The organism is Orrella sp. 11846, assembly GCF_048820935.1.
Lineage (GTDB): Bacteria > Pseudomonadota > Gammaproteobacteria > Burkholderiales > Burkholderiaceae_B > Algicoccus.
On the sequence record NZ_JBMERD010000001.1, the window covers coordinates 171,572 to 286,914 of the forward strand.

The window sequence follows — 115,343 nt, forward strand, 5'->3', positions numbered from 1 at the left end:
CAGTCCGGCGAATCAATGGGCGTGGGAACCAGCGCCAACCGAGAATAAAGGTCATCAAACCGATCGGCACATTCACCAGAAAGGTTAAGCGCCAGCCTAAGTCCATGCCACCCAGTTTAATGAGTAAGCCACCCATGACTGGGCCGATAGCCACGGACAAACCCACTGTCGTCCCAAAATAGCCAAAAGCTTTACCGCGCTCAGCACCTCGGAAATATTGTTGAATCATGCCCATCCCTTGCGGACTGAGCAATCCAGAACCCACGCCTTGTAAAAAGCGCGCTGCAATCAACCAGTCCCCGCTAGGGGCAAGCCCGGCAGCAACTGAAGAAAGCGTAAAAATGGCCACACCAATCAGAAATAAACCCCCACGACCCAGAATGTCCCCTGCTCGACCTGCGGCGACCAGTACCACCCCAAAAGTCAGTGCATAACCAGATAAGACCCATTGAATTTCTGAGTGGCTGGTGTCTAACGATAAGCGGATAGACGGCAGCGCCACATTCACAATACTGACACCGACCAGCGACATAAACATGGCCACCAGTAAAACAAACAACACGCGCCAGCGTACAGCGCTGTCTAAGCCACTGTCGAATTCAGTTTCTGAATTCATGGGTGTCGTGGCAATTTCTTGGGCAGACATGCAACTCCTTTAATCGATCTCGACAAGCTGGGTTGTGTTGTCCTTCAGAATGTACGCTTGAGTCAGGCTCTCTCAACACAGAAGGATTAGACGTAGACAATTGTCCAGTATAAAGCGTGGCACCCTAAACCGAGTAGTTGTCCTAGGTAATGCAACGTATTCAAGCGTTCAATGAATGCGTCTTGTGTGCTCTCTCTTTTAGACCGTCATTTATTCTAAAAAATATCTCTGATTGTGCTGTCTGAAACTGTCTGCCCTGTGATTCGAAGCTTTTTACTCACGTGAGTAAGGTTGTCCAGTATAGTGAGCAAAAGTCCGTAGAGACTGATTAAAAGTCCGTAGAGACTGATTATAAAACTGACAGAGTTGTCATGTGTTTAATAACGAGGAGACTGGTATGTTGAAGAAAAAGCATGTACTTGCATTGAGTGTCTTAACGACAAGCTTGGCATTTTGTATGCCTGGTTATGCAAAGGACTCCGTTAAGATTGGTGCTGTTTTGCCGATGACAGGCAATGCAGCGGTGTTTGGTGAGAAGTTTCAAGCAGCGTATGGCATGGCTGTCGATGAAATTAATGCAGCGGGTGGCATTAACGGTAAAAAACTTGAGTTGATTATTGAGGATTCTCAAGAAAAACCGGCTATGGGCAAAACCGCCACTGAGAAACTCGTTTCAAATTCAGACATTATGGTCTTGACGGGTGGTCGCTCGTCGGGTGTGACGCTGGTTGAAGCACAGGTTGCAGAAGAAAACCAGACACCCTATCTGATTGACCATGGCTCAAGTGACTTGGCGACACGCTCGGGCTATGAGTATGTGTTTCGGATGAACCCAACCGCTGGCATGTACCCCAACACCCTTAAAGAGTATTTCAAAGACAACAAACCCAAAACAGTTGTTCACGTCAACGTCGATAACGCGTATGGCGAGGCAATCTACGATTACGCCCTCAAGGACTATATGAAAGATGAGGGTATCAACTACGAAGTCATCAAGTACGCGGGTGGCCAGCTCGACTTGAAACCCATCATGGTGAAAGCCAAAAGCTTTAATCCCGATATCGTCATTATGACTGCCGGGGATGACAACGATGCCACACAGTTGATGAAGGCCGCACAAGAAGCTGATTTGTCACCAGAACTCTTTGTGGGCACGGGTGCAGGCCACTCCATCATGGGTTTTGCAACCCAGGCGGGTGATTTGTCTGAAACAGTGTTGACCGCAGGACCTTGGCATGGTGATCGCAGTCAAGAGAAATTCCAAGCTTTTCATAAGAATTTCACGGATAAATATAAACATGAACCCGGTGAACATGAAGTTGAAGGTTATGCCGCCATCTATGTCTTGGCTGATGCGCTGAGTCGAGCCAATCCCATGACACGCGATGGGGTACGTGACGCATTGTCTAAAACGGATTTGTTGACCGTCTTTGGTCCAGTGAAGTTTGAAGCATTTGATGGGTATACCAATCAAAACCGGGCGCTCACAGACTTGTCGCAATGGATCGACGGCAAGATGGTGACGGTCTATCCGAAAGATCAGGCACAAGCCGAGATCGTTAAATTCCCGGGCTGGAAGCGTTAATCACAAACCACTGCGCAAGTACCCCACGGTATTTGCGCAGATTCGCTTCATCACGTTTCTTCGATCATTGCCTGACTGATCTATGGACGGACTATCATGATTCAGACTTTTTTTGATGGACTCATGATTGGCGGAGTCTACGCCATCATTGCGTTGGGGCTGACACTCATTTTTGGTGTGATGCGCGTGATTAACATGGCGCACGGTGAGTTCGTCATGATCGGCATGTTTATCAGTTACTTTCTATTTCAAACAGCGGGTTTTGATCCGTTTGTCAGCATCTTTATCACTGCACCAGTCTGTTATCTGATCGGGTATTACCTCTACAAGTTTTTTGTTGAAAAAGTTCGCGAAGGTGGCGAAGAAAATACATTACTGCTCACAGCCGGGGCCAGTATCTTGCTGGTGAACGTTGCTGCCCTGCCCTTGTTTGTGGGTCCTAACTTTTTGCGTCTGACTGGATCTGGGCTTTATTGGCAAAACCGAATCTGGCATATCTTTGGAATCACTTTTAATGCGTCGTTACTGGTAGGCTTTTTTGTCACGATCATCTTGATCTTCTTACTGAATCTGCTGCTAAGACGTACTGACTTGGGACTGGCCATGCGTGCGGCTGCTCAAAACCCACAGGCTGCACAAATCGTTGGCATTAACGTTTCTGTTATTTCAGGCATTACGTTTGGTTTAGGGGCTGTGTTTGCAGGTGTTGCCGGTGGTGTGCTCTCAACCACCTACCCGATTTATGCCGCCATTGGACCTCTCTTCTTAGTTAAAGCTTTCATCATTGTGGTGCTTGGCGGGATGGGCAGTATCCCAGGGGCTGCGATTGGTGGCTTGGTGCTTGGTTTAGTCGAAAGCTTTGGGGCGACCTACATTGATGGCGGCACCGCTTACCGCGATGTGTTCGGTCTGGTGCTGTTCTTAATTGTGTTGCTCTACAGACCCCAAGGTTTGTTTGGTAAAGGAGCGTAAACCATGAAAACTTGGATACCCTCCTTAATCGTTGCCGCGCTTTTAGCTTGGATTATTCCGGCGGTTGCGAACATTCATATTTATTCAATCGTCATCACCATTCTGATCTGGATCATGCTGGGTCAGGCTTGGAACCTATTGGGTGGTTTTACCGGACAGGTTTCTTTTGGGCATGCCATGTTTTTAGGCGTAGGGGCCTATACGTCCATGTTGCTGGTGAATAGTTTGCAGCTGGATATGGCATTGACCTTGCTGCTCAGCGGTTTGCTGGCTGGGCTTTTCTCCTTGGTGGTTGGCTTTTTTCTGTTTCGCCTTAAAGGTCCCTACTTTGCCTTAGGGACACTGGCATTTGCTGAAATTGTGCACATTGTTGCTCGCAACTTAAAAGGAGTCACTAACGGGGGCGAAGGCATTTTGCTCGTTAAAAGACCGACATTTTTTGGGATTCAGATCTTCACAAAAATGGAGTATTTCTTTGTCGCATTACTGCTGACCACGCTGGTTTGCTTGTTTTGTTATTTCCTAATGCGCTCTAAAACGGGATACACCTTTATTGCGATTCGGGAAGATCAGGAGTCTGCCGAAGCCATGGGGATGAACTCCAGCCTTGTCAAAAGCAAAGCACTTTTTATCAGTGCGTTTCTGGCTGGACTCGCAGGTGGTTTTTACGGTTTATATAACAAGTTCATTGATCCTGACATGACGTTTACCGTGCCATTATCTGCAGAAATGATCTTTGTGACCGTGATTGGTGGGATTGGGACTATTTTGGGGCCCATTTTAGGTTCAACCTTGCTGATTGCTTTACAAGAATATCTGAAGACAGTGCATTTCTTGCAGGCATTTCCTTCACTTTATCTAATCGTCTACGGCCTACTGATTATGCTGGTGATTGTGTACTTACCGGGCGGCATGGTTCAGGGATTGCGTCAATTGCGTGATCGCATCACGAGAAGGAGTTAAACGATGGCGATTCTTCAAGTCAATGGTTTAACGAAACGTTTTGGTGGTGTGACCGCAGTCAGCGATGTGTCATTCAGTGTAGAAGAAGGTCGCATTCTGGCACTGATTGGCCCCAACGGAGCTGGTAAAACGACTTGCTTTAATATGATTGCCGGAGCTTTTGCGCCCACTGAAGGTCAAGTACATTTCAAAGGCAAGGATGTCACCAATTTCAAATCGTATCAGCTCAATGCGCTTGGGATGGCACGCACCTTTCAGGTCGTCAAGCCCATGGCAAAATTATCGGTTTTTGAAAACTTGATGGTCGCTTGTTTGGCAAAAAGCCGAAATATTCGCCAAGCACGCCAAAAAGCGCAAGTCGTCCTTGAGCGCACTCACCTTGAGAATCTGGCTGAGCATCTTGCTGGTCAATTGTCGATCGGCAACTTAAAGCGGCTTGAAGTGGCTCGTGCGCTAGCGACTGAGCCAGACCTTTTGCTTATGGACGAGCCCATGGGCGGATTGACACCGCCCGAAGTGACGCAAGCGATTGAACTGATTAAAAGCATCAGAGATCAAGGCGTGACGATTGTCCTGATTGAACACATTATGAAAGCTGTAACGGCCGTCGCAGACGACATTGTCGTTTTATGTAATGGTGAAATCATTGCCAATGGCAAGCCTGATGTGGTGCTGAAAAATCACGCTGTGATTAAAGCCTATCTGGGAGAAGGTTATGTTGCGAGTCACTGACCTCAACTGTTTTTATGGACAGGCTCAGGCTGTCTGGGATGTGTCTTTTAACGTGAAGGCAGGTGAAATCGTCACCATCATTGGCGCCAATGGTGCAGGTAAAACGACGATTCTGAAATCTATCGTCAGTCTAGTGAAAAAAACAGGTCAAATTCACTTCGATGGTCAGGATATTTCTCAGAATGCGGCACACCAAATGGCTGCTAAAGGCGTTGCCTACGTGCCCGAAGGTCGTCAAATTTTCCCGGCCATGACGGTACGAGAAAATCTGATTGTAGGGAGCTATAACAAACGAGCCAAAAGTCGGCGTTTCATCACACTGGACGAGGTGCTGGAAATATTCCCGAGTCTGCAAAAGCGTCTCTACACCATGGCCGGTAGCTTGTCTGGCGGTGAACAGCAGATGCTGGCGATTGGTCGGGCGATGATGGCGCAGCCCAGTGTTATGCTTTTAGATGAACCATCGCTAGGGATTTCGCCGATTCTGACTGAAGAAATCTTTGCGCAAATCGAACGCATGCGTGGACACATGAGCATTGTTCTGGTGGAGCAGCATGTTCAACATGCGTTGGCCATTTGCGATCGTGGCTATGTGGTGGAAAACGGTCGGATTATTCTGGAAGGCGATGGTGCCCAGTTGCGCGCCAATCCACAAGTTCAGGAAGCGTATTTGGGTATCTGATCGTTTGCGATTCCAATCATCTCATTATTTTTATGATGGTTTCGTCGTATAGTGCATTGCGTGCGCTCGGGTCAAACGAGTTTGCTTTTGATGAGAATTGAGCTCATCTAACTTCTCTACGAATCGTTCACTTCAATTTTATGACGCTTGAAATTGCACTTGTGTTGGCGATTGCGGCCGTTGCGATGGTGCTCTTTATCACCGAGCGACTGCGCATGGATATCGTCGCAATGCTCGTTCTTGTGAGCTTGTCTGCGCTCGACCTTATCAGTCCGACTGAAGCACTCAGTGGTTTTAGTAATCAGGCAACGATTACTGTGGCGGCGATGTTTATTCTTGCAGCAGGTCTGCAAAACACGGGTGCATTAAATGGTGTGGGCAAGCTTCTGAGTAAAAGCCGATCCCCCACGACTTTCTTGTTGCTGTTATTTGGTTTGTTGGCGTTGATTGCACCGTTTGTGAATAACACAGCGGTTGTGGCTGTCTTTATGCCAGTGGTGATTGCTGCAAGTTTACAGATCGGTTTGTCTCCGACTAAAACATTGATCCCTTTGTCGTATGTGTCACAGATGATTGGGGTCTGTACACTGATTGGTACCTCAACCAACCTCATTGTGAACGCTATGGCGCAGGATCTGGGCCACAAGGGTTTTACGATGTTTGAGTTTCTACCGTTAGGGGCGATCTGTGCATTGGCGGGCTGTTTTTATTTGCTGACCTTGGGTCGTTGGATTTTACCGGAACAAGGGCTAGTCGATGACAGCATGTTCCACGAATCTGGTCACTTTGTGACTGAAATGCGTATCCCTCAAAACAGTGCACTGATCGGCACATCCGTTGAGAAATCAAAACTGGCGCAAACCTACAAAGTCTATGTGTTGGAGCTATGGCGTAAAGACGAAAAACGTTGGGCTCCTAGAGCTGAAAAACTCAAAGAATCCGATACGTTATTGATTCGCGGTAAATGGGAAAACCTATATCGCTTGAAAGAGGAAATGGGGCTGTGCTTTAAATCAGAGCAAGAAGTCGATACCGAACAACCCGCCTCACCCGATGTCGTCTGGCCACAAAAGCCAACACAAGCGGTGCGTCAGGCACTTGAAGCGACCTCAGATCCAAGCACCCAGGAAGTCGACACAAAACCATCGTCGACCAGTGGAATTCCGGCAGCACCCAAAAACAAACGGGTTTTAGCCGAAGTCATGATTTCACCCAACTCACGTAATATCGGACAACGTTTAAGTGTCCTAGACCAACGCTTGAGCCGAGATGTATCTATTTTAGGGGTGCAGCGTCGTGGTCAAGTTTTACGCGAGTCCCTACAAAACACCGTTTTACATCTGGGTGATATTTTATTGGTGCTCTTGCCGCAATCGCATGTGGCGCAATTGCGTAAAAACCGGGATCTCATTCTTTTATCTGAACGCGATGAACCCTTAGGCCGCGGATGGCGCACGCCCTTCTCTTGGGTTGTGATGACGTTGGTGGTGGTTTTAGCGGCGCTGGATTGGCTTCCCATTGCTGTGTCTGCGCTGGCGGGTGCGATGGTCATGGTGATGACGCGTTGCGTGGAAACTGACGACATGTATGACGCGGTGGATTGGCGCATTCTATTTTTAATGGCTGGACTGTTACCGCTAGGGATTGCCATGAGTAACAGCGGTGCGGCTGGTTTCATCGTGGACAATACCGTGGGGTTAGTGAGCGACTTTGGACCTCATGTGGTTCTAGCCGTGTTGTATCTGATGGCTTTGCTGTTGGGGGAACTGATGAGTAACTCTGCAGCTGCAGTTTTGCTGACCCCCATTGGAATTTCAACAGCTCAGTATATGGGTGCAGATGCGACACCGTTTTTAGTGGCCATCACATTTTCTGCATCGACAAGCTTTTTAACGCCAGTTGGCTATCAAACCAACACCATGGTGTATGGAGCCGGTGGTTATCGGTTCTCAGATTTCATCAAAGTGGGTTTACCCTTGAATCTGATTTTCTGGGTATTGGGGGTGATTTTTATTCCAATGTTCTGGGCGTTTTAAACTTCTAAGCAATTGGCACTGAAACCCCAAGCCGTAGTCGCAGGGTATTAAGAATTGGGCTTCAGTGCCCCGATTATCTTTTTATCAATAACCAGTCTGAAGGTTGACGCGTCCGCTGACCGTTTCACCACGTGACCATGCACGGATCTTGTCTGAAATCTGAGCCACCGTCTGATCTCGTAAGCTCGCTGCCGCAATGTGCGGCGTGATGGTGACTTTGGGGTGCGTCCAGAATGGGTGCGCTGCTGGCAGCGGCTCTTCTGTAAAGACATCGAGCGTTGCGCCATCGATGTGGCCTGCGTCCATGAGCGCCAGCAAATCATCATCGACCAAGTGCTCTCCCCGTGCAACGTTAATCACGTAGGCATTGGGCAGCAGTTGCGACAGGGTCTCTTTGTTCAAGATGCCATGTGTTTCGGGTGTCAGTGGCAAAATATTGATCAGCACTCGGGTTTGCTTTAAAAACGCTTCAAACGTGTCAGAGCCCGCAAAACATTGAATGCCTGGGATGGATTTTTGTGAGCGAGACCAACCGGAGACGGGATATTCCAATGCGCTCAGAGTCTGAGCAACCCGCTCTCCCATAAGCCCAAGACCTAAAACGCCGATCGGCCAGCGGTGGCGTTGAATGGGTGCCATGGTTTTCCATTGCCCTTGGGCTTGAAGTGCCCGATAATCCGCAAAACGACGTGATGCGTCTAAAACGGCATGCGCGCAGTACTCAGCCATTTGAACGGACATTCCAGCGTCTTCTAAACGGTAGATTTCGATTCCATCGTGCAAACCGGGTAGTTTTAGGATGCCATCGACACCAGCACCGAGATTAAAGATCGCCTTTAAATTAGGTTCTCGCGACAACAAAGTGGCGTCCGGGCGCCAAACTATGGCCAGCTCTGCACCTGTGGTTTCGTTGGTCTCATTCCAGGACAAAATTTCAGTGTCTGGCAAAGCAGTCTGTAACAAACTAATCCACGAGTCATCACTTGAACCAGCATTCGATGCAAAAAGAATTTTCATCAATCAAACTCTCACATTAAAGAATTGACAAGGACAAAACAAATCGTCATCTAGATGCACTTCACCACACCTACACGCTTCTGGCAAGCATATCAAGAGTTCAAGCCTGAATTATGGCTAGTTTCAAGGAACTTCAAGTACAGTTGGAAGTCAGACAGAACGATTGTCGTTTAACTACAGTTCTATTACTCGGTCGCTATACATGTCAACACCACCCGAATCAGATAACCCTTCCAGCTCTAAAAAACCATTGGCCGATCACGCATTGATGGCTAAGGGCACGGGTGCGTGGCTGCACATCATTCGGTTTTTGCAAACCATTCTACTCGTTCTGCTGGTAGGCCATCTCTATACGCTCTGGCGTCTTTGGTCAGTCGCGGGTAGTACGCTTGGTCATATCAGTCTGGCGGTGTTTTTATTAATCGTCTATGTACTGATCATCGGTGGCTTTATAGCTAGACTCACCAAGGAAACAGCTTGGACTCGTGCGATTTCATGGGCTGGGTATTTGTTATTGGGGTTTTTCTCATGGCTGTTCGTCTTAACAGTCATTCGAGATGGCACTTTGATGGCGCTTTGGGCGACTGCCATGTTGAGAGGCGAAATCCTCTTTTATTACACGCCCTTTCTTTGGTTGGATGATTATCGCTTCTGGAGTGCGGTCGCTGTTTTGACGATCAGTGTGCTGGCTACAGGTTTGGGGCTTATCAACGTCAGTCGCCGACCGGCGGTTGTGCGTGTACAAGTTCCCATTGACAACTTGCCACAGGCGTTTGCAGGCTATACGTTTGCCCAAATTACGGATTTACATGTGGGACCCACAATTCGTGAAGGCTTTGTGACAAAAGTGGTTGAGCTCACCAACTCCCTTAAAGCTGACAGCATTGTCCTGACAGGTGATTTAGTTGATGGTACGGTCGCTGCTCTTCAGTCGCACACCGCTCTGTTGGGCGACTTAAAAGCCCAGGATGGTGTGTATGTCATCACGGGCAATCACGAATATTACTCAGGTGCAGGTTCTTGGATTCAAGAGTATGAACGTCTGGGTTTGCACGTTCTACAAAATACGCATGTCACGATTACCCGCCAGGAAGACATCATGATTCTGGCAGGTGTGAATGATCCAGTGTCTGAACGCTTTGATCCGCAGCACGCATGTGATCCTGAAGCTGCATTACAAAACACACCTGACGATGCTGCGGTACGTGTTCTTTTGGCTCATCAGCCTCGTACTATGACCCAAGCACAGCCGTTGGGGTTTGATCTGCAACTTTCAGGCCATACGCATGGTGGACAATTCTGGCCGTGGATGTACTTTGTGCCAATCGAGCAGCCTTTGGTATCCGGCCTGCATCGCTATAAAAATATGTGGGTTTACGTCAGTTGCGGCACAGGCTACTGGGGTCCACCTATGCGTTTGGGTGCACCGGCAGAAATCACCTTGATCACGCTAGTCCCTGCTTAGTCAGACTCGTTCGCAGGGACTTTATGTTTTTTAATTGTTTTCTGGTTTTTGAACGATCGTCAGTCGCTCTAGCGATACACAAGATCGCGTAAATATAGTGACAAATCAGGCCAGTAAGTAATAGCCATTAAACACAGTAGCGTGACAGTGATAAAGGGAATTAATGGTTTCACCATGTTTTCAAGTGGAACTTTGGCCACTTGGCTGGCTGCAAAGAGATTGACGCCAAATGGTGGTGTGACCATACCCAGTGCCAGATTCACAACCATAATTAAACCAAAATGAACTGGATCCACACCAAACTGAATGGCCACAGGTAAAAGTAACGGGGCCAGTACGACGATCGAGGCGGACGTTTCAATAAACATGCCAATCAACAGCAACGCTGCATTCACGCCTAACAGGAACGTCACTTGATCTGAGAATACGCTGGTTAACCATTGACCCAGTGCCATCGGCACACCGGCGCGATTCAGTAAGAAACCAAAGACTCCCGCATTGGCCATGATGAACATAATGACGGCAGTCGATACAACAGAGCGGTGAAAGGTTTTTGAAAGCTGCTTAAAGGTCAGCTTTTTGTAGACAAACCGTCCCACAATCAAAGCGTAGACAACGGCCACGGCGGAGGCTTCTGTGGGCGTAAAAACACCACCATAAATACCACCTAGAATAATGACAGGCATCAAGAGCGCCAACCACGCTTGGCGCAAAGCGGCCCAGATGCTTAGTCGATTTAAACCGTCTTGATGACCCAGATCATGGCGTCTGGCATAAAGCCAGACGTAAGCCATTAAAGCCACTGCAATGAGAATTCCGGGACCAATTCCTGCGATAAAAATCTCACCCACCGAGGTGTCTGTCGAGACGGCGTACAGAATCATTGGCACCGAAGGTGGCACAATAACCCCTAATTCAGCAGAAGTCGCTTGTAATGAGGCAGCAAATGGTGCGGGGTAACCATGCTTGACCATGGAGGGAATTAAGATGGCACCTACCGCAAACGTAGTTGCCACACTAGAACCTGCCACTGCCGCAAAAATCATACAAGTCAGCACGCAAGAGATGGCTAAACCACCACGAATACCGCCCACAAGGCTTTTGGCGAACTCCACAAGACGGTCTGAGATACCGCCCGCCTCCATCAAGTTACCCGCCAAAATGAAAAATGGCACAGCCATCAATGGATATTTATCCAGTGATGCATAAAGTTGCTGGGCAATCACGAGCCAAGGCAGGCGTGTCTCCATGCCAATGCCCAGCATACTGGCCAGACCGATAGAAACAGCCACCGGAACCGTGAGTCCAAAGAACAACAACATGGTCAAAACCATTAACTGCGACATGATGTGTCCTCGTTACTCAGACTCTGAGCTTTGTGCGCGTCTGCCACCGCGTGCCCAGTGAAATAGAACTGCGATGAGCGACAGACAGGCGCCAACCGGAATCGAGAGATAGACCCAGGAGATCGAAACACCTAAGGTCGGCATGGTTTGAAATCGAACCCGCCAGGTCATCGAGATGCTTAACCAAAGTAAAAATGCCAGAAATGCGACCACAATGAGCGTCACTAAATGTTCAAGCAAACGACCATAACCATACTTGTCTAGTTTGCTGTGTAAGTAATCAACCCCTAGCATTGCACCTTGGCGAAATGCCAGTGACAATCCCAGCATCACGACCCAAATAATGGATGCACGTGTCCAAGCTTCTGACCAGGCTGTCGGCGATTGAAGGATGAATCGTGAGACAACCTGATAGAAACCCGCCCCGACCGCTGACCAGAGTAGTATCTGGGCCAGCCATGAAACAGTTCTGAATAAATAGCGATCAAGGCTTGCAAGCATATTGATTACTTCGCTTTGCGGATGGATTCGATGAGTTCTTGACCGAACTGATCGTAATACTGTGGATACACAGGCTGTACAGCGGCTTCAAACGCAGCATAATCCACATCGTTGACTTTCATGCCATTGGCTTTGAGGGTCTCCAGACCTTCTTTTTCCACTTGATCCACGTAGGCACGCATGGCTTTAGAAGCGGCTTTGCCTGCTTCAGCAAAACCTGCTTTGTCTTCAGCAGACAGGCTATCGTAAACGGCGGGTGACATTAACACCAGTGCAGGTGCATAGACGTGGCCGGTCATGGACAGGTAGGGTTGAAGTTGCCACATTTTGGTGGACACAATCACAGATAAGGGGTTTTCTTGCCCATCAATTGTGCCTTGCTGTAATGCGGTTGAGACTTCAGGCCAAGCCATAGGCGTGGCCAACACATCCAATTCACGGAATGCTTTCAAATGGATAGGGTTTTCTGTGATGCGGATTTTCAAACCCTTGATATCGTCTGGGTTTTCAACAGGACGCTTGCTGTTGGTCAGGTGACGAAAACCTTGCTCACCCCAAGCCAATGCAACCAAACCATGCTCAGGGAATTTCTCCAACATGCCTTGTCCGATCTCACCATCGAGCACACCGCGGGCATGATCCAAATCTGCAAACAGGAATGGAATGTCCAGTGCACCGGTTTGAGGCACAAAGTTTAGTGTGGCGCCAGTTGACACAATGGCAACGTCCACGGTACCGAGTTGCAAGCCTTCGATAACTTCACGCTCACCACCCAGGGCACTATTAGGAAACTCTTCAATCACAAAATCTTTGTTGTTTGCACCCAGGCTTTCAACAAATGCTTTTGCACCCGCACCGTAGTGCGAATCTTTCGATAAGGCATACGCCATTTTTAATGGGGTTTGTGCCATTGCAGGCGCAAATGCCATTGCACCTGCCACCATGGCAGCCGAGAACCAACCCAGCACATGATTCTTTTTCACAAAACAACTCCTGTTCTCTGTATTTAAAGTCTTTACGTTTTCTGAACTCATCGGGTCGTCGCATCGGCGAGTGCATCCGCAATGAACCAGTGAGTTTAACCACATTATGGTAGCGCATCTCGATGGATTGCTCTGAAAGAACTGAAAGTCAAGTCCCAAATTTGCTGTGATTTCGTTTCCTTTCAGTTGGCTGACACGTTGTAGGCCATCAGGCTGCTGAAACAATGTTGTTTGTTGATCTAAAAAGTGGGTCAACATCACTATTGCTCACAGACGTCAGAACAGTGCTATCTTGAAGGGATGAATTTCGCACCTCTGAGAAACGTCTTCAATTTGCCTTGCAGGAGAGTACCCGCCCATGTATAGAGATCTGATTGATGATCTGGATGGTTTCCAGATCGAGCCCGCGGTGATGCTCGATGTCCCCTTTGTGCCCACAGACGATGCGGTGATTAAAGCCATTCTGAAGCTTGGCGAGATACATCGCGACGACGTGATCTATGACTTGGGTGCGGGCGATGGGCGTATTTTGATTGAGGCGGCCCGGCGTTTTCTGGCTCAAGGGGTGGGGATTGAACTGGATCCCTTGCGGATTGCCGATGGCATGGAAGATGCGGCGCATGCTCGTGTCGAACACATGGTCGATTTCATTGAAGAAAGCTTTTTTGATGCAGATATTTCACCAGCCACAGTTGTTATCTTGTATTTGTTGGAGTCGGTGAATCTGGAATTGCGTCCTCACCTACTTAAAACACTGAAACCGGGGACGCGTGTGCTTTCGCACGCGTTTGACATGGGAGACTGGGAGCCCGATGAACATCTGGAGATGGGCTGTGTCAACTTGTATAAATGGGTGATTCCGGCTCAGATTGCGGGTCAATGGGCTTGGGAATGTGTGGATGATCGTTTATTCGAAATTGAATTGACGCAAACCTTTCAAAAAGTACAAGGTCAAGCTTGGTGTGAAGGCAAACCTGTAGAGCTGAATGGACTAGCGCTTGTTGGCAACACGCTTGAATTACAAGTGCGCCCGAGCGTAGATAGTGACAGCGCCATCACACAAAACCACCAGTTCACCTTATATTTTGAGTCCGGTGAACTGGTGAGTGTTGAGCAGTCTGAATAAGCGTTCCGAATTGCTCCTTGACTAATTTTCGCTTGTAGAGTCTTTGATGAATGACTCTACGCGTGTTCATTCACTGGCCTAGGCTTATTCCTCATCGGCCCCACGATAGCGTTTGTAAGGCAATGGATTCCATGCGCGTTCTTGCATTCGTTCGCGCGTGAGTTCTTTCGGAATATCCTGCAGCAATGATTTAGCGGCTTCAAGCTCTCTTTGTGCTTCTGCTTTATCCTGATAAAGGAATTCATCGGAGGCGGTATCGAGCGCTTGATCCACTTTCTCTTCAAGGTCGCTGATGATGCGTTCTTGCTGATTGCGTAGTGCGCGGCGGGCTTCCTGAATCCAAGACGGTTGAATGCTGCGATTGTGATCCAGCACTCGGTTGTACTCTTCGTAAATCTCCGTATAGATTTCATTGGCGTGACTACGTGCATCGAGTGTGGCCACTTCGAGGTCGCGCACACAGAGCTGATCATCTGTGAGTGGCACACTGCGTTCTATACCGCCCAGACGGGTGTACTTCTTGTAATACGGATACATGCCGTTGATGATTTTGGCAACGGGTTGGATGGACTCACCAGAAGCATCTACCCCTTTGGGCTGAATCCCCTGCATTCCGGCCAGAATCGATTCTGGACGAACCACTTCTTTGGGCGGTGTGATGCCATGGCGCAGCATTTCACGAATACCGGTGCCGGAGATGACCAAGCGATAGCGCTCATCATGTGGGCAGGTCTCAGTCGTTGCGTGGCAGTTACAACGTGTGCAATAGAACACTTCGTGAAATAGCCGGATATCAATGCCAAGTTCATCGGGTGTGAACTCATCAAAAATCGAATGGCTGGCGTACTTGTCATAGAAGCTGCCAATGCCGGCGTGGTCTCGACCAATTAACGCGTGTGTGCAGCCGTAGTTTTTCATGATCAAAGCATGTAAAACAGCTTCACGGGGTCCCGCAAAAATATACGTGACTCGCAGTGGCGAGAGCATGGCGCGCTCTTTGGGATAGTAAGTTTCCAGCACGTTGCGATAAGCAAGGACACGGTATTCGTGGCGCACGTATTCACGTTTGGCCATCTCCACCAAGGGCTGTAGGAATAAACCGTCGACTTGCTCTAAGGCATTGCGGTGAATGTATTCGTGTCCACGGTGCATGGGGTTGGCACCGGTGATAAACCCAGCCACAGAACGATATTTTCGCTCTTCATAAAACATGTGCCAAGTGTCTTTAGGCTCTTGACGTAGCTTCTCAAATGGACCCCAGTCCACTCGCTTGAGTAAATGCAAGGTGCCACCTAGTGACACATCACCCATACGACGGTAGACGGAATCCACACCGGGGTGATTGCGGTCTGTGGTTCCAAATAGCTTTTGCGAGCGCTCTCCTTTGTCATAGTCAAACAGATCTTCAATGTCCAGAATGGCGACGGGCTCATTGTCGTAGTCTGTCAAAGCAACCTGATCGCCGACTTTTAACTGTTTGATGATTTCTTGGTTGCGATTGCCAATCGGCGCAAAGCTCAACGGGACGGGCCAAACCGTGCCATCGGCCAGACGGCCATTGCTCAGAACAGACTTATAGTCGTTTTCTTTCATGAACCCAGTGATTGGTGAAAGCACACCGGTTGCGATCATTTCAATGGTAATGACCGCTTCCAGATCCACACGAATGCTGGGCAATGTGCGTGCGCGCTCAATTTCTCCGCGCACCTTGTCTGCAGGTACGACTTGATTGACGAGTTTTCCACCGTGTGGCTTTTGTGGATAGCGGTCAAAATTCAGATTGGTATGTCCCATTTTGTCTCCATTGGGGTCACGTTAAAACAGTGTCTGTCTATCTAGACAGAGGATATTTGTTGATTGTCTTTTTCAGACAATATCATTTATAAGTATTCTTGAGGAACTGCTTTTTGCGATTTCAGTCATTTTATTTTGCCCGTATTAAAGCAATTTGTCTGATTTTTGTCATGTCTTGACTGTCGCTCGTGTCGCCTATTGCGTCAGCAGGTCGATGTCAGCAGATACACTATCAGACACATCACAATGAATTTGCATCACGAATTCTTAGAATAACGCCAAAGTAGGAGTAGGCAGACATGGAGAACCATCCAGTGCGGGAAATGCTGGCATCTTTACAAAACAGTGAACGTGGCAAAGTCGTGTCTGCGCAAGAAGCCGTGCGTTTGATTCGTGATGGCGACACGATTGCCACAGGTGGTTTTGTGGGGATCGGTTTTGCGGAAGAGCTTGCGATTGCTTTAGAGCAACGCTTCTTAGGTGAAGATCCCAGTGCCCCGATGGGTGCTGGACATCCTCGCGATCTCACGCTGGTGTATGCCGCAGGTCAAGGTGACGGTCAGTCACGCGGATTGAACCATTTTGGTCATCCGGGCCTAGTCAAACGAGTCATTGGCGGTCACTGGGGACTTGTGCCCTCTTTACAAAAACTAGCCATCAATAATGAAATTGAGGCCTATAACTTGCCGCAAGGCGTCATCAGTCAGCTATTTCGGGACATCGCAGCCGGTCGTCCAGGACATTTATCCAAAGTCGGATTAGGCACATTTGTCGATCCTGAGCATGGGGGTGGCAAACTCAATGCCCGCACGACTGAAGATCTGGTGCGTCGCATAGAGATTGATGGTGATGAGCATTTGTTTTTTAAGAGCTTTCCAATTCACATCGGTATTATCCGCGCGACCACGGCTGATCCCAATGGCAACCTCACCATGGAAAAAGAAGCGCTCACGCTGGAGGCGCTCGCCATTGCCATGGCAGTACGTAACTCAGGTGGTCTAGTGTTGGCGCAGGTCGAGCGCATTGCTGACTATCATTCACTACATCCCCGTCAGGTCAAAGTTCCAGGCATTCTGGTGGATTGTGTGATTAAAGCGCAACCACAAAACCATTGGCAGACGTTTGCCGAACCCTATAGCCCAGCTTTCAGCGCTGAAATTCGCACACCTGGCAGCTCTATTGAACCCATGCCCATGAGCCCGCGCAAGATCATCGCGCGTCGTGCATCGCTAGAGTTACCAGTCAACGCCGTGGTCAATCTGGGCATTGGTATGCCCGAAGGCATTGCCAATGTGGCAGCCGAAGAAAAAATCATTGATTTAATCACCCTCACAGCTGAGCCCGGTGTGATTGGTGGGATTCCAGCCGGTGGGTTGAATTTTGGGGCAGCGGTCAATACACAAGCTGTTATCGATCAACCATATCAGTTCGACTTTTACGATGGCGGTGGACTCGACGTTGCATTTCTAGGGTTAGCGCAGGCTGATGCCCAAGGCAATCTGAATGTTAGTAAGTTTGGACCTCGTTTGGCGGGTGCGGGTGGTTTTATTAATATCAGTCAAAATTCGCAATCCGTCGTCTTTTTGGGCACATTTCACGCCAAAGGCGCAGAAGTTGAAATTGAAGATGGAAGAATCCAGATCCGCAAAGAAGGCCAAGGTGTGAAGTTTGTGACTGAAGTCGAACATCGCACATTCAGTGGTCATCACGCCATGATTCGTGGGCAGCGCGTTTTATATATCACCGAACGTTGTGTATTTGAGCTCACAGACGAAGGGATGGCGCTGATCGAAGTGGCTCCCGGGATTGATCTTGAGCGTGACATTTTGTCGCAAATGGATTTTAAGCCCGTCATGAAGCAAACACCGAAGACCATGGATGCACGAATTTTTGATGTACAACCCATGCAGCTACGCCATCAGCTTCTGAGTAAGCCGCTCAAGGATCGGTTTATCTTTGATGATAAGCAAAACATTTTCTTTATTAACTTTGAAGGTTTGGCGGTTCATACCCCTGAAGACGTCATGGCTATTGATCAGACCGTTCGTTCTATTTTAAAACCGCTCAACCGAACTGTGCCTGCGATTGTGAACTATGACACTTTCACGATTGCACCTGCGGTTCTGGATGCCTACTCAGAAATGGTCGAAGCGCTCATGCGCGACCACTACACGCACGTCACACGGTACACCACGAGTTCCTTCTTGAGGGCAAAGTTGGGCGATGCACTCGAACAGCGTGGGGTGGCACCGTACATTTATGAAAGTAGTCAACAAGCCAGCCAACATCTTAAAAATAATCCATAACAACACTCACTAAAACGAACATTAACTGACATTTAGTTGATGTTCGTCAAACATACCCATTCTGATGGCGTGATAATTTATGAATAAAAACCCTATACTGATTGAGGTTATCGATCGATCAGTTGGAGAGTTTTTACATGGTCAAGTGTGCGTCACCCACAGATGGGCAGGTGGATTCTGGCAAACGCGGCTTTTTACGCAAAATGGCTGCTGTAGGTGCTGGTACCACCGTTATTCCAATTATTCCTGTTGCTGCTGAAGCTTCAACACAACCCGCTCGCCGTCCAGGCATGCCGGGTGTGCGTTATGGGATGGTTATTGACGTTCGTAAATGCATTGGTTGTCAGGCCTGTACGGTGAGCTGTTCGATTGAGAACGCACCACCCATTGGTCAGTTCCGCACAACAGTTTTGCAATACGAGGTTGATTTTGCGGCGGACAACAATCCCGCCATGTTCAGCCTCCCTCGCCTTTGTAACCATTGCGAAAACCCACCCTGTGTTCCAGTGTGCCCTGTTCAAGCAACCTTCCAGCGTGAAGATGGCATTGTGCTGGTGGACAACGAACGTTGCGTGGGCTGTGGCTACTGTGTTCAGGCCTGCCCGTACGATGCACGTTTCATCAACCATGAGACGCAGACGGCTGACAAATGCACGTTCTGTGAGCATCGTTTAGAAGCGGGTCTCTTGCCTGCGTGCGTTGAAACTTGTGTTGGTGGTGCACGTGTCTCTGGCAACCTCCTCGATCCAGACAGTGAAGTCTCTCGTCTGATTGAACAAAACCGCGATGACATCAAGGTGCTTAAACCTGATCAAGGTACGGCCCCTCACGTCTTCTACATTGGTTTGCCCGATGAGTTTATCGATGGCATTGATGGCCAAGCTAGTGTTCGTTTATTGGCTGAAGAAGACAACTTCTAAGTGTTATCTGGGAACCGAGCCTGATTCTGGAGTAATTTTATGCAAATCATTGAAATTCTCACCCCTTCGTATGAAGTGGCGTGGCTGCCGTGGGCGGTTCAGTACTTTTTTCTGATCGGTATTGCCACGACGACCGCGCTCACCGCAAGTTTTGTAGGGTTTTCTGGGAGCCAAAGCGCCCGCGCATTGATGCCAGCACTGATTGTTGTGCTGGTGGTGAGTGCTGTTGCCGCCCCCGTTTCCTTGTTGGCTGACTTACACCAACCTGCGCGCTTCTGGCACTTTTATGCCCATCCGACACCTTGGTCGTGGATGTCATTAGGTGCTTTCTTGTTGCCCGTTTTTGTGGGCTTGTCGCTGCTGTTTTGTTTTTTGTGGTGGCTAGGTAAAACAGGACTGCAAAAGCTGGTTGGCGTGCTGTTAATTTTGTCGTCAATTTCTATCTTGGTTTACACCGGCATGGAAGTGATGGTCATTAAGTCACGTCCTTTGTGGAATACGCCCTTCTTACCTATTAACTTTGCTTTGACCGGTTGGTTAGCCAGCTTGGGTGCCACCTTGCTGATTGCACGCTGGATCCCTGGTTATGGCGTGCGTGCATTGCCCGCCACTTTGATCAAGCGTTTACTCGTGGCCTCTGTGTCACTGCTGATCTTGTGCGCCTTTGTTTGGGTTGTCGCTGGCATGGCGGGTTTTGAGCCATCCTACGATGCCGCCATGTTCTTGTTTGCACAGTTTCCTGTCTGGCGTATTGGTCTGCTGGGTTCTGTGGTCACAGGTCTCATTGTCATGCTGTTGCTGGTTCGCCAGAATGAACGTGTGATTTGTGGATGGCAAGGTACTTTGCTGGCGCTGATTATCTTGGCAGCGGCCTGGATGTTTCGCTGGATTATCTTCATGGCGGTTCAGGGTGTACCGAAATACGGTGCAGGTCTCTACCTCTATTCCATGCCGTTGGGTAGTGATGGGCTGACTGGCATGCTCGGCATGCTTGGCCTGTGTATTGCACTGATTGCCATTGTGACCGCACTACTCGCTTATTTTCCGGCCAAATCAACAACTGGCCGCTCACCGTTCGCCCATGGCTAAATATTTGTAAGGATCACCATGAGTCAGAAACGTACAACGAATGATTTACCTGTGGATACGACACAGGAGAACGCTCCAGAAAAACCGTCACGCCGCAGCTTGTTTCTGCGCGGCGGGGCTGCAGCCGGTGGACTGGCTGTTTTTGGGGCTGGTTATAAAGACACCTTAGTTAAAGGTGCTAAAGGACTGGTCGATGGCACCTCAGGCGTGCCCACAGCCAGCGCAACACGCGGCAACTCGCTGCAAACTGAATATCACATCGACCCAAAAACAGGTGAAATCGAAGTGCCTGGTAACCAGGTTGTGGCAATGTCTAGCTGCTTAGGTTGCTGGACACAGTGTGGTGTGCGCGTACGCGTCAATACCGATGAGAACAAGATTATGCGCATCGTCGGTAACCCCTATCACCCATTGGCAACCACCAACCCCTTCCCCATGAAAGACCCAGTGCGCACCGTACTGAGTCGTTTGGGTGCAGAGTCCGGCCTTGAAGGCCGTGCGACGGCCTGTGCACGAGGCAACGCCATGCTCGAGCAGCACTCCAATCCGAATCGTGTGCTTCAACCACTCAAACGCGTGGGGCCACGTGGTTCAGGCAAATGGGAAACCATTTCCTTTGAACAGTTGATCGAAGAAGTCTGTGAAGGTGGCGACCTCTTTGGTGAGGGCCATGTCGATGGTTTGCGTGCCGTGCGTGATACACAAACACCAATCGATCCCAATAACCCAGAATACGGTCCACGCTCGAACCAGCTGCTTGTCACCGATTCAGCCAACGAAGGCCGTACAGGTTTAGTGCGACGCTTTACTGGGCCAGCCTTTGGTTCAGTAAACTTCAGTAACCACGGTTCGTACTGTGGTCAGTCTTTCCGTGTAGGCGCAGGTGCGCTCTATGATGACTTAGTCGGTCAGCCACACGGTAAACCCGACTGGGATAATGCCCTCTTTGGTTTGTTCTTAGGCACGGCACCTGCGCAATCAGGTAACCCCTTTCAGCGCCAAGGTCGTCAATTGGCCCAAGCGCGTACACGTCAAGAAAACGCTTTCCGCTACGTGGTGGTCTCCCCAATTCTGCCAACATCTTCGAGCTTTGCCGCAGGTTCCGGTAACCGTTGGGTGCCCGTGAAGTCAGGCACTGACTTATCCTTAGCGCTGGCCATCATCCGCTGGATCATTGATGAAGAACGCTATAACGAAGAAGCGCTTGCACTGCCTAGCTTAGAAGCGATGCAAGCTGTCAATGCAGCCTCATGGAGTAACGCCAGCCATTTGGTGATTGCCGATCCAGATCATCCACGGTTTGGTAGTTTCTTGCGCGGTACCGACATGGGCTGGGAAAAAGCTGAAGACAAACCCGATCCCGCCGTGGTTCTGCTTAAGTCCGGTGAATTGTCACCCAACAATGTGACTGAGCCAGCCCAGGTGATGGTTGAGCAAATGCTGGCTGTCCCCGGATTTGATGGTCAAGAAGTGCTGGTGCGTTCTTCCTTAGCCATGTTGCGTGACGCCGTACATCAAAAAACACTTGCAGAATATGCCGAGTTGTGTGGCGTGCCAGTGGCTGAAATCGAGAACATCGGTCGCGAATTCACCAGTTACGGTACTAAAGCAGCAGCCGATGCACACGGTGGTACGATGAATGGCTCTGGTTTTTATACCGCCTACGCCATTGTGATGCTCAATGCCTTGATTGGTAACTTAAACGTTAGTGGTGGTTTGATTCTGGATGCAGGTCCTTTTGGACCCTTCGGAAAAGGCCCCAAGTACAACTTTGCTGATTTTGAAGGCAAGGTTGCACCCAAAGGTTTGGGGCTGTCACGTCATCGTATGCGCTATGAGAAATCGAGTGAATACAAACGCAAAGTCGAGAGTGGACAAAACCCCTACCCTGCTAAAGCACCTTGGTATCCTGCACCAGGCGCATTGAGTAGCGAAATGCTGGCTTCCGGCATGGAAGGTTATCCCTATCCTGTGAAGATTTGGATTAACTGTGCCAGTAACCCTGTGTACTCCATTGCAGGCTTTAAAAACATGGCGTTAGATCGTTTGCGTGACCCTAAAGTCGTGCCACTGATCATTGCCGTCAATCCGTTTATTAACGAAACCGGTGCTTATTCCGATTACATCGTGCCCGATACCGTCACCTATGAAAGCTGGGGGATTGGCGCACCTTGGGCTGACGTCATTGCCAAAGCATCGACGATTCGGACACCCGCTGTGAAACCACGTGTGGAACACACAGCCGATGGTCAACCCATTAATCTGGAAAGCTTCTTTATTCAGTGTGCGCTGAAACTTGGTTTACCCGGTTTTGGGAAAGGCGTCCTCAAAGACACCAAGGGTGGTGTGCATGACTTGCTGACCGCAGAAGATTTCTATCTGCGCGGTGCAGCCAATATCGCTTTCTTTGGTGGCAATCCTGTGGATCCCGCCAGTGAGGATGATATGAAGCTCACGGGGATCGATCGCTATACCGATCTCATGAAAACCCGCCTGAAAGACGATGAGTATTATCAAGTTGCCATGCTCATGACACGCGGTGGTCGTTTTGATGACGTCGACAAAGCGTGGGATGGCGATCAACTCAAAGCGCGTTACACCAAACCTATGCAGTTCTGGAACGAAGAACTCAGTGGCATGCGTCACAGTATGACAGGTGAACGTCTGAATGGTTGCCCAACTTGGTACCCTACTCGCTTGGCAGATGGACAAGCCATGCGTGACCGATTCCCAGAATCAGATTGGCCGTTCCTGATGACGTCTTACAAGTCCAACTTGATGAGTTCGATGTCGATTGGTGCATCCCGTCTGCGTCAGGTTCACCCGCACAACCCGATTTCTGTGAACCGTACTGATGCACAGCGGGCTGGTATCCGAAATGGTGACCGCATCCGTGTGGTCAGTCCAGGCGGACATATTGATGGCGTGGCCATGGTGCGTGATGGTGTGATTGCTGGCACGATTGCCGTTGAACATGGCTATGGCCATACTCAGCTCGGTGCGAGTAACGTGACCATTGACAATGAAACCCGTCCTGGTAACCGTGCACTGGCTGCCGGTGTCAACATCAATGACCTCGGATTTGCAGATCCCACGCGTGAAGATGTGCGTAACGTCTGGATTGACTGGGTGTCTGGTGGTGTTGTGCGCCAAGGTTTTCCAGCCCGTCTGGAGAAAATTGTCGCAGCCTGAGTCTTAACCACTTAGAGATCGGCAATTAAAAAGCCCGATGATCAAAAACTCAGTCAAATGGGTTTCGGTCATCGGGCTTTTGCTTTGTCGTTCAACTATATGGTTCACACAGAAACTGAGACATCATTTGGTCTGTTCTACGATTTACATTCATTTCGCGATAAAGGACATTAAATGGCACATTTCACGAATCATGGCACATTTCACGAATCAATTGCAGACTCATCATCAGCAATAACCTAGCGCTCATTAATCGTCAGCAGTCGTTCTTAACCAAGCATTAGAATAATCACGAGCCCCCATAAGGTCAGTAGCGTGTTACTTACAGCGTAAGGCACGGTATAGCCCAACATAGGCACATCGCTGCCGGCGGCTTCTGCCACCATGGCAACGGAAGCCGTACTGGTGCGCGCGCCTCCACAACAACCCAGATTGATGGCTGGGTCAAACTTAAAAAGGTACTTACCAACTAAAGGTGCAAGCAACATCGGGATACTCGTAGCAGCAACACCCCAGAAAAACAACTGAATACCGACATCTTTGACACCCGTAATAAAGGTTGGGCCGGCACTGATACCCACGACGGCAATAAAGACATTTAAACCCACTGAGTTCATAAACCATAAGGTCGCGCTAGGGACACTACCGAGCTTGGGTTTAAAACTGCGCAACCAGCCAAATACGATCCCGGCGATCAAAGCCCCACCTGAAGTCGAAAGTGTGATTGGAACACCCGCGATGGGCACAACAATCGCGCCAATCAAACCACCAATCACAATACCAGCTCCGACAAACACCATGTCGGTCACGCTCGTGGGTCGATCCGCAAAGCCCAGCTCAGCCACCAGGGCTTCGACGTGCTTGCGACTGCCGCTCACACTCAAAATATCACCACGATGCAATTGAGTTTGCGCCAGTACAGGAATGTCTACGCCCATGGAGCCACGGCGAATACGGGTAATAAACACACCCCGCGCAACAGGCAATTGCGAAAGCTCTAAAAGCGTTTCACCGTCTGCGTGCTTACTGGTAATGACCACATCCATCGATTCTGTGGGGATTTTGAGCAATTCTTTATCGGCAACCTCTTCGGCATGATTTGACCAGTACGTGAGTGTTTCGTGTCGACCTGACACTGCAATGATGTCACCCACCTGTAAAACGGTGTCGTCATCGAAATCAATAATCTCGCCATCGCGTCGCAAGTTCTCAAGGAACAATTCATGCTCAAACATGGTTTCTGCTTGTGCAACGGTCTTACCAGCTACAAACCCATCTTTGTGTAAATGGTAGGCACGCACAATGTATTGATGCCAAGCGGTCTCAATCCCCCCTTCTGGCTCGCCTTGTGACATCTCTTTTTCATAACGAGCGCATTCTGTTTTTAGATCGATTCCAAGAATTTTTGGTCCAAAAAAAGCAATGATCCAACCTGTTCCCACCGTTCCAAAGAGATAAGTCACCGCATACGCAACTGGAATCGCATCAAGTTCTTCTTGAATTTGTGTTGCAGTTAACCCCAACCCATTCATGGCATCAGTGGCTAAACCGATCGACGCTGAAATCGTTTGGGTGCCTGCGAGTAAACCGACACTCAATCCAGGTCCATAACCAGCGATCAGAGCCACACCATAGACAGACAGTAAACACATCACAGAAACAACAACCGCAAACAATGCTTGCGGTAGACCGTCGGTTGCAATGCCGCGAACAAACTGCGGTCCAACCCCAAAACCCACGGCAAACAAAAACATAATAAAGAAGATGGATTTGATCTGCGTGGAAATATCAATCCCAATCTGGCCAATCAGCACACCAGCCAACAATGTACCGGTCACCGACCCTAAACTGAATCCACCTAGTTTCAGGCCACCGACCCAGTATCCAATAGCAAGCGTCAGGAAAATTGCCAACTCAAAATGGTGTCTTAGTGTTTCTTCAATCCAGTGCCAGATTTCCATTTATTTGCTCCAGAAAATCGGTTTTGTGCACGATTTGCACTTCCATCATTGATAGAAAGATATAGAATCTTCATTTAATGCAAATATAGTTTATGCCATATTTAAGGTGTTTTTAAGACCACATCGTTCAAAAGACCTTATGGCGTAGAAAAAAGCGCATTGAATTGTCAATCGCACGCGTTTAACTGGGTTTTTACGGGTGTGTTCGCTATAATAGGCAGGATATCTTGTGTCTTATAGAAGACCTTTCAAGATCCACGTTTACAAGACATGTTCTGTAGCCTGTGTATGACATATAACAGTACACATGCCTTTGTTCATTACAACGTTTATCCGCGCTACTGGACTTTGTCCCAGTGGCCCAACATAAGAACCTAGGACATTATGACTTCCAACATCATTTACACCCTGACCGACGAAGCACCTGCATTGGCAACCCATTCTTTACTGCCAATGATTCAGGCTTTTGCAAAAACAGCTGGCATCGACGTTCAAACCCGTGACATTTCTTTATCCGGCCGAATTCTGGCTGTATTCCCAGATTATCTGACCGACGCACAAAAAACACCGGATGCGTTGGCTGAATTGGGCGAGCTTGCTAAAAAGCCTGAAGCCAACATCATCAAACTGCCAAACATCAGTGCATCAACGCCTCAACTGAAAGCCGCGATTGCTGAACTTCAGAAAAAGGGTTTTGCTTTGCCTGAGTACCCTGAAGAGCCACAAAATGCCGCTGAAGAAGACATCAAAGCGCGTTACGACCGTGTTAAAGGTAGTGCCGTGAACCCAGTGCTGCGTGAAGGGAACTCCGATCGCCGTGCCCCTGCTTCTGTGAAGAACTACGCCCGTAAGCATCCGCACCGCATGGGCGCCTGGTCAGCCGACTCAAAATCGCACGTGGCCAGCATGACCGAAGGCGACTTCTACGGTAGCGAAAAATCAGTCACTGTAGATGAAGCCACCGATGTGCGTATTGAATTTTCCGCTGCAGACGGTCAAACCACTGTACTCAAAGAGAACTTCCCGCTTTTAGCTGGTGAAGTGATTGACGCATCAGTGATGTCTGTGGCCAAACTGCGTGAGTTCTTGCAAGCTCAAGTTGAAGACGCCAAAGCGCAAGACGTGCTGTTTTCAGTGCACTTGAAAGCGACCATGATGAAAGTGTCTGATCCTGTGCTCTTTGGTCACGTGGTCACAGTGTTCTACAAAGATGTGCTGGCCAAACACGCAGATACGCTCAATAAAATCGGCTTTGATGAGACCAACGGCATTGGCGACTTGTACGCCCGTTTGGCTACATTGCCACAAGACGAGCAAGATGCGATTAAAGCAGACATTGAAGCCGCCTACAAAGAACTGCCTAAACTGGCTATGGTCGACTCAGATCGTGGCATCACCAACCTGCACGTCCCTAGCGACGTCATTGTGGATGCTTCCATGCCGGCCATGATCCGCGATTCCGGCAGAATGTGGAACCCTGCAGGTGAACTCCAAGACACTAAAGCCGTAATTCCTGATCGCTGCTACGCTGGTGTTTACCAAGCTGTCATTGAAGATTGCAAACGCAACGGTGCGTTGGATCCTGCCACCATGGGTACAGTGCCCAACGTCGGCTTGATGGCGCAAGCTGCTGAAGAATACGGTTCACACAACAAGACCTTTATTGTGCCTGCTGCAGGGACTGTGCGCGTGATTGATGCTCAAGGCAAAACCTTGCTGGAGCAAAACGTCGCTGCCGGTGATATTTTCCGGATGTGTCAAACCAAAGATGCCCCTATCCAGGACTGGGTCAAGTTGGCTGTCGAACGTGCCCGTTTGACAAACACCCCTGCTATCTTCTGGCTCGATCCACAGCGTGGCCACGATGCACAGCTGATTCAAAAAGTAGAGCGTTACTTGAAAGATCACGATACATCAGGTCTTGATATCCGCATCATGTCACCAATCGAAGCCACGCACTACTCTCTGGAGCGTATCCGCCAAGGTAAAGACACCATTTCTGTGACAGGTAACGTGCTGCGTGACTACCTCACCGATTTGTTCCCAATTCTTGAGCTGGGTACCAGTGCAAAAATGCTCTCCATCGTGCCTTTGATGGCCGGTGGTGGTCTCTTCGAAACTGGTGCGGGTGGTTCTGCCCCTCGTCACGTTCAGCAGTTTGTGGAAGAAGGTTTCCTGCGTTGGGATTCACTGGGTGAGTTCATGGCCCTGGCCGCTTCTTTAGAGCATCTGGCTAACCGTACAGGTAATGCACAAGCTAAAGTGTTGTCAGAAGCCCTCGATAGTGCAACTGGTCGTTATCTGGATGAGAACCGCTCACCCGAAAGAAAAGTGGGCGGTATGGATAACCGTGGTAGTCACTTCTACCTGGTTATGTACTGGGCCAACGCCATGGCCGAGCATCCTGAAAATGCGGCGAACAAAGCCAAGTTCGAAAAACTGGCCAACGCCATGCAAGACAATCAGGAAGTCATTTTGAAAGAACTGGCCTCCACACAAGGCAAACCTGTTGATATTGGTGGTTACTACCGCCCTGAAACGGATAAGGTCAATGCAGCGATGCGTGCAAGTGCAACACTGAATGAAGCCATTGCCGAATTGAATGCTTAATTTTTATCAATCCAGTCCTACGTGTCTGTAAATACGCGGGACTGGCGTTAAGCTTCAATCAAAAAACCGCGCTTTCTGTCGAAGTTAGCGCGGTTTTTTAATGCTGAATGATTGTTTAAGACAACTGCGGTTTAAGACAAACCTTTTTTCAGTAGCTCGGCTAAAACAACTGCCCCATTGTGAACCGTATCCCGACTGCCATAAACCAACGTTACAGTTGTTTTTTTAGCTTGTACCAATAAAGCGTCTAAAACAGCTTGTGCTTCAGAGTTAGCTTTGAGTTCAGCACGATAACGCTTCTGAAATTCTTCAAACTTGGGCGGCTCATGTCCAAACCATTGTCGCAGTTCGGTACTCGGGGCAATCTCTTTAGCCCACTCATCAAGTTTTAAAGCCTCTTTACGCACCCCGCGTGGCCACAAACGATCCACCAGCACTCGATAACCATCCGCCGCATCGGGCGCTTCATAAGCTCGCTTTATCTGGATCATGAGAACCCCCCTCTTCTCATCAGTTCTGATTGAGTTTAATCGCGTGCGTTTTCTAGTGAGGTCACACGCAGTTCGAGCGCTTGAATCTGTTTGTCGAGTTGATCGATTTTAGTCAGCGCGACTTGGAGCATATCGGCCTGAATATCAAACTCCTCACGGGTCACCAGATCGAGCTTACTCAGGGATTGCGTCATAAAGGCGCGTACGTTACGTTCTACATCGGCAGCTGGGCTGCGGGCAATTAAATCAGAGACGTTTTTCTGAAAAGCTTCAAACCAAGGATTCGATTGCATGGTGATTGACTCCTTTTGTCACAATTAGGCTGCAATGATTGCATTCTAACAGCCTTGCACAAGATCCCTAAGGGAAACATCCTCAGAAACTTTGCTAAAGAAAACGCCCCAAAGTCAATTCTCGGGGCGTTTTAGAACTGCGGTACTACCTACAAAACAAATAATCACTGAATCACTATGATGTCACTTTGGGCGCATCCTTTGTGGCTGCTGCCGCTTCAATCGCTTGTGCTTTTTCAATAGGCATGGGCTGATCGTGAACGGTAATCAGATGGGTTGGACGCACTCGCGGATTCATCATGGCGTGGCCCTCAGGGGCATTGGCCGTGGTGATAGGCGTGAGCGTGACGTGTGTCATCTTGCCTTTCTTGTTGTGAATGGCGTAGACGATAAACGGAATCGATGCCACGATGATGTAACTCACCAACAGCGTGATGAAGTAGCTGTCTGTACTGTGACCACCTGGCAAAGCGGGTGGTACAAAGGACACAACAAACGCGACCAGTGACAGAGTTAAGCCAGAGATGGGAAGTGCCAAACGCATACCTGTACCACCTGGGATCTTAAATACATGGTTTAGATCCTTTTGTTTGCGCACCATGGCAATGTGACCGATAAACAGCAGGAAGTAGGAACCGAGATACAACAACACAGTGAGTGCCATGGCAATCAGGAAAGACAGGTTACCACCGCCACCACTCATGTTCGTAAAGACGACAATCGCAATTGACGTGATGATCAGCTGCAGAATGACCAGGTTAACCGGAACACCCCCTTTGTTGACTTTAGCGAGTTTTTGCGGCAAAAGACCTTGCTGAGCTGTGACTAACAGACCACGGGAAGGACCGGTAATCCACGAAGCGATTTCTGCAAGTGCACCAAGTACCAGCAACGCAACCAAGACACGCACAAACCATTCAACTTTTGGGAACAAAGTCTTCATCAGTACTTCATATGCTTGAACAATACCCGCTGACAAATTGATTTCTGCATGTGGGATCACTGCAGCCACGGCAAGCCCACCAATGGAACTCAAGACAATAGCAACAATCAGCAAGAGGATAATTGCCATGGGATAATTGCGACCTGGATTACTCATCTCGTTGACGTGGGTCGCCGAAGACTCTGCACCCATGTAACTCAAAATAAAAGCCACAAACACCACCAACGTGCCCAGTTTTGTGAAGTCTGGAAAGAAGGTGTTGGCATTCATTTCAATGGCGACGTGATGGTCACCCGATGAAATATAGAGAATGGCTAAACCCACCAACACCAAGGCTGGGAAAGCAATGCCGCCAAAAAACCCGGCTTTTGCTAAACGCGCTGTGTACTTGGTTCCGCCAAACTGCGTAAAGGCAAGCACCCAAAGAATGATCAATGCAGCAATCGTTTTTGTACCCGCATCGGTGTTGAGTGCTGGCCAATTCAGAATATATGACAAGGATCCAAGCACAAAGTACAGCATGGGAATAAAGCCAATCGAGATTTGTAGAAACACAAAAAAGATGGCTGCAAAACCCCAGCGCTCACCGAGTGTATTGCCGACCCAAGTAAATACACCACCACCCTGGTTCCAACTTTCGACGGTCGCCATTTCGGCTGCACAAAGACCGACTGGAATAAACCAAAAAATACCCGCAACCAACAGGAAGAACACCAAGCTAAAGCCAGATGTCGCAAAAGTCGGATATTCATAAACAGCCATCACCATCGAGGCGGTGATCGCAAAAAATCCCAGCATGCTTAATTGTTTGGCGGGCTGGCTTGGAGTTGTTGCCATCAGATTTCTCCTTACGAAACAGACTGACAGCATCCTGTGCGGATACTGTGCGGTCCACGAGGTAAGCCAACCGCCCAAAGACGGTTGGCTTACACGGTTGATTACTTAAAGTCGGGTGAAGACTTAACCGTGGTTAAAGCCGCTACCCGTTTTGCCTGTGATCGGCTTGGTGATTGGGTGATCCTCAAAGAATTTCAGGGCACGTTTCATGTCGTCAATCAGCAGTGAACCCAAGTCACGACTCACACCGTGACGCACCAGAATCCGTTGAATCACCAGATCTTCACGGTTTGCAGGCAGTGAGTAAGCAGGCACTTGCCAGCCACGACTGCGCAGACGATCTGCCAAGTCATACAGGGTATAACCACCAATGTTGGCGCCCTCTTTCAGTTTCCATGCCAGAGCTGGAATCCCTTTTTGTGGATCACCTGAGAAAATCATCTCAAAAGGTCCCAACTCGCTGATCTCTTTGGAGAGGTACTGTGCGGTGGCATAACAAGCGTTGTGAACTTTGGCATACCCTTCGCGGCCTAGACGCAGGAAGTTGTAGTACTGCGAAATAATCTGACCACCAGGACGGGAGAAGTTCAGCGCAAAGGTAGGCATGTTGCCACCCAGATAGTTCACGTTAAAGATCAAGTCTTCAGGCAGATCTTTGGCTTCGCGCCAAATAACCCAACCCACGCCGAGCGGTGCCAGACCAAACTTGTGACCGGAGGTGTTGATCGATTTCACACGTGGCAGACGGAAATCCCATTCGAGTTCGGGTGCGCAGAACGGGGCCAAAAAGCCGCCACTGGCGCCATCGACGTGGATGGGGATATCCAGACCTGTTTCTTGCTGCAGCTTATCGAGCGCATCGTGCACTTCTTTGACGGGCTCAAAGTCGCATGTAAATGTCACGCCCAGTGTGGGAACCACGCCGATGGTATTTTCATCAACGCGTTTGAGTACTTCTTCGGCGTTCATGATCAGACGATCGCCTTCCATTGGAATCTCACGCAGTTCCACATCGAAGTAACGGGCGAATTTGTGCCAGCAAATCTGCACAGGACCGCAGATTAGGTTGGGTTTATCAGTGGGTTTTCCAGCGGCTTTCATTTTTTCACGCCAACGCCACTTCATGGCCAAACCACCTAGCATGGCGGCTTCTGAAGAACCTGTGGTTGAGCAACCGAGTGTTGTTTCTGCTTCGGGTGAATTCCAAAGGTCAGCCAGCATGGCCACACAACGAGTTTCTAGTTCTGCTGTTTGCGGATACTCGTCTTTGTCGATCATGTTTTTATCGATGGACATGGCCATCAATTCATTGATCTCTTCATCTAACCATGTCTGGCAAAATGTGGCCAGGTTTTGACGTGCATTGCCATCGAGCATCAATTCATCACGTACGGCACTAAAGACGTTACGTGGGTTGCTCTCATTAGCAGGCATTTTAAACTTTGGCATGACGCCAGCCAGTTCGACGGATGCATAGATATCGTCGTTAGGCGAATACTTGGTTTTACCTGTCATATTCCATCTCCATAAAAAACATCACTTACAAAAAACCCTATTTACACAGACTCTTCTGTATTGAGTGCGTGGCAATTTTACACCTGATGATATATAATAAAACTTAGCTATCGATTTCTCATAATATAAGAAATTCTTTTGTAAAGCAATTGAATCAATTGAAATAAAAAAACAGAGAAAAGACGAAAATATAAAAAATATAATTTTAATCAATAAGTTACAGCAAATTGGTTGATTTTTAAATCAAAATTCGCGTTTTTTAAATCACACTTTATTTGACTTAAATCAATTTAGTTAGTTTTATATTTGAAAGAACCGACTGTGTCAAGAATTGTCATGAGTAATCCAATGAACACAATCAAACTGTGCCTATTTGAAGTGATTTATAGGCCCAGTAGATAATCTGGATCAATGGATTGTGCTTGGTTGAGAACCACAGCCAGTCGAGCTCTGAGCGCATTGGTGTGCGCTTTGAGGATCTCTTGTTTAACATCCAGCAATTGCCTTGGATGCATAGAAAATTGCGTTAGCCCAAGTCCCAGTAAGAGACGGGTTAACTCTGAATGCCCTGCCATTTCACCGCAGACTGAGACTGGCTTATTGAGTCGTTGCCCTGCATTAATCACAGTCGCCAGTAACCGTAAAACAGCCGGATGTAGAGGATCATAAAGATCCGAGACATCAGAGTCCCCACGGTCAACTCCGAGCGTGTACTGGATCAGGTCGTTAGTTCCAATGGACAAAAAATCAAAGAATTCTGCAAACGGCTCGATGGCAATCGCCATAGCTGGGACTTCAACCATCGCACCAAATTCAATGTTGTCACCGACGGCAACGCCTCGCGCTTTAAGTTCATCGCGTACCGTATTAATCATCTGACAAGTCGCTTGAGCTTCAGCCATGTTGGTGATCATTGGGATCAGAATACGCACATGACCAAAAGCGGACGCTCGTAAAATTGCCCGTAGCTGGGTGGCAAATAATTCTGGATTAGCCAAACAATAACGGATTGCCCGCAGGCCCATGGCGGGGTTGGTGGCTACCGTGGCTTCACCGTCTAAGGACTTATCTGCGCCGACATCTAACGTGCGAATTGTCACGGGCAGGCCTTGCATGCGTCTAACCACCGACTGATACGCCTGAAACTGCTCTTCTTCACCTGGTAAATCTCGCCGGCCCATAAATAGGAACTCGGTACGAAACAAACCAATCCCTTGAGCACCCTGACTTAATGCCAGAGTGACCTCATCGGGCAATTCAATGTTAGCCATCAATTGGATGTTGATACCATCGAGTGTGTGAGCAGGCACATCGCGCAATTGGAGCAATTTTTCGCGTTTTTCTTGATAACGCTTTGCCAGCGTTTCATAGTGCGCTTTTTGTAAGGGTGGCGGATTGACAATCACCGCCCCTTGTTGACCATCTAAGATGAGATAGTCACCGTCTCGAATCACTGTTCTGGCATTGCTCATTGCCACAACAGCTGGCACACCCATACTGCGTGCCACAATCGCCGTATGAGAAGTGGGTCCACCGAGTTCTGTGACATACCCAGCAAATTGCGCATCACGTAAACGAATCATGTCGGCCGGGGTGATGTCACGCGCGACCACAATGAGTGGCTCATCAGACTGACAAACGTCATCCAAACGGCTTTTGGCAGAGCTACCTGAAAGTGCATGCAAAATGCGTTCAACGACTTGTCGAACATCCGCACTACGTTCGCGCAGATATTCATCTTCCATGGCATTGAACTGCTCGACAAGCAACTGCCCTTGCGTGGTCAGTGCCCATTCTGCGTTGTATTGTCGCTCCTCTATGAGGGATAAGGCTTCATCCGACAAGAGCGGATCATCTAGAAGCAACATGTGCACTTGCATCAACGCGGCCAATTCACGAGGTGCGTCGGCCGGTAAATCATCAATCAGGCTAACCAGATCTTCTCTGGCCTGATTTAACGCCAAAATCAACCGGTTTTTTTCAACATCAATGGCGTCTGATGCAACCCGATAGTGTGCCACTTCAAGCGCAGCCGCACCCATCAGCACAGCTCGTCCAATGGCATAGCCACTGGCCACAGCACGCCCGTACAAACAAATCATCGGTGTTGTTGATTGCGTCCCCAGATCACCCGACCCTGTGTGAATGCTTGCTGCGGCCATTACTCACCTTCACCGAACTTGTCTTCAAAGAGTGCTTCAATCGCATTCAGTGCCTCAGCAGCATCAGGACCATCCGCATCAATCCGAACCTCAGAACCTAGACCGGCTGCCAGCATCATCACACCCATAATGCTTTTTGCGTTCACACGACGCTCACCACGAGAAATAAAAATCTCACTGGCATATTTCCCAGCCAGTTGCGTGAGCTTGGCGGCTGCCCGAGCGTGTAAACCCAAACGATTGGTGATAACTATATCAACAAATTCCATGGGAGTTTTTCCGGTTAAGTTTTATATTCTGCATCATCGTGCTTCACATCAAGCCAGACTGTTCAGAGACTGAATGGCGCGAACACCACCCTGCAACGATTGATCGGCCAATGTCATTAAATCTTGATGACGGTAATTGATGGCTCGCAAGACCATGGCTGGGTTCACACCCGAAATGACCTGACAGGTCGGTTCCGTCTGATTGAGGACATGGGCCGCACTGACACAGATATTGCTAGGCGATGCGCCCGGCAAATCAGTCATTAACAACACCCCTGCCCCTTCGTTGAGTGTTTCAAGACGGGTCAAGAGAGATTGTGTGGAATCTTGTGCACAGGCGCCTGGCTCAATGTCGATAGCGTGCACGGGCGCATCCGTGCCCAGAACGTGTTGGGCAACCTCTAAAAGTGCGCTAGCCAAAGGCACATGTGCAACGATCACCAGTGCAACCGATTTGCGTTTAGCTGCCATCACAATATCAACCTTCTTGTGCTTTGGCAGTTGCTTGTTCCAAGGCTTGGGCAAAGCGCAAGCCCACATCAAAATCCGTCTGTTCTGTAATTTCCACAAAACAAGTTGGACTGGTGACGTTCACTTCAGTTAAATAGCCACCAATGACGTCGAGCCCCACCAGCAGCAAACCGCGGGCCGCCAAAGTCGGTGCCACACTACGTGCAATATGCCAGTCAGACTCTGTCAATGGCTGTGCCACACCACGTCCACCTGCAGCCAAGTTGCCACGGGTTTCGCCGGCGAGCGGAATTCTGGCCAATGAATAAGGGACAGGTTCGCCAGCAATCAACAAGATCCGTTTATCGCCATCGACAATTTCTGGGATGTAACGCTGCGCCATAATCGTGCGACGACCATTGTCGGTCAGCAACTCTAAAATGGCATTGCGGTTCATCTCATTGGGCGATAAGCGAAATACGCCTGATCCACCCATACCGTCTAAGGGTTTAACAACCACATCACCGTGCAATTGATGGAAAGCACGCAGGCGATCCATGTCGCGACTCACCAAAGTGGGTGCTGTGAATTGGCTAAATTCTGTGATTGCGAGTTTTTCTGGATGATTGCGAATCGCAGCGCCACTGTTGAATACTTTGGCGCCCTGTGCTTGCGCATATTCCAGCAGATGCGTCGCATAGACATATTCCATGTCAAACGGCGGATCTTTGCGCATCACCACAGCACCGAAACTCGATAAGTCCATTTCTTGCGGATGTCCGGAGTTCTCCCACCAGCCTTTACCATGTAAATCGGCGGACAGGTTCAGACGAATCGCCTGATAGCGAACACGTACTGTGCCTTCGTCGATAAACAGATCACTCATTTCGGCCACACTGATCGAGTGTCCGCGCGCGACGAGTGCACGCATCATGGCCACTGAACTGTCTTTGTAAGCAGCCAGTTCGTGTATGGGATCAATAATAAAAAGTACGTGCATCATAATTCCGATCATCCACAAAAATGACCGTGTGGTTCAAATCGAATTCCATTTAAACCACACGGTGCGTAGCCTAAGCGTCAGACTTAATCGGTTGCTGCTTTCTTACGAGGTGCAACCACCATCACCATCTGACGTCCTTCCAGTTTAGGCATGGCCTCAACCGTTGCTGTTTCACCCAGATCGTCACGCACGCGTTCAAGCACACGCATTCCCAGTTCCTGGTGAGCCATCTCACGTCCACGGAAACGCAGTGTGATTTTGGCTTTATCACCATCTTCCAGAAAGCGGCGCACGTTACGCAACTTCACCTGATAGTCACCCTCATCCGTTCCGGGGCGGAATTTAACTTCCTTGACCTGAACGGTTTTTTGTTTGGCGCGGGCTTCAGCCTGACGTTTTTGTTCCTGATATCGAAACTTGCCATAGTCCATCAAGCGGCACACCGGTGGTGTCGCATTGGGTGCAATTTCGACCAGATCCACGTTCTCTTCTTCTGCGGTGCGCAGTGCTTGCGCCGTTTTAACGATACCAAGCTGTTCACCGTCTTGCCCGATTAAACGCACCTCTGGGACGCGGATTTCATCATTGGTGCGATGAGACTTTTCAGTTGCGATGTCTAAAACTCCTGTAACAATTTAAAAATATTCACGATTCAAATCAACGACTTGTTAAATATGAGTCTGTGAGGGGTTTTGCGCTCAAATTATTTGGATTCGGGTGCCAGCACCTGACGGTGTTGCGCCACGTCCTCATTCAAACGCGTCTTAAAATCTTCCAGTGTCATATTGCCATGATTGACACCTCCGCGGGCTCTAACTGCCACCAGACCGGCATCGCGCTCTTTGTCACCAACCACGATGATGTAAGGCACTTTTTGCAGACTGTGCTCACGGACTTTGTAATTAATCTTTTCACCGCGCAAATCAGCTTCCACACGGAAACCAGATTGACGCAGCTTTTGAGTCACTTCTTTGGCGTAAGCCGCTGATCCTTCAGAAATACAGCAAACGACCGCCTGAATCGGAGCCAACCAAGGTGGCATGGCACCTGCATGATGCTCGAGCAGAATGCCGATAAAGCGTTCAAAAGAACCTAAGATCGCACGGTGCAACATCACAGGCGTTTTACGCTGATCGTGTTCATCCACATATTCTGCACCAAGACGCCCAGGCATCGAGAAGTCCACCTGAATGGTTCCGCACTGCCAGTGACGGCCAATCGCATCTTTCAGGGTGTATTCAATCTTCGGCCCGTAGAACGCGCCCTCGCCCGGTGTAACTTCAAATTCACAACCTGATTCTTGCAAACTTTGCATCAGCGCCGCTTCGGCCTTATCCCAGCTTTCATCGCTGCCAATGCGTTTTTCTGGACGAGTCGCGACTTTATACAGCACTTCGGTAAAACCAAAGTCTTCATAGACTTTTCTGAGCAGTTGAGTAAAGGCTGCGCATTCTTCAAGCAACTGGTCTTCAGTACAAAAGATGTGTCCATCATCTTGTGTAAAGCCACGCACACGCATCATGCCGTGCAGTGAACCTGAGGGTTCATTGCGGTGACACTGACCAAACTCACCCAAACGCAGAGGCAAATCTCGGTAGGAGTGCAAACCGGCATTGTAGATTTGCACGTGACCCGGACAGTTCATGGGTTTTAAGCCATACATTCGATTTTCAGATTCGGTCGTGAACATATTTTCACGATAGTTGTCCCAGTGCCCAGTTTTTTTCCAGAGTTCAATATCTAGAATCTGTGGCGCTTTGACTTCCTGATAACCATTGTCGCGGTAAACCGCGCGCATATACTGCTCAACTTGCTGCCAAAGTGCCCAGCCTTTGGGATGCCAAAACACTAAGCCTGGCCCCTCTTCCTGAAAATGAAAGAGTTTCAGCTCACGGCCCAAACGACGGTGATCGCGCTTTTCAGCTTCTTCCAACATGTGCAGATAAGCATCTTGCTCTTGCTTGGTTGCCCAAGCGGTGCCGTAGATTCGCTGCAACATTTCATTGTCGCTATTTCCGCGCCAGTACGCACCGGCCACGCTCATGAGCTTAAAAACTTTCAGCTTGCCAGTGCTGGGCACGTGAGGGCCGCGACACAAGTCAATAAAGTCACCTTCACGGTACAAGCTAATGACCTGATCTTCAGGAATGGCTGCGATGATCTCTGCTTTATATTCTTCGCCAATACTGCGAAAGAAGTCGACTGCATCGTTGCGAGCCCATTCTTCACGTACCACCACTTCATCTTTGGCAGCCAACTCAGCCATTTTGTTTTCAATGGCTTTCAGATCTTCAGGGGTAAATGGACGATCGTAGGCAAAGTCGTAATAAAAGCCGTTGTTGATCACGGGACCAATCGTAACCTGCGCATCGGGAAACAGTGACTGCACGGCATAGGCCATCAAGTGAGCCGTGGAGTGACGAATAATGTCTAACCCATCGGGATCTTTTGCGGTCACTATGGCCAGCTGAGTGCTGTCCTTGATCTGATAGCTTGTATCAACAAGCTTTGTCTGACCTTCTGTGTCTGTCAGACGACCTGCCAGTGCTGCTTTTGCCAACCCGGCTCCAATCCCCCGGGCAACCTCTTCTACGGTAACTGGAGAGTCAAATTCTCGACTCGAACCATCTGGCAGTGTAATTACGATCATGCTGTCGAACTCGTCCTTATCTTTATTGCGTATTTGCGTTCGTGGTTACGTGTCTATTTCACACCCAATGACTGACATCAATATCACGTTTATCACCCACGATACCGCACTAAACCCTCAGTTTAACACTTTGGCCAGTCAATTCAGGGGTTTTTCAAAAGACAATTAGGAGTTTTGTGATTTTGTTGTGGCCAACGCGCGTCGAACTCAAATTAAAGCGAACAACTAGTAAAATAGTAAATAGTGAAAAGCGGTTTTTATGAGACCCGACAATCGTTCGTCAAGATGGTCAGGCATAGACTGCACCAGAATATTTGAAGTGCCCTTTTGAACCGTCGCTCAGTCGACGTCTTTATCATTAACAGGAGAGACTATGTTCCCTGAGTATCGCGATCTGATTACCCGCCTAAAAAACAAAGATATGCGTTTCACCAGACTCTTTGAAAAGCACCATGAGCTGGATCACAAAATTCTGAATATGGAAGATGGCATCATCCCCGCTGCGCCAGAAGAAATCGAGCGACTGAAAAAAGAAAAGTTATTGCTCAAAGATCAAATCTGGGAAGTGTTAAAGCAACACGAAGCCCAAGAAAAAGGCTCAGAAGCTTAAACGCAAAAAAGGCACTCACTGAATATCTCGTTGAGTGCCTTTTTACTACAGATCATCGACTAAGTAATCAGTCTGACGATTCATTCAATTCAGACAAATAATTTAATTTACTTCGCAATATTGCCCGGGAAGCACAGCCCGCCCGTAATCTCAATGGTGGTGGCGTTCAAAGCTTCGTTCTCTGCACAATAAGCAATCATGTCAGCAATTTCTTCAGGCTTAATCAGACGATCCAAATGCACGTCTTTCAAAATAGCCTGTAAAGCATCTTGATTCATACCCATCAGAATTTGAGTTTCTGTATAACCGGGGGCGATTCCAACGCAACGAATATTGCGAATCTTGCGCAACAACAATTCACCCACGATGATTTTTGGGAAACGCTCAAGCGCAGCTTTTGCAGCTGAATAGTTCAGCTGTCCGACTTGACCAATTTTGTTCACTGACGAAATTGGTACCAACAGACCTGGCCAGCCGCCATCAGTCATGGCTGCAGCCGCTTCACGCAAAGTCAGAAATGAGCCTGTTAGGTTGACATCAATCACAGGCTGCCATTTGTCCATGCTCAGCTTTTTAGACACTTTACCGGTTTCACGATCACGGCTCAGCAATGTGCCGTCACGGATAATGCCGGCACAGGTCACGGCAATGTTTAACTGTCCAAATGTTTCAACTGTTTTTTCAACAAAAGCGATGGTTTCTTCTTCAGAGGTTACATCGGCAGTAATTGTGATGCATTCGCCATCGGCTGCTTCAATTTCAGACTGAACTTGTTTGAGCTGTTCCAAGTCACGGTCCACCAGCGCAATGCGCACGCCTCGGCTGGATAGGACTTTTGCGGTTGCTTTACCAATGCCGCTGGCTGCACCTGTAATTAGGGCCACACTATTTTCTAACTGCATGTGTTTTTCTTCCAAAATGATTTTATTAGCTGCACACCTGCAGCGCCGCAAAAAGTATACACACCACGAGCGTTGTGTGGAAAAACATCAGCTTTTATTCACAAAGTGCGCCAAGCCGCTATGCTCTTCAGAATCCAATCGATCTCAATCCAACACGCATAAATAAATCATGACGATACATTCAATCGAGACGCCCGCCCAAGCCAATCTGGCACTTGCACACGCATTGGCTCAAGCCCGATTCGACAACAAACAGCTCACCACCCTGTCGCCTGAATGGGATTTACGCAGTGAAGCACAGGCTATTCAAACCATGTTTGCTGTCGATAAGAGACTCAATTGGCCACGCTTAGGCTGGAAAATTGCCGCCACCAACCCTGCTCTACAAAAACAATTGCGCACAGAACACCCTGTCTTTGGTATTACATACCAGCGCGATCTGATGACAAGTCCAGCAACCGTGCCTTTTGAGACATTACTGGATCCTATTATTGAATGTGAGTTCGCGTTCAAACTCGCACAAGACTTACCTAGCCGATCGACAAAATACTCACCCAAAGAGGTTGTACAAGCTATTGAAGCGGTTTATCCCTGTATTGAGATTGCACAGTGTCGTTTTCATCACAAGCACCTGCCCTCACCTTGGCACATCATGGCGGACGGTTTTGCTGCTGGCCAGTATGTCATCGGTCAATCCATTCAAAACTGGCAAGATGTGTTAGAAAATGGCGTGACTGTGTCTTTATACAGAGATCAAAAGCTCGCTGCGCAAGGCCATTCAAATGATGTCATGGGCCATCCACTGAATCCAGTTGTCTGGCTGGCAAACCATTTATCCAAGCTGGGCAAGCAACTCAGCGCTGGTGACCTCATCAGCTCTGGATCTTGTAATATTCTGAGCCGTGGGCGTCCCAATGATGACTTAGAAGTCAGATATGAAGGCTTAGAAACACTGATCTTACGATTACCGGATTCAAGCAGCTAACAATTGATCTTTACAGGAAAAGTATCGGATAGATACACTCGAAGTACGAGATTGAAAGGTTAGATTAAAACCAAGACGGGCTCTTTGATAGAGCCCGTTAAACTCTAAATAATCGAATGATGTGATTATCTAGGCTTGTGCTGCGAGTTTTTTGTTTTTCCAGCGCTTGCGCACAATCGGCCAGATGACTGAAAGCACCAAAAGACCGAGCAGACTCAAAGTGATCGGGCGTCCCAGCAGGAATGAGAACTTCGCACCACTGATTTGCACACTACGCAAGAGCTCAGACTCTGCCATGCCTCCCAGCAACATTCCAATCACTGCAGCTGCGACTGAGTAATGGTATTTACGTAAAACCCAACCGATCGCCGAAAAAATCACCAAAGTAATGGGACCGACCATATCACCCGTAATGCCGTAGCTCCCAAAAGTGGCTAGCACAATGACCGAGGGCCCAAGCACACTGCGTGGGACACGCACGATCGAAGCCATCATCGGTAGCAGAAAAACTCCAACCACTAGTAACAGTAAAGCCTGTGCCAAGTTTGCAATGATAATGGCATAAATCACATCCGCGTGTTCGGCCATAAAGCGTGGTCCGCCGGTGACGTTGTGCACACTAAACGCAGCTAAAAGAATCGCAGTTCCCGCTCCGCCTGGAATCCCCAGTGCAAACAAACTGACCATACCACCGCCTTCTGAACTGCTGTTAGCAGATTCTGAAGCCGCCACACCCGCTGGATTCCCTTGCCCAAAAGAATCGGGATCTTGACTGCGTCGTTTTGCATCACCATAAGACACGAGGTTCGCCACAGAGGAACCAATCCCTGGAATCGCGCCAATTAATGTTCCAAACAAACTGCCGCGAATAATCAATCCAGGCATCTTCAAAGCTTGAAGTCCGCCGCGCATCACGGCACGAATATTGACTAATTTGAATTGTTTGTCTGCACCGGCGTCCTCTTTCGGGACTGAAAAAAGTTCAGAGGCCGCAAACATCCCGATCATGGCAGGAATAATGGCTACACCGTCAAGCAAATGAGGATTGTCAAACGTGCCTCGGATGACACCAGTTGCGCTCATTCCAATCGTACCAACGAGCAAACCCACTACACCAATCATCAGACTGCGCAGCATATAGTCACCACTGAGCGTGGCAATTAAGGTCATACCCCAGAGAATGACGACAAACATTTCTGTCGGCCCCAGTCCGAGCACGATCCCGGTCAGTGGCTGAATCAGCAACATTAGAATTAGGTATCCGATGAATGCACCGATACATGAAGCCACCAGAGAAATACCTAGTGCTTCGTTGTGTAAGCCTTTTTTGGTCATCGGATAACCATCAAAGGTTGTGGCTACAGCCGAAGACGTCCCTGGGATATTCATCAGAATGGCTGTAATGCCACCACCAAACATACCGCCCGTAAAAATGGCCGTCAGAAATAAAATGGCGGTTAAGAAATCTAATGTAAAGGTCAGTGGCAAAAAGATGGCCATCGCCATACTGGTCTGCATGCCTGGGATGACACCCATCACTAGGCCAATGATCAAACCGGGTATCACCAGCGACCATGGGTGCCAGGAATCGGTCAGCAGACTCAGACCATCAAAAATAGATGCGAAATCAAACATAGCGACGCCTTTCCTTTATAGAAACAGTGTATGCATGGGGTATGGCAGGATCCACTTAAAGATCAGTGTCGCCAATAACGCAAAAACTACTGAGAATCCGATCACCATGCCTGGGTGACGTTCACCATTCAAAATTAAAGCCACGATCATAAAAAGCACAGAGGCCAGATCCATGCCCAGAACCGGCATGAGTAACACATAGATGGCAAATAAAACCATCATAAGTAAAGGTCGTACGCGCTCGTAAAACGTCTCTTTGCTGGACTCGTCAGCCGATGTGGCTGACTCGCCAGAAGCCGCAGCCGCGCCCGATCGCAGCGCATCTCTAAAAATACTCAATAAAACCAATAAGCAAAGGATCAGGCCCAGAATCGATGCTGGCAGAATAAAAACGAGATTACCGAGCCTTTTGGAGGCATTGATCGTATCGGTTAGATAGAGCGCAATGCCAGCGCTTAAGGCAAGCACAACAATGACATGCCCCCAGTCCACACGTTTAAGCCAGTTCTTCTGTGTCATACCTGATCCTTTTTTACATTATTAAACGCTGATTTACTTCTCGATCAAATCTTTGTATTTCTTAATAATGTCGTAGTTGCGCTGAACCGTTTGCGTAATGGATTCAGGACCCACCCACTCAGCACCGATGTTGAGCTTTTGCAGCTGATCACGGAACTCTTGGTTTTGCAGAGCTTTCTCATAGGCTTGGGTCAGCTTGTCAAAGCGCTCTGGGTGCTTCTCTTTGAATTTGGCCGATGTGGCAATGCCACGAATCGAACCGTTCAAGAGTGGCAATTCAATGCCCATGGGTTTGAGTGCATCGTTGACAGCAGGAGCATCCCAGCTTTCGAGTGCTTCGTCACGCACAATCGCCAAAGGACGAATCATGTCACGAATCCCTTCACTGCCTTCTGCAGAAATAATGGTCAGATCGACTTGACCACCTGCAACGGCTGAGCGTGCTTGACCACCACTTTCATAGGTCACGACGTTTAAGTTTTCTGCGGGGATGCCAGCGGCTTCCAAGAGCAAATACGTCGTGATATGACCGGATGAGTTGGGCACGACACTGACGCTATGTTTGCCTGGATTGGCTTTAACGGACTCTAAGAATGAAGGGAGATCTTGAAATGGACGGTCTTTATGAATGGCAACTAAGTCGTAGTCGAACCACTGACCGTTCACAAATGCAAAATCATCAATGTCATAATTTGCACCGGTGTGAACGATGGTATTGGCCAAATAAGGGGAAATGGCGGTTGCCAAGATTGTGTGGCCATCATCGCCTTGAGCGAGCATTTGGGTGGCAGCCAATTGCCCCCCTGCACCCGGACGGTTGACAACTACGATTGGTTGACCCAATTCTGGGCTCATGTATTGGGACAGTAAACGGGCCATGCGGTCTGCACTACCACCCGTCCCAAAACCTACGATAAAGTTCACAGGCTGTGAGGGCCAGTTGTCAGCCGCCACGGCAGGGGCTTGCATCGCAAAAGCGGATGCGGCCACGGCACCGATTGCACCCCATTGGGTCAATCGCTTTAGTAATGATGTTTTCTGCATTGAAATCTCCTCGTGTGCAGGACTTCTTTGTGTGTGTCATAAAAACCAAATAACTGACTGAGTCGACATTGCTCAACCAAGCTTTTGTAAAGATAACATTTTCCGGAAAATAGTGATGATTTCAATTGCACAGACATCGGTGCAGAAGACTTTTAAATCTCCATTAACGCTCAATTGATCGAAGTGAGGCCTCACTTTTTATCTGATCACAATGCGTCCAATTGAAAATAAACAACGTTTTGATTCGGTTCACAAAATATTAGTACTTTATTCAAACGAACTGATATAAAATTGCGGCGCGTCATGTCATTACGCGGTTATAGCTTTCAACTGAAGTGCTATTTTCCAACAAGCTCAGATCGCTAAAACCAACTCAGACAACGTTGTCCGGATGACCTAGTATCCATCGTGATGCACATGCAATATCGAAAAAAAACGGTATTGCCCAAAAGGTCTGTCACCCGTTTTGTCCGTGTCCTCACAACAAACGGTCGGCATCGCAAACGCACCCACCCTTTTGATTCACTGTGATGCTGTGCTTTTTAAGCACGGGTATACGGTTTTGTTTGCAATCCATTCCGTTGCAAGCAAATGCCGGTATTTCTATTTGGAGAACACACATGCAAGGTTTGCACCTGACTGCTGATCTTTACGAATGCGCTGGCGATGCATCCCTCTTAACCGATGCGCATGCGCTTGCTGATCTGTGTCGGGAAAAAACGCTGGCCAGCGGCCTGACGCTCGTGGCAGAAAAATGGCACACGTTTCCTGATTATCAAGGCCAACCCGGTGGTGTCACGGGCATGCTGTTGCTGGCTGAATCACACCTTGCGGTCCACACTTGGCCTGAACGCAACGCCGTGACCCTAGACGTCTATGTGTGTAACTTTGAGTCAGACAACTCAGAAAAGCCTCTCTTTTTAGTCAACGCACTTGAAGCAGCTTTTAAACCTGCGCAAACGCAACACAACCGCCTCTGGCGTGGCGCAGCCGACGGCCCAGCTCCCGCTCATCTGTCGGTGATTAATGGTCACGACGATTTACTTCTCGAAGACATTAATCCCAGCAGCTTTTACGGATTTCGGTTTTCAAAGCGCTTACTCGAACTTCAGACAGATTTTCAGTATCTTGAACTGTACGATTCAGACGATTTGGGTAAAACCCTGCGCCTTGATGGTTGCTTGATGACTTCAGAAAAAGATGAGTTTTTCTATCACGAATCACTCATTCATCCCGCAGCCATGGCGCACCCTAAACCCAAACATGCTTTAATTCTTGGCGGTGGTGATGGCGGTGCACTCGAAGAGCTGTTAAAGCACCCATTGGAGTCTGTGACTTTGGTCGACCTGGATCAAGCCGTCATAGATGTTTCACGTGAACATCTACAAAACATCCATCGGGGTGCTTTTGACGATCCACGCGCACAAATACATGTCGCTGATGGTGCAAAATTCATTGAAGAAACAAATCAGAAATTTGATCTCATTTATCTAGATCTGACAGATCCTGAAACACCAGCTGGGCCTTTATATACGCAAGCATTTTTTCAAGCCTGCCGACGTGTTCTGAGCCCAGGCGGTGCGATTGTCTTGCATCTGGGCGCACCTTTTTATGAACCAGATCAGATTCGTCACATGTCGGGTACCTTGAAGTCAGTCTTTCAAAATGTGCATGCTTACGGATTGCACATTCCGCTGTATGGCGCCTACTGGGCGATGGCCGTTGTCAGTAACGAGTTAAATCCACTGGCCATTGATGCACAAACCGTCCAAGCTCGTCTGGATGAAAGGCAAGTGAGTGGCTTGCAGTACTACAACCGTGACGTCCACGGCGCCTTGTTTGCTTTGCCCACGTACTATCTGCAATTGGTCGACAACACATAAAAAACTAGTTTCAAAAATGCTCGATAGTCGCTGACGAATGTCTGACAGATCCAACACCCGGCTGTGTGTGAGTCCTCACACCACCGGGTGTTTTCAACAGCACTTCTAGGCCAAAGCGTACACTGCATTCAATTAACCGCTGCGATGTTGCGGCGATCAAAAAGGATGCCGGATGAACCAGACCCATCAGCCAGACGCACAGACTTCTCCTAAAGCAAACGTACAAAGCAAAATAGCAATATTTCACGCCTTACATGCACAGGGCTGTTTTGTGATGCCCAATGCCTGGGATGCTGGGAGTGCACGGCTTCTTGAAGCATTGGGGTTTCAGGCGATTGGCAGTTCAGGCGCGGGTCTTGCCTGGTCGTACGGACAAAGCGATGGAAACCTGAATTTGGCCGATGTGCTTCGCAATGCAGAGGAGCTCGCGCGCGCTGTGAATATTCCAGTCAATGTGGATTTTGAGAACGGATTTGCCGAGGACGAACGGACTTTAAGAAATCACATCAAGGCTTTAATTCAAACCGGCATCGCGGGTTTTTCATTGGAAGACTCATTGCATCCAGGACAATTGCCGTTACGCAGCCCTGATGAAGCAGCTAGACGCATTGAATGGGCCAGAAACGTCATTGAGCAAGCCGGCACCAAAACCTTGCTTGTGGGTCGTGCAGAAAACTTTTTTAGTGGCGATCCGAATTTGGACGATGTAATTTTGCGTCTGAAACACTATGCCAATGCGGGTGCTGACTGCGTGTATGCACCGGGCTTGCGCACGCGAGAGCAAATTCAAACCGTTGTTCAGGCCGTTGCCCCGACTCCCGTGAATGTTCTGATTGGATGGGAAACAGATCTGACAGTTCAAGATTTAAAAGATATGGGCGTTAGACGCATCAGTGTGGGTGGTGCATTGGCACGCGCTGCCTGGAAAGGCTTTTTGGAAGCAGCTCGAGAAATTGGCACACTGGGTTCGTTTGGTGGCTTTGCCAATACGCCGAGTGCTGCTGACTTGCATGCTTTGTTTGACAGTGTGAAGGTCGCTACAACAGACAACCTTCACACGGATGACAATCAATAAGCTTTGGTTAACCACCCAATTACTGTGACCATCGACTACTCACCACCGTTATCACGGTGGTGAAGTGATTGAATGACTTAGAGTGGTAAAAAGCGCTCAACGAGGCGACCAAACATGGCACTGCCATGCGGAATCACATCATCATTAAAGTTATAGCTGGCGTTGTGTAAACCCCAACCTTGTTCAATCCCACCTTGTCCTAAACGGAAATAAGCACCAGGACGCTCTTGCAACATGACAGAAAAGTCCTCTGAACCCATTGAAGGCGTGTAATTGGGAAAGACATTCTCTTCGCCAAACAATTCAGTCGCAACTTCGGCCACAAATTCGGCATACTCCGGCGTATTGACGGTCGCTGGAAACTTCTTCTCGTAATTGAGTGTGACATCCATGTCGAATGTTTCACCAATCCCTTTCAGAATACGCTCCATGCGCTCAATCACCAATGCTTGGATATCTTCACGGAAGGTGCGCACGGTACCACACAAACGCGCTTCGCCTGGAATGACGTTTTTACCTTGCAGGTTGCCTGACTGGATCGCCGCGACAGTAACGACTGCGGACTCCAGTGCCGAGACATTCCGAGACACAATGGTTTGCAATGCGAGAACCAAGTGGGATGCGGCTACCACGGGATCCTTGGTCTGATAAGGATGTGCACCATGACCGCCACGACCCACAATATGAATGTCGTACAAATCGACGGCTGCCATAATTGGACCAGGGCGCACCCCAATTTTGCAAGGGGTTAAATCCGGTGAATTATGCAACCCAAAAATAGCATCACAGGGGAAACGATCGAACAAGCCATCATCGATCATCGCTTGCGCACCGCCCTGACCTTCTTCTGCTGGCTGGAAAATCAGATGTACTGTGCCATTGAAACGCTTGGTTTGCGCCAAATAACGAGCTGCACCCAAGAGCATGGTCGTGTGACCATCATGTCCGCACGCGTGCATCACACCGTGTTTGGTCGATGCGTATGAATGATCACCTGTTTCTACAATGGGTAAAGCATCCATATCGGCGCGCAAACCAATGCTGCGACCGCTGGTGTTTTTTTCACCATGCAAGGTGCCCACCAAACCAGTTTTACCCACATTGCGGGTCACTTCATAACCCAGACGTTCGAGCTCCGCAGCCACCAGCGCAGAGGTACGGACTTCTTCAAAACCCAGCTCGGGATGGGCATGGATATCCTGACGAATCTTGGTCAGCTCGTCATGGTAGGTTTGAATGGTTTTTAGAATCGTATCGGCCATGCTTTCGCTCACTAAAAAAAGTTACAGAAAATTAATTATCAGACGTCGTTTGCTGCGCCATCTCGTCAAAGGATTCCAGCAATTGCGTCACATAAGCAGGTTTTTCACGCGCAGGGATCTCACGCACAGCTTGCTTTGATGAGGCTAAAATGTCTGGCCAGAAATGGCAGGCCGTTTGGTGATCTTGGCCATCGTCAAGCAGCTGGGGATCTTCGGTCTCACAACGTGGCTGTGCATAAGGACAGCGGGTATGAAACCGACAGCCTGAAGGAACGTTTAAAGGACTGGGTAGATCTGAGTCGGCATCGACATGTCCATGCGGGTCTTCAGGGTGTGATCGAGGCACAGATGACAACAGCATCTGTGTATAGGGATGGCGCGGTTGTGCAAATAAGGCCTCTTTGGTCGTCATTTCCACGATTCGGCCTAAATACATCACGGCCACCCGATCTGCAATGTGTTTCACCACTGACAGGTTGTGTGCAATGAACACATAGCTCAGACCCAAATTGCGTTGCAGATCAAGTAGTAAATTAATAATTTGCGCTTGTACGGATACGTCTAGTGACGACACGGGCTCATCACAGACGATCAACTTAGGTTCAACCGCCAAGGCTCTGGCAATCCCAATGCGTTGGCGTTGCCCACCTGAAAGTTGATGCGGATAACGTTGCGCATAACTATGCGGCAAGTTCACCAATGACAAAAGCTCATTCACGCGCGCTGCGCGTTGCTGTGCATTGCCGATCTTGTGAACTTGCAGAGGTTCTTGTAACAAAGCACCAATCGTCATGCGCGGATTCAATGAAGAAAATGGATCCTGAAAGACCATTTGTAGGTCTTTACGAATTGACAACATATTGGAGCGACTAATGTTAGACAACGTATGCCCAAGCACAGAAATCTCACCTGACGTTAAAGGATTTAATCCAACGATGAGGTTGGCAAGCGAGGATTTACCGCAACCGCTCTCCCCCACAACCGCCAAGGTCTCAGATGGATAGACGGTAAAGCTCACGCCATCGACTGCTTTTAATGTCAGCGTCTGTTTTTGACTCCAGCCACGCTTAACTTTAAAGTGACAGGCTGCGTCTTTGACCTCTAAAAATGGAGTTGCAGATTGTGCTGTTGCTTGCGAATGATTGGGGTTCATATTCACATTCGTCATGTTTATTCTCCCAACGGCGCTTGCCAGCAAGCGACACGATGGTGCTGGCCCAACATTTGCATGGGCGGTGCCTCAGCTTGGCACTGCGCCGTGGCCAGTGGGCAACGCGGATGAAACTGACAACCCGTCGGTCTGTTCGAAGGGTCAGGAATCTGTCCACCAATGGAAGGCAAACGTGCGCCACTCAGATCGAGTGTGGGTGAAGCCGCCAACAAACCCACTGAGTACGGGTGTTGAGGAGTTTGAAACAAGGTTTTGACACTCGCTTCTTCAACGATACGCCCTGAATACATCACCGCCACGCGGTGCGCGACTTCAGCCACCACACTTAAGTCGTGGGTGATAAACAAGACCGCAATCCCGGTGCTCTCATGTAAATCGCGTAATAAATCTAAAATCTGCGCCTGAATTGTCACATCCAGTGCGGTTGTGATTTCATCGGCAATCAGCAACTTGGGCTGACAGGCCAGCGCCATGGCAATCATGACGCGCTGACACATTCCACCTGACAACTTATACGGGTATTCATCAAAACGTCGACCCGGATCAGGAATGCCCACCCGACGCAACATTTCAATGGCACGCTCTTTGGCTTGTGCCGGTGTGTCGTTGGTATGGGTACGAATGAGCTCAACGATTTGATGACCCACGGTATAGGTTGGATGCAAAGATGTCATCGGCTCCTGAAACACCGTGGAAATGTCTTTACCACGTAAACCTCGTAAAGTTTGCGCAGAAGCTTTGAGTAAGTCTTGGCCTTCAAATAGAATTTCACCACTGACAATTCGGGCAGGTGGACTGGCCAAAAGCCGATTGATGTTCAGTGCCGTGACACTTTTACCCGATCCAGACTCACCCACCAAGGCCAGCGTTTCGCCACGATGAATATCAAAACTGACATCGTCGAGCACATTGACTTCACCCGAAGAAGTCATGAAATTGACGGTCAGATTCTTAACTTGCAGCAAGGGTTGAGCTGCAGAATCTTTTGTGGATGAATGAGAGGAATTAACGTAGCCGGTCATGCTTAGGATCCAGTTTGTCGCGTGTCCAGTCGGCAACCAAGTTGGCACAAAGCACCAGCAGCACCAATGCCAAACCTGGCATGATAGTTGACCACCAGTGACCACCTAATAGATATTGATACTCTTGAGCAATTCGCAAGCCTAGTGACGGCGTGCTCACTGACACACCCAGTCCCAGAAAGGACAAGGTCGCAGCAAGCTCAATTACGCGTGGAATATCCACAGAAATCTGCACCAAAATGGGGTTAAACACGTTGGGCAAAATGTGTCTGAACAAGATTCTTGAGTCTGAGCAGCCAATTGTTTTAGCGGCTTTGACATAGGTTTTAGAGGCTTCAGCCAACACACTGGCACGTGTGATTCGGGCATATTGCGCCCAGCCCACTACACCAATAATCAGAATCAACTTCCAGAGGCCTTGTCCAAAAATCGCCATCGCACCCAAGGCAATCATGACTGTGGGCAACGACAATTGAATGTCCACGCCACGCATCAAAATGGTTTCAAGTCGTCCACCCGAAAAGTAACCGGCCACCAGACCTGCTAGAACGCCTAACACCACACTGATTGTGACGGCCACAATACCCACCAGAATACTGATACGCAAACCGTACAAAATCGCAGAAAACACATCTCGGCCTAACGAGTCGGCTCCGAAGATAAATTCCCAGTCACCCCCTTCCATCCACACAGGCGGATTAAAGCGACTAAAAATGTCCTGCTCCAACGGGTCATGCGGTGCAATGACTGGGGCTAGTACTGCGGCAAGTACCAAGATCAGCAACAAGCCCAGTGAGAACCAAGGCAAACGGGCGCGACGTGGTGCGCGCACCTTCTTTTTAGGTGCATCGGCCATATCCGCTGCGTTCGATGTTGTTGTCGACACTTTAGCGTTCATTGCGCACCCTCGGATCGACAAGTCCGTACGCCAGATCCACCAGCGCATTAATGACGTTAAAAAGAATGGCCACGATCGCGATATATGACAAGATGATTGGGTAGTCCAAACGATACAGTGAGCTCAACGCCAAACTGTTCATACCTGGAATGGCAAAAATGGTTTCTGTCACCACGGCACCGGCCAGTAACTGACCAAACTGCAAACCGAAAACAGTGACAAATGGAATTAATGCGGTGCGTAAAGCATGTTTGAGCACCACCACGCGCTCATTTAGCCCTTTGGCACGCGCAGTCCGCACGTAATCCGAATCCAGCACATCCAGTAAGCTTGCGCGGATCATGCGCGTAAAGAGCGCAATCCTGAAAAAGGCCAACGTAAAGGCCGGCAAGATGTAATGAGAAAACGATCCAATCCCTGATGAGGGGAGCCATTTGAGTTCCACACTAAATAGAAAGATCAGCAAGATCCCTAAAAAGAACGTCGGAACCGATGAACCCAATACCGATAGCCAGCGCAGTACATGATCCAGTGGCGAATTTACGTAGACTGCGGCGAATACCCCGAACGGGATACTAAAGCCCACCGCAATCACCACGGACAACAGCACCAGTTTTAAAGTCACCGGGAACCGTTCGGCAACCATCGGGAATGCGGACGTCTTACTGTAGTAAGACACGCCCAGATCCCCTTTGGTCAAGCCCTGCAAAAACCGTCCGTACTGGACGTGCAATGGTTGATCCAAACCGAGGTGCGACCGCATCGCTTCACGGTCGATTTGATTCATCTCGGGAGGTGCCAATACATCAATTGGATCACCACTGAGGTGGATCAACCCAAAAATCAGCGTCAGAACAATCCAGATGCTAATAACAGCTGAGATGATCCTTCTCAGAGCAAGTGCCCACATAACAATGATCCGTTATCAGTACTTGGATTCCATTTCCCAGGACAGCACAATACCGTCGGGTCTGGGTTTCCACACGATGTGTTTGTTCATCGCACCCACTTCGCTCTGGAAGTACAGCGGCAGATACGCATAATCTTCTTCGATCGCGATGGCGTAGGCCTGACGGATCAAGTCATTGCGCTTGTCGCTGTCAAACGTATTGGATGCTTCGTTAATAATCGCATCGGCTTTGGGATTGCAATAACGAATAAAGTTCATCACGCCCAGACCTTTGCTCGCATCGGGGCAATGGAAAACACTCTTCCAAGTCGACAAGGATGCGGTGTTACCCCAACCCAGCAGATACATAGAGGAGTTGAACTTACGCAACACCGATGACAAATACACGGTCATTGGAACGGCTTCCACATCGACTTTAACATCGGCTTTTTTCAGGAAACCACCAATCGCCTGTGCAACCAGTGAATCGTACATATAACGGTCGTTAGGTGAATCAAAACGCACCGTCAAACCATCTTTGTAACCAGCTTTTTCGAGCAATTCCTTACTTTGTTTGGGATCATAAGGAATTGGTGCAACGTCTTTGTTGAAAGCGGCTGAGCTTGGTGGCAAGAACTGAGCAGAGACAGCCACCGCGCCGTCAAACAGCTTGGATGCGATCAGTTCACGGTCAATCCCCAAGCTAATGGCTTTACGCACGTTGGGGTCCATGAAGGGGTTTTTGTCTTTGACGTTGGTACCTGGTGAGACACCGTCGTGATAATCCAGCCCGAGATACATAATGCGACGACCCGGATCCATTTCAATCTTCAAGCTATCGTCACCACGAATTCGTTCAAAGTCTGAAGGTGCAATGCCTTCAGTGACTTGGGATTCACCCGAAATCAAAGAAGCTACACGGGTTGAGTTGTTTGGAATTTTTTGCAAACGAACGTGTTTAAAGTCAGGCTGATCACCCCAGAAACCTTCCCAAGCGGTCAGTTCCAAGTAATCGTCTGTTTGCCATTTCACGAATTTGTAAGGACCCGTGCCGATCGGGTTGGTCATGAATTTGTCACGACCCATTTCTTCGATCATTTTTTCTGGCATCACAACCACGTTGGTCAATGAAACCGGAAAGACAGGGTTAGGTACATCAAAGTTCACGAGCAATGTGTGATCATCAACTACTTCGTAGCCGGATACGCCCGAGACGTACACTTGCATTTGTGAAATGGGGTTTTTAAGCGTATCCATGATGGACAAGCCCACATCTTCAGCCGTCATGGGTGTGCCATCGTGGAATTTGACGCCTTCACGAATGGTCAGTTTCTACTGTTTTGGATTGATGTTTTCCCAGGCGGTGGCAATACGGGGACCGAGTGTGCCGTTATTGTCTAAGTGCACAATGGTGTCAAAGATATGACGCTGCCATGAATAGGCAACTGTCACAGAGCGAGAAACCGGATCCAGTGAGTCTGCGCCCCCTTGAAACGCCACAACCAGTGGTTGCTGCGCCGAATCACCGGGTGCAGCATTAGCATTCCACGCCATTCCCAAGCACGCCAGTGCAGAGCAAACAGCTGCCGCACGAATTTTAGGGACAAAGCGCGATGCAGATGTTTGTCTCTGGTGGTTAATTTCAAACCCCATAATGCTCTCCTTTTGGTTCAAATACAGGCTATTCAAGGTGCCAGTTGTTGAAAACTGACCGATAAACGATTCTGTAAACGTGGGTTTATAGCATGCTCACATTAACTGATAGTGACAACCCTACAACAGTCACTAAGATCAGTGCGGTGTACAAGCTATTTCTGAGTAAGCCTACACCCAAAAGTCAGTTAATTTAAGCTTCTCTGAAACGGCGAGACAAGAAAAAGGCAGATCGCGCAGATCTGCCAAAGAAAAAGTCATTTTCGATCATGCCTAGATTGGCATCGTGAATTTTTTAAAATCTAGAGAACATGCTGGATTTCTTGCTGCAAAATCACCACCACATCATAAAAAACCAACAAATTCTTGCTTATCATTCTTGTTTAAGCGCCATCCAAGTGGCCGTCGCCACAGCCAGCACAGTGCCGTCTTCATCCATTAAGGTGGATTTCAGAAAAGAAATCGTGCGCCCGCGCCGAACCACTTCACCACGACACTGCAGTCGCCCTGCCCGCACAGCTTTAACGTACTGGGTTTTCATTTCCAGTGTTGTGCCCGTGATCCCAAAACGTTTCAGCAAATGCCCCATGGAGATATCCATAACGGTTGCGATAATGCCACCGTGAACCGTACCTTGTGGATTAAACATGAACTCTTTCACATCGAAAGAAATCAGACAGGTCTCGTCCGGATACTCAAAAGACATCCCCAAAAACCGTGCCAGAAAGAAATTTTCGAACTCTGGTTTCTGGGTTTGCATGGCCAGTTCAAAGGCGGCGACGGTTTGCTGCTCATCCATCTAAAAGGCTCCTTCACACTCATCACAAAGGTAGTTGCGCACACAAACATCGCTTAAACTTAGAATTCATGTGCGCACTCGAGCCGTGAAGATAGCACGTTGTGCGGGTCAGCAACTGTTCACTGGAACTGATTCAGGCCCTTACTCAGCGAAGCCACCTTTTCAAACCCCGCCTGCTCCAGAATATTGGCAGCCAATGCTGAGCGTCGTCCTGAACGACAAACAGTGACAATTGGCTTGTCTTTCGGGATCTCGTCCAAACGATCGCGCAAGACATCCAACGCAATGTGCTGATCCACGAGTGTTGGGGCAATCGCGCAATCTTTGGCTTCATTCTCTAGACGCACATCGAGCACACGCACTTCACTGCGATGCTGCTCCAGCCAGATCGCATCAATCTCAGGCACACCGGCATAAGTGATTTGCACATCGCCCCAGTTCGGCACATGCGGCATGTGACCGTCTTGCGGCTCACCACTGCGCAAGTTCGCTGGGACTGCTTCATCAATCATTTTGGGGTGCGGCAAACGCATGGCCATCATGTATTGCACAAAGTCAGTTTCGTTGGCACCGGCTCCGACTCGGGCGTTATAGGCTTTTTCTTCACCAATCGTACTCATGGTGCGACCGTTGTAGTCGTGTGCGGGATAGACCTTGCATTGGTCAGGCAAAGTAAAGAGCTTTTCCGTGATGGACGCAAACAAACGGTGAGCACTACCCTGCTGAAAGTCACTCCGACCACAGCCCCGAATCAAGAGCGTGTCACCGGTAAAGACCATGGACCGATCTTCTGTCACAAAGCTCATACACCCATCGGTGTGACCAGGTGTGGAAAGTGCAGTTAACGTCACACCTTGCACACCAAACTTTTGTCCGTCTTCAAGGGGTAAATCCACGTGTTTGGCGTTAATCACCTTAGCTGACGCAATCTGACAACCTGTTTTCTCTTTTAACAACCAAGCGGCTGTAATGTGGTCGGCATGCGCGTGCGTATCGACAGCGAGCTTAAGGGTTAAATCTAGCTCACGCAGCAAGGCCAAATCACGGTTAGTCTGACCAAACACCGGATCAATCAGGATCGCTTCACGGCTTTTTTCATCGGCCAACAGATAGGTAAACGTCGAAGACGTCGTATCAAACAATTGTCTAAAAACCATCTCGAATCCTCTTCAAAGAAATTCTGCAGTTGTCTGCATGGCCAGCACGATTCAAGCCGTCTGACTTCGTAGAACATCAACTGGTTCACTCACTGTATAATATACTTAACTGTATATTGACAATGATTCATTTGCAACTGATACGCTAACATAGTCTTTTACTGAACACTGGAGTTTCTTTTGGAGCAAACACTTCGTCTGGGTCCGATCGCCATCTCATTTGAAGCCCTCATCTGGATGGTGTCCTTCTGGATCGCTTTCTGGTTATGTGTCCGAATTTCCAAACGGCACAATGTCGATCTGGGCCGAACTTTCAGTGTGTTGATGCTCATTGGGATCGTCAGTGCGCGCCTTGGCTTTGTCTTGCAAGCCCCTGTTCATTACGCGCAATCACCCCTTTCTATTTTTAATATCCGTGATGGCGGTTGGTCACCTTGGAGTGGCTTTATTGTTACTGGGATCTTCCTATCCATCTTAGCCATTCGGCATTCACCTAAGTTTCGGCCATTACTGGCTGGAACGCTTGCGGTACTGGTGGTTGGTCAAGGTGCCAGCTTTTTGTTGGATCAGAACAAACCATCGACTACTCCACTAGAAACAATGACCTTCGTTCATTTGGATGGCACACCGACCACACTGAATTTAGGCATAGGCAAAGCCACTGTGATTAATCTTTGGGCAAGCTGGTGTCCGCCTTGCGTGCGTGAAATGCCGGCATTGGAACAAGCACAAAATGATTTTCCGGATGTCGAGTTCGTGTTTCTCAATCAGGGAGAGAACCCTGCACAAATCACAAACTTTTTAAATCATCACAATTTGCAACTCGATCACCTGATTGTCGACCCTCGTTCAGCCAGCTCTCAGCAATATTCGGGAGGCTTATTGCCGACCACGCTCTTTATTGATGCGCAAGGTCAGATTCAATCCATCCGAATGGGTGAACTGTCTTTAGCGAGTCTTGCCCAGCGTTTGCGTGACCTAGTATCCAAATAGACACAAGTTTCGAGTCTTGGACTTCTTCCGAAAAAGCAGGCGAATAACAAACAACAAACAGACAAAAGCAAAACAAACAGGAAGAAAAAAGTAAGCACAAAAAAGCTCGCCAGCTTTGTAACCTCTCGGTACAAAACTGGCGAGCTTAGCAGAACTAACGGTTTAATCGAGTCTTAGAGAAACCCGATCCATCCATTTAGTCCTGACGTTCTGTGACTTCCAGCAGATGGTAGCCAAACTGGGTTTTAACAGGTCCCTGGACCACACCAACGGGGGCGCTAAAGACCACTGTGTCAAACTCAGGAACCATCACACCGCGTCCGAAGCTACCCAGATCACCGCCATCACGGCCAGATGGGCAGCGTGAGTGGGCTTTGGCGACATCGGCAAAATCCGCACCGTTCTCAATCTCGGTTTTCAGTTGATTGCACTGTTCTTCAGTTTCAACCAGAATGTGGCGTGCACTTGCTTGTGTCATGTTTACTCAACCTTTTTATTGCAATAAAAATCACAGTGTACCTGAGTGAGCCTAGACATTCAGCCAGCCCAAGCACTCATCCCAAAAACTCATTCAGATGCTATTTCCTCACGGTCTTCTCGTGACGTGCGAATTAAGCGCAATCCGTTAAACACCACCAACAAGCTTGCTCCCATGTCGGCAAAGACCGCCATCCACATCGTGGCTTGATCCATCAGCGCCAGCACAAAGAATACGGCTTTGATGCCCAATGCCAACGCAATGTTTTGCCAGAGAACTCGATGCACTCGGTGCGACAATTTGACGGTGCGCACGATACGGCGCAAGTCATCATTCATAATGACAACGTCAGCTGCTTCCACAGCAATGTCACTGCCAGCTTGCCCCATCGCAAAACCAATATCGGCACTAGCAAGCGCCGGCGAGTCGTTAATCCCGTCTCCCACCATGCCGACGGTCACGCCATTTTGAACAAACTCTTCAATCACTTTGAGCTTATCGACAGGTAATAAATCAGCTCGAACATCTTCAATGCCCACTTGCGCAGCAATGTGTGCAGCGGTCAAGGCATTGTCACCCGTGAGCATAACCACTTGAATCCCTTGCTCGCGCAGCTGGGCAATGGCTTGTTTCGAGGTTTCTCGTACGGTGTCAGCGACTGCAAACGCGCCAAGAATCACTTCTTCAGTCGCCAAAACGGTCACGGTATAACCTTGACGCTCTAAAGATGCCAGTGACTGATCAATCTGTTCGGTGCACAACCCAAAACCATGGATCCAGCGATGACTGCCCATTCGATAGAAAGTCGATTCGATTCGACCCTGAACACCCAGGCCAGCTAAGGCCTCAAACTGATCGATTTCTAGATCTACAACTCCATTGAGTAAAGCGGGTTCTATCGACTGAATGCCGCGTGCCATCGCTTGAGAAACGGGGTGATCCGAGCGACTGGCTAACGCATGCGCCCAAATATGCACTTGTGTAGCCGTATAGGTTGGCGCAAAAACCAGATGCTCAACAAGCTCTGGTTCACCTCGTGTAATTGTGCCGGTTTTATCTAAGGCAAGCCATTGCAAACGGCGGGCTAATTCAAGATAGGCCCCACCTTTGATGAGGACACCTAGACGTGCAGCGGTCGTCAACCCACTCACAATCGTCACGGGCGTGGAAATGACCAACGCACAAGGACATCCGATCACCAATAAAACCAGACCTTTATACAGACTGTTTAACCAATCGGCCCCCAGAAACAACGGGCTTCCAATGGCAACCACAATCGCCAATAAAAACACCAATGGTGTATAGACAGCTGCAAACCGATCCACAAAGCGTTGGATTGGTGCCTTGGTGGCTTGTGCTTGTTCAACCACATGAATGATGTTGGCAAGTACGGTGTCATCGGCTTGCGCCTGCACGATATATTCGAGCTCTGCTTGCTGATTCACCGTCCCAGCAAACACCTTGTCGCCAGGGCTTTTTTCAACGGGAACACTCTCGCCAGTAATGGCTGATTGATCGGCTGAGCTATGTCCTTTAAGGATTTCCCCATCAAACGCAAACCGCTCACCAGGACGTACGCGCACAATGGCATTCACTGCAACTTGTTGAACAGGCGTTTCGACCCACACGCCTTGTGAGTTTTGAATCTGCGCTGTAACAGGTGCCAAATCGAGTAAACTTTTCACGGCATTACGTGCGCGAGAAATGGCACGTGCTTCGATCAATTCAGCAATGCTATAGAGCGCCATAACCATGGCGGCTTCAGGCCAGTCGCCGATCAGAAACGCCCCGATCACAGCCACCGTCATGAGGGCATTGATATTGAGCCGAAATTCGCGTAGTGCTTGCCAACCTTTTTTGAGCACAGAAAAACCAGACAAACCGATAGCCACCGCAGCCAACCCCATGCCCGCTAGCGTCCAAGGTTTGCTTTCAGGCGCCAAGATCAGGTGAATCAGTTCTGCACTCAACGCCACAACCAATGCCACAACCAACTGAATCGTCATACGACGCTGATAGCGCGCACTTTGTGCCAGAGCCGCCGTATCAACCAATTGACGCGACTCAAAACCCGCCCCTTGAATCCGAGATTGCACATCAGCCCAGACCGATTCGGGTGCGTCGACTGCAATCAGACGTGCACTCAGATCAAACTGCAAACGACGGATCTCAGTCACATCGTTTAACACCTTACGGATTTCACTTTCTTCAATCGGGCAGTCCATGGCTGGCACATGTAGCACCAAACCCTCTAGTCGGCTTGCCTCAAGTGTGGCTTGGCCTGGAGTTTCGTGGTCATGACCGCACGTATGCCCATGATGGTGATGATCGTGTCCGTGTTCAGAATGCCCATGATCATGCCCACAAGCAGAACTTGTCGTTGAAGTCTGGAGATGTTGATCGTTGTGGGCAGTCATTACTGGCTTCCTCTTGATGGCTTTCTTGCAGATAACACGGATGAGTCCGCGTGGTTATGAACCATTTAAAACCCTGTAGTCGCTACAATGTCAAGCAATCACGGATTGTCAGGAGGCTTACATGCGAATCGGAGAATTGGCCAAACGTTCAGACACGGCAACTGAAACCATTCGTTTCTACGAAAAAGAAAACCTTTTACCCGCGCCTGCCCGCAGTCCCAATAACTATCGTGTCTATGATGAAGCACATCTAGAACGCCTACTCTTTATCCGACATGGCCGCAAACTCGGTATGTCACTTGGCGAGTTGCGAGTGTTATTGCGCTATCGAGATACCGATTTAGAAGGTTGCGAGCAAGTCAATCAGTTATTGGACCAGCAAGTTGAGCAAGTCAGTCAGCGTATCGAAGAGCTCATTGCCCTTAAAACAGAGCTTTTAGATATACGGCAGCGTTGTCGCACGCCTGGGAAAGCGACGCAATGCGGGATTTTGTGTGAACTCTCACGTCAAGCAGCCTCTTTGGCTCAGGTAAGCACCCCTACTGTTGCGCAAAGTGAATAGGCTATCGAATCGATAGCTAAATGCAAATAGCAACCACTCTCACTATATGTCACAATAGAATCACGAATCGAGAACAGTGCGTCTCTCGTCAGCGACAGGAGATCATGATGAAAAGCGTAGAAAAAAGAGTCCGTAAGCATCCGGTGAGATTTGCGTTAGGCTTATTGGTGAATTTGATTGGTCTTGTGGGCATCTGGTCACTTTTAGTGCGGGCATAACGACAAGTTATACCCCCAGAGACTCCCCTGCACCCAATAGAGTCAATACACCCAGAATCGCAAAGATTGCCGCCGCAATCCGGTGGACCAGTGTGACTGGGATGGCCCCGGCCATGCGCTTCCCGATGAGAACGGCTGGTACGTTGGCAATCAGCATACCTAAGGTGGTGGCGAGCACGACAGTTACAAACGCATCGTAACGAGCTGCAAGCGCCACCGTGGCAATCTGTGTCTTATCCCCCATCTCTGCCAGAAAAAAGGCAATGAATGTCGTCATAAACACGCCGTATTTGGCGGCCGTGCCAGTCTCGTCGTCATCAAGCTTGTCCGGAATCAAGGTCCAAATTGCCATCAGTAAAAAAGATACACCCAGAATCCAACGTAAGATTTCTGGGCTTAGAATGGCGCTCAACCACGTGCCTGCAGCACCGGCAAATCCATGATTGAGTAAAGTGGCCACCAGAATACCCAGAATAATGGCACCTAAACGACGAAACTTGGCTGCTAGCACAAACGCTAAAAGTTGAGTTTTATCGCCGATTTCGGCCAATGCCACCACACCGGTGGAAATTAAAAATGCTTCCATGAGAAACTGACACAACCCCGCTCACAAATTAGCAATTCGTGTCAGAACGGGGAATCACACGAGCCACTTATTTTTTGGATCGCATTGTACGGCAACTGGAATTTGGTCGATCGATATCAAGACGACCTCAGTGGTTAATGTCTTACAAAATAGCAAATCGAGTAAGCTTGGCCTAGTATGGATGGCGATTCTTTTTTTGACGCCAAGCTTCAAACGCAGCCAAGCCCATCTCATACCCAAAGCCAGCAATCATCTCTAAGCGCCGCAATTCGGGTGCATGCGCAAAATCCTCATACTGAAACGCATCGTCAAATCCAATCTCGCGGGCATCTTCCACATTCGCCGCAAAATACACGCGATCAATTCGTGCCCAATAAATCGCACTTAAGCACATTGGGCACGGCGCAGCACTGGAATACAGCTCACAGCCTTTAAGCATTCTGGCACGGGCAGGCGCTGTATCTTCATCACCCGCTTGACGTGCAATTAACTCCAATGTGGTACCACTTAATTGATTCGGGTTGAGCTCTGGCTTGGGATTAATGCGCTGGCAGGCATCGATGATAGCCATGATTTCTGCATGGAACACAGGGATACCCGTTAAAAGCACTCTGTTTTGTCCACGGCCGATGATCTGTCCATCCTTCACAATCACTGCACCAAATGGGCCGCCTAGCCCTCGCTCAACGGATTCCGTTGCCAAACGACACGCTTCTTGCATGAAACCCAAACGTTGCGCACCGAGGTCAATGCTTTGACCGATTTCAGAAGATGCTGCTTCTTTACCGTTTTCATGTGGGCAAGGGCAATCTGATTTGGAGTGTGAATGACTCATGGTTTTCCCATAGATCGGGGTTAATGGACATTTTTGCGTAAAGTTCGTGCAAACTTCTATGTAGCAAGTTAGATGGTTTAAATCCTAAGCCAAGTCTGCTAGATTGTCAGTAAGATTGTTCACAGCCTCTGTGCGTTTAGTAAACTGACTGGTCTGTTTAGTTTGGAGATTTCATGCGTATTCCCCCACTCAAAGAACGATTCGCGGTTTTTTGGAGCATATTGGGACTGGCGGTCATCACTATCGTGCTGGCACTCGTGTTTGGCAGCGGTTGGTGGTATGCCGCATTCATCTTCATTGCGTTGTCTTTGCTCGGTCTCTATGATCTTGCGCAACAGCGTCATGCGGTACGACGCAACTACCCAATTATTGGCAATTTGCGTTACTTTTTTGAGTCTATCCGACCTGAGTTGCGCCAATACTTCTTTGAAGACGACAGTACGGATACACCCTTTTCTCGAGACAAACGTTCACTCGCCTATCAGCGCGCTAAGCAGCAGCTCGATCAGCGGGCTTTTGGGACTAAGCAAGACGTCTACAGTGAGCGCTATGAATGGATTAACCATTCTATGCAACCCGTTGATGTCACGGACACCAACTTTAGAATTCAAATAGGTGGTCGGGATTGCACACAACCCTTCGATCTGTCGGTTTTAAATATTTCAGCCATGAGTTTTGGGGCATTGTCAGCCAATGCTGTGATGGCCTTAAATGCTGGGGCACACATTGGCGGCTTTGCTCATGACACGGGTGAAGGCGGGATCAGCCGTTATCACCTGAAAAATGGCGGTGACCTCATCTGGAACATTGGTTCTGGTTACTTTGGCTGTCGCGACAAGCAAGGCAACTTCTCAGATGAAAACTTTGTGGCCAATGCAACACGCCCCGAAGTCAAAATGATCGAGCTCAAGATTTCACAAGGTGCCAAACCCGGGCAAGGCGGTATTTTGCCGGGCAGTAAAGTCACCACTGAAATTGCGGCTGCACGAGGCGTTCCGATTGGACAAGACTGTCTCTCACCCAGTAAACATACGGCATTTAGCACACCGGTTGAGCTTTTAGAGTTTATTGCTCGCTTACGTAAGCTCTCGGGTGGCAAGCCGGTCGGCTTCAAGATGTGTATTGGACACCCCTGGGAATGGTTTGCCATTGCCAAAGCCATGCTGAAAACGGGTATCAAACCAGACTTTATTGTGGTCGACGGCGCTGAAGGCGGTACTGGTGCTGCACCAGCCGAATTGATGGATCATGTGGGCACTCCATTGCGTGAAGCAGTGCGTTTGGTTCACAACACCTTGGTCGGCCTGAATTTGCGCGATGAAATCAAAATCGGTGCATCTGGCAAAATTGTTACGGCTTTTGATATGGCGCGCATCATGGCCTTGGGTGCAGACTGGTGTAACAGCGCACGTGCCTTTATGTTTGCCGTGGGCTGTATTCAGGCACAGGTCTGTCATACCGGCAACTGTCCAACCGGGGTCACCACCCAGGACAAAGATCGCCAAAAAGCACTGGTCGTCTCTGACAAAGCACCTCGAGTGGCTAACTTCCATCGCAACACCTTGTCAGCATTGGGTGAACTCATCGGATCCGCTGGGCTTTACCACCCTGCGGATCTGAAGATTCATCACATTGCGACCCGCACCTCACCCAATCATGTGACGCTCTATTCCACCCTCTTCCCAGACATGGCGCCGGGTCAATTGTTGCGCAATGAATTGCCAACTCGTGTCTTTCGTTTAGGTTGGCCCATGGCCAGTCCGGATAGTTTTGAGCCAACAGGTAACTTGGCTGCTCGGTTGGCAGAAATGCAAAAAGAGAATCCTGAAAAAATGGAAGCTCCGGACGCTGTGGCAATGTTTTAAGCAATCACAAAAGAAAACGACAATCAGTTCTAGGTAGTACCAAATCGGATGAGGTTTAAGTACCTCATCCGCCTGTTCAAAAAAGTACATGGTCGTGCGCTGCTATCAATTAGCGGACAAACAACAATTTATACGGCAGCACCACGCCTTAATAAACACATTTTAATCAAAAAGAGTTACTACTCTTGCCAAAACTTCGTCAAGTATTGACGTTGAAACAGTTTCAATCATTCGTCCATTGCGGTCTTTCAGATCTAAGGTACGAGGCTGATCGCAGCGTATTACGCCAGTTGTTTTTGTTCCAGACAATGGCACAGAAAATCGTATTTTTCGCACGAAACTGCCTCTGTTCGTGATTGGTACGATAACTGGTAAACCTGTAGCCTGATTAAACCTGTCAGGGGAAACGATTAATACTGGCCTGTGCCACGTTGCTCACGGCCTTTACTTGGTTCTAGGTTAACTACATAGATTTCACCGCGTTTTATCATATAAATTCGCCACCAACAGCTGGGGAATCAATCCACTCCCGATCATCTGCTGATTGCGGTTTTGTATAGTCAGATTCCGCTAATAGTTCTGCCATTGTGTAGCGCGGTCGCAATGAAGTCTCAACGACAAGACATCCATTTTCAACAGTCAAACCAACTTTAGAACCTGCTGTTAATTGCAAAACATCAAGCAACACTGGGGGAACAGTTAGCATAATTGAGCCACCTACTGTTAATGGCCATTGACACCTACTTTACGTAAATTTGTTGTGTACATAGACCCCTCCGTGAGTTACATCTAAATGTAACTCACTAAGATCTATTTCAAAAGAAAGTCTTAATAGAATTTTCTGATAACCACAATCCGTTAAGACTACCTATACATGGTATTCCTTACGCCATGAATTGATCCTACTTTCAAGTTAGGCTTCACGCTGACTTAGGTAAAAGTGTGCTACCGAGTTGAGGGAACATCATATGGCTTTCGAGATCGGTATCTACACTATGCCTACAAACAAGAAGTGGACTATTTGGTGTGTTGAATATCAAAACCAAATAAAAAAGCAGCGTAAGCTGCCCCCAAACCTCATGAATGCATATTAATCAGATTGATTCATGTGCTGACCTACCCAAGATCAGCACAACACTCATCTATTCGACTAGAGCGTAAGCCCCTGTCTCATCGTGTGTTTCACGACCTGTGAGCGGTGGATTGAACACGCACACCATACGCATATGGGTGCCTTTATTGGCACGCAGAAAATGACGGTCATGGTCATTTAGGATGTAAAGCGTGCCAGGGGTAATTGGATGCACCTTGCCAGTGGCAACATCTTCAATCTCACCCTCACCTTCAATGCAATAGACTGATTCGAAGTGATTAGCATACGCCAACTCAAGTTCAGCGCCTTCTTTAATGATGGTGTCATTGATTGAATATCCGACACCCGCATCCCGAAAACTTAAACGGCGACTGTTCCAACCTTCAGCATCCACATCGGCATCAGTACCGATGACATCATTAAGATGAACCACAATCATAAATAACTTCCTTTCATCAAACTTTGAACAATTTATAACGACTCATGAGGATTGACATCGACTCATGAGTCGCGATGAGGGTGCACGAGGGTACTTTACGCAGCCGCTGCCGTTTCAGCCGCTAAGACAACACTCAGCGATTCTGAAATTACATTCAATCCGTGCTGCAAATCTTGCAGTTCGATCGTGAGGCTAGGCAGTAACTTCAGAACATGGCCATCAATCCCGGCTGTCTCAATAATCAAGCCGCGCTCAAAACATGCGGCTGACACTTTGGCAGCGAGTTCGTGATCTTCAAACTCAACGCCCCAAATCAGACCGCGGCCTCGAACAACTGCTTTGACCCCTTGGGATTCAATCATTTCTTGAAGCGAGGACTGCACGTGTTCTGCTTTCAAACGCACACTATCTTCAAGCTCACTGTTTAACCAATAATCCAGGGCAGCGCTAGCTGTCACAAAGGCTGGGCAGTGGCCACGGAATGTGCCGTTATGCTCACCGGGCTCCCAGACGTCCAGTTCTGGGCGCATCAGCACCAGCGCCATCGGTAATCCATAACCGGACAGTGATTTCGACAAAGTCACAATGTCAGGCACGATACCGGCGTCTTCAAAGCTAAAGAAAGCACCCGTGCGTCCACAACCCACTTGAATGTCATCCACGATCAATAAAATGCCGTGTTTGCGAGTGACTTCACGCAATCTTTGCAACCATTCATTTGTAGCCACATTCACGCCACCTTCGGCTTGAACGGTTTCAACAATCACCGCCGCAGGGGCAGAAATACCGCTACCATCGTCTTCCAGCATGGCTTCCAGGTATGACAAGCTATCGGTTTCATCACCCAAATAACCTTCAAATGGAACAGCCGCTGTGTTTGTTAAAGGTACACCAGCGCCGGCACGTTTGTGGCTATTGCCGGTGACTGCCAAAGCACCGAGCGTCATGCCGTGAAAAGCATTTGTAAAGTTCACCACGGTCTGACGACCTGTGACCTTGCGAGCCAGTTTCAGTGCGGATTCCACCGCATTGGTACCGGTTGGCCCAGGGAACTGGAGTTTGTAATCTAGACCACGGGGCTTCAGAATAATCTCCTGAAAACGACGGATAAATTGCTCTTTGGCTTCACTGTACATATCCAGTGTGTGCGTAATGCCATCGCCCAATAAGTAGCGCACCAACGGTTGCTTCATATGTTCAGGGTTGTGCCCGTAATTCAGCACCCCAGCGCCGGCAAAAAAGTCGAGGTAACGCTCACCTTCCGTATCGGTCATCCACGCACCTTTGGCACTGGAAAACACCGCCGGAAAATCACGGCAGTAGCCTCGTACTTCAGATTCATATTGTTCAAAAATATTCATTTCAGTCTCCATGTATAAAGTCGCCCGAACCCGGCATACCGTCCACAAGCACAGGGCATGTGGTCCGCACGACAAAGTCAGGCACTTAACAGTGCTGTAATAACGCGTGATTTAAAGGTCCAATGCGATACAAAGGTTCGGGTGCGTTTCCTGGCGCCAACAATGACGCGGTAAAGTGCTCACGAACTTCGCAAGGACAGTGATGTTTCTGTGCAAAACGACGAAACAAGCGATCTGAGGCTGGATTGTCCACCGCCACAGTGGCGGTCAGCCAACGCACAGACTGATTGGCAGGTTGATTGAGCCAGTGCCGCAACAACTCACTGGCAACGCCCTGACCTCGCCAGTCAGGATGCACACCAATTTGCCAACAAAATGCCGTGGCAGGTTCAGTCGGAGGGTGATAGCCGATCACCACACCAACCACCTCGTCGTCAAATTCGGCGATTAGACAAGTCTGTGCGAAATCACTACAAAAAATGAGGTAGAAATAGGCTGTGTTGGCCTCGAGCGTGCCACTGTCTTGGACAAGTTGCCAGACAGCCAAACTATCTTGTGGCGTTGTATTGCGATAGCGTAACTTGGGCTTGATTTGATCTCGATACTTGGTATCTGCTTCACTCATGCTTGGTTGTTATCCCCGATACTGTCAGACTTCTGATGAAGTAACTGACAACATCTGACCGGTTTCAATAAAATCGGTCTTTATCCCGCTTGCGGGTTGCGTCATCCGACAATGACGTTGTACTCAACACAACGAAAAAACATGCTTCGTTGCAACTCGGTTATGTCAAAACACGCCACGTTAAGCGCGTTCTTTGTTGACGGTTTTTAGGATAACCATAGTTTTATACACAGAACAAATCATGTATTCTATTGTGATCACAAGTCATCTTTTTTGTGATCACAAGTCATCTTTTTTGTGATCACTATATTTTATTTCTAAACGACTTCATCAATTCAAAGTCCTTGTTTAACAAGAGTTTTTAGTATGCGAAAAGCCACTGTTTCCACCACTCCCCGCAAAACACCTAACCGCACGACGGTGGCAGACGACGTGTATGCCAAACTACGTGAGCAACTCATCACGGGCACTCGACAACCGGGAGAAAAACTGACTTTGCGCGCTTTAGCCGAGGAATTCAAAACCAGTGTACAACCCGTACGCGAAGCGGTTCGAAGACTTAATGCGCAAGGTGGACTATTCATCCATCCGAACCGTACCATCAGCGTCTCAGCACCCAATCACGACCAGTTTGAAGAGTTGCTTCAGATTCGTGCGGTTTTAGAAGGATTAGCCTGTGAAAACGCGGTACGCCACATGAGGGATTCTGACATTCAGAGAATTCGCCAATTAGGCCAACGTTTTGAGCGAGAAGCCGTTCACATGCGCCCTAACCCTCTGGTTTTGGCTCGATTAAACCGAGAGTTACACTTTGCGATTTATCGCATCAGCCGCATGCCGCAGCTCATTAAACTCATTGAGAACATTTGGATTCAAACCTCGCCCACGCTCACCCTGGCCATTCGTCATACCGCACAGGCAATGACCATGCGCGACGCTTTAAAAGCCAGAAAGCGATTGATTGAAGCGATTGCACAAAAAAATCCGAGCAAAGCTCGTCAAGCGATGGTTGCCACTATTAATGAAAGTGCTGAATTGATTCAACGCTCGGGGATTTTGTGGCAATTCGATGCAATTGTGCCCAGCCCTCAGAATTCAACTGAGACGATCTCGCGGCAGCATCGAATTTAAGCCTCAGGTATCCCGATTGCGGTTTTCAGAATTGATTGATGCGTAGGTGCTTTGATAGTTAGGCTGAATCATTTGCACCGATTGACGCAATTCTGTTGGTGAGTAATCAAACATCTTGCGAAACGCCGCACTGAAGTTACTCATGTGCGGATAGCCACAGCGTCGTCCAATTTCCCCAAGTGATTGCGTGCTTTGCTCAATCATTTCGTGCGCCATCAACAAGCGTTGCTCTCGCATAAACTGCGCGGCCGGCATCCCCGTTTGTTTCATCAGGTGATTGCTGATGGTTTTATCACTAACACCAAAAACTTCAGCCAACTCTTTAAGCGTTAAGCGATCTTTGGCTCGCCTGCGTACATAATCGCGGATTTCAGATAAAGCTGGTGTCAATGTCCCTTGCCGTTGTGCACAAGATGTCTCCACATCCATTCGGCCATCCAGAAAATGCTGAACAAGCAAACTGATGAATTCTAGACAGCGGCCATGCGCCTGCATTTTACGCAAAGAAAACGGGATTGAAACATCCAAATCGCAACGGAAATTCTGAGTCACTGACTGACCCAGATGATGCGTTTTATCGGGGCTGGAGATGATGACTTCAAATAATGCCTGTGTGAGTTCTGTACCGATCAAAGTGGACATCGCAGACTGGCTGATCACCATATGAACCGAATCGGTTGTGATGCCTGTATCGACGGACACCAGAAAATGCGAGTGACTGGCTGTATTGAGATAGACTCTGTTTTCATCGAGCACATAATCGCGGCCGTTAATAAAATCATGGCGAATCGCTCGACCATTTAACACACCGTGAACCTTCAAAACTGGTTCATTAAAGACCTCATGGGCTTGGCTGTATTTTTCTGTACGCCCGCCTTGCGGGTTGGATTCCAGACGCAAACGGGAATGGTAGAAGAAAATACTATCTGAGAAACCCATGCTGCAAAAGCCAGCCTCACCCTGACGCAGCGGGTATTGATGCCACTCGACATCTTGGGCCAGATAACCGTCAAAGCTTAAAATTGTGACAGGTTCATCACACGGCACAAGAACCTCAATAAATAACGATTTGTACGGCGTTTGCATTTTACTCCTGCATAAATTCTTGTGTCAGTCATCCTCAAGGACTATCATTGTTTAGCAGCGATGTGTCTTCTAAATAAGTCCTCTAAAAAGCTTGCCAAATTCTACCTGATTGATCGTTGAATCTCTAAAAACAAGCCTCGATACCTTGCAAGCCATTGGTTTTCGTAAGGGATCGAATTGTCAATTTTTCTAAGTAGCAACAATCAATTTCTAAAAACCAACATCTATAAAACAATTCTTAGGAATACTCTGCCAACACCATGAGTCTCAATGAATTCGGTGTGTAAAGACAAAACGCCGTTTCGTTTATAACCTAGACATCAAATCGCTTGGATAAATTCTCAACAATCAACGCCGCTTATATCGGAGCATTGAAGTGCGGGCAAGGTGCGTATCGAATCCAACATTCCATTTATCAACAAAAACTTTCTAAAACACAGTACTATTTAAAGAATTTTTAAGTATAGCCGTTATCTCTCATTTACTCACAAAACACACCTGCAGTGTAACCGTGAAAAATCCTAACCAAATGATTTCTAACACAAATCACTCACTCATAAGCAAGTTACTTAAATCTTAAGTCCTCACGGGCTACGCATGCAAACATGCCGGAATTTTCGTTTAGCATTTTCTATTTTCTGATTTCAATGACTATTAAAAAATAATTTAGGAAAATTTTTAACGTGTTTTTGACATACAAATTCATCCAAAAAACACACAAATGTGATTTTTACGTCATTCAAAAAAATCTACCCTCGCCGACCGATACAATTCACTGCAAACCTGTCTGAAGCATAGACTACATTGCCTGGTCAGACGCCGCATCCCACACATTACATTCATCGACACACTCACCACGATGTCATTAAACACCGAGCGACTTCGCATTGTCAGCCTGATTGGAATTGCCCAAATCATTGCCAGTGCTTCAACCCAGTACATGCCTGCCGTCATTGCCAAACCTGGAGCTGCAGAGCTGGGGCTGGCAGCCACTACGTTTTTTGTGGGGGTGTCCGTAGCACTGATTGTCTCGGCCATAGCGGGGCCTTCTATTGGGCGCTTAGTCGATCGCATCGGTGGACGCCCTGTTCTGATGCTCTCCAACATCATCTACGCCATCAGCATGGTGCTTTTGTCGATGGCTCAAGACACTTTCTCGATTCTTGCGGCGTATGCGATTTTAGGGGTTGCCACAGCCGGAGGACAGTTTGAAGTGGCGTTTGCGACGCTAGTGAACCTCTTTGGACGAAACTCTCGCAACCCAATTACGGGGGTCACACTTTTTGCGGGATTTGCGAGCTTCATTGGTTGGAATATCTCCATTCAAATCCTTGAGCTCTGGGGTTGGCAAGGCGTCTGTTTATTCTGGGCTGCGATCCAACTGTGTGTTGCCTTACCCCTGAATTACTTTATACCTCTCAAATTAGAAACAGCACAGAGTTCAGATCAGGCTACTGACGCCACTAAAACACGTCCGAGCACACTCACCGAAGCCCAATCCGAACAACAAAGTCGGCGTAAAGCCCGTCGGCGCGAGCAATCAGGTCGTCAACAAGCCTTTTTGCTGGCTTACGTGTTTGCAGCTAATGCCTTTGTCGGCATGGGTCTGATGATGCATTTACCTGAATTACTACAATTGTTTGGCATTGGGGTAGCCCTCTCTTTTGTCATTGGCTCACTCGTAGGTCCTGCACAAGTTCTAGGACGTTTGGTTGATTTCTTCATCATGAAGCGCTGGCATCCAATTGTCGGGACACGATTTGCTGCGGCGACACATCCAGTGGGTGCGTTATTGATGCTCATCTTGGGTGCGCCGGTGGCCAGTCTTTTTGTTATCTTACATGGCATGGGTAACGGTGTGCTGATTATGTCTCGTGGTACCCTGCCTCTGGCGCTTTTTGGGCCGCTGGGCTATGGGCGCATGCAAGGCTGGCTCATGTTACCGGCCAAGCTTGCTCAAGCCTGTGCGCCTTTTTTGTTTGGCATGGCCATGGAGTATTGGGGAACCGGTACCTTGTGGATGACAGGCTTTCTAGGACTCAGTGTATTCGTGGGTCTGTATATGATCAGAACGTCAGACAGCACCCCATAAATGCGACTAAACGCCAGTCAGGCGTAAAATAAGATCGTGATAATCTTAGAGTCAGAAAACTTCTTGCTTGTGTCAAACGAGAAACAAGCTCAGTCGCTCTGAGATTTCAACAACCAAAATTGATCCATTTTTGAAGCATCAGGATTTACACATGAAAAAATTACGCTATCTAATCTACGGTCTGCTCGCGGTCATTGCGTTGGTCGTGATTGGCGCGACTGTTTTTGTCTATACCTTCGACCCGAATCAATACAAAGGCGACATTGAACGTTTGGTCAAAGAACATACCGGTCGCACATTGACGATTGCCGGTGACATCGAAATGTCGATCTATCCGCAATTGGGTGTCCAAACCGGTGCCTTGTCTCTGAGCGAAGCCGATGACAGCCAAACCTTTGTTAGTGTGAATTCTGCCAGTGTGTCTGTCGCACTGATGCCTATACTCAAACGTGAAATCCTCGTTGACGGTGTCGTACTCGATGGTCTGAACGCTCGAATCGTGCGAAATAAAGATGGACAATTCAACTTTGACGATCTGTTCCAAAAAGCCAGCTCGGTCGAAGAAAGTGATGTTCAAGACACGGTCAAACTCGCCTCAAAAGAAGGTGACGCAACTGATGTTCAGTTTGATGTGGCTGCTATTCACATCAGTCATGCCACATTAACTTACGATGATGAACAGAGTGGTGAGCAACTGAGCCTGCAAGATTTCAACTTGTCGACCGATCAAATTGCCATGCAAGCGCAAGGTGATCTGAAGTTGAGTAGCCGTATTATTTCAATTGCCAATGCGCTTGATCTGAATGTCGCCTTGCAAGCTCAATACAAGCTCGATTTATCCGATAAAGCACTTGCTTTATCGGATCTGGATCTCAGTATTGACGGCAAAGCATCCACACTAAATGCACTCAAAGCCAGTCTCAAAGGTGATTTGTCTGCAGATCTGAGTACACAAGCCTTCACGATGGATGCATGGACCATCACCGCCTCAGAAAAGAATCTCTTTAACGCGAGCGTACGAGGCAACCGTTTGCAATATCAGGCTGACCTGCTGCAGGTCTCAGAGATCAGTGCACAAGCCAGCCTAGATCAAAAAGACCAAAAGCTTGGTATCGATCTCAAGATCCCCAACATCACTGGGCAACCTGATCATCTCAAAATTCCATCGCTCACAGCCACCGCAAAGATCGACATGGCCGACGTACTTGAAAAAGCGGTCAGCGTCGCTCTGCAGGGCAATCTTGATGTCAATTTGGGCAAATCCAGCTTGCAAGGTGCACTCAAAGCGAACGTGGATGACACCAATCTAAACGCGACATTCTCGATGCCATCCTTGAGCCCTGCAGCCTACCAGTTTGATGTCAAAGTCGACCAGATCGATGTCGATCGCTATTTGGCTGCTAAACCCACCGCTAAAGGTGACGCTAGCAAAGCCAGTGGCGAGTCCAAAGCGTCTAGCAGTCAGCCGGTTGCGGGTAACGCAGGCGCACCCATTGATGTGTCTTTCTTAAAAGGGCTCAACCTCCAAGGCAAAGTTGCCGTCGGTTCGCTTAAAGCACAAGGCTTTACAGCCACTGACATTAAAACCGACATTAAAGGTGAGAAAGGCGTTTTACGCGTCGGTCCGCATTCCGCACAAATCAGTGGTGGTGCGCTCCAAGGTGATCTGAGCATCAATGCCAACAACAATCAGTTTCAGGTGAAAGAGGCCTTAAATCGCATCTCTGTGGCGCAACTCTTAAAAGATCTAGGACAAGAATCACGTCTAGAAGGTCAAGCCGATGTGAATCTGAATGTCACAGCTCAGGGTAAGGACGCCCGAGCGCTAATCGCTAGCCTTTCCGGAACGGGTGGACTCAAAATGTCCGAAGGTGCAATTCGCGGTGTCGACATCGCCCGTTTGCTGCGCAGCATCCAAAGCATCATTACCAGCGGCAAGTTACCCACCTTCTCACCAGACGATAAAACCGTTTTTAGTGAGTTATCTGCCAGCCTGAATATTCAGAAAGGTGTGGTGAGTAATCAAGACTTACTACTCAAAGCGCCTTTGTTTCGAGTACAAGGTCAAGGTAACGTCAACCTCAACAACGAAGTCATCGATTACGAAGCTTTATTGGCCATTGTTGAAACTAGTCAAGGTCAAGGTGGACCTGAACTCGAAGTCTTGCGAGGTGTGACCGTCCCTGTCAAGCTGACTGGCACGCTGAGTGATCCAGGCTATCGCATTGACATTGCGTCACTAGCCGCACAAATCGCCAAATCCCGTGCAGGTGATCGCATCCAGAAAGAAGTGGAAAAAGCGATTGGCCCCGAGGCCGCTGAAAAAGTTGAAAAACTGCTCACGCCCGGTGTAACCGATAAACTCAAAGGACTGTTTGGACGTAAAGACGCTTCGGACGATAAATGACCACTGTGAGGATTGATCCAAACGGAGAATCCTCACCCACACGATTCAAGAGCCTGTGATCTGGATGTTTGATTAACACATCCGATTCAGGCTCTTTTTTATGAGTGAGAAGCACTGATTTTTATGCTGATAACTTTTACCTATCGATTGCATAAATAAATTAAACTTCCAATCTCAATAGATATTACCTAAAATAGAATTCGACAACTTGGTAAACAAAGCAACAAGCCAAGTTTGTAGAAAATGATTTATTTGATGTTACGTGAACTGGAGAACCAAACTATGTCATTGATCAACACACAAGTACAACCTTTCAAAGCCCAAGCTTTTAAAGCAGGTAGCGACTTTATCGAAGTCACTGAGAAAGATATGTTAGGCAAATGGTCGGTCGTCATTTTTATGCCCGCCGCATTTACCTTTAACTGCCCAACCGAAGTCGAAGACGCTGCTGAGCACTACGCAGAATTTGAAAAACTGGGTGCTGAAGTTTACATCGTCACAACCGATACACACTTCTCACATAAAGTGTGGCACGAAACTTCAGATGCCGTGGGCAAAGCAAGATTCCCACTGGTCGGTGACCCCACGCACCACCTGACACGTGCGTTTGATGTGCACATCGAAGAAGAAGGCTTGGCCCTGCGCGGTACCTTCATCATTAACCCCGAAGGTATCATCAAAACCATGGAAATCCATGACAACAGCATCGCACGTGATGTGAAAGAAACCCTGCGCAAGCTCAAAGCTGCTCAATACGTGGCTGCACACCCCAACGAGGTGTGCCCTGCGAAATGGAACGAAGGCGCCAAGACCATCACACCGTCTCTGGACCTGGTTGGCAAGATCTAAACACTAAACAGCCAGCCAATGCCTGGGTGACAGCCTCTCATGTGATGGGGCGTCACCCCCACCCGACTGACCTGTTGACCCCATTTTGCGACACAAGGAATATTCATTATGCTAGACGACACCCTCAAGACACAATTAAAAGCCCACTTGGAACTGGTTCGTGAACCTTTCGAAATCATTGCCACACTGGGTGACGATGACAACTCCAAAGAAATGTTGGCTCTGTTAAAGGATGTCGACAATCTGAGTGACAAAATCACCTTGCGCACAGATGGCCAAGCCAGTCGGACCCCCTCTTTTCAACTCACACAACCTGGTGCAAACACCGGTGTGGAATTCGCAGCTATCCCCATGGGACATGAATTCACATCGCTCGTGTTGGCCCTCCTTTGGGTGGGTGGCCATCCAGCCAAACTGGATGCCGATCTGATCGAACAGATCAAAGATTTAGACGGTGACTACAATTTTGAAGTCTACATGTCACTGAGTTGCAACAACTGCCCTGATGTGGTGCAGGCGCTCACCATCATGTCCGTCATTAATCCCAAAATCCGTGTCGTCACCATTGATGGTGCATTGTTCCAAGACGAAATCAACGAGCGGGAAATCATGGCTGTGCCCACGATGTACCTGAACGGTGAAGTCTTTGGTGCAGGCCGCATGGATGTGGCAGAAATTGTGGGCAAACTTGACGTCAATTCTGCCGAACGCGATGCCAAAAAACTAAACGAACGCGATCCGTTTGAAGTGCTGATTATCGGTGGTGGACCCGCCGGTGCAGCAGCCGGTGTGTACGCCGCTCGTAAAGGCATCCGTACAGGTATTGCCGCAGAACGCTTTGGTGGTCAAGTTAATGACACTCTCGCCATCGAGAACTACGTGTCCATTCTCGCCACAGAAGGCCCAAAATTCGTTCAAGCCATGAAAGCGCACGTGGATGAATACGAAGTTGACGTGATGAACCTGCAAACTGCAGATAAACTCATCCCCGCACAAAACCCTGGTGACTTAATCGAAGTACACATGACCAATGGCGGTGTTTTGAAGTCCCGCACAGTCATTTTGTCAACGGGTGCACGCTGGCGCAAACTGAACGTGCCAGGTGAAGAGGAATACCAGAACAAAGGGGTTGCCTATTGCCCGCACTGTGACGGCCCTTTGTTTAAAGGCAAGCGTGTCGCGGTCATTGGTGGCGGTAACTCCGGTGTTGAAGCGGCCATCGATCTGGCGGGTATCGTGGGCCACGTCACTGTGATTGAGTTTGCGCAAGACCTGTGCGCGGATGCCGTGCTCATTAAAAAGCTCAAAAGCATGCCCAACGTCGAGATCATCACCAATGCGGCAACCACAGAATTTATCGGCAAGGATGGCAAATTAGCCGCCCTGCACTACAAAGATCGTGCAACCGATGAAATTCATGACGTCGCCGTGGAAGGTGCTTTCATTCAGATTGGACTGGTTCCCAATACCGAATGGCTCAAAGGCACAGTCGAACTGAGTAAATACGGTGAAATTGTGGTCAACGACCGTGGTGCAACCAACGTCCCCGGTGTTTTTGCAGCCGGTGATGCCACAACAACACCTTATAAACAGATCATCATCGCAGCCGGTGACGGTGCCACTGCTGCATTGAGCGCTTTTGATTATCTGATTCGTACACCCGCACCAGAAACGATCTGATTGATCAGCTTATCTTTAATTCAAAAACACTTGGGCGAACAGACAGACTGTTCGCCCAACCACCAAACCCCAAAAGCCTTTAGGTGGATCCCTTAGAGGCTTCTTTGACCGGCACATTCGTGTATCGGTCTTTTTTTTGAGATCAGCATGTAGAATCACAGTAGCCATACTAAAAACAGAACCCGAATTCACCACAAGCTCTATTCACATGGTTCAGGACGCACAACCGCAAGCATCCTCATCAGGCTGAGACGACATAGTCCTTCATAGCCCCTGATCTAGCTTGCGTGTTTTTCTTTAACCGCTTTTGCATACGATGAGACCCAACATGAGTATTAAATCCCGCGCAGCCGTCGCTTTTGAAGTCGGCAAACCATTGGAAATTGTTGAAGTGGATGTTGCGCCACCCAAAGCAGGTGAAGTGCTAGTCCGAATTATTGCCACCGGTGTGTGTCACACCGACGCATTTACCCTCTCAGGCGATGATCCCGAAGGCATTTTCCCATCCATCCTCGGTCATGAAGGTGGCGGAATCGTTGAAGCTGTCGGTGAAGGCGTCACCTCCCTAGTGCCGGGCGATCACGTGATTCCGCTCTACACCGCAGAATGTCGCCAATGTAAATTCTGCCTATCCGGTAAAACCAACCTATGTCAGGCCGTGCGTGTCACACAAGGCAAGGGTTTAATGCCAGACGGAACCACCCGTTTTAGCTATCAAGGCAAACCCATCTATCACTACATGGGAACCTCCACGTTTTCTGAATACACTGTGGTCCCAGAAATCTCACTGGCTAAAATCTCTCGCGAAGCCCCGCTTGAAAAAGTGTGCTTACTCGGATGTGGTGTGACCACGGGTATTGGTGCTGTCCTGAACACCGCCAAAGTCGAAGCAGGCAGCACAGTTGCCATTTTTGGGTTAGGTGGAATTGGTTTAGCCGCTATCATTGGCGCCAAAATGGCCAATGCCAGTCGCATCATTGCGATTGACATCAACCCAGACAAGTTTGAAATGGCACGCAAACTCGGTGCAACCGATGTGATCAACCCCAAAGACTACGACCAACCCATTCAAGACGTCATTGTGGACCTGACTGATGGTGGCGTGGATTACTCCTTCGAATGTGTGGGGAACGTCGATCTAATGCGCTCTGCCCTGGAATGTTGCCATAAAGGCTGGGGTGAGTCGACCATTATTGGTGTGGCCGGTGCTGGACAAGAAATCAGCACCCGCCCCTTCCAGCTGGTGACAGGTCGCGTCTGGCGAGGTTCTGCATTTGGCGGTGTGCGTGGTCGTACCGAACTGCCAGAGTACGTTGAACAATCTCAGCGCGGAGAAATTCCACTGGATCTGTTTATCACCCACACCATGCCACTCGAAGAGATCAACACCGCGTTTGACCTCATGAAAGAAGGCAAAAGCATCCGCTCAGTGATTCATTTCTGAGTAATTAATCCCTTTGACCGATCCCTTTCATTTTCTGACTGGCTGCCTATGGCAGTCGGTCAGATCTCACGTCTTTTGGAGAAATCAATATGGAACTCATCGCATCTCAAATGTGTTTCGGAGGTCTTCAGAACCGTTATCGTCATCATTCACACACGCTTGATTGCGACATGACGCTGGCCGTGTTCTTACCTCCTCAGGCGCAGGCTGGACAAGCTTGTCCCGTCCTTTACTGGCTCTCCGGATTGACCTGTAACGATGAGAACTTCACACAAAAAGCAGGTGCACAGCGCTTAGCCGCTGAGCTTGGTCTGATCATCGTAGCCCCCGATACCAGCCCGCGAGGAGAAAACGTTGCTGACGACCCAGAAGGTGCTTGGGATTTTGGGTTAGGTGCTGGCTTTTATGTAAATGCCACACAATCCCCCTGGTCATCGCACTACCACATGCATGACTACATTGTGCAAGAGCTCACTGACCTCATCGAAGCCAATTTCAATGTCACAGACAAACGTGGCATCAGTGGTCACTCCATGGGTGGACACGGCGCACTGGTTTGTGCTTTTAGAAACCCAGGACGCTATCAGTCTATTTCTGCGTTTGCACCGATCACCAATCCCACCCAAGTGCCTTGGGGACATAAAGCACTCTCCAATTATCTGGGCGACGACACCCGTCTCTGGAAAGAATGGGATGCTTGTGAATTGATTGCCAGTGCCAAAGAGAAACTGCCTTTGCTGATTGATCAAGGTGATCAGGACAGCTTCCTGGAAACCCAGCTGCAACCACAGAACTTGGAACTCGCCGCACAACAAGCCAACTACCCGCTGACCCTGCGCATGCAAGCAGGCTATGACCACAGCTATTACTTCATTGCCACGTTTATTGATGATCATTTGCGCCATCATGCCAACGTGCTGTGCGAATAGTTAAATAAGTACGAATCCAAAAAGGCCGCCCTGATGAATGATCGGGACGGCCTTTTTGTGGATCAGCTCTACAAACCGAATGAACTGAAGAAACGCAATATCGTTCTAAATTTTACTGACGTGTGTCGTTGGCACTATTGCTCATACCCCAGAGGTTATACGCATGCTCACCGTCGGCGGTATCTAAGCCAGCCACCTGAATTTCTTCAGGAACTCGCAATTTGCCAGCACTGTCAATGATTTTAAGGATAATCGTGGTGACGATCCAAGCAAACACAGCCACAACGACCACAGCCAACGTCTGCACACCGATTTGATGCCAGCCTGCCTCAACTTTATTAATACTAGAGCTTGCCAGCGCACCAATCAGAATCGCACCCGTCAGACCACCGACACCGTGTGCGCGCCAGACTTGTAACGTGTCATCAATACCGAGCCAACGCTGAACATAGATTGCGTGGTAACACAGTGTGGCGCCAATCAGACCCACTAAGAGCGCTGACATGGGTTCAATATAGCCAGCGGCCGGGGTCACAGTTGCCAGACCGGCTACCGCACCCACTAATACGCCTTCAAAGCTCGCACGGCCTTCATGGAACCATTCCCAGAACATCCACACCAACATCGCAATTGAGCCAGCCAGCATGGTGCTGGTAAACGCATAGGACGCCAGTGCATCGGCCGCATACGCACCGCCTGCGTTAAAGCCAAACCAGCCAAACCACAACAAACCAGCGCCAATGGCGACTAAGGCTAGACTCATCGGTGCATCTTTTGCGCCTTGTGCTTCTTTACGTTTGCCAAGATAACGGGCTGTAGCCAATGCAGAGAAACCAGCGGCGGTATGAATCACGATGCCACCGGCGAAGTCGACTGCCCCGAGTTTGGCGAGGAAACCACCACCCCAAATCCAGTGTGCGACTGGAAAATAAATCAAAATGGTCCAGAGAATGATGAACGCCAAATAGCCGCTCAGGCGAATACGCCCCACAAAAGATCCCGTCATCAGTGCAGGCGTGATAATGGCAAACATCATCTGATAAGCAAAGATTAGAATAAACGGCACACCCGCTGAGTACGTTGGGTTGGGTTCCATACCAATGTGGTACATGCCAAAGTATGGACGAATATCACCAATCACGCCCCCGATATCTGGCCCAAACACTAGGCTAAAGCCGCCAAACACCCAGAGCAAGCCAATCACACCCATGCAAACGAAGTTCTGAATCATCACCGAAATACTGTCTCGGTAATTCACGAGCCCACCATAAAAAAGTGCAAGCGCAGGTGTCATCATGCACACCAGTGCCGTACAAATGAGCACAAAGGTTGTATCACCAGCGTTAATAGGCATAGTTACTCCAATCTGATTTACGAATAAACCACGGTCATCACATGAGCGCAAGACCATTGAAATCAAATGAATGATGAACGAATCAGGAAAATACGTCCTAATACGAACTTAAGTTCATCCTGCATTATTCCTCACATTGTAACTGCGAAATGCTTACATAGCAGGAGCTAAGACGCACACCCTTTGTGCAAAATTATGACGGCCATTAAGGCTTGCTGTCGTATCGCTGATTATCGGGCTTTAGATGATGCCTGCCACCACCGCCCAAACTGCAACAGGAACAGCACCATCAGCCTGCCAGCCGGCAGACGACGACTTTCCGTTACAAAAAACTTACTCAAATCTACTCACCGTACATTTGATGTTCTCTTCCTACTTCTCCGTCAACACCTAGCGGCGTACAACCGCTAGGATTTACTTCAACTCCATAGGCTGACACGGAATAACTTTCCGCCTATTGACGCATTAAATTGTCGTCAACACTGTCTCTGCATAACGCAGAAGATTTTTTGCTGCATTGAGGTCACGGTCATGCATCACGCCGCAAGCCTGACATTGCCAACTACGCATCTTTTAAGTCAAGTCATGGCAGATTTCTCAACATGCCGAACATATTTTGCCACTGGGAAAGAATCTGCGCACAGACTTCACGACTTTGTCGAATTGGTTGGCTTTGTAGAGGATCTGACGCTTACATTTTCAATACAAATTACATCATGCTTGCGCACCAAATTGGTCGTGATTTGATGCAAGAAATCCTGACGAGCACTAGAAACTTGATAGGACAACATGCCTGACTTGGTTTTCGCTTTGGCACGGTTGCAACTACCGATTTGTTGACGACTCAATGCTTGGTTCGCTCTCCTTAGTCAGTTCAATCACTACAAAGCTAAAGAGTTCTTATCTATATATGGAAATCATTCTAGCTGTAAAGATTCCCAAATTCACTGCTAGCCTACGGAGGCTCTGTGACGCATGAACAATCGGCGAAACTCTCCTTACAGGAGCAAAGCTAAGGAACCTCTGATCAATTAAGGTTTTGAGGCGCGAACGGTCGATTTTTATCTATTTCTCATGAACTCTTAAGTTTTTGATGAAATTGACCAGGTTTTTGGCAATATTAGGGCCTTTACCACCCCAATCTGGGGTGATGCGCCCATTTTGGGCGCAATTATCCTGTCAACTCCATCAATTTGTTACGTACCATCCACAAATTGCTTAGCGTAAACAACGTAAGCACTTGAGCAGTGTTTTTAGCCAACCCTTTGTACCTGACTTTGGTAAATCCAAATTGACGCTTGATCACCCGAAATGGATGCTCCACTTTGGCGCGAACCGACGCCTTCAAAGTTTCAATGTGAGCGACGGTGTTTTGAATTCGTTTGCCCTTGATCGCCTTTTGTTGACTGGGCTTCATTGCAATGTGCCAGGTCACATCCACATCTTGAAGCTCTTCACGTTTTTCTACGCCGGTGTAGCCTGCATCACCAAATACAACCGTTTCTTCACCGTGTAACAGCGCATGGGTTTGAGTAATATCGTGCTCATTGGCAGAGGTTGTTGTGACTGTATGCACCAGACCAGATTCGGCATCAACACCAATATGGGCTTTCATGCCAAAGTGCCAGTTGTTCCCCTTTTTAGTTTGGCGCATCTCAGGGTCTCGTTTTCCAGACTTGTTTTTGGTCGAACTCGGTGCAGCAATGATCGTGGCATCCACGATCGTCCCTTCCTTAAGCAACAAACCGTTCTCATCCAGCACTGCGTTGATTTCAGCCAGAATACGGGCCGAAAGATTGTGACGCTCAAGTAATCTTCGGAAGTTCAAGATTGTGGTTTCATCAGGCATGCGACTTTCTGACAGCGACAGACCAGAAAATTGACGCATCGAGTGATTGTCATACAGCGCCTCTTCCATGGCAGGATCACTCAACGCAAACCATTGCTGCATGAAATGGATTCGCAGCATGGTTTGCAGAGGATATGGCGGTCTGCCATTCTTTCCTTTTGGGTAGACCGGCTCAATCAGAGCAAGCAAACGAACCCAGGGAATCACTCGATCCATCTCACTGAGAAACTTTTCACGGCGTGTTTGCTTACGCTTGGCACCGTATTCCAGATCAGAAAAGGTCATTTGTGTCATGGCAGAAAATCATAAAAACTGAGGATGAGGGTCAGACAATTGAAAGTGATTTGGGTTCCAAGAATTCAGGAACTTTTTCAGAGTTTCCCTAAGAACCAATGCTGAGCTAAATAACCCTATTGAGGGGTTTCACCACATTGTTTTAATCGAAAGTGAATACCTGGATTCTCACGTTAATGAGCAGCGAGATGATTTTGAAGAGATTCCAGTAGAAATACCTTACGATGATATGTTTTTAAACGAAAAACTAACTTATGGATCAATCTATGACGCGATCGATGAAATCATCACAAAAGCGATTGTGCCTGCTGACTGGAAAAAAGAAAAAGTAATCCGTGAAACAACAAATCAGTTCGGCATCAGCGAGTCAATGCTTCAAGACACATCGACACGCGTCGTCTACGGCGATTGCGCTAAAAGCGTTGCAGAGCGCGTGCTTAAAAAATATTAAGAACGTGTGATTGATGAAACTGCTGAAATATTTCGCCTCAAAGAAGAAATTATGAGAGCGGAGCCAGATTCTGAAGAATTTCGAGAAAAAATCAATGATTTATCTTGGAAGTACACATCTTCATTAAAAAACTTTGACATGGCCAATTTGTCACAGCTCATCGTTCGTCGAGCTGCAATTGTGCAAGTTTTAGATTTGGCTTGCAAAAGAAACCTTGTCATACAGAATCTATCCGACAAAACCAGGCGTAAAGACGAAAAGTGAATCGCCCCGGAAATCGTGGAGGCCATTTGGTTAAAGTAAAACAAGTTCAGCAACCAACGCTTCACGCTGTTGATAATACCGCTCTTCTGCTTCAGCAGGTGGAACGTCACCAATCGATTCCAGCAAGCGTTGGCGGTTGAACCACGACACCCATTCCAAGGTGGCCATCTCGACAGCTGCTTTCGTTTTCCAAGGGCCTCTACGATGAATCACTTCGGTCTTGTATAAACCGTTAATGGTTTCGGCTAGAGCATTATCATAGGCGCTCCCGGTATTACCCACGGATGGGTTGATCTTAGCTTCTTCTAATCGGTTGGAATATCGGATAGAAACATATTGCGAACCCCTATCGGAATGATGCACTAGTCCATCTGCTTTGGTCGGCTTGCGGTCGTACAAGGCCTGTTCGAGCGCAGCCAAAACGAGGTCCGATGTCATACTGCTGGACACATTCCAGCCAACGATTCGTTTGGCATAAGCGTCGATGATGAAGGCAACGTACACCCATCCTTGCCAAGTTGAAACATATGTGAAATCAGCAACCCACAACTGGTTCGGGCGCTCGGCATCGAATTGGCGTTTGACCAAGTCTTGTGGACAGAACGCGGTGTGATCTGGGACTGTGGTCCGTACCTGCATACCACGCCTGATGCCTTCGATACCGAGACGACGCATCAAACGTTCGACCGTACACCGAGCCACCACAAAGTTTTCTCTGAGCATCTGCTTCCAAACCTTACGAGCCCCATACACCTGGTAATTTTCTTCCCAGACACGTTGGATTTCTACCATCAACCCTTCGTCCCTCTTGGCTCGCGCACTTCGTAGCTCCGGATTCCGACATCGGGCGGCATACCGCCAGTAAGCTGATGGAGCGATCTGTAACGCTTTGCAGATCGGCTCGACTCCATACAGATTTCGATGCTGGTCGATGTAGGCGTTTATTTCTTCAGTTCGCGGTCGAGCGCCGCTTGGGCGAAAAAAGCGCTTGCAGATTTCAGAATCTCATTTGCTCGACGCAGTTCTTTGACTTCACGCTCAAGTGCCTTGATTCGTTCTTGTTCCGCTTGCGAGACACCAGGGCGCGTGCCCGCTTCCACTTCTTGGTGTTGAACCCATTTCAATAGGGTCTGAGGCGTACAGCCAATCTTTGGAGCGATGGATACCGTAGCAGCCCACAAGGAACTGTAGTCATTGCGGTGCGCCTGTACCAGGCGCACCGCACGTTCACGGACTTCGGGGGAATATTGATTACTCTTTCTCATGACTTTATTCTCTCAAGAATTAAAGCCTCCTCAAAACCCGGGGTGATTCAAACCATCAAAATCTTGAACACTAACAACGGAAGTCTGAATAAAAATACACCTCTCACGTGCTAAGTTGCTATAAAATCACGTCAATCTTTTGACGCCGTCAAATAACCGCACTTTCTGATCGGCGTTTACAGTGTGTCAACAACAAAGATTTGCTTTGAGCTTTTCTGATCTACAGGTTATCTCTAGCCCACTCAGATCAAACTTGTGTTGACACACCATTACAAGATCAACCAGAAGTGTTTACTCCAGTATTCGTCTGCTCATACCAACCCAGCAATAAATCCGCATCGACCTTGATCCCTTCACTTTCTGTTTTGGCACGCGTCGTGTAACGAAGGTCGCCCGGCAAGCGTGACTGACCACTATCAAGTAGTTTTTGTGCCAGGTCTTGAATGCGTTGTGCGAACATGGTCTGTCCAGCCACAGTTGGATCAATGCACAGTAAAAACTGTCCAGCAGATGCTGTGTCTGGTGTGGGTTGACTCCAACGATCAATCTCCCATGAAAATTGTCCACCTGTTAGTGCCGCAGCCAGTATTTCGACCATCATGGCTATAGATGCACCTTTATAACCACCAAACGGAAGTAAAGCACCACCCTTAAGAATTTCCTTAGGATTCTGTGTCAGTTCCCCTTCGCTATTCATACCTGTTCCCAGTGGAACTTCTTCACCAGCTCGGGCCGATAGCATCACATCCCCACGTGCTCGCAGACTCGAGGCTTGGTCAAACACTAACGGTTCATGTCCTTCGCGTGGACAGGCAAATGCCATTGGATTGGTTCCATAAACTGCACTTGTACCGGGAGCTGGTGCTACGCAGCTGCTAGCATTGACACAAGTCAGCGCCACAAAACCTTGTCTAGCAAGTGGTTCGACATCCATCCACAGGGCGGCGATATGAAAAGCCCGTCGCAGCAACACTACACACAAGCCAGTTTCTCGGGTTTTTTGCACCAATTGCTCATATACAGTTTGCAGAGCTGGCTGGGCCAATCCGTTTTGAGCATCAACAACTAACAAACTGGGCGTTTCCTGAACAACTGTTGGCTGAGCATTTATATTGACGTTGCCCGCAACCAGTGTCTGGAGATAGTTGGGCAAACGGAATAAGCCATGGCTCAGTGCGCCATCTCGCTCAGGATAAACACAAGTGCGTGCCATGATCATTGCATCCTGAGAAGACAGTCCCGCACGTTCAAAAATTTTACTCGCCCAGACGAGTAGTTGCGTCGTTGTCAGAAATATACTCTGACCTCTAGCCGCTTCAAGGTTGTGAAGGATGGCTTGGAAATCTGTTTGCAGATTAGTCGATTGAGTCATTTTTTTTCCATTATTATCATTAAAAAATGCTAGTCAAGACAGTTCGCCCATGCAAGCAGTTCAAGATAAATGATGCTTATTTTTCAATGCGTTAAAACTCTCAAAATCGTAAAACCAGAACTCTAGATTTTTTGCAGTAGCTTTGACATCGGCGCAATCCGTCTAAATCATGTTTTAGCACCTTGATTCTATGAAGAAGATCACGCCGATTCGGTCTGTGATGAGGCTTACACTCGCGTAGCTACTTATTAAATAGGTGTTTAAGCGCTATTCAAAATTGACTTTGATACAACAACCATGAGAAGCTCAATCATCTTTTAAGTCAAATCATGTCATACGGCTGTGCTTGCGACATTTTGAGCCTGCGAGCACACATGGCTTCCCAAGCATCCTCAATCCAGTCACACAAAATAGCACGTGTTTCTCGTGGATCAACAACATCTAGCATCACAAAACGCTCTGCTGTTCTGAAAGGAGAAGCAATGCGATGATAATACTGCTCCAACTCATCACGTTTAAGATCTGAATCATCTGCTTCTGCGATCTCTTTTCTATAAGCAGCCGCAACCCCGCCTTCGATCGGAATAGAACCCCAGCGTGCCGAAGGCCATGCAAAGCGATGGATTAGGTGCGGAAAATATTTCGGTGCATGCAAACCGCCTGCCATACCAAAAGCACGGCGCATGATAATAGAGACCCAGGGCACTTTGACATCTTCAATCGTAGTCAACACTCTGACTGCGCCCAACAACGTACCCTGTAATTCGGCCTGCGGCCCTGTTGCATTACCAGGTTGATCAACCAGATTGATCACAGGAATGCCAAAGGTGTCACACAGCTTGACATGACGTTCCATTTTCCAGGCGGACGTAATCGTCATGGCCCCACCCGCCACTCTAGGATCGCTACATAAGATCCCTACTGGATATCCATTTAATCTTGCAAGTGCAGTAATACAAGATCCTGCCTGATAGCGACCAATTTCAAACACGGAATCAACATCAAAAATGGATTTCAGAATTTTTCGCGGATCATAAACTTTTCTACGATCTTTCGGAATAGCATCTTTAAGCCAGTCGTCTGCTCGATCCACTGGATCGCCCACGCAGACTCTTTTAGCATAGGTCGCCGAATGTCTAGGGAGATAGGACAAAAACTTTCTGACTTGCTCAAAGGCATCATTTTCATCGACGGCCTCATTATGTACGAGCGCACTGCGTCGGTGAACTTTATAGCCACCCAACTCATTTTTATCGATATCAATGCCATAGGCTTGCTTTACAACAGGAGGTCCGGCTGCAAAAACTTGCGCTTGATCACGAACCATAACCGAGAAATGTGACATCAATACTTTGACAGCACCAAGTCCCGCACAAGCGCCTAATGCCACCCCAACAACAGGAACCGTTTTTAGCAATTGTGTCACTGGCCAATTTGCGTAACCAGGGATTTTACTATGCCCACTTTGCTCTAAGAGCTTGACGCTACCTCCAGCGGTATCCACCAGCCGAACAATGGGCAAATGCATGTCTAACGCTAATCGCTCTGCATAGATCCACTTATCCGAAATTGTTGCCTCTGAAGAACCTGCTCGAATGGTGTAATCATCAGCCGAAACAACAATTTTTCGACCATCGATCTTTCCTGTCCCAATAATGGCGTTGACGGGTGAGATTTTTTTAAAAAAACCATCTTTGTCATACTGTCCTTTGCCAGTGATACGCCCAAGTTCTCGAAATGATTCTTTATCTAACAAGGCTGATAAACGTTCTCGAACGTTCATAATGCCCCTGTTTTTTAATTTCTCGAGAGCCTCTGGACCACCCATTGCGGCTGCTTGGCGACGTCGGATAGCCAGCTCTTCCAGTTCAGCGCTCCATTCACCGTCCGCCTCAAATTCTTGTAGATTTTCCAATTTAATCTCCTAGTTTTTTAATGCAATCTCATCCGAGTACAATTTTTTTGTCGATCAAAGTTTGAATTTGTTCTGAAGTCAAACCCATTTCAGTCAGGATTTCTTGTGAGTTCAAGCCCAATTCGGGTCCGGTATGTCGGATAGCGCCCGGTGTGCGTGACAACTTAGGGACCACACCTGCTTGAGTTGTGTGACCAAGCATCGGATGCTCAACTTCAACTAACATGTTGCGAGCTTTGAAATGTTCATCTTTGTAGATATCAGCAATAGTGTTGACAGGAGCTGATGGAATTGCCGCTTGAATCAATTTGTCTGCCAGTTGTGACAACTCATAGGTCTTAGTCCATTGCCCTATAATCTGGTCAATTGCTTTCATATTTTCGGGTGTACCACGTGCTCGAATTGTTGAAAATCTTTCATCATCGATTAGTTCTGGCTGCTCCATCACCTCACACAACCGCCGGTAAATAATGTCGCTATTGGCTGCGATCAGGATCCAGCTTCCATCCGCTGTCGGATAGAGACTGTTCGGTGCCATTGTGGGCAAATTGGGTCCAACACGCTTAGGTACAAAACCTAATTTCTCATATGCAGGAACATAGGGCTCCATCTGCGTAAAGGCCGCTTCATACAATGCCACATCAACAACCTGCCCTTTTCCAGAAAATTGACGCTCATGCACTGCCGCCATAGCACCAAACGCAGCGTAAACAGATGACAAATAATCCGTTGTAGCCAAAGCAACCCGTGCAGGCGGCCTGTCTGGATCGCCCGTCATATGTCGCACGCCACCCACGGCTTCACAGATAGCGCCATAGCCGGGACGGTCAGAATATGGTCCGTCTTGCCCATAGCCGCTAATTCTGACCATGATCAGTCTGGGATTTCTTTTTGATAATGTTTCGTATCCAAATCCCAGACGCTCCAGCACACCTGGACGATTATTCTCAACGAGAATATCTGCCTGATCAATCAGCTTGTAGGCAATTTCTTTACCCTCGTCTAATTTCAGATTCAAAGCGATAGATTTCTTACCTCGAAGAATGGCCGCTGCATATAACGAAACATTGTCTACATGACGCCCCATCTGACGTACACCATCACCCTCCAAAGGTTCAATTTTGGTTACATCGGCCCCGAAATCAGCCAAAAGTCTTGCACAAGCAGGTCCAGCTATTGTTGAGCAGATCTCCACAACCTTGAGGTCTTTTAACGGCAGTTCCGTGTTTTCAATCTTCATCATCTGTTTCCTATCCCATATCAAGCAATACCCAGCAATTCTTTTAAATTAGCTTCGACAAAGCCTGTATCGACCGATCCTTTTTCAAATTGCTCATGATTAAAAATAGACTTCAAAAACTCGATGTTTGTCTGAACCCCCCTGATCTCAATCCGATTGAGCGCAGTCAACATTTTCTGGCGCGCCTGTTCACGTGTTGGCGCACTTACCATTAGTTTTGCAATCATGGAATCGTAGTGTGGGCTCACGGTGTCACCAGTTCTTATTGCAGAATCCACACGCAGTGAGCCCTCATGCGTAAATTCGACACATTCGGGAAGGTTGAAGATTTCAACCTTCCCGACCGAAGGCAAAAATCCTTTCGCTGGTCGTTCAGAACAGATCCTTGCCTCAAAACAATGTCCGTTAAGTGCAATATCACTCTGAAAAACAGGCAGCTTTTCATTTCTCGCAACTCGTAGTTGCCATTCCACCAGATCATGACCTACCACACTTTCAGTAATGCCATGTTCCACTTGCAATCGAGTGTTCATTTCCAAAAAATAAAACTGTCCATTCGAATCCATAATGCACTCAACCGTCCCTGCCCCAACGTAACCCACTCGATTTGCCAAATTTCTGGCAGCCAACCCCAAATTGGATCTTTGCGTTTGCGACAAGCCAACAGCGGGTCCTTCTTCGATAATTTTTTGATGGCGACGCTGAACAGAACAGTCACGTTCAAACAAATGAATTACGTTGCCATGGTGATCCCCGAAGATCTGAACCTCAATATGACGTGGATTTTCGATATATTTTTCAATCATGACAGTATCGTCACCAAAGCCCGTCAGCGCTTCTCGGCGGCAACTTGCAAGTGCATCTAAGAAGTCTTCTGCCTGTCGTACAACCCTTAATCCACGACCTCCTCCACCTTTTCGGGCTTTGATCATGATCGGATAACCGATCTCTTGGGCTTGAAGAGCCAACCACGTTTCTTCTTGATTCGGCCCGTCATAGCCAGGAATTAATGGCAAACCTGCTTCTTTGGCAACTTGTTTCGCATGACCTTTGTCGGCCATCAAATCAATCACCGTCGAACTTGGTCCAATAAATACAATCTCGGCTTCCTCACACGCCCTTGCAAAATCAGCATTTTCAGATAAAAACCCATATCCCGGGTGGATGGCATCTGCGCGACTGCGCTTGGCTGTATCGATTATGCGTTCAATCGATAGATAACTATCTCGTGCATTCGCAGCACCGATCAAGTAAGATTCATCACAAGCTTGGACATGCTTTGCATGTAAATCTGCCTCAGAATGAACACCCACGGTTGGTATTCCTAAACGTTTCGCGGTTGCTGCAATTCGGCACGCAATTTCCCCACGATTTGCAATTAGTATTTTTTTCAAAATTTTTCTACCTGTAACATGGACTTCTCAACGAACCCCTAGCAGCAACTCGACATTTCGGACAAGCTCGAACAATCTGGGCCCTATATCGGACTCAATTTGTCCTTGCTTTAGCCGAGCGATCGGCATGCCACAGTTAAATGCATAATGCTGATCATCCACCAAACCTTTCACAGCAACACCTACAGAACGAGTTTCCTGAACAAGATTCGGCTTTGCCAAACAAAACCCCCACCGGTCGTACTGCTCTAATGCTTGCGTAACTTGCGCAAGATATTTGTTGTCTGATTCATCCCATTCAGGCGCAATTGTGTCGAGCAATTCTTTTCGTTCAATTGATGACAAACCACATAAATATGCCCGACCCATGGCTGTCGGAAAAATCGGAATCGTCGATCCAATACCTGCGACGACAGGGCTCACAGATTTCGCGCTGACACAACTTTCGATGTAAACCATTTTTCGACCAAGCTGCATTCCCATAGAAACTACGCCCCCAATTTCATTGGCCATTTGCTGCATGAGTGGACGTGCAATCTGTCTAATTCTCAAACCCGCAAGCAATGGATAAGCTGTCGTTAACAGAGACAGTCCCAAACTGTATCTGCGCATCGATGGCGAATATCTCAAAAACCCGAACTGCGTCAACGTATAAGTCATGCGCGAAACAGCAGCCTTAGACAATCCGGTCATTTCAACAAGCTCTTTATTTCCCAACGAGCTGTTGCGAAGATCAAAACATTTCAAAACCATGAGACCGCGTGCAAGGGTCAATGCCAAAGCTGGATCATTTTCTGAAAACTGCCCTTCTGTGCCTGGTTTAAAGGCTTCTTGCGCCCGCGTACGTCCCATGGTTTAAGCTCCTCTTGTTAATATTTACCTATCAGACCTAAGGTATCCAAAATTTCTCGGATCCTGTTTGTTTCACTTTTCAAGACCTCGCCGATCTCATCCGGTCCGACGAAATCAGGTGCCCATCCCCTTTGTTCAACAAACTCTTTCCATTCACTAGTCGATGTGATTTCAGAAAACGCATTGCCCCAGTACTGGATTTGATCGGGCTTTAAATCTGGAGGTCCCATCACACCCTGGATCGAAGTTGTAATGACATCCACACCCTCCTCTTTCCAAGTGGGAATATGACTCAATACACCTGGCAATCGTGACGGTGCTCCCACAACAAGAATGCGTAACTGGTCATTTTTCAGCGCAGTCAAAAAGTTGGGTGTGCTGGCAGCAACCACATCCACATTTTTCCCTAATAACTGAGTGACTGATTCCGCTGATGATTTGTATGGAATAAAGTTTATTTTTGTCACATCCACCCCTGCTTTTTGCAATGGCAGCGCTGCCCCCACATGAATGTGATTCCCCAAAGATGTTGCCAAGGCCACGTTTAGCTTATCAGGATCTTTTTTCATGGCAGAAATCAGATCTTTTGCGGTTTTATAAGGTGAATCTTTGTGAACAATTAATCCAACATACTCCTGAAACAAAATGGCGATTGGAGAGTAGTTTGTATAGGGACGATCTTTAAGCAAACCAGTAATATTATTGTTAAAAATAGACGTCGTTAACGTCATCAAATAATCACCATCGCCCGGATGTTTTTCCAAATCATTTAGCGCAACCGCCAAAGCACCTCCCGGTCGATTGTTAACGATCATGTTTTCAAATAAATGTTTCTCCATACCTATTTTGTGGATTTGTCGGGCAACCATATCCAACGATCCACCAGCACCTGCAGGCACAATAAATTGCACGACCGGACCAGGTTTCCACTGATCTTTGGCGAGGGCTGTTTGCCCCATTAATGCAACTGCGGTAGACAGGGTAATTGATGCAAATAGCTTCATTTTTGTCTCCTTACTGAGTGATTTATTTAAGATGCTTAGCTTGCTCACTCTTGAATAAGATTATGTTTTTTACATGTGATACTGTCAAATTTAGGAATTAAATTCCTAATATAGGAATAATAAAAATTCATGAGAAAATTAAACTTCAACTATTCCAATTACTTGCCCTTCTTCAACGGCATCGCCTTCTGCAACTTTCAGTTCAACAAGAACGCCAGAACTTTCGCAAGCGACAGGGATTTCCATTTTCATAGATTCAATCAAAACAACTGCTTCGTCTGCGTCGACCTTCTGACCAGGCTCAATTAAAACCTTCCAAACCGAACCAGTCACTTCGGCGATCAATTCCATCTTTGCCATTAAAAAACTCCTCCATGATTTTTAAGAATGTATACACATTAAACCCATTAGAAACTCTAAATGCAAGATTTATCTACCTTTACAATCTAATCAATTCTTCATTAAAAGATAAAGCCCCTAAACTGCTGTAATTTCCGGCGGAGATGAGGTAGTCACCGCCCCGTTCGATTAGGTCTGCACCGGCTATCCTGACCTCAACTTCTCGAACCGCCCGGTGCGGACCCGCATGCCGGGTGGTGTGGGAGGGGTGCATTCCATGAGGAATGTCCCCTATCCCGATTATCTTCATTCTTGCTCTAGTGAAGGGAATTCGAATCAATCATTTTGATATAAACAACTCAGTGGGTTCTCATTCATCATGAACCGCATCCGGTCCCAACACAGCAATCCTAAAACGGTTCTTAATGTACGAGCCTTCACGTGGCGGAAGAACCAGTGGCAGTTTTTCTGGATCAACTTTAATTACCGCGAACAAAGAGCCTTTCTCGGAATAGATTTGGTGGCGTAATGCTTTCAACTCGTCTTCAGTTTTAACCAAATAGGTACGGGTAATGCCTGCACCTTTAGCCATAGCAACCAAATCGACCCCGTGATGGGTGTGTGTTTTTTGCATTCCGGTCTCACCGTAATGCTCGTTATCGAGAACAACGACACAGAGATTATCCGGATCTTGTACAGCAATCGTGGCGAGCGCACCTAAACCCATCAGCATTTCACCGTCTCCAGTGATCACCAAGGTTTTACGGGTTGGTTGAGCCAAAGCAAGACCCAGCCCCACCATGGCTGCACCGCCCATGGCACCCCACATAGGAAAGTTCAACTCATTGTCACCTGCGGCTGTAATGTCCCAAGCAGGCGCGCCCAAACCGGAGATGACCATGAGATCACCGCGATCCGATAACAATGTTTTGACGACATCTCTACGATGTAGCAAGGCACTCATGATTGACCTCCTGCCGCAGTCAGTTTCCGAAAGTCTTTTGCACCCAGAACACCTTGTCCGATCAGCACTGCCACTGGACGATAGGTGTTAAATGCCAGACGCATTGCCGATGAAACAGTCTCTGTCACACTGTCCTTGCTATCAGCTCGTTTACAAATCACGCCTGTAGCCTCTAAAACCGCCTGCGTGCTGTTACCCATTGGGATTTGAGCTGGATTGTATTCACCGAAGTCGCCACGCATCGTCACAAGCATGAGCAATGGGAATGAGCATGAAATAGACAATGACAACATGTTGATGCAATTACCCACACCACTACTTTGCATAAGCAGGACACCTTTGTCGCCGCCTAGCCATGCACCCGCCAGTTGCGCCACGCCTTCTTCCTCTGTTGTCAGAGGCACAAGAACCATCTCACTATCGGCTTTGCACATATTGATCAGCTGCGCATGGCCAGCATCCGGAACCATGGCGACCTGTCGAATCTTATTATCCTTCAGAAGCTGAAAAACCTCCGCAGGCCACCTTGGTGTTTCGGAATCACCCTTATCTAAATCTGAATAGCTCTGAGCCACTGTTGTCTCCAGTTATAAAGCTTGCACAGTCCGAAAGAACATAGCATATATACCCACCAACCTGACTCTCATTTTTCCACTTGTGCAGTTGTCAGACAGAAATTGAAGACAAGGTGATTTTAGAACTCATCAACAAAGCTTCAATCTTGAAGAATCATATCCAGCAGCACAAAGCAAAACTGGCATTGAATCGCCCAATCCACCTTCAGATTGAACCTAATTTCACCAAGATCATGTAATGGTTTTCGAGCATAGACGCAACCCCATCACGCTGCCTAGGATCAATTTCAGTTAAATGATTTCATCAGGCGTAGATCGTTATCAAACACTTTTAATTTGTTTCGCCTTGTGCAACATTCAAAGTGTGTGCAAGCATTTTGGCTTTACGGAGCTTGGAGAGAAACATGCGCTTTAAATTCAAACACTTTTGTGTCGCTTTTGCCGCTGCCACGGTTACATTTGCAAGCCATGCAGCTTACCCCGAAAAACCCATCAAACTTGTCGTTGGCTTCGCACCAGGCGGTAATACCGACGTCATCGCGCGCCTTGTGGGACAGAAGCTCGGTGAAGAACTTGGGCAAGCAGTTGTTGTTGAAAACAAAGCGGGCGCCGGTGGCGCGATTGGTACTGATGTAGTGTCAAAAAGCAATCCAGATGGCTATACCTTGCTATTTGGAACAAGTTCATTTCCAATAGCAGCTTCGCTATATGACAACCTGCCTTACGATCCAGACAACTCAGTTACACCAGTCTCGCTTATCGCCATTGTGCCTTTAGTCGCCGTGGTTAATCCCAATGTCGACGCAAAGACAATGCCTGAATTCATCGAAGCCGTCAGAAAGAGCCCCGGTACTTTTAACTACGGTTCGGCTGGCGTTGGTAGCGCAATTCACCTCTCTGTCGAATTACTCAAAAACCAAGAAAACCTCGACATCGTGCATATTCCATACAAAGGCGCTGGTGCAGCAGCACCCGCTCTGATTGCTGGTGATGTGCAGCTGATGATTGACGGCATTTCAACAGTTGCACCCAACGTTGAAGCCGGACGTCTTAATGCGTTAGCTGTGACCAGCCCTGAACGTTCTGATGTGTTGCCAGACGTTCCGACATTCAAAGAGCTTGGTCTAGGTGACTCAGCCAGCTATATCTGGAATATGGTCCTTGTGCCTAAAGGCACCCCTCAGGATGTGGTTGACAAGATTGCAGCTGGTATGAAGGTCGTCGCTGAAGACAAAGAAGTTCAGGAGCGCTTCAAGAAAATGGGAGTCCAAATGTCACCTGACGTGTCACCTGAATACGCAAACCAATTCATGGATGAGGAACTTGCACGCTGGGCCAAGGTGATCAAAGAAGGCAACATCACGGTGCAGTAATACAAACCTCGATTTCTTAAAAAAAGAAATTTTCAATACTAAAAAATAAAAATAAAGCCACTGCCCAAAAGTACGATGAGCTTTTGGGCAGTGTGACTTCAGACTTAAGGCTGAAGCGGAAATAACCGATTCGTCAGCTTGACTCTGGGCATAGCCTTACGTGCGACCACCGTACTGACAACATAGTTGATGCCATATAACAGCAACAGGGGTACAAAAATATACAAGACCAGCATCGGTGATTGCATCAAATTGCGCGCCTGAAACGCCATGGCCACAAACACGATACCTAAGACACCCAAAGTCGATAGAACCGGAAAATTAGGACCAATCTGTTTCTGGAATTTTTCCTGTCCGTGGCGGCGAATAAGATAACCACGCGTCAGTTGACCAGCCACCAGCGGAATCACAACAAACATCAGAATTTGCTGAAACACCAAGGCCACTCTCATCGGTAGCTCAGCACCCAGCAGCACATAGACATAGAACGGTGTTAAGAAAGATCCCAGAAACAAGCCCACGATGGTCAGCTTGATGGCAACGGGCACATTGCCCTTGGCAAAACCTGTCCAAGAAATCGTCATACCACTGGTGGGTAACACAGCGGTCAACAACAGACCCAGTGCAAGCTCCGGCTGATCCGCAAAAAACAATCTACCCAAGCCAAACGCCACAAAGGGAATGACTAAGAAGTTAATCATTATGGCCCACAACTGTACTGAGCCATGCCCGGATTCCAGCAACTGCTTTGGTCGCAACCACACCATCATCGGGTACACCATGAGCAATGTTAGTGGTGCAATCAGCGCCCCCAGCCACTGCACCGGAAACAGTAGGCCGACCATTAATCCCAACACCAGAAAGACTGGGATGCTAATGCTGAGATTTTTATTCAACCAACGTAATGTCTTCATGCAAGCTCACCTATCCAATCAAATCCACCAAACACTATACTCAAAAATAAACTGTTTGGTTTTATAACACCTATCCAGCTAGTTCTAAAAACAAACTCAGATATTTAAAAACTCGAGGCAAGCCACCGCAACAAGCTTTCGCACAGTTGGGCTGGCCATTGCAGATGTCCAGAAAACACAACCATTTTTACAAAAAGAAACTCTAGATTGACCTTTTGCCAAGATCAACAAAGTGCTTGAGGTTATTGAACACCTGGAGTAAAAGACTTCTAAACACCGAAACAAATAAAAACGTATCACTGATCGCTCGGAAGAAGACTCATAAGAAAGTCCATCATCGCTTTGCTATTAGGTTTTGGGATGCTGCTTTCCGGTCAAACTATCGCTAGTACATCGCTAGAACAAGCCAGCTATCAACAACAATTGAAAGCTGCTCAGCAAGGCAATGTAGAAGCCCAGTTCTATATTGGGCTGAGGTATTACAACGGTGACGGCGTGCCACAAAGCTATACGAAAGCCGTAGAGTGGTTCAAAAAGTCAGCACAACAAGGCGACCCTGATGCACAATTCGTACTTGGTGTGATGTATGAAGATGGTGAAGGCGTTCCTGTGGATATTACTCAATCCGTCAAATGGTACATAAAAGCTGCGCAGCAAGGACATGCTGATGCACAACTCAACCTTGGGGTGTTCTATATAGAAGGCCGAGGCGTCAAACAAAACCTCTCTAAGGAAAAAAACTATACGGACAAGCGTGCGAGCAAGGATCGGTGCCAGGCTGTAATGAGTTTCACAGGTTAGACATGAAAGGCTATTAAGCTCGACATTTTCTCTTTGAGCAACGAGGCTCAACGGTTATACGCTGACCGTGAAACGCAACCGCAACCACTTGGAACGTGCCACCCATACCGACAAAAACTGATAACTAGCGAAAGACATAACGTTACGGAGCTGTTACTCAGGTAAACCTTGTGAGGACGATGATCATGATGAGCAAGGAAGAAGTATCACGTTGCCCAATATGCCACAGTGACTCTGTCGCAGAAATTCTCTATGGTCTCCCAAACTTTAACGATCGTGACTTGATTGAAGCGCTTGATGCAGGAAAATATGTTCTTGCCGGCTGCGACATTATGGAAATCAATCCGCGCTTCGAGTGCAATGCATGCAAACACCAGTGGGGTCAAATTGACATCGACTCAGACTAACATTTAGCCTTAAACTCGGTGTCCTAAAGATCTGAACTTAGAGCTATAAGAATCCGTAAAGTCTGTGGTCACGATCACCGGAATACGCAAACGCCATTTTAACAACACAACACTGATCACTCTGACAACACCCGACATCAAAGCTCACGACGTTGCTTAAAACCGGCTTCAGTGTCAATGGCCATTCACTGCAGTGATGCACCATTCGAGGCGAGCAGATAACGCAATTGGCATGGGTCAACAAGACTCACAGAATAAGCAACTCTTAAGCCATTATTCGTAAGTTTTTTGAATAAACTTCTTGGGTGAATTTTTACACCATGAGACATGGAAATCACGATCTTGAATAGCTTCTAACGTTCAATAAAGCCGCATCACTTAGAATTTTCAAGCCGGCGACAAGTGGCAGCACGACGGGCGGCGAACTTGGCTTCGACTTCAGCCGCTGGGACCAAGCGACCGGCGTTGGCGGATTCCAATCCGGCTTGCACTTGACGACGAAACCAGACGTCATGCTCAGCCGCTTCTTGCTGTTGCACGAATTCACGCATAAAGTCGCGTAGAAGTTGCGCACCTGTGCGATCTCGGGCCTTCGCAGCCATAGCGAACTCGTTTTTCAGGGTTTCATCGACCCGAAATGTAAAGGTGGCTTGACTCATGACATTACCCTTTTGTATTACACATTATGCACAGCGTAGCACATCATCGAACGCACTGAAACTGTCTTAAATTCATGAAGGCAGGCGGTCAGGGTTAAGCAAATATGTGAGTGGAGTGCTGCCAATATTCGGACAGTTTCCAGAAGTTCTACGCAAACATTGGCCAACACTCACCGATTTTCATATGAGTTTCGGATGAAAATTGAGCGCCGAGTGAGTGAAACTAATCAGCCGCCGGTGTCGACGTTGATTGTTTTTTCAACTGATACCGACCGGTACCCACTACCGAACAGAACTTCAGACACCGGCAGAAAGCTGCAAAGGCCGCGTACACTGGGTCTTACGGGGGTGGTGAAAATGGAAAGGGCACAGCATTTTTTGAGGGTGGTGGTGGTGACCAAGAGCTTCAAAACTATCTCCAACGGGTTGTAGGCTATTGCTTGACCGGCTCGACCGAAGCACACGCCCTGTTCTTCTTATACGGCACTGGCGCTAATGGAAAGTCCGTCTTTGTGAACGTCATCAGCACCCTGTTGGGTGACTACGCAGCCAACGCAGCGATGGACACATTCATGGACATTCGGGGTGATCGACATCCAGCCGATCTGGCCGGACTGCGAGGCGCTCGCATGGTAGCCAGCACTGAAACCGAGCAAGGCCGTCGCTGGAACGAGTCCAGACTCAAGGCCATCACCGGCGGCGATAAGGTCTCGGCACGCTTCATGCGACAGGACTTCTTTGAGTACGCGCCACAGTTCAAGTTGGTCATTGCTGGCAACCACAAGCCGTCCATTCGCAATGTCGACGAGGCCATGCGCAGACGTTTACACCTGATTCCGTTCACGGTGACAGTACCCCCTGAGCGACGCGACGGCCAGCTCACCGAGAAGCTGCTCGCTGAGCGCGACGGCATCATGGCCTGGGCCATTCAGGGATGTTTGCAGTGGCAACAACACGGTCTGCAACCGCCTGCAGTCGTCACAGCGGCCACCGATGAGTACTTCGAGGCCGAAGATGCGATCGGTCGTTGGATGGATGAAAGATGCCTGTTGGACGTCAATCAGACAGCTTTAACAGCTGAGCTATTTTCTGACTGGAAGTACTGGGCCGAGGATGCCGGAGAGTTTATCGGCTCCCAGCGGCGATTTTCAGAACAGCTCATTGCAAAAAACTTTCAGGGCTGGCGTAACTCAACTGGGCTGCGAGGATTTCGGGGCATTGGACTGAAGTACCACCCGACCCCCTCATACACCCCGTATGCCGATAACTAACGTTTAGAGACAAACACTCTGACGTAATCGACACAGTTCATGATTAACCCTCATCACCCGCCCACGTAAGAGTATTAACCGGTGGCTGAGTCGATTGCGTCGGAGAACTTAAGAAAGTGTCTTTGACTACCTATGATTTACATTTAAAAACATGGAATTACAAGACAAATTGAAGATTTAACTTAAACCATTCTGACGTAATCGACATAGTTCATGATTAACCCTCATCACCCGCCCACGTAAGAGTATTAACCGGTGGCTGAGTCGATTGCGTCGGAGAACTTAAGAACACGTCTCTGATTATCCATGATTTGTATTTCAAAACATGAGGTTGAGAGATAAACCGAAGATTTAACTTAAACCATTCTGACATAATCGACATAGTCCATGATTAACCCGTATCACCTGCGTACATAAGAATATTAATCAGTAGCTGAGTCGATTGCGTCGGACACCCAAAAGGAACCGAAATGAACACGAACATTCTTGCCCTGGACCTGGGCACAACCACCGGCTGGGCACTGCGCTTACCAGACCGACCGATCGTGAGCGGCAGCCAGTCGTTTAAGCCCTCACGCTTTGAGGGCGGTGGCATGCGCTACTTGCGGTTTCGCCGCTGGCTCACCGAGATCAAGGCCAATGCACAAGAGCTGCACGCAGTGTACTTCGAGGAAGTGCGCCGACATGCTGGTGTGGACGCCGCCCACGCTTACGGTGGTTTTCTGGCCCATCTGAGTGCTTGGTGCGAACACCACCAGATCCCTTACCAGGGTGTGCCGGTGGGCACGATTAAAAAACATGCCACTGGCAAGGGCAATGCCAACAAGACCCAGATGATCGAGGCAGCCAGACGTCTGGGGTTTGAGCCCGCTGACAACAACGAAGCCGATGCCATCGCCCTACTCGACTGGGCACAGACTCAAGGAGAACACGCATGAACCCCGACCTCATCCCGATCATGACCCGCCACATGGGCGGTGAATCCATCCAGATGGTGGATGCCCGCCATTTGCATCAGCTACTCGGCGTGGGCCGTGACTTCTCGAGCTGGATCAAAGACCGAATCGAGCATTACGACTTCACCGAAGGGGTCGATTTCATCGTGGCTGATATCTCACCAAATCTTGTGAATAACCTCCCAGCTCGGGGCCGGCCCCGAATCGACTACCACCTGACATTGGACATGGCCAAGGAACTGGCGATGCTCGAACGCACGAGTCGGGGTCGACAAGTTCGCCTGTACTTCATCGATTGTGAAAAGCAAATGCACCAGCGTGAGTTTTTGCCGACCCTGGCAACCCCGAAGCTCACCGCCGCTGAGCGACGTGCCATCAACCAGCAGGCCTGGGCCGATGTCACCCAAGACACGCAAGTCCGGTTTCAAAAGCGACGCCAGGAGTTGCTTGCTCGTTACGGCCAAGCTCGACTCGAGGGGCAGCCATGACTGACAACGCCGATGACGACCTCACAGAAATCGCCACCGCCTTTAGCCGCGCTGCAAACACGGCACGCCGCCTGCCCTCAGAGCAACGTCTGGGCTACTTCAGCCTGTGGCCACCGATCGTACGCAGCTCGTTTGAAGCGCTGGCTGCTGAGGACCTGCCTGCACCCTACTTCCCACCCTCGCCGCAGGCCATCGAACAGATGCTCCAAGCGATGCGCTGGATCCAGGTGCTCGAGCCCCAGGCCCGACATCTGGTGTGGATGCGGGCTCAGGGCTGGGGTTGGAGCGCAATCTCCAAGCGCTTCGGTTGCGACCGGACCACGGCTTGGCGACGGTGGAAGGCTGCACTTGAAACCGTTGCCAACCATCACGGTTGCCAATGAAACTGGACAGACACCCTCAACCGTCTAAATGACCCTACTTGTGAAAAAGTATTTGTGCGTGTTTTATATCAATTAGCAGTAAAAAGGCGTGATTATGCGTGCACTTAGGGTCAGAAGGGATTGCAACACTTTTGCCGATTTCGTGTAGTATTTGAGCTATCTTCTGGACAGAAGTGTGAGTAACAGACAAACCCCGTTTGTCTCACCACCAGAAGATTCCACAAACCTATCCTCTTTCAAACAACCTAACCTGCCTCTAGGCCGCCACCGACACCCTCAAGTCTGTGGCGGTTTTTTATTGCCCATCCATTTTGCTTTTATCGATTGCCCTGACGCCATGACACAAACACCCCTGCAAGTCGAGTACCGCCGCACCGAGTCGCTCATCCCCTATGCCCGAAACGCTCGGACCCATTCCGAAGCTCAGATCGCACAGATCGCGGCCAGCATCCGTGAGTTTGGTTTTACCAATCCAGTGCTGGTCGACGGTCGTTGGGGCATCATCGCCGGCCACGGTCGTGTGATGGCCGCCCGTAAGCTGGACATGGAAGAAGTGCCGGTGATTGAGCTGGCCCACCTGAGCGAAGCCCAAAAGCGTGCCTACATCCTCGCTGACAATAAGCTCGCTCTGAACGCCGGTTGGGACGAAGAGTTGCTCGCTATCGAGATCGCGGACTTGGATAACATGGACTTTGATCTGAGCCTGACCGGCTTTGATGCGGCAGAGATCGAGGACTACCTGGCCATGGCCAGCGACGAGTCTGAAGGCCTGACCGACGAGGATCAAGTCCCCGAGGTCCAAGAGAACCCCGTCTCACAAACAGGCGATGTCTGGGTCTGTGGTGATCACCGTGTGCTCTGTGGCGATGCCACCGATGCACAAGCCTACTCAGCACTACTGGGTGAAACGCTTACCGACATGACCTTCACCGACCCGCCCTACAACGTGAACTACACCAACAGTGCCAAGGACAAGATGCGTGGCAAAGACCGCCCCATCCTCAACGACAACCTGGGCGAGGACTTCGAGGGGTTTCTCACGGCGTCCTGTACCAACCTACTCAACGTGACCAAAGGTGCTGTCTACATCGCGATGTCCTCATCTGAACTCGACACGCTGCAATCAGCGTTTCGACAAGCCGGTGGCAAGTGGTCCACCTTCATCATCTGGGCCAAGAACACATTTACGCTGGGTCGTGCCGACTACCAACGTCAGTACGAACCCATTCTCTACGGTTGGAAGGACGGCATCGATCGCTACTGGTGTGGCGACCGGGACCAAGGCGATGTGTGGTTCATTAAAAACCTCACAAGAACGACCTGCACCCGACGATGAAACCCATCGAGCTAGTCGAACGGGCCGTACGCAACAGCAGCAAGACCCGGGACATCGTGATCGATCCCTTCGGCGGTTCGGGCAGCACGATGATTGCCTGTGAACGCACAGGACGTGCCGCCCGGTTGATCGAACTGGATCCGAAGTACGTAGATGTGATTGTGCGCCGCTGGCAAGAGCACACCGGCCAACAGGCAACCCGTCTGGCCGATGGTATGGTGTTTGATGAACTGGTGGAGACTGCGCCTCTAGATGAAACACCAGAGGCGCAGAGAGCTTAATACTGAGGATTATGAGCGTTGCATCCAGCGCTGCGGGTCTCGACTCATATGCAACACAGCAAGAACCACAACTTCATTCGCATCAATGTAATAAAAAACAGCAAATGGAAAACGATTCACCACTGCGCGGCGAGTCTCCGAGCGGACTTTAGCGTACATCATCGGACGAATGCGCTCCAAGCATGATGATATTTCTGCAAGAAACCGCCTACCTAAACCGGATTGACGTGCCTCATACCAGTCGAGTGCTTCTGCAAGATCTTGCTTGGCCTCACTAAGTACTTTTAATGAGTAACGGGTCACAAGCGACTTTCAAGTTCTGCTAAAACAACTTCTGCCGGCTGTCCCGCCTCTCGATTCAATAGATAAGCTTCAAGCCTACGATCCAGCTCCCGGCACTGTGACTCGGTGAGCTCGAGGGAGTTCTGATCCGCAGCAATACTATCCCAAAGATCTTCAACTAATTTTATTCGTTGCTCAATTGGCAACCGCCTCAGCGTAGCTATGCTCATTAATATCTCCTAACTTTATGGGCCTTGAACAAAGAAACCCAGCCCCTTCATCATACGCTGCGTTAAACAACAACACAAAGTTTTCAGGATTTATTTTTCCTACTAAATTCCAAAATGCAGGTCACGAAAACAATAGGGTTTCTTTGAACAAACAAAACGTTAACTGGCTCGGTAGATGCGATCACCCTTCTCAGGCTTGTCGGAGGTGATGACCACCCCCTTGCGCTTTAGGATCCCGGCAAAGGTGCCACGCACCGTGTGGCTCTGCCAACCCGTGGCTTCTATCACCTGTTCGATGGTCGTGCCCTCGGGACGTTGCAGTAGATCCAGCACCGTGGCCAGTTTACTGCCAGCTCGAAACAAAGGTTTGTCTTGGGACTCTGCCTCCTCAACCTGCTGCGGCTGCTCGATGTTGAGCACTTGATAAGCCACCGGTGTCACCATCCAGTTTTGTCCGTCGTTGGATGCAAGCCCGTTGTTTAACAAGCACTGCAGGACTCTGGTCTTGATGCCACCTCTGACGTTGTCTGGGAACCATTCAATGCGCCCTTGGGTGTGCTCGATGGCGTGGGTCAACACGGTTTGCTGTGTCTCGGTCATTAAGATCGTTGTCATGGTTATTCTCCTTCATAGGTGCCGGGACAGGCCCGGCAGTTTTAATTACTCGGTGTCTGTCTGATCGGCTGTGGTCTGTGCCATCTGAGTCATCACAGCGGCACTTGCCAGCTCTGCCTGAGCCCCTGCCAGCATGTCTAAACGCACGTTGCTCGGCACAAAGGTGGTCAGGTGGCCCAAAGCCCAGTTCAAGCTGTCAGCCTTGTCCTGCAGGTCGCTCGCGTCGTTGTAACGATCGATGTGACGGTCCAGTTCATTTAAAGCAAGCACCAGCACTCGGCGGGCGTTGTCCAGGGCTTGAGTGCCATGCTCGTCTGCGAGGCGGGCCTTGAGGTCGATAAAGTTTTTCATGTGAAGCTCCTTTGATTAGCTGTTGTTTTGTACAGCTTCATATTTGCTTCAATTTGAACATTTATCAAGCACTAACTGATTGTTTTTAAATATGTTTTTACTCTTGATCGTATTGCGCCATGGCCACCCGAGCGCCGTTGTTTAAACGCCTCACGACCGCTCGGCGACACGAGCCCACACCACCTAACTGGGGGCGTGGACGCGGCCCTGGGTGGGCCAAACGCAGACTGGAGATTCTGAAGCGCGATGCCTGGCTGTGCCAGTGCAAAGACTGTCGACAAAGAGCAGTGCCACTGCCCGCACACGAGGTCGATCACATCGTGCCGTTTGCCGAAGGTGGTGGTGATGAGCATAGCAACCTGCAAGCCATCAACAAGCGCTGTCATCGTAAGAAAACCGCTCAAGAAGCGCGTCGAGGACAGGCTAAAAACCATGATTCAAAAACATGATGAATCACAGTTTTAACAAAAAATCAATAGAAGCAAAGAGCAATACAGAGTAAGGGGTGGGATCAAAGTCCGCAAGAATTTCTTAAGACCACCCACCCAAACATTTTTTTGCAGGCGCGAAATTAACTATAGGGTAATGTTTTGACTCTATGGGAAGAGTGCCATCACGCAATCAGCACGTCAGCTGGAATACCCAGCTCGTGATGTAGTTTACGAATCATGTTCAAAGTCAGTGGTCGCTTACGACTAAGCACTTCATAAACTCGATTTGATCGACCGATCATGGGTTCCAACTCTTTAACCCCTAAACCGCCTTGTTCCATCCTAAATTTGATGGCCTCAATTGGATCAGGTGATTCAATCGGAAAATGCTTGGCCTCATAGGCCTGAACCAAAGTCGCCAGAACATCCAGACGATCCCCTTCAGGGGTTCCAATCGCTGGATCCATATCAACCAACACTGAAATTTCTTTCAATGATGCCTGGTAATCGGCTTGAGTACGAATGGGACGGATGTGCATATCTGTGCCTCTGTAATTTATGTCATCTCCACGGTTTCAGCATCTATCGCGTCATATTCTTTATGCGTACCGACGAACTTAACGTACACGACTTGTAAGCGATAAGCCACCGCAACAATGAGGCGATAGTCATTGCCTTTTATATTGAATACCACACGACGATTTTTTAATATGCTGGCGTTTCGATACTGTGCCTTGATATCCGCAGGTTGCTCCCAGTTTGCAGCGAGCGCCTCCTTATACCAAGACTTAAGCGGCTGCTCTGCAGCGGGATGTCGCATCCAGAATTCACGCAATGTGGCAATGGCAAACACTCTCATATCGTTATGACAGTCCCAATTCGGGACTGTCGCAAGATAATTTTTAAACTTCAATCACACTAAGATAATCACGGATTTCTATCATTATAAGAGGACGCAAACCAACCCCCATCGCACTGAAGACCTTCGCTGGCAACCCCGACAAACGCCTGTTAAATAAAAACGAGCCGCAACTGCTGCTGTCTGACCCGACCCCGCCCGACTGGTTCACCGACAATCAGGCCCGTGTCTGGAGCTGTGCACAGCTGACAACCTGACTTTGTCACCACGGTCGATTAAACCAAACTTTACACCTGTCGCATCCTTTGGGATAGTCGCATTTACAACATCGTCTCAATCGAGACTGATCTCACCGCCCGACGCGTGTAGCTGCTTCGGGTCGAACAAGGAACCTCTGAGGGTCAATAAACAAGAAGCCTTTAGCGAGGCTTTGATTGTTTTTTATTGATCGCTGACTGATTTATTCATCGGCCTTACATTGACGTCCTTTGCCATACTGCGAGCTTTTGCAATGTTAGCCAAGGCCCCTCTCAACAACACAGGATCATTCTCCTCTTTAACCGCAGACAAATACTCGGCAATCGCTTGCTCGCTGTCGAGATACTCAGCCGCATCAAAAAGTGAAATCTCAATGGCTTTCATGGCTTTTTCTCCCTATCCGTATAACCAACTAAGTATTTACAAGGTCAAAAAATATGGCAAAACGTAACCTCCAACAACGCATTATGCACTAGCTGGATCGTATCGAAGGCAAACTTGACACGCTCATTCTGGCGCTGGCTGAATACGATGAAGATGACGTGCCACCCACTGATCTGGACTGCATTATTGCCACAACTGAACATGACCAAACTGAGAGTCTGGAATAACAATCAAGCTCAGGTGTATGCGATCTGACTGAACGGTTCAAATCTTAGGTCTTGGTTTTTTACTCGCCTGCCAAAGCTCGTAATTTGTCTGCATGTTTATCCACATTTCAGCACTTGTGCCTAAGGCCTCATGAAGCCGTAAGGCCATATCAGCTGATATGCCAGCCGAACCATTCAGTATTCGTGACAAAGCCACACGAGTAACACCAAGACGACGTGCCGCTTCTGTCACAGTTAAATCGCCTAGGTATTCACGAAGCACCAGACCCGGGTGCGCGGGGGCATGCATACGCATTTTGTTCTCCAGGTCACAAACCATTCTTGTGATTTTAAAGGAGCTGCCTGTCGCAAGACGAATTGGCCATCAAAACTGAGATTAGAGATGAAGGTTGATATCAAAATCCGAGGCATTGACAACGTAGTCAAAACCTTAAATTCACTGCCACCCGAGATAGTCAGTCAGCGTGGTGGACCTGCTGCGCTCTCACTGGCCAAGGGTGCAAGAATGATCCGTGATCAGGCACGCACCAACATTCTGAGCGGGGTGGCTGCCCGTGGCAACGTAAGTACCGGGCTACTGGCCAAGAACATCATGGTCACGCGAGCTCGCAGAGGTCCTCAAGGTTTTAACGGCGAGCGGTACCTCGTGCGAGTACGACCTAAAGTGGCCCACTACGCAGGCAACCGTCGAAACGTACGTCTGGGTCGTGCTGGCAAAGCTTATCTGACACAAGGCCCTGCTTACTACGGTCGGTTTCTAGAATACGGAACCAGCAAGATGCCAGCCTACCCTTGGTTGCGTCCCGCTGTTCAACAAAAGGGACGAGCCGCCATCGAAGTCATTACCCAAGATCTGGATAACCGCATTCAGAAGATTGTCACGCAACTCGAACAGAAGAACCGCTAATGTTTGCACCAATTTACCAAACACTGAATACACCCGCTGTGCAGGCCTTGGTCGACACACGAATCTATAGCTCAGGCTTTGCGCCGCAGAATGTGAAAGCGCCATACCTGACTTGGTACGTTGTCAGCACCGACCCACACAACCAACTCTCTGGTCGCCCTTGCGGTGACACCGACATGGTGCAAATCGACTGCTGGGCCGGACCAGATGATGGTGGAGAAGCTGTATGCGTGTCGCTGGCCAGTGCAGTACGAGATGCACTGGATGCCGCCGGTCAAGCCAATCGCGTGATCTTGCAGGCGCGTGAATCAGACACGAAGCTGTTTCGCATCTCACTGCAGGTTGAGTTTATATACAACCGCTCAATTTAAGCGCTGACTTTTAGTTCAGCATGAAGTCCGGCACGAGAAGCCAAGGTCAGCAACATATCCAAACTGAAATCCTCGACTTTCCCCTGCACGAGTCGAGATACGCGGGGTTGTGTAACTCCCAGCTGCTCTGCTGCTTGAGCTTGGGTCCAACCTTTGGCTTTGATTTGCTGTTCAATGTGAATCATGACCTCGGCACGCAGTTTCATGATTTGCGCTTGCGCTGGCTCAAACCCCAGATCAAGAAATACATTGCCGCTGCTTTGAGTGATATCGATACGGCTGCTGTCCATTTCAATTTTCCCTCGAAGTGATGTGAGAGTTTGCAAACACCGCCTCGAATTATACAAACACCTGCATAAGGCTTTTAAACCGCCCACAGCACAAAGCAAACTAACTCATACACAACCATACCGTCGAGACCACTGAATCGGTGTTCTCGGTACAAACACCCACCCGGCCTAGTGCCGGGTTTTTTATTGGAGCACTCCTATGTCTATTAAGACCCAGGGTACACACCTGTTTTTCCAGACCGATGCGGTTTCGGACGGCTTCATGAAAGTGACCTGCCCGACCGGTGTCAGTGGATTAGGTGGCCCACGCGACCAGATCGATTCCACTTGCTTGGACGACACAGACGAGCGTCAATACCTCGCACGGTTGGCCTCACCCGGAATCGTGTCCATCCCTTTCAACCTCGAGCCCAAGGCCGCTGACCATCACGAGTTCTTTTACCTCAAAGAAACCGGAGAAAAGATTCAGTGGCTAATTTGCTTGTCCGATGGCATCGAAATCCCAGAGCTAGATTCCAACGGCGACTTTGAACACCCTGCCGATCGTACAAGCATTGAATTCACCGCCTACGTAGCTGACGTCGAGATCGACATTGCCACTGCCGACAAAGTCGGCAGGCACTTTGACTCTACAGCGCTCCGGGCGCGTTAACTGGACTTGGAAGGATTAATCATGCTGGATACCGCTTTTTTATCTCCGACACGATTCACGCTCGCGAGGTCGAGTTGGCCGACGGCAGCAAACACACGCTGCACTTTAAAGAACTGCCTGCCGGAAGCTTTCGGCGCTTTGCACTGGACAACGACTCGGACAACGAGCAGGTGCGCATCGACAGCATGGCCCGATCGATTGTTGCCGCTGTCGTCACCCCTGATGGCAAACCGGCCTTGACACTCGAGCAAGCTAAGAAGCTCAAGGTCGGCCCGATGCTCGCCCTCTTTAATGCTTTGCAGGAGGTCAACGCCACCGCCCCAAAAGAGATCAACACAGGCGATTCTGGCACATCTTAGCGTTGGCGCTCGGTAAAACTGTCACGCAGTTGCAGCACACGATGCCGATGACAGAGTTCATGTCCTGGCAAGCCTTCTACGAAGAGATGCCCTTTGATCACCATCACCGGTTTCATCGCCCTGCTGTGCTTGTGTCGTCGTGTTTTGCCGGAGGTCCGGCCAAAGACAAGTTTGAGTTTCTTGTGCCCACACCCGCACCTGAACAGTTTTCCAATGCGGACATGGCCATGCTGGCTGCGTTTGGTAATAAACCAAAAGCGCAAATTTAGAATTCTAGCTGTTCTGGTAACAATCCCATCGCAGTTGCGATTCACTCCTTTCGAGCTTTTCCAGGATTTTTAAGGCTTTTTTTTGGAGCTCTAGGCAGCCATCTTTCATCTCAATCTGACAACGAAGCCACTGATTCTCTTTCTCCAGTTATTCAATCTGTTTTTGTTCAGCAGTTTAAAGAGGTTTGGAACCTGGCGCTGATTTACTTAGACCGGCAACACCGCTTTCGCTCAGCTCGCGACGCCATTGCGCATCAGTTGACTAGAATAGAGTTTTCGCGACGCAGTAACGCACCCAGTTCGCCATGCTTGCAAGCATCAGTTTTCTGAAGAATCGATAGTTTGTATTCAGCCATAAAGACCCGGTAAGTCCGTTTTTCAAATACTGGATCGGGTTTGACCATCGGGTCAACAACGGTAATTGGTTTTGGCATTTTTGATCTCCTGAGCGCCTTGATATATACGTTATCTCGAAATCACATGGCTCAACTTTATGTTGACACATAGGGGGACATCTAGAGCAAGAACCATGAGTTTCAGCTTTCGGGATGCAAATAAATCATTGGCATATCGTAGCCACAAGGCTACAATGCACCAATGTACAGCGTCATTGAAACAGAGCCATTCATACAATGGTTCAACAGCTTAAAAGATCGCACGACACGTGCGCGGCTGCAGCTTCGACTAAGAAAAGCGTCACTTGGCAACCTCGGTGATCATAAATCTGTGGGCGACAATGTATGGGAGATGCGCGAAGTCTTCGGTCCAGGCTGGCGAATGTATTACGTCTTACACGGAAGCACAGTCATTATGATGCTGGGCGGAGGCGATAAATCCAGTCAAAAGAAAGATATTGAACGAGCCAAAGCCTTGGCTCAGGAGTTACAAAATGAGCAAAATTAAAACCAGACCGTTTGATGTATCCAACTACCTCAATGACGAAGCTGACATCGCTGCTTATCTTCAAGCTGTGATAGAAGACGGAGATCCAGCACTGTTGGCAGCCGCGTTAGGCGACATCGCTAAAGCCCGAGGCATGACTCAATTAGCGCGTGACACTGGACTGTCTCGCGAAAGCCTTTACAAAAGCTTATCTGGCGAGCGTGCGCCCAGCTCCGACACGTTGTTCAAGGTTATCCACGCCATGGGCTTTAAGCTAACAATCGGAACTGTGACCACACATAATTGACGAATAGCATATCTGCAACTAACCAACCAAAGCAGTTACATAAAAAATTTACATGCTCCGATTTCGACCATCTGAGCGTCCTGATATATACGTTATCTCAAAATCATGTGGCTCAGGTCTATGTTGACACACAGGGGTTTTGTGATCAAAACTTTATGCGATTCAGTGCTGATTAAGATATTTTTTCGTCAAAATTTGTGAAACTCAAGGGCTATCGACATATATGATGCAAACGATTCTATCTTTTGGCGAGGCAATCAAAGATTTAGTCCTCATTCTTGCAAACACATTGAGAGATGAAGGGACCCCCGGATTAGTTGTTTTCTTACTGGTTATCGCGGCCATCTTGGTGTGGCTAGTCGTGCGCCTAAGATATCAACGCCGAACGGTTGCAGTTAGAAATCTCCGAATGGAAATTTCTAACTTGCCAAGCCAATCGGGCGTAGAAGACAGAGAAAAGATAGCGCAGTGGCTTAACGATAGAAATACGTCTGCGACAAACAAATCTCTTGCTCAAGCTTGGGAAGAGTTTGATGAAACCGTTGTGGTCGATGAACGCCATGATCCCCCAGTTCTGAGGAGCTCTGCACGACCATTAGATTTCTTTAATGTTGAAGATTTGCATTTTGGACTAGGCTTTTATCGAATTGCACCAGGTCTTTTCATTTCTATCGGACTGGCTCTAACGTTTCTGGGTTTAGTGGCAGCATTACAGCAAATGTCCATCGACAAAATTGACGATGCAGCCATGGCAAATCTTTTGCGGATTGCCTCGGCAAAGTTCATTATGTCATTGACGGGTTTAGTTTGTTCGATCATTTTAACAATTGTGTTTCGGAATATGACTGGGCGATTAGACCGAGAACTGTACGCACTATGTCGCTTGCTTAAAGGCAGAGTTAGCTCCATTAGTCTTGAAGAAATTGGTCTCGAACAATTGCGTTCCATGCAAGAAACGCGTGATCATTTCCGTAATCAAACTTTAGAGTTGGCCGAAACACTTCAAGGAACATTGCGAACAGATTTGCCTCAAGCAATTTCTTCATCGATTAGCCTCACCATGCAGCCAATCTTGGATAAGGTTAGCCAACAAGGAACTGAAAGCATTTCCAGCATGGCCACAGATCTTTCAGATCAAATGAGTTCCAGCGTGTCATCAGCTCTAGCCCAAGCAAGTGAGCACTTGACGCTAGCGGGTGACAAAATCAGCTCGTTGGCAGATAGATTCGATCAATCTTCAGGGCGTATAAATTCCGAAATGGAAACGATTGTCACTCGAGTCGCAGAATCGATTGACGATTTACGAACTGCGATGTCTACAAGCATACAAGCAACATCAGGAAGTTTCGCTGAAGGTACAGATCGTTTGCTTGCAGCAATGAACTCCACTTTGGAAAGTATTAGAGACAACACAGGCGAAGGTGCTCGAGCAATTTCAAACGCGGCTTTAGAAATTCGTGAAGCAGCCAGCGTGATGCGTAGTGAAATGGAAGCAGCAGCACGTGATGGAACCGACGCAGCAAAAGAGAAGATCACTCAAACAAGTCACGAAGCAAGTGCTGCCATTAATACCGCAGGCCAATCCATAATCGAGGCTTTTGGAAAAGCCGGAACTGAAATCAATGAGTTGAGCCAAAAACTATCCTCACAAGCCGGACAAGACTTAATCGAACCACTTCGTTTGGTGTCTGAACAAATTGGTGAAATGGTCAATACAATGGCAAACAGCGTGGCCGAGGTTCGACATCTTGTCAATTCAGTCCGTGATGGTGCTCAGGCTGGCGCTGATGCAGCAACAAACTTCCGTGGTGCTTCTGAAGCATTGGTACTCGCTGCGACGCCTGTACGGTCTACAACTGAAAGAATCGAACTCGCAGTACGTCAGATGGCTGACGGTACCCGTAATGCTGCCACGACAGTGATAGAAAGTGCAAAAGTCACTGCTGAAGCTGCTGCACAGACACTTTCGACGGCAAAAGAAACAATTGCGGCAGAACGTCAAAGTATTGAGAGCACGCTGTCAGCTGTGACTATTGCGCTCGAGCGACTGCGTGATCAAGGCGATCGAATGGATACAATCGACCAGAAATTAGGTCATGCCTTCGACCTGTATACGTCACAGACTGAATCAGCAATGCAAACTGTTCGCAGTCACGTCAAAACAATGTCAGAGGATTTAAACGCAGCACTCTCGACTTTGCAAACGATTCTGGATGGCTTACAAGAATTTGAGCCACAGCAGGGAGATCGTTAATGCGCGCCAGTTTCAAGCGTCGCCACACACGTGAAACAGACGAAGAATCAGTCTTTGTCTCAATGACAGATATGACAGTCAGTTTTCTGTTCATTGTGATGCTGCTTTTGGCTTTTTTTGCCAACCAGTATGACCCTGATAAAAGCGTCAGCCTTCCCGAACATCAACGAGTATTGTCGGAACGTGATGCACTTACGCGTGAAAAAAATCAACTGACAAAACAGATAGAAGAATTGACACAGCAGATAGTTAAACTGAAAGAGCTGCTGGCAAAAAACGAAACCATTCAGGGCAAATTAAAACAGGAAATCGTAAAGCTTGAGCAGAAAATTCTAGAGCTTGAGCAGGAAATCCTACGTTTAAAAACACCCGATCCTTTAGAAATATACATTAATCAAAGTCTTGCAGAACGTCGCCGTATTCTCGAGGAGCTACAGCACCAATTACTGATTGATTTCCCTGATCTTGAGGTGGTTTTAAGCGAAGAGTCGGATGCATTGCGGTTTCAAGGAGATGGACTATTCCGTAGTGGCCAAGCAGGATTACGTCCGGATCGTCGGGATTTTATAGAGACAGTCGCACAACGTTTAGAACAAATTCTGCCCTGCTACACGCTTGGTAGCAATTCAAATAAACAAACTGAGTGCAATTCCGGTTTTGCGTTGATCGAAGCCATCCAAATAGAAGGTCACACAGATTCAGATGGCAATGATATTATGAACTTAGGGCTCTCAACTGCCCGAGCTAATGAAACCTTTAGAGTTATGACGCAACATGAGCCAGGTCTGATCGAACATCTAAACTTTCGGAGTCAGCCGGTTCTTTCAGTTGCAGGATATGGGAAGATGAGGCCAGTTTCCTCAAATAATTCCCCCGAAGGAAAAGCAGCAAACCGACGCATTGATCTTAGAATCATCATGTACGTCCCTGTAAATTCTGATCAGATCGAAACGGTGCGAGAAGCTTTGATTGATGGCAAGAGTGTGGACCCATAATGGAGAAGTCAGAAACAACCATCTCATTATCCGGGCGATTAGATAATCTTCGTCCCATCTATTTACCGACTCCGCCCTCTTTCGAGATACTTGAGCGAACTATTCGTCGGATCATGAATCGTTTTGACGTCTCTCCTGTCGCACCTCAAAACGATTCGGAAGAGCTCTTTGCTGAAATGCATCAACGCATCGCAAAGCGTGATTGGCACAAAGTGCCTATGAGCTTTGTTACAAAAGTTGCTTCACTCGTTTTTTCTGCTGTACATCGCTTGCGCGATGATTTAATAGAAATCCGCCGGTTTCTTTACCGAGAAATTATTGCCTCAGATCGACAGGGTTTTTTGAACCCAATGATGCGGATTTATGTTGAAACCTATGAAATTGACGCACCACACACAAAAGAACTGGCTCGTTGTTTGTCACAAGTCAAAGCACGCATTGGTGCACGCTGGCAAAAACTATTAATCAATTTCCCACAATTATTAGATCCCGTCAGAGCACCTGAAGTCATTTCTGAATGGATGATGAACACTGACAATCCATGGCACAATTTACGTTCGAGAGGTTTACGTCAGCCTCATGCACCTGGGCTGATGGATGCGGCTCACCTCGCATTTGTTCAATCAATGGCTACTCAATTAGACAATCAAAACGAGATTGAAAAGCTACTATCTTGGTTAAATCCTGATCAACATACTTTGCGCCAAAATGGAGCTGGGGTTGCTATTAATGCCTTGCTAAATGTCTGGATAGATCAAGATCCACCACAAGAGATTAAAGCGCTCCTCATTGATCGCTTAACTGCGCTTTATGGCCATCCACGAGCTGATCGACATGCTGCTTGGAACGAAGTTTCTCCAAAAGCCGAAGGCGTTTTTCTGCGTTGGTTAATGGGCGCAGATATTCGATTCTTATTTCAAATACTGACTGAAGTTGAACGTGGTCATATGTGGACTGAGCGTGAAGCCTTCTGGTGGACGCTTTATGAACAAGGTCGTATTCATGAAGTCTGGGTCGCTTTTAATGAGGCAGGCTATGCCACAGCAATAAACAAGTTACCTATGGACTCTCAACATGGTGGTCGCCGTTTCGGGAAACAAATTGGTGAAAAAGATAAGTCCCTGCTCATTATGCGAATTGGTGAGTTAATTGTCGTTGAAGGAACTTATAGCTTTCAAGTACACGCATTTAATGCACACAATCCGGAAACACCAAAGCTTTATTTGGAACACTACGACGTCGCTAGAATACGAAAAATAAGATCCGTGCTTTGGAAGCAAGTCCAT

The 115,343-nt window shown here is 48.4% G+C and carries 111 protein-coding genes, 3 pseudogenes and 1 other annotated feature (2 of these 115 running past the window's edge); of the genes and pseudogenes, 48 read left to right on the forward strand and 66 right to left on the reverse strand.

The annotated features are described in order from the left end of the window. Positions 1 to 646, reverse strand: the start of a protein-coding gene (locus ACOI06_RS00835) for an MFS transporter (protein ID WP_420660540.1). Its footprint begins 848 nt before the window's first position; the window shows 646 of its 1,494 coding nt (coding positions 1-646); it begins with the start codon at positions 644 to 646; its stop codon lies beyond the left edge, outside the window. Positions 647 to 1,043: 397 nt separating this feature from the next. Between ACOI06_RS00835 and ACOI06_RS00840 the strand changes: the two genes are divergently transcribed. From ACOI06_RS00840 to ACOI06_RS00865, 6 genes are all read left to right on the forward strand, one after another. Then, on the forward strand, positions 1,044 to 2,231 hold the full coding sequence (locus ACOI06_RS00840) for an ABC transporter substrate-binding protein (protein WP_420660541.1): 1,188 nt from the start codon (positions 1,044 to 1,046) through the stop codon (positions 2,229 to 2,231). A gap of 96 nt (positions 2,232 to 2,327) precedes the next feature. Then, the gene (locus tag ACOI06_RS00845) at positions 2,328 to 3,203 is read left to right on the forward strand and encodes a branched-chain amino acid ABC transporter permease (protein WP_420660542.1); all 876 of its coding nucleotides are present in this window, start codon (positions 2,328 to 2,330) and stop codon (positions 3,201 to 3,203) included. A gap of 3 nt (positions 3,204 to 3,206) precedes the next feature. Further along, on the forward strand, positions 3,207 to 4,166 hold the full coding sequence (locus tag ACOI06_RS00850) for a branched-chain amino acid ABC transporter permease (RefSeq protein ID WP_420660544.1): 960 nt from the start codon (positions 3,207 to 3,209) through the stop codon (positions 4,164 to 4,166). 3 nt (positions 4,167 to 4,169) lie between these two features. After that, the gene (locus tag ACOI06_RS00855; protein WP_420660545.1) at positions 4,170 to 4,898 is read left to right on the forward strand and encodes an ABC transporter ATP-binding protein; all 729 of its coding nucleotides are present in this window, start codon (positions 4,170 to 4,172) and stop codon (positions 4,896 to 4,898) included. After that, the gene (locus ACOI06_RS00860; RefSeq protein ID WP_420660546.1) at positions 4,882 to 5,580 is read left to right on the forward strand and encodes an ABC transporter ATP-binding protein; all 699 of its coding nucleotides are present in this window, start codon (positions 4,882 to 4,884) and stop codon (positions 5,578 to 5,580) included. The genes ACOI06_RS00855 and ACOI06_RS00860 overlap by 17 nt, the downstream gene beginning before the upstream one ends. Positions 5,581 to 5,720: 140 nt before the next feature. Further along, a complete protein-coding gene (locus tag ACOI06_RS00865; RefSeq protein ID WP_420660547.1) occupies positions 5,721 to 7,616 on the forward strand; it encodes an SLC13 family permease in 1,896 nt (631 codons plus the stop codon). A gap of 84 nt (positions 7,617 to 7,700) precedes the next feature. Here the strand turns inward: ACOI06_RS00865 and ACOI06_RS00870 are convergent, their stop codons facing one another. Next, positions 7,701 to 8,633, reverse strand: a complete 933-nt coding sequence (locus ACOI06_RS00870; protein WP_420660548.1) for a 2-hydroxyacid dehydrogenase — start codon at positions 8,631 to 8,633, stop codon at positions 7,701 to 7,703. A 202-nt stretch (positions 8,634 to 8,835) separates the two neighbouring features. On the opposite strand from ACOI06_RS00870, the gene ACOI06_RS00875 reads away from it, so the two are divergent. After that, positions 8,836 to 10,098 carry a metallophosphoesterase gene (locus tag ACOI06_RS00875; RefSeq protein ID WP_420660549.1) on the forward strand — a complete coding sequence of 421 codons (1,263 nt, stop codon included), beginning with the start codon at positions 8,836 to 8,838 and terminating at the stop codon, positions 10,096 to 10,098. A gap of 68 nt (positions 10,099 to 10,166) precedes the next feature. Here ACOI06_RS00875 and ACOI06_RS00880 read toward each other — a convergent pair whose 3' ends face one another. The 3 genes from ACOI06_RS00880 to ACOI06_RS00890 are packed head-to-tail and all read right to left on the reverse strand — an operon-like array spanning position 10,167 to position 12,889. After that, positions 10,167 to 11,444: a TRAP transporter large permease gene (locus tag ACOI06_RS00880; RefSeq protein ID WP_420660550.1), complete on the reverse strand. Its 1,278-nt coding sequence runs from the start codon at positions 11,442 to 11,444 to the stop codon at positions 10,167 to 10,169. Positions 11,445 to 11,456: 12 nt separating this feature from the next. After that, positions 11,457 to 11,945 (reverse strand): TRAP transporter small permease, encoded by a 489-nt coding sequence (locus ACOI06_RS00885; protein ID WP_420660551.1) that lies wholly within the window; start codon positions 11,943 to 11,945, stop codon positions 11,457 to 11,459. Positions 11,946 to 11,950: 5 nt separating this feature from the next. After that, positions 11,951 to 12,889, reverse strand: coding sequence for a TRAP transporter substrate-binding protein (locus tag ACOI06_RS00890; RefSeq protein WP_420660720.1), 939 nt, complete (start codon positions 12,887 to 12,889; stop codon positions 11,951 to 11,953). Positions 12,890 to 13,286: 397 nt separating this feature from the next. On the opposite strand from ACOI06_RS00890, the gene ACOI06_RS00895 reads away from it, so the two are divergent. Beyond that, positions 13,287 to 14,054, forward strand: a complete 768-nt coding sequence (locus ACOI06_RS00895; RefSeq protein WP_420660552.1) for a class I SAM-dependent methyltransferase — start codon at positions 13,287 to 13,289, stop codon at positions 14,052 to 14,054. A gap of 84 nt (positions 14,055 to 14,138) precedes the next feature. On the opposite strand, the gene ACOI06_RS00900 is transcribed toward ACOI06_RS00895, so the two are convergent. Next, complete coding sequence (locus tag ACOI06_RS00900) at positions 14,139 to 15,848, reverse strand: sulfate adenylyltransferase (RefSeq protein ID WP_420660554.1); 1,710 nt, start codon at positions 15,846 to 15,848, stop codon at positions 14,139 to 14,141. A 299-nt stretch (positions 15,849 to 16,147) separates the two neighbouring features. Between ACOI06_RS00900 and ACOI06_RS00905 the strand changes: the two genes are divergently transcribed. The 4 genes from ACOI06_RS00905 to ACOI06_RS00920 all read left to right on the forward strand — a co-directional run bounded on the left by ACOI06_RS00905 (position 16,148) and on the right by ACOI06_RS00920 (position 23,355). Beyond that, positions 16,148 to 18,154, forward strand: a complete 2,007-nt coding sequence (locus tag ACOI06_RS00905) for an acyl CoA:acetate/3-ketoacid CoA transferase (protein ID WP_420660556.1) — start codon at positions 16,148 to 16,150, stop codon at positions 18,152 to 18,154. 137 nt (positions 18,155 to 18,291) lie between these two features. After that, positions 18,292 to 19,074: a sulfate reduction electron transfer complex DsrMKJOP subunit DsrO gene (gene dsrO, locus ACOI06_RS00910; RefSeq protein ID WP_420660557.1), complete on the forward strand. Its 783-nt coding sequence runs from the start codon at positions 18,292 to 18,294 to the stop codon at positions 19,072 to 19,074. 39 nt (positions 19,075 to 19,113) lie between these two features. Further along, complete coding sequence (gene nrfD, locus ACOI06_RS00915) at positions 19,114 to 20,163, forward strand: NrfD/PsrC family molybdoenzyme membrane anchor subunit (protein WP_420660558.1); 1,050 nt, start codon at positions 19,114 to 19,116, stop codon at positions 20,161 to 20,163. An 18-nt stretch (positions 20,164 to 20,181) separates the two neighbouring features. Next, on the forward strand, positions 20,182 to 23,355 hold the full coding sequence (locus tag ACOI06_RS00920) for a molybdopterin dinucleotide binding domain-containing protein (protein WP_420660559.1): 3,174 nt from the start codon (positions 20,182 to 20,184) through the stop codon (positions 23,353 to 23,355). Between the two features lie 269 nt (positions 23,356 to 23,624). Here ACOI06_RS00920 and aspT read toward each other — a convergent pair whose 3' ends face one another. Continuing rightward, the gene (aspT, locus tag ACOI06_RS00925; RefSeq protein ID WP_420660560.1) at positions 23,625 to 25,316 is read right to left on the reverse strand and encodes an aspartate-alanine antiporter; all 1,692 of its coding nucleotides are present in this window, start codon (positions 25,314 to 25,316) and stop codon (positions 23,625 to 23,627) included. 384 nt (positions 25,317 to 25,700) lie between these two features. Here aspT and ACOI06_RS00930 point away from each other — a divergent pair, with 384 nt between their 5' ends. Next, positions 25,701 to 27,926, forward strand: a complete 2,226-nt coding sequence (locus ACOI06_RS00930) for an NADP-dependent isocitrate dehydrogenase (RefSeq protein ID WP_420660561.1) — start codon at positions 25,701 to 25,703, stop codon at positions 27,924 to 27,926. A gap of 131 nt (positions 27,927 to 28,057) precedes the next feature. Here the strand turns inward: ACOI06_RS00930 and ACOI06_RS00935 are convergent, their stop codons facing one another. The 10 genes from ACOI06_RS00935 to thrS all read right to left on the reverse strand — a co-directional run bounded on the left by ACOI06_RS00935 (position 28,058) and on the right by thrS (position 38,539). Beyond that, on the reverse strand, positions 28,058 to 28,417 hold the full coding sequence (locus ACOI06_RS00935; protein ID WP_420660562.1) for a DUF488 domain-containing protein: 360 nt from the start codon (positions 28,415 to 28,417) through the stop codon (positions 28,058 to 28,060). 35 nt (positions 28,418 to 28,452) lie between these two features. Further along, positions 28,453 to 28,710, reverse strand: a complete 258-nt coding sequence (locus tag ACOI06_RS00940) for an accessory factor UbiK family protein (protein WP_420660563.1) — start codon at positions 28,708 to 28,710, stop codon at positions 28,453 to 28,455. A 175-nt stretch (positions 28,711 to 28,885) separates the two neighbouring features. Next, positions 28,886 to 30,490, reverse strand: coding sequence for a glutamate:gamma-aminobutyrate antiporter (gene gadC / locus ACOI06_RS00945; protein WP_420660564.1), 1,605 nt, complete (start codon positions 30,488 to 30,490; stop codon positions 28,886 to 28,888). Positions 30,491 to 30,613: 123 nt separating this feature from the next. Continuing rightward, the gene (locus ACOI06_RS00950; RefSeq protein ID WP_420660565.1) at positions 30,614 to 32,005 is read right to left on the reverse strand and encodes a glutamate decarboxylase; all 1,392 of its coding nucleotides are present in this window, start codon (positions 32,003 to 32,005) and stop codon (positions 30,614 to 30,616) included. 383 nt (positions 32,006 to 32,388) lie between these two features. Then, positions 32,389 to 34,083: a phosphoenolpyruvate--protein phosphotransferase gene (gene ptsP, locus ACOI06_RS00955; RefSeq protein WP_420660722.1), complete on the reverse strand. Its 1,695-nt coding sequence runs from the start codon at positions 34,081 to 34,083 to the stop codon at positions 32,389 to 32,391. Between the two features lie 83 nt (positions 34,084 to 34,166). Beyond that, complete coding sequence (locus ACOI06_RS00960; protein ID WP_420660566.1) at positions 34,167 to 34,436, reverse strand: HPr family phosphocarrier protein; 270 nt, start codon at positions 34,434 to 34,436, stop codon at positions 34,167 to 34,169. Positions 34,437 to 34,484: 48 nt separating this feature from the next. Beyond that, positions 34,485 to 34,907: a PTS sugar transporter subunit IIA gene (locus tag ACOI06_RS00965; RefSeq protein WP_420660568.1), complete on the reverse strand. Its 423-nt coding sequence runs from the start codon at positions 34,905 to 34,907 to the stop codon at positions 34,485 to 34,487. 7 nt (positions 34,908 to 34,914) lie between these two features. Continuing rightward, positions 34,915 to 35,886 carry a glutathione synthase gene (gene gshB, locus ACOI06_RS00970; RefSeq protein WP_420660723.1) on the reverse strand — a complete coding sequence of 324 codons (972 nt, stop codon included), beginning with the start codon at positions 35,884 to 35,886 and terminating at the stop codon, positions 34,915 to 34,917. 86 nt (positions 35,887 to 35,972) lie between these two features. Beyond that, a complete protein-coding gene (gene infC, locus ACOI06_RS00975) occupies positions 35,973 to 36,524 on the reverse strand; it encodes a translation initiation factor IF-3 (protein WP_420660725.1) in 552 nt (183 codons plus the stop codon). 68 nt (positions 36,525 to 36,592) lie between these two features. Beyond that, on the reverse strand, positions 36,593 to 38,539 hold the full coding sequence (gene thrS, locus ACOI06_RS00980) for a threonine--tRNA ligase (protein ID WP_420660570.1): 1,947 nt from the start codon (positions 38,537 to 38,539) through the stop codon (positions 36,593 to 36,595). A gap of 373 nt (positions 38,540 to 38,912) precedes the next feature. Between thrS and ACOI06_RS00985 the strand changes: the two genes are divergently transcribed. Continuing rightward, complete coding sequence (locus tag ACOI06_RS00985) at positions 38,913 to 39,149, forward strand: YdcH family protein (RefSeq protein WP_420660571.1); 237 nt, start codon at positions 38,913 to 38,915, stop codon at positions 39,147 to 39,149. A 107-nt stretch (positions 39,150 to 39,256) separates the two neighbouring features. Here ACOI06_RS00985 and ACOI06_RS00990 read toward each other — a convergent pair whose 3' ends face one another. Continuing rightward, the gene (locus ACOI06_RS00990) at positions 39,257 to 40,051 is read right to left on the reverse strand and encodes an SDR family NAD(P)-dependent oxidoreductase (RefSeq protein WP_420660572.1); all 795 of its coding nucleotides are present in this window, start codon (positions 40,049 to 40,051) and stop codon (positions 39,257 to 39,259) included. A gap of 169 nt (positions 40,052 to 40,220) precedes the next feature. On the opposite strand from ACOI06_RS00990, the gene ACOI06_RS00995 reads away from it, so the two are divergent. After that, positions 40,221 to 41,036: a 2-keto-4-pentenoate hydratase gene (locus tag ACOI06_RS00995; RefSeq protein WP_420660573.1), complete on the forward strand. Its 816-nt coding sequence runs from the start codon at positions 40,221 to 40,223 to the stop codon at positions 41,034 to 41,036. Positions 41,037 to 41,165: 129 nt separating this feature from the next. Here the strand turns inward: ACOI06_RS00995 and ACOI06_RS01000 are convergent, their stop codons facing one another. The 3 genes from ACOI06_RS01000 to ACOI06_RS01010 are packed head-to-tail and all read right to left on the reverse strand — an operon-like array spanning position 41,166 to position 44,234. After that, the gene (locus ACOI06_RS01000; protein WP_420660574.1) at positions 41,166 to 42,671 is read right to left on the reverse strand and encodes a tripartite tricarboxylate transporter permease; all 1,506 of its coding nucleotides are present in this window, start codon (positions 42,669 to 42,671) and stop codon (positions 41,166 to 41,168) included. A gap of 15 nt (positions 42,672 to 42,686) precedes the next feature. Further along, positions 42,687 to 43,190: a tripartite tricarboxylate transporter TctB family protein gene (locus ACOI06_RS01005; RefSeq protein ID WP_420660575.1), complete on the reverse strand. Its 504-nt coding sequence runs from the start codon at positions 43,188 to 43,190 to the stop codon at positions 42,687 to 42,689. Positions 43,191 to 43,223: 33 nt separating this feature from the next. Further along, positions 43,224 to 44,234, reverse strand: coding sequence for a Bug family tripartite tricarboxylate transporter substrate binding protein (locus tag ACOI06_RS01010; protein ID WP_420660576.1), 1,011 nt, complete (start codon positions 44,232 to 44,234; stop codon positions 43,224 to 43,226). Positions 44,235 to 44,854: 620 nt separating this feature from the next. Here ACOI06_RS01010 and speE point away from each other — a divergent pair. Then, complete coding sequence (speE, locus tag ACOI06_RS01015) at positions 44,855 to 46,117, forward strand: polyamine aminopropyltransferase (RefSeq protein WP_420660577.1); 1,263 nt, start codon at positions 44,855 to 44,857, stop codon at positions 46,115 to 46,117. A gap of 172 nt (positions 46,118 to 46,289) precedes the next feature. Then, a complete protein-coding gene (locus tag ACOI06_RS01020; RefSeq protein WP_420660578.1) occupies positions 46,290 to 47,192 on the forward strand; it encodes an isocitrate lyase/PEP mutase family protein in 903 nt (300 codons plus the stop codon). 77 nt (positions 47,193 to 47,269) lie between these two features. Here the strand turns inward: ACOI06_RS01020 and ACOI06_RS01025 are convergent, their stop codons facing one another. The 9 genes from ACOI06_RS01025 to ACOI06_RS01065 form a co-directional block, all read right to left on the reverse strand. Continuing rightward, the gene (locus ACOI06_RS01025; protein WP_420660579.1) at positions 47,270 to 48,454 is read right to left on the reverse strand and encodes a M20 aminoacylase family protein; all 1,185 of its coding nucleotides are present in this window, start codon (positions 48,452 to 48,454) and stop codon (positions 47,270 to 47,272) included. 31 nt (positions 48,455 to 48,485) lie between these two features. Next, positions 48,486 to 49,622, reverse strand: coding sequence for an ABC transporter ATP-binding protein (locus ACOI06_RS01030; RefSeq protein WP_420660580.1), 1,137 nt, complete (start codon positions 49,620 to 49,622; stop codon positions 48,486 to 48,488). A gap of 2 nt (positions 49,623 to 49,624) precedes the next feature. Next, complete coding sequence (locus tag ACOI06_RS01035) at positions 49,625 to 50,647, reverse strand: ABC transporter ATP-binding protein (RefSeq protein ID WP_420660581.1); 1,023 nt, start codon at positions 50,645 to 50,647, stop codon at positions 49,625 to 49,627. Continuing rightward, positions 50,631 to 51,533 carry an ABC transporter permease gene (locus tag ACOI06_RS01040; protein ID WP_420660582.1) on the reverse strand — a complete coding sequence of 301 codons (903 nt, stop codon included), beginning with the start codon at positions 51,531 to 51,533 and terminating at the stop codon, positions 50,631 to 50,633. The genes ACOI06_RS01035 and ACOI06_RS01040 overlap by 17 nt, the downstream gene beginning before the upstream one ends. Before the next feature lies 1 nt (position 51,534). Continuing rightward, a complete protein-coding gene (locus ACOI06_RS01045; protein WP_420660584.1) occupies positions 51,535 to 52,455 on the reverse strand; it encodes an ABC transporter permease in 921 nt (306 codons plus the stop codon). Between the two features lie 15 nt (positions 52,456 to 52,470). Continuing rightward, the gene (locus ACOI06_RS01050; protein ID WP_420660726.1) at positions 52,471 to 53,763 is read right to left on the reverse strand and encodes an ABC transporter substrate-binding protein; all 1,293 of its coding nucleotides are present in this window, start codon (positions 53,761 to 53,763) and stop codon (positions 52,471 to 52,473) included. Between the two features lie 3 nt (positions 53,764 to 53,766). Continuing rightward, entirely contained in the window at positions 53,767 to 54,087 is a 321-nt protein-coding gene (locus ACOI06_RS01055) for a hypothetical protein (protein WP_420660586.1), read from the reverse strand. 373 nt (positions 54,088 to 54,460) lie between these two features. After that, positions 54,461 to 54,886, reverse strand: a complete 426-nt coding sequence (locus tag ACOI06_RS01060; RefSeq protein WP_420660587.1) for a PaaI family thioesterase — start codon at positions 54,884 to 54,886, stop codon at positions 54,461 to 54,463. 119 nt (positions 54,887 to 55,005) lie between these two features. After that, the gene (locus ACOI06_RS01065; RefSeq protein WP_420660588.1) at positions 55,006 to 56,043 is read right to left on the reverse strand and encodes an MBL fold metallo-hydrolase; all 1,038 of its coding nucleotides are present in this window, start codon (positions 56,041 to 56,043) and stop codon (positions 55,006 to 55,008) included. Between the two features lie 180 nt (positions 56,044 to 56,223). Here ACOI06_RS01065 and ACOI06_RS01070 point away from each other — a divergent pair, with 180 nt between their 5' ends. Beyond that, positions 56,224 to 57,036, forward strand: a complete 813-nt coding sequence (locus ACOI06_RS01070; protein ID WP_420660589.1) for a prolipoprotein diacylglyceryl transferase family protein — start codon at positions 56,224 to 56,226, stop codon at positions 57,034 to 57,036. Between the two features lie 196 nt (positions 57,037 to 57,232). On the opposite strand, the gene ACOI06_RS01075 is transcribed toward ACOI06_RS01070, so the two are convergent. Both ACOI06_RS01075 and ACOI06_RS01080 read right to left on the reverse strand, forming a co-directional pair. Continuing rightward, the gene (locus ACOI06_RS01075; RefSeq protein WP_420660590.1) at positions 57,233 to 57,514 is read right to left on the reverse strand and encodes a peptidylprolyl isomerase; all 282 of its coding nucleotides are present in this window, start codon (positions 57,512 to 57,514) and stop codon (positions 57,233 to 57,235) included. Positions 57,515 to 57,603: 89 nt separating this feature from the next. After that, positions 57,604 to 59,931 carry a heavy metal translocating P-type ATPase gene (locus ACOI06_RS01080; RefSeq protein ID WP_420660591.1) on the reverse strand — a complete coding sequence of 776 codons (2,328 nt, stop codon included), beginning with the start codon at positions 59,929 to 59,931 and terminating at the stop codon, positions 57,604 to 57,606. A 121-nt stretch (positions 59,932 to 60,052) separates the two neighbouring features. On the opposite strand from ACOI06_RS01080, the gene cadR reads away from it, so the two are divergent. Continuing rightward, positions 60,053 to 60,493: a Cd(II)/Pb(II)-responsive transcriptional regulator gene (gene cadR, locus ACOI06_RS01085; RefSeq protein ID WP_420660592.1), complete on the forward strand. Its 441-nt coding sequence runs from the start codon at positions 60,053 to 60,055 to the stop codon at positions 60,491 to 60,493. A gap of 225 nt (positions 60,494 to 60,718) precedes the next feature. Here cadR and ACOI06_RS01090 read toward each other — a convergent pair whose 3' ends face one another. Together ACOI06_RS01090 and ACOI06_RS01095 are read right to left on the reverse strand one after the other, a co-directional pair. Next, a complete protein-coding gene (locus tag ACOI06_RS01090; protein WP_420660593.1) occupies positions 60,719 to 61,297 on the reverse strand; it encodes a TMEM165/GDT1 family protein in 579 nt (192 codons plus the stop codon). 172 nt (positions 61,298 to 61,469) lie between these two features. Then, positions 61,470 to 62,132 carry a nucleoside deaminase gene (locus ACOI06_RS01095; protein WP_420660594.1) on the reverse strand — a complete coding sequence of 221 codons (663 nt, stop codon included), beginning with the start codon at positions 62,130 to 62,132 and terminating at the stop codon, positions 61,470 to 61,472. A gap of 173 nt (positions 62,133 to 62,305) precedes the next feature. On the opposite strand from ACOI06_RS01095, the gene ACOI06_RS01100 reads away from it, so the two are divergent. After that, positions 62,306 to 63,997 (forward strand): FMN-binding glutamate synthase family protein, encoded by a 1,692-nt coding sequence (locus ACOI06_RS01100; RefSeq protein ID WP_420660595.1) that lies wholly within the window; start codon positions 62,306 to 62,308, stop codon positions 63,995 to 63,997. Positions 63,998 to 64,159: 162 nt separating this feature from the next. Here the strand turns inward: ACOI06_RS01100 and ACOI06_RS01105 are convergent, their stop codons facing one another. The 5 genes from ACOI06_RS01105 to ectA form a co-directional block, all read right to left on the reverse strand. Then, positions 64,160 to 64,408, reverse strand: coding sequence for a type II toxin-antitoxin system PemK/MazF family toxin (locus ACOI06_RS01105; RefSeq protein ID WP_420660727.1), 249 nt, complete (start codon positions 64,406 to 64,408; stop codon positions 64,160 to 64,162). 76 nt (positions 64,409 to 64,484) lie between these two features. Further along, complete coding sequence (locus tag ACOI06_RS01110) at positions 64,485 to 64,703, reverse strand: antitoxin (RefSeq protein WP_420660596.1); 219 nt, start codon at positions 64,701 to 64,703, stop codon at positions 64,485 to 64,487. A 436-nt stretch (positions 64,704 to 65,139) separates the two neighbouring features. Next, on the reverse strand, positions 65,140 to 65,529 hold the full coding sequence (locus tag ACOI06_RS01115; RefSeq protein WP_420660597.1) for an ectoine synthase: 390 nt from the start codon (positions 65,527 to 65,529) through the stop codon (positions 65,140 to 65,142). Between the two features lie 95 nt (positions 65,530 to 65,624). After that, complete coding sequence (gene ectB, locus ACOI06_RS01120) at positions 65,625 to 66,890, reverse strand: diaminobutyrate--2-oxoglutarate transaminase (protein ID WP_420660598.1); 1,266 nt, start codon at positions 66,888 to 66,890, stop codon at positions 65,625 to 65,627. A gap of 85 nt (positions 66,891 to 66,975) precedes the next feature. Further along, entirely contained in the window at positions 66,976 to 67,515 is a 540-nt protein-coding gene (gene ectA / locus ACOI06_RS01125) for a diaminobutyrate acetyltransferase (RefSeq protein WP_420660599.1), read from the reverse strand. 366 nt (positions 67,516 to 67,881) lie between these two features. On the opposite strand from ectA, the gene ACOI06_RS01130 reads away from it, so the two are divergent. Beyond that, a complete protein-coding gene (locus ACOI06_RS01130; RefSeq protein WP_420660600.1) occupies positions 67,882 to 68,646 on the forward strand; it encodes a GntR family transcriptional regulator in 765 nt (254 codons plus the stop codon). A gap of 3 nt (positions 68,647 to 68,649) precedes the next feature. Here the strand turns inward: ACOI06_RS01130 and ACOI06_RS01135 are convergent, their stop codons facing one another. Continuing rightward, entirely contained in the window at positions 68,650 to 69,732 is a 1,083-nt protein-coding gene (locus ACOI06_RS01135) for a helix-turn-helix domain-containing protein (protein WP_420660601.1), read from the reverse strand. An 859-nt stretch (positions 69,733 to 70,591) separates the two neighbouring features. Here ACOI06_RS01135 and ACOI06_RS01140 point away from each other — a divergent pair. The 6 genes from ACOI06_RS01140 (at position 70,592) to fghA (ending at position 79,133) form a co-directional block, all read left to right on the forward strand. Then, positions 70,592 to 71,824 carry an MFS transporter gene (locus tag ACOI06_RS01140; protein WP_420660602.1) on the forward strand — a complete coding sequence of 411 codons (1,233 nt, stop codon included), beginning with the start codon at positions 70,592 to 70,594 and terminating at the stop codon, positions 71,822 to 71,824. A 151-nt stretch (positions 71,825 to 71,975) separates the two neighbouring features. Further along, positions 71,976 to 74,231 carry an AsmA family protein gene (locus ACOI06_RS01145; protein ID WP_420660603.1) on the forward strand — a complete coding sequence of 752 codons (2,256 nt, stop codon included), beginning with the start codon at positions 71,976 to 71,978 and terminating at the stop codon, positions 74,229 to 74,231. A 282-nt stretch (positions 74,232 to 74,513) separates the two neighbouring features. Continuing rightward, entirely contained in the window at positions 74,514 to 75,080 is a 567-nt protein-coding gene (gene ahpC / locus ACOI06_RS01150) for an alkyl hydroperoxide reductase subunit C (protein ID WP_420660604.1), read from the forward strand. Between the two features lie 108 nt (positions 75,081 to 75,188). Beyond that, positions 75,189 to 76,760, forward strand: coding sequence for an alkyl hydroperoxide reductase subunit F (gene ahpF, locus ACOI06_RS01155; RefSeq protein ID WP_420660605.1), 1,572 nt, complete (start codon positions 75,189 to 75,191; stop codon positions 76,758 to 76,760). 334 nt (positions 76,761 to 77,094) lie between these two features. Continuing rightward, positions 77,095 to 78,204, forward strand: coding sequence for an S-(hydroxymethyl)glutathione dehydrogenase/class III alcohol dehydrogenase (locus tag ACOI06_RS01160; RefSeq protein ID WP_420660728.1), 1,110 nt, complete (start codon positions 77,095 to 77,097; stop codon positions 78,202 to 78,204). 89 nt (positions 78,205 to 78,293) lie between these two features. Continuing rightward, positions 78,294 to 79,133: an S-formylglutathione hydrolase gene (fghA, locus tag ACOI06_RS01165; protein WP_420660606.1), complete on the forward strand. Its 840-nt coding sequence runs from the start codon at positions 78,294 to 78,296 to the stop codon at positions 79,131 to 79,133. Between the two features lie 112 nt (positions 79,134 to 79,245). On the opposite strand, the gene ACOI06_RS01170 is transcribed toward fghA, so the two are convergent. The 4 genes and pseudogenes from ACOI06_RS01170 to ACOI06_RS01185 form a co-directional block, all read right to left on the reverse strand. Further along, positions 79,246 to 80,487: an ammonium transporter gene (locus ACOI06_RS01170; protein WP_420660607.1), complete on the reverse strand. Its 1,242-nt coding sequence runs from the start codon at positions 80,485 to 80,487 to the stop codon at positions 79,246 to 79,248. 465 nt (positions 80,488 to 80,952) lie between these two features. Continuing rightward, positions 80,953 to 81,057, reverse strand: coding sequence for a zinc ribbon domain-containing protein (locus ACOI06_RS01175; protein ID WP_420660608.1), 105 nt, complete (start codon positions 81,055 to 81,057; stop codon positions 80,953 to 80,955). A gap of 77 nt (positions 81,058 to 81,134) precedes the next feature. Beyond that, positions 81,135 to 81,344, reverse strand: a pseudogene (locus ACOI06_RS01180) (transposase); the annotation flags it as partial. A 314-nt stretch (positions 81,345 to 81,658) separates the two neighbouring features. Further along, positions 81,659 to 82,630: an IS5 family transposase gene (locus ACOI06_RS01185; protein WP_420660609.1), complete on the reverse strand. Its 972-nt coding sequence runs from the start codon at positions 82,628 to 82,630 to the stop codon at positions 81,659 to 81,661. A gap of 229 nt (positions 82,631 to 82,859) precedes the next feature. Between ACOI06_RS01185 and ACOI06_RS01190 the strand changes: the two genes are divergently transcribed. Both ACOI06_RS01190 and ACOI06_RS01195 read left to right on the forward strand, forming a co-directional pair. After that, positions 82,860 to 83,081 carry a hypothetical protein gene (locus ACOI06_RS01190; RefSeq protein WP_420660610.1) on the forward strand — a complete coding sequence of 74 codons (222 nt, stop codon included), beginning with the start codon at positions 82,860 to 82,862 and terminating at the stop codon, positions 83,079 to 83,081. A gap of 6 nt (positions 83,082 to 83,087) precedes the next feature. Then, positions 83,088 to 83,345 (forward strand): hypothetical protein, encoded by a 258-nt coding sequence (locus ACOI06_RS01195; protein WP_420660611.1) that lies wholly within the window; start codon positions 83,088 to 83,090, stop codon positions 83,343 to 83,345. Between the two features lie 30 nt (positions 83,346 to 83,375). Here the strand turns inward: ACOI06_RS01195 and ACOI06_RS01200 are convergent. The 10 genes from ACOI06_RS01200 to ACOI06_RS01245 all read right to left on the reverse strand — a co-directional run bounded on the left by ACOI06_RS01200 (position 83,376) and on the right by ACOI06_RS01245 (position 94,265). Further along, positions 83,376 to 84,610, reverse strand: a protein-coding gene (locus ACOI06_RS01200; protein ID WP_420660613.1) for an IS3 family transposase whose coding sequence is annotated in 2 segments (ribosomal slippage) — positions 83,376 to 84,319 and positions 84,319 to 84,610 — 1,236 coding nt in all. Because the reading frame shifts where the segments join, the coding sequence is not laid out codon by codon here. Next, positions 84,216 to 84,332: a sequence feature (AL1L pseudoknot), on the reverse strand. Its footprint overlaps the gene before it by 117 nt. Before the next feature lie 277 nt (positions 84,611 to 84,887). Beyond that, entirely contained in the window at positions 84,888 to 85,982 is a 1,095-nt protein-coding gene (locus ACOI06_RS01205) for an Ldh family oxidoreductase (RefSeq protein WP_420660615.1), read from the reverse strand. Positions 85,983 to 86,304: 322 nt separating this feature from the next. Further along, positions 86,305 to 87,897 carry an acyl-CoA carboxylase subunit beta gene (locus ACOI06_RS01210; protein ID WP_420660617.1) on the reverse strand — a complete coding sequence of 531 codons (1,593 nt, stop codon included), beginning with the start codon at positions 87,895 to 87,897 and terminating at the stop codon, positions 86,305 to 86,307. 28 nt (positions 87,898 to 87,925) lie between these two features. Continuing rightward, on the reverse strand, positions 87,926 to 89,140 hold the full coding sequence (locus ACOI06_RS01215; RefSeq protein WP_420660619.1) for a CaiB/BaiF CoA transferase family protein: 1,215 nt from the start codon (positions 89,138 to 89,140) through the stop codon (positions 87,926 to 87,928). A gap of 17 nt (positions 89,141 to 89,157) precedes the next feature. Continuing rightward, entirely contained in the window at positions 89,158 to 90,531 is a 1,374-nt protein-coding gene (locus ACOI06_RS01220; RefSeq protein WP_420660620.1) for an acetyl-CoA carboxylase biotin carboxylase subunit, read from the reverse strand. A 27-nt stretch (positions 90,532 to 90,558) separates the two neighbouring features. After that, complete coding sequence (locus tag ACOI06_RS01225) at positions 90,559 to 91,383, reverse strand: IclR family transcriptional regulator (RefSeq protein WP_420660621.1); 825 nt, start codon at positions 91,381 to 91,383, stop codon at positions 90,559 to 90,561. 17 nt (positions 91,384 to 91,400) lie between these two features. Continuing rightward, positions 91,401 to 92,387, reverse strand: coding sequence for a Bug family tripartite tricarboxylate transporter substrate binding protein (locus ACOI06_RS01230; RefSeq protein WP_420660623.1), 987 nt, complete (start codon positions 92,385 to 92,387; stop codon positions 91,401 to 91,403). 138 nt (positions 92,388 to 92,525) lie between these two features. Beyond that, positions 92,526 to 92,747 carry a biotin/lipoyl-binding carrier protein gene (locus ACOI06_RS01235; RefSeq protein ID WP_420660624.1) on the reverse strand — a complete coding sequence of 74 codons (222 nt, stop codon included), beginning with the start codon at positions 92,745 to 92,747 and terminating at the stop codon, positions 92,526 to 92,528. 349 nt (positions 92,748 to 93,096) lie between these two features. Then, positions 93,097 to 93,690, reverse strand: coding sequence for a thiamine pyrophosphate-dependent enzyme (locus ACOI06_RS01240; protein WP_420660625.1), 594 nt, complete (start codon positions 93,688 to 93,690; stop codon positions 93,097 to 93,099). Further along, positions 93,687 to 94,265 (reverse strand): phosphonopyruvate decarboxylase, encoded by a 579-nt coding sequence (locus ACOI06_RS01245; protein WP_420660627.1) that lies wholly within the window; start codon positions 94,263 to 94,265, stop codon positions 93,687 to 93,689. The genes ACOI06_RS01240 and ACOI06_RS01245 overlap by 4 nt, the downstream gene beginning before the upstream one ends. Before the next feature lie 404 nt (positions 94,266 to 94,669). Between ACOI06_RS01245 and ACOI06_RS01250 the strand changes: the two genes are divergently transcribed. Further along, positions 94,670 to 95,638 (forward strand): tripartite tricarboxylate transporter substrate binding protein, encoded by a 969-nt coding sequence (locus tag ACOI06_RS01250; RefSeq protein WP_420660628.1) that lies wholly within the window; start codon positions 94,670 to 94,672, stop codon positions 95,636 to 95,638. Between the two features lie 104 nt (positions 95,639 to 95,742). Here ACOI06_RS01250 and ACOI06_RS01255 read toward each other — a convergent pair whose 3' ends face one another. Continuing rightward, complete coding sequence (locus ACOI06_RS01255; RefSeq protein ID WP_420660629.1) at positions 95,743 to 96,552, reverse strand: arsenic resistance protein; 810 nt, start codon at positions 96,550 to 96,552, stop codon at positions 95,743 to 95,745. 360 nt (positions 96,553 to 96,912) lie between these two features. Between ACOI06_RS01255 and ACOI06_RS01260 the strand changes: the two genes are divergently transcribed. Then, positions 96,913 to 97,353: a tetratricopeptide repeat protein gene (locus ACOI06_RS01260; protein ID WP_420660630.1), complete on the forward strand. Its 441-nt coding sequence runs from the start codon at positions 96,913 to 96,915 to the stop codon at positions 97,351 to 97,353. Between the two features lie 185 nt (positions 97,354 to 97,538). Continuing rightward, positions 97,539 to 97,760: a hypothetical protein gene (locus ACOI06_RS01265; RefSeq protein ID WP_420660631.1), complete on the forward strand. Its 222-nt coding sequence runs from the start codon at positions 97,539 to 97,541 to the stop codon at positions 97,758 to 97,760. 374 nt (positions 97,761 to 98,134) lie between these two features. On the opposite strand, the gene ACOI06_RS01270 is transcribed toward ACOI06_RS01265, so the two are convergent. Continuing rightward, complete coding sequence (locus ACOI06_RS01270) at positions 98,135 to 98,419, reverse strand: CopG family ribbon-helix-helix protein (RefSeq protein WP_420660632.1); 285 nt, start codon at positions 98,417 to 98,419, stop codon at positions 98,135 to 98,137. A gap of 389 nt (positions 98,420 to 98,808) precedes the next feature. Between ACOI06_RS01270 and ACOI06_RS01275 the strand changes: the two are divergent. From ACOI06_RS01275 to ACOI06_RS01295, 5 genes and pseudogenes are all read left to right on the forward strand, one after another. Beyond that, positions 98,809 to 99,690: pseudogene (locus tag ACOI06_RS01275) on the forward strand (phage/plasmid primase, P4 family); the annotation flags it as partial. Positions 99,691 to 100,160: 470 nt separating this feature from the next. Continuing rightward, positions 100,161 to 100,628: a crossover junction endodeoxyribonuclease RuvC gene (locus tag ACOI06_RS01280; protein WP_420660633.1), complete on the forward strand. Its 468-nt coding sequence runs from the start codon at positions 100,161 to 100,163 to the stop codon at positions 100,626 to 100,628. A gap of 20 nt (positions 100,629 to 100,648) precedes the next feature. Continuing rightward, on the forward strand, positions 100,649 to 101,134 hold the full coding sequence (locus tag ACOI06_RS01285; protein ID WP_420660634.1) for an antA/AntB antirepressor family protein: 486 nt from the start codon (positions 100,649 to 100,651) through the stop codon (positions 101,132 to 101,134). Further along, positions 101,131 to 101,517 carry a DUF6362 family protein gene (locus tag ACOI06_RS01290; RefSeq protein ID WP_420660635.1) on the forward strand — a complete coding sequence of 129 codons (387 nt, stop codon included), beginning with the start codon at positions 101,131 to 101,133 and terminating at the stop codon, positions 101,515 to 101,517. The genes ACOI06_RS01285 and ACOI06_RS01290 overlap by 4 nt, the downstream gene beginning before the upstream one ends. Positions 101,518 to 101,854: 337 nt before the next feature. Continuing rightward, a pseudogene (locus ACOI06_RS01295) lies at positions 101,855 to 103,134 on the forward strand (site-specific DNA-methyltransferase). A gap of 9 nt (positions 103,135 to 103,143) precedes the next feature. Here the strand turns inward: ACOI06_RS01295 and ACOI06_RS01300 are convergent. The 4 genes from ACOI06_RS01300 to ACOI06_RS01315 form a co-directional block, all read right to left on the reverse strand. Beyond that, a complete protein-coding gene (locus tag ACOI06_RS01300; protein WP_420660636.1) occupies positions 103,144 to 103,437 on the reverse strand; it encodes a type II toxin-antitoxin system RelE/ParE family toxin in 294 nt (97 codons plus the stop codon). Next, entirely contained in the window at positions 103,434 to 103,646 is a 213-nt protein-coding gene (locus ACOI06_RS01305) for an addiction module protein (protein ID WP_420660637.1), read from the reverse strand. Before ACOI06_RS01305 ends, ACOI06_RS01300 begins: the two co-directional genes overlap by 4 nt. Before the next feature lie 159 nt (positions 103,647 to 103,805). Continuing rightward, the gene (locus ACOI06_RS01310; RefSeq protein ID WP_420660638.1) at positions 103,806 to 104,261 is read right to left on the reverse strand and encodes a DUF3489 domain-containing protein; all 456 of its coding nucleotides are present in this window, start codon (positions 104,259 to 104,261) and stop codon (positions 103,806 to 103,808) included. 45 nt (positions 104,262 to 104,306) lie between these two features. Then, positions 104,307 to 104,612, reverse strand: coding sequence for a hypothetical protein (locus tag ACOI06_RS01315; protein ID WP_420660639.1), 306 nt, complete (start codon positions 104,610 to 104,612; stop codon positions 104,307 to 104,309). A gap of 119 nt (positions 104,613 to 104,731) precedes the next feature. On the opposite strand from ACOI06_RS01315, the gene ACOI06_RS01320 reads away from it, so the two are divergent. Further along, positions 104,732 to 105,061: an HNH endonuclease gene (locus ACOI06_RS01320; RefSeq protein ID WP_420660641.1), complete on the forward strand. Its 330-nt coding sequence runs from the start codon at positions 104,732 to 104,734 to the stop codon at positions 105,059 to 105,061. 164 nt (positions 105,062 to 105,225) lie between these two features. Here ACOI06_RS01320 and ACOI06_RS01325 read toward each other — a convergent pair whose 3' ends face one another. From ACOI06_RS01325 to ACOI06_RS01340, 4 genes are all read right to left on the reverse strand, one after another. Then, positions 105,226 to 105,582, reverse strand: a complete 357-nt coding sequence (locus ACOI06_RS01325; protein WP_420660642.1) for a helix-turn-helix domain-containing protein — start codon at positions 105,580 to 105,582, stop codon at positions 105,226 to 105,228. A gap of 17 nt (positions 105,583 to 105,599) precedes the next feature. After that, complete coding sequence (locus ACOI06_RS01330; RefSeq protein ID WP_420660643.1) at positions 105,600 to 105,902, reverse strand: type II toxin-antitoxin system HigB family toxin; 303 nt, start codon at positions 105,900 to 105,902, stop codon at positions 105,600 to 105,602. Between the two features lie 441 nt (positions 105,903 to 106,343). Then, positions 106,344 to 106,544, reverse strand: coding sequence for a DNA-binding protein (locus tag ACOI06_RS01335; RefSeq protein WP_420660644.1), 201 nt, complete (start codon positions 106,542 to 106,544; stop codon positions 106,344 to 106,346). 264 nt (positions 106,545 to 106,808) lie between these two features. Beyond that, positions 106,809 to 107,066: a HigA family addiction module antitoxin gene (locus ACOI06_RS01340; protein WP_420660646.1), complete on the reverse strand. Its 258-nt coding sequence runs from the start codon at positions 107,064 to 107,066 to the stop codon at positions 106,809 to 106,811. Positions 107,067 to 107,153: 87 nt separating this feature from the next. Here ACOI06_RS01340 and ACOI06_RS01345 point away from each other — a divergent pair, with 87 nt between their 5' ends. Both ACOI06_RS01345 and ACOI06_RS01350 read left to right on the forward strand, forming a co-directional pair. Next, positions 107,154 to 107,678, forward strand: a complete 525-nt coding sequence (locus ACOI06_RS01345; protein ID WP_420660647.1) for an HK97-gp10 family putative phage morphogenesis protein — start codon at positions 107,154 to 107,156, stop codon at positions 107,676 to 107,678. After that, positions 107,678 to 108,049 (forward strand): DUF3168 domain-containing protein, encoded by a 372-nt coding sequence (locus ACOI06_RS01350; RefSeq protein ID WP_420660648.1) that lies wholly within the window; start codon positions 107,678 to 107,680, stop codon positions 108,047 to 108,049. The genes ACOI06_RS01345 and ACOI06_RS01350 overlap by 1 nt, the downstream gene beginning before the upstream one ends. Here ACOI06_RS01350 and ACOI06_RS01355 read toward each other — a convergent pair. Further along, a complete protein-coding gene (locus ACOI06_RS01355) occupies positions 108,046 to 108,339 on the reverse strand; it encodes a helix-turn-helix domain-containing protein (protein WP_420660650.1) in 294 nt (97 codons plus the stop codon). The two genes, ACOI06_RS01350 and ACOI06_RS01355, sit on opposite strands and share 4 nt — an antisense overlap. Before the next feature lie 199 nt (positions 108,340 to 108,538). Here ACOI06_RS01355 and ACOI06_RS01360 point away from each other — a divergent pair, with 199 nt between their 5' ends. From ACOI06_RS01360 to ACOI06_RS01370, 3 genes are all read left to right on the forward strand, one after another. After that, positions 108,539 to 108,991 (forward strand): phage tail tube protein, encoded by a 453-nt coding sequence (locus ACOI06_RS01360; RefSeq protein WP_420660651.1) that lies wholly within the window; start codon positions 108,539 to 108,541, stop codon positions 108,989 to 108,991. Positions 108,992 to 109,065: 74 nt separating this feature from the next. Then, positions 109,066 to 109,350 (forward strand): hypothetical protein, encoded by a 285-nt coding sequence (locus tag ACOI06_RS01365; RefSeq protein WP_420660652.1) that lies wholly within the window; start codon positions 109,066 to 109,068, stop codon positions 109,348 to 109,350. Between the two features lie 2 nt (positions 109,351 to 109,352). Next, entirely contained in the window at positions 109,353 to 109,619 is a 267-nt protein-coding gene (locus ACOI06_RS01370) for a hypothetical protein (protein ID WP_420660653.1), read from the forward strand. 254 nt (positions 109,620 to 109,873) lie between these two features. Here ACOI06_RS01370 and ACOI06_RS01375 read toward each other — a convergent pair whose 3' ends face one another. Continuing rightward, the gene (locus ACOI06_RS01375) at positions 109,874 to 110,053 is read right to left on the reverse strand and encodes a hypothetical protein (RefSeq protein WP_420660654.1); all 180 of its coding nucleotides are present in this window, start codon (positions 110,051 to 110,053) and stop codon (positions 109,874 to 109,876) included. A 163-nt stretch (positions 110,054 to 110,216) separates the two neighbouring features. Between ACOI06_RS01375 and ACOI06_RS01380 the strand changes: the two genes are divergently transcribed. The 5 genes from ACOI06_RS01380 to ACOI06_RS01400 all read left to right on the forward strand — a co-directional run. Next, positions 110,217 to 110,522 (forward strand): type II toxin-antitoxin system RelE/ParE family toxin, encoded by a 306-nt coding sequence (locus ACOI06_RS01380; RefSeq protein WP_420660655.1) that lies wholly within the window; start codon positions 110,217 to 110,219, stop codon positions 110,520 to 110,522. Next, on the forward strand, positions 110,509 to 110,808 hold the full coding sequence (locus ACOI06_RS01385) for an addiction module antidote protein (RefSeq protein ID WP_420660657.1): 300 nt from the start codon (positions 110,509 to 110,511) through the stop codon (positions 110,806 to 110,808). The genes ACOI06_RS01380 and ACOI06_RS01385 overlap by 14 nt, the downstream gene beginning before the upstream one ends. A 409-nt stretch (positions 110,809 to 111,217) precedes the next feature. Then, positions 111,218 to 113,062 carry a hypothetical protein gene (locus ACOI06_RS01390; protein ID WP_420660658.1) on the forward strand — a complete coding sequence of 615 codons (1,845 nt, stop codon included), beginning with the start codon at positions 111,218 to 111,220 and terminating at the stop codon, positions 113,060 to 113,062. Further along, on the forward strand, positions 113,062 to 114,057 hold the full coding sequence (locus tag ACOI06_RS01395; protein ID WP_420660659.1) for an OmpA family protein: 996 nt from the start codon (positions 113,062 to 113,064) through the stop codon (positions 114,055 to 114,057). The genes ACOI06_RS01390 and ACOI06_RS01395 overlap by 1 nt, the downstream gene beginning before the upstream one ends. Continuing rightward, positions 114,057 to 115,343: the 5' portion of an EH signature domain-containing protein gene (locus ACOI06_RS01400; RefSeq protein WP_420660660.1), read on the forward strand. Its footprint extends 39 nt past the window's final position; the window shows 1,287 of its 1,326 coding nt (coding positions 1-1,287); its start codon is at positions 114,057 to 114,059; its stop codon lies beyond the right edge, outside the window. Before ACOI06_RS01395 ends, ACOI06_RS01400 begins: the two co-directional genes overlap by 1 nt.

Excerpts from the sequence above, each read along its gene's own strand:
- ACOI06_RS00840 (WP_420660541.1), top strand. The coding sequence starts at position 1,044 with ATGTTGAAGAAAAAGCATGTACTTGCATTGAGTGTCTTAACGACAAGC.
- ACOI06_RS00845 (WP_420660542.1), top strand. The coding sequence starts at position 2,328 with ATGATTCAGACTTTTTTTGATGGACTCATGATTGGCGGAGTCTACGCC.
- ACOI06_RS00850 (WP_420660544.1), top strand. The coding sequence starts at position 3,207 with ATGAAAACTTGGATACCCTCCTTAATCGTTGCCGCGCTTTTAGCTTGG.
- ACOI06_RS00855 (WP_420660545.1), top strand. The coding sequence starts at position 4,170 with ATGGCGATTCTTCAAGTCAATGGTTTAACGAAACGTTTTGGTGGTGTG.
- ACOI06_RS00860 (WP_420660546.1), top strand. The coding sequence starts at position 4,882 with ATGTTGCGAGTCACTGACCTCAACTGTTTTTATGGACAGGCTCAGGCT.
- ACOI06_RS00865 (WP_420660547.1), top strand. The coding sequence starts at position 5,721 with ATGACGCTTGAAATTGCACTTGTGTTGGCGATTGCGGCCGTTGCGATG.
- ACOI06_RS00870 (WP_420660548.1), bottom strand. The coding sequence starts at position 8,633 with ATGAAAATTCTTTTTGCATCGAATGCTGGTTCAAGTGATGACTCGTGG.
- ACOI06_RS00875 (WP_420660549.1), top strand. The coding sequence starts at position 8,836 with ATGTCAACACCACCCGAATCAGATAACCCTTCCAGCTCTAAAAAACCA.
- ACOI06_RS00880 (WP_420660550.1), bottom strand. The coding sequence starts at position 11,444 with ATGTCGCAGTTAATGGTTTTGACCATGTTGTTGTTCTTTGGACTCACG.
- ACOI06_RS00885 (WP_420660551.1), bottom strand. The coding sequence starts at position 11,945 with ATGCTTGCAAGCCTTGATCGCTATTTATTCAGAACTGTTTCATGGCTG.
- ACOI06_RS00890 (WP_420660720.1), bottom strand. The coding sequence starts at position 12,889 with ATGGTGGCAGGTGCAATGGCATTTGCGCCTGCAATGGCACAAACCCCA.
- ACOI06_RS00895 (WP_420660552.1), top strand. The coding sequence starts at position 13,287 with ATGTATAGAGATCTGATTGATGATCTGGATGGTTTCCAGATCGAGCCC.
- ACOI06_RS00900 (WP_420660554.1), bottom strand. The coding sequence starts at position 15,848 with ATGGGACATACCAATCTGAATTTTGACCGCTATCCACAAAAGCCACAC.
- ACOI06_RS00905 (WP_420660556.1), top strand. The coding sequence starts at position 16,148 with ATGGAGAACCATCCAGTGCGGGAAATGCTGGCATCTTTACAAAACAGT.
- dsrO (WP_420660557.1), top strand. The coding sequence starts at position 18,292 with ATGGTCAAGTGTGCGTCACCCACAGATGGGCAGGTGGATTCTGGCAAA.
- nrfD (WP_420660558.1), top strand. The coding sequence starts at position 19,114 with ATGCAAATCATTGAAATTCTCACCCCTTCGTATGAAGTGGCGTGGCTG.
- ACOI06_RS00920 (WP_420660559.1), top strand. The coding sequence starts at position 20,182 with ATGAGTCAGAAACGTACAACGAATGATTTACCTGTGGATACGACACAG.
- aspT (WP_420660560.1), bottom strand. The coding sequence starts at position 25,316 with ATGGAAATCTGGCACTGGATTGAAGAAACACTAAGACACCATTTTGAG.
- ACOI06_RS00930 (WP_420660561.1), top strand. The coding sequence starts at position 25,701 with ATGACTTCCAACATCATTTACACCCTGACCGACGAAGCACCTGCATTG.
- ACOI06_RS00935 (WP_420660562.1), bottom strand. The coding sequence starts at position 28,417 with ATGATCCAGATAAAGCGAGCTTATGAAGCGCCCGATGCGGCGGATGGT.
- ACOI06_RS00940 (WP_420660563.1), bottom strand. The coding sequence starts at position 28,710 with ATGCAATCGAATCCTTGGTTTGAAGCTTTTCAGAAAAACGTCTCTGAT.
- gadC (WP_420660564.1), bottom strand. The coding sequence starts at position 30,490 with ATGGCAACAACTCCAAGCCAGCCCGCCAAACAATTAAGCATGCTGGGA.
- ACOI06_RS00950 (WP_420660565.1), bottom strand. The coding sequence starts at position 32,005 with ATGACAGGTAAAACCAAGTATTCGCCTAACGACGATATCTATGCATCC.
- ACOI06_RS00960 (WP_420660566.1), bottom strand. The coding sequence starts at position 34,436 with ATGGAATTTGTTGATATAGTTATCACCAATCGTTTGGGTTTACACGCT.
- ACOI06_RS00965 (WP_420660568.1), bottom strand. The coding sequence starts at position 34,907 with ATGGCAGCTAAACGCAAATCGGTTGCACTGGTGATCGTTGCACATGTG.
- gshB (WP_420660723.1), bottom strand. The coding sequence starts at position 35,886 with ATGCACGTACTTTTTATTATTGATCCCATACACGAACTGGCTGCTTAC.
- thrS (WP_420660570.1), bottom strand. The coding sequence starts at position 38,539 with ATGATCGTAATTACACTGCCAGATGGTTCGAGTCGAGAATTTGACTCT.
- ACOI06_RS00985 (WP_420660571.1), top strand. The coding sequence starts at position 38,913 with ATGTTCCCTGAGTATCGCGATCTGATTACCCGCCTAAAAAACAAAGAT.
- ACOI06_RS00990 (WP_420660572.1), bottom strand. The coding sequence starts at position 40,051 with ATGCAGTTAGAAAATAGTGTGGCCCTAATTACAGGTGCAGCCAGCGGC.
- ACOI06_RS00995 (WP_420660573.1), top strand. The coding sequence starts at position 40,221 with ATGACGATACATTCAATCGAGACGCCCGCCCAAGCCAATCTGGCACTT.
- ACOI06_RS01000 (WP_420660574.1), bottom strand. The coding sequence starts at position 42,671 with ATGTTTGATTTCGCATCTATTTTTGATGGTCTGAGTCTGCTGACCGAT.
- ACOI06_RS01005 (WP_420660575.1), bottom strand. The coding sequence starts at position 43,190 with ATGACACAGAAGAACTGGCTTAAACGTGTGGACTGGGGGCATGTCATT.
- ACOI06_RS01010 (WP_420660576.1), bottom strand. The coding sequence starts at position 44,234 with ATGCAGAAAACATCATTACTAAAGCGATTGACCCAATGGGGTGCAATC.
- speE (WP_420660577.1), top strand. The coding sequence starts at position 44,855 with ATGCAAGGTTTGCACCTGACTGCTGATCTTTACGAATGCGCTGGCGAT.
- ACOI06_RS01020 (WP_420660578.1), top strand. The coding sequence starts at position 46,290 with ATGAACCAGACCCATCAGCCAGACGCACAGACTTCTCCTAAAGCAAAC.
- ACOI06_RS01025 (WP_420660579.1), bottom strand. The coding sequence starts at position 48,454 with ATGGCCGATACGATTCTAAAAACCATTCAAACCTACCATGACGAGCTG.
- ACOI06_RS01030 (WP_420660580.1), bottom strand. The coding sequence starts at position 49,622 with ATGACGAATGTGAATATGAACCCCAATCATTCGCAAGCAACAGCACAA.
- ACOI06_RS01035 (WP_420660581.1), bottom strand. The coding sequence starts at position 50,647 with ATGACCGGCTACGTTAATTCCTCTCATTCATCCACAAAAGATTCTGCA.
- ACOI06_RS01045 (WP_420660584.1), bottom strand. The coding sequence starts at position 52,455 with ATGTGGGCACTTGCTCTGAGAAGGATCATCTCAGCTGTTATTAGCATC.
- ACOI06_RS01055 (WP_420660586.1), bottom strand. The coding sequence starts at position 54,087 with ATGGGGTTTGAAATTAACCACCAGAGACAAACATCTGCATCGCGCTTT.
- ACOI06_RS01060 (WP_420660587.1), bottom strand. The coding sequence starts at position 54,886 with ATGGATGAGCAGCAAACCGTCGCCGCCTTTGAACTGGCCATGCAAACC.
- ACOI06_RS01065 (WP_420660588.1), bottom strand. The coding sequence starts at position 56,043 with ATGGTTTTTAGACAATTGTTTGATACGACGTCTTCGACGTTTACCTAT.
- ACOI06_RS01075 (WP_420660590.1), bottom strand. The coding sequence starts at position 57,514 with ATGACACAAGCAAGTGCACGCCACATTCTGGTTGAAACTGAAGAACAG.
- ACOI06_RS01080 (WP_420660591.1), bottom strand. The coding sequence starts at position 59,931 with ATGACTGCCCACAACGATCAACATCTCCAGACTTCAACGACAAGTTCT.
- cadR (WP_420660592.1), top strand. The coding sequence starts at position 60,053 with ATGCGAATCGGAGAATTGGCCAAACGTTCAGACACGGCAACTGAAACC.
- ACOI06_RS01090 (WP_420660593.1), bottom strand. The coding sequence starts at position 61,297 with ATGGAAGCATTTTTAATTTCCACCGGTGTGGTGGCATTGGCCGAAATC.
- ACOI06_RS01095 (WP_420660594.1), bottom strand. The coding sequence starts at position 62,132 with ATGAGTCATTCACACTCCAAATCAGATTGCCCTTGCCCACATGAAAAC.
- ACOI06_RS01100 (WP_420660595.1), top strand. The coding sequence starts at position 62,306 with ATGCGTATTCCCCCACTCAAAGAACGATTCGCGGTTTTTTGGAGCATA.
- ACOI06_RS01110 (WP_420660596.1), bottom strand. The coding sequence starts at position 64,703 with ATGCTAACTGTTCCCCCAGTGTTGCTTGATGTTTTGCAATTAACAGCA.
- ACOI06_RS01115 (WP_420660597.1), bottom strand. The coding sequence starts at position 65,529 with ATGATTGTGGTTCATCTTAATGATGTCATCGGTACTGATGCCGATGTG.
- ectB (WP_420660598.1), bottom strand. The coding sequence starts at position 66,890 with ATGAATATTTTTGAACAATATGAATCTGAAGTACGAGGCTACTGCCGT.
- ectA (WP_420660599.1), bottom strand. The coding sequence starts at position 67,515 with ATGAGTGAAGCAGATACCAAGTATCGAGATCAAATCAAGCCCAAGTTA.
- ACOI06_RS01130 (WP_420660600.1), top strand. The coding sequence starts at position 67,882 with ATGCGAAAAGCCACTGTTTCCACCACTCCCCGCAAAACACCTAACCGC.
- ACOI06_RS01135 (WP_420660601.1), bottom strand. The coding sequence starts at position 69,732 with ATGCAAACGCCGTACAAATCGTTATTTATTGAGGTTCTTGTGCCGTGT.
- ACOI06_RS01140 (WP_420660602.1), top strand. The coding sequence starts at position 70,592 with ATGTCATTAAACACCGAGCGACTTCGCATTGTCAGCCTGATTGGAATT.
- ACOI06_RS01145 (WP_420660603.1), top strand. The coding sequence starts at position 71,976 with ATGAAAAAATTACGCTATCTAATCTACGGTCTGCTCGCGGTCATTGCG.
- ahpC (WP_420660604.1), top strand. The coding sequence starts at position 74,514 with ATGTCATTGATCAACACACAAGTACAACCTTTCAAAGCCCAAGCTTTT.
- ahpF (WP_420660605.1), top strand. The coding sequence starts at position 75,189 with ATGCTAGACGACACCCTCAAGACACAATTAAAAGCCCACTTGGAACTG.
- fghA (WP_420660606.1), top strand. The coding sequence starts at position 78,294 with ATGGAACTCATCGCATCTCAAATGTGTTTCGGAGGTCTTCAGAACCGT.
- ACOI06_RS01170 (WP_420660607.1), bottom strand. The coding sequence starts at position 80,487 with ATGCCTATTAACGCTGGTGATACAACCTTTGTGCTCATTTGTACGGCA.
- ACOI06_RS01175 (WP_420660608.1), bottom strand. The coding sequence starts at position 81,057 with ATGCGTAGTTGGCAATGTCAGGCTTGCGGCGTGATGCATGACCGTGAC.
- ACOI06_RS01185 (WP_420660609.1), bottom strand. The coding sequence starts at position 82,630 with ATGACACAAATGACCTTTTCTGATCTGGAATACGGTGCCAAGCGTAAG.
- ACOI06_RS01190 (WP_420660610.1), top strand. The coding sequence starts at position 82,860 with ATGTTTTTAAACGAAAAACTAACTTATGGATCAATCTATGACGCGATC.
- ACOI06_RS01205 (WP_420660615.1), bottom strand. The coding sequence starts at position 85,982 with ATGACTCAATCGACTAATCTGCAAACAGATTTCCAAGCCATCCTTCAC.
- ACOI06_RS01215 (WP_420660619.1), bottom strand. The coding sequence starts at position 89,140 with ATGATGAAGATTGAAAACACGGAACTGCCGTTAAAAGACCTCAAGGTT.
- ACOI06_RS01225 (WP_420660621.1), bottom strand. The coding sequence starts at position 91,383 with ATGGGACGTACGCGGGCGCAAGAAGCCTTTAAACCAGGCACAGAAGGG.
- ACOI06_RS01230 (WP_420660623.1), bottom strand. The coding sequence starts at position 92,387 with ATGAAGCTATTTGCATCAATTACCCTGTCTACCGCAGTTGCATTAATG.
- ACOI06_RS01235 (WP_420660624.1), bottom strand. The coding sequence starts at position 92,747 with ATGGCAAAGATGGAATTGATCGCCGAAGTGACTGGTTCGGTTTGGAAG.
- ACOI06_RS01240 (WP_420660625.1), bottom strand. The coding sequence starts at position 93,690 with ATGAGTGCCTTGCTACATCGTAGAGATGTCGTCAAAACATTGTTATCG.
- ACOI06_RS01250 (WP_420660628.1), top strand. The coding sequence starts at position 94,670 with ATGCGCTTTAAATTCAAACACTTTTGTGTCGCTTTTGCCGCTGCCACG.
- ACOI06_RS01255 (WP_420660629.1), bottom strand. The coding sequence starts at position 96,552 with ATGAAGACATTACGTTGGTTGAATAAAAATCTCAGCATTAGCATCCCA.
- ACOI06_RS01260 (WP_420660630.1), top strand. The coding sequence starts at position 96,913 with ATGCTGCTTTCCGGTCAAACTATCGCTAGTACATCGCTAGAACAAGCC.
- ACOI06_RS01265 (WP_420660631.1), top strand. The coding sequence starts at position 97,539 with ATGATGAGCAAGGAAGAAGTATCACGTTGCCCAATATGCCACAGTGAC.
- ACOI06_RS01270 (WP_420660632.1), bottom strand. The coding sequence starts at position 98,419 with ATGAGTCAAGCCACCTTTACATTTCGGGTCGATGAAACCCTGAAAAAC.
- ACOI06_RS01280 (WP_420660633.1), top strand. The coding sequence starts at position 100,161 with ATGAACACGAACATTCTTGCCCTGGACCTGGGCACAACCACCGGCTGG.
- ACOI06_RS01285 (WP_420660634.1), top strand. The coding sequence starts at position 100,649 with ATGACCCGCCACATGGGCGGTGAATCCATCCAGATGGTGGATGCCCGC.
- ACOI06_RS01290 (WP_420660635.1), top strand. The coding sequence starts at position 101,131 with ATGACTGACAACGCCGATGACGACCTCACAGAAATCGCCACCGCCTTT.
- ACOI06_RS01305 (WP_420660637.1), bottom strand. The coding sequence starts at position 103,646 with ATGAGCATAGCTACGCTGAGGCGGTTGCCAATTGAGCAACGAATAAAA.
- ACOI06_RS01310 (WP_420660638.1), bottom strand. The coding sequence starts at position 104,261 with ATGACAACGATCTTAATGACCGAGACACAGCAAACCGTGTTGACCCAC.
- ACOI06_RS01315 (WP_420660639.1), bottom strand. The coding sequence starts at position 104,612 with ATGAAAAACTTTATCGACCTCAAGGCCCGCCTCGCAGACGAGCATGGC.
- ACOI06_RS01320 (WP_420660641.1), top strand. The coding sequence starts at position 104,732 with ATGGCCACCCGAGCGCCGTTGTTTAAACGCCTCACGACCGCTCGGCGA.
- ACOI06_RS01325 (WP_420660642.1), bottom strand. The coding sequence starts at position 105,582 with ATGCACATCCGTCCCATTCGTACTCAAGCCGATTACCAGGCATCATTG.
- ACOI06_RS01330 (WP_420660643.1), bottom strand. The coding sequence starts at position 105,902 with ATGAGAGTGTTTGCCATTGCCACATTGCGTGAATTCTGGATGCGACAT.
- ACOI06_RS01335 (WP_420660644.1), bottom strand. The coding sequence starts at position 106,544 with ATGAAAGCCATTGAGATTTCACTTTTTGATGCGGCTGAGTATCTCGAC.
- ACOI06_RS01340 (WP_420660646.1), bottom strand. The coding sequence starts at position 107,066 with ATGCGTATGCATGCCCCCGCGCACCCGGGTCTGGTGCTTCGTGAATAC.
- ACOI06_RS01345 (WP_420660647.1), top strand. The coding sequence starts at position 107,154 with ATGAAGGTTGATATCAAAATCCGAGGCATTGACAACGTAGTCAAAACC.
- ACOI06_RS01350 (WP_420660648.1), top strand. The coding sequence starts at position 107,678 with ATGTTTGCACCAATTTACCAAACACTGAATACACCCGCTGTGCAGGCC.
- ACOI06_RS01355 (WP_420660650.1), bottom strand. The coding sequence starts at position 108,339 with ATGGACAGCAGCCGTATCGATATCACTCAAAGCAGCGGCAATGTATTT.
- ACOI06_RS01360 (WP_420660651.1), top strand. The coding sequence starts at position 108,539 with ATGTCTATTAAGACCCAGGGTACACACCTGTTTTTCCAGACCGATGCG.
- ACOI06_RS01375 (WP_420660654.1), bottom strand. The coding sequence starts at position 110,053 with ATGCCAAAACCAATTACCGTTGTTGACCCGATGGTCAAACCCGATCCA.
- ACOI06_RS01380 (WP_420660655.1), top strand. The coding sequence starts at position 110,217 with ATGTACAGCGTCATTGAAACAGAGCCATTCATACAATGGTTCAACAGC.
- ACOI06_RS01385 (WP_420660657.1), top strand. The coding sequence starts at position 110,509 with ATGAGCAAAATTAAAACCAGACCGTTTGATGTATCCAACTACCTCAAT.
- ACOI06_RS01390 (WP_420660658.1), top strand. The coding sequence starts at position 111,218 with ATGGAAATTTCTAACTTGCCAAGCCAATCGGGCGTAGAAGACAGAGAA.
- ACOI06_RS01395 (WP_420660659.1), top strand. The coding sequence starts at position 113,062 with ATGCGCGCCAGTTTCAAGCGTCGCCACACACGTGAAACAGACGAAGAA.